The following is a 114007-nucleotide window of genomic DNA, read 5'->3' as shown; positions in this document are numbered from 1 at the left end:
TGACCGAAACATCCTCCAGCACCTCGGATCCATAGTGCTGCAGCGACGCGCGCAGTTCACGTCGCATCGTGTTCATCTGCTGGATCGACTGCATTTGGAAGAGCGCGTGCAGGCGGATCAGCATCGATTTGATGTCGTTGAATTCCGCATTGGCCGAGGTGACGGTATCTGCAAGGGTGGCAAGCGCTGCACCCCGGGCAATGCCGATCGAGTCGAGGTCGGCCGGCGCCTTGGCATAGGCGGTTTCAAGAACGAGGACCCGGTTCTGGAAGATATCGCGCTTCTGCGAGAAGTCGCGGGCTTCCTGCACCTTGAGCGGATCGCCGGAAGCCGCCTCTTCCGTCAACCGGTCGAGCTCGCGGCCGGCATCGGCAAGGATGCGTCTTCCGGCCTCGACGAAAACGCCGAGAGACACGATCGTATCGCGATATCCCTCGGCCAGCGTGCTCATGCGCGACACTTCGAGAATGAGCTTGCCGCTCTCCTCCTCGATCTCAGCCTCCATCGGCCTGACCAGATCTCCGAGGGATTTGGCCTTGCTCTGCAGCATGCCGCGAACCTCGTCCGTCACCGATTTGAGGCGCTTGGCGGGGTCGCCGAGACCGACGGCCGTCAACAGGCGTTCGAGGAAATTGCCCTTCAGCTTCTCGCGGATGCTTGCTTCGAGCCCTTTGAGATCGGCGTCATTGATGCCGTCCCGGATCGTCCGGAACAATTCGAACAGCACCGGCGACTGCGCATTGGTGATCTGGGAAAGGATGGCATCGAGCTTGGCGCCGAAGCCGCCGATGGCTTCCTGGCCGAAGGTAATCAAATGATGCGGCTCGACCGTTGCCAGCCTGTACCGCTCTGCGAGGTCGCCGACCTCGCCGGCTTTCTCCGGCGGAAGAACGACCGTCACCACGGCCGGCAGGCCGCCGGTCGAAAGCGCGGGCATCAAGCCCGGGCTGGTCTCGAGGCTCTTCGTGTTCGACGCACTTGGCTCCGACATGCCGTCAATCCCCTTTGTTCGGCCTTTATCCTGCAGCCCGCCGGCGCAATTCCCAAACGCACGGAAAGGTTGAGAATCTTAGTTGTAAAATCGGCGAGAATGTAACCGACGGCATCGCACTGGGCAACATATCATCCACGAACCACAGTCGATTTGGCAGCGCTGTATACCTCGCATAAATCAACTTCTATGCGGCGCGCCTAGCCCTTTTGCGGCGTCTCCGACACCGGCGTCAGCGCTGCACCTTTCTCGAACCAGGCAATGAGATTGTCGGCGACCAGATCGGCCATCGCATTGCGCGTCGGCACCGATGCGGAAGCGACATGCGGCAAGAGCACGGCATTGGTCGGCTCCAACAGGTCACCCGGCACAGTCGGCTCTTCATAAAAGACATCGAGGCCGGCCGCCCCGAGAGCCCCGGAGGCAAGCGCCGCGCTCAACGCCGCCTCGTCCACCGTCCAGCCGCGGCCGACATTGACGAGAATGCCGTTCGGGCCGAGTGCTGCCAGAATATCGGCGTCGATCGTCTTATGCGTCTGCGGCGTCTTCGGAACGATGGCGATGAGCGTGTCCACCGCTTCCGCTAGCCCCTTCAGCGTCAGGTGATAATCGTAGGGTGCATCGGCATGTCGCGACCGTGTGTGGTAACTGATCTTCACCTTGAACGGCTCCAGCCGCTTGGCGATCTCAAGCCCGATGCGGCCAAGGCCATAAAGCCCGACATGACGGCCCTTGAGCGAGAAGCGCGACAGCGGATAGGTCGCGCCCGGCTTCCAGTTGCCCGCACGCAGCCAGGCTTCGGCCCGCGGCAACTCGCGAACGGTATTGAGCAGCAGGCCGATCGCCGTATCGGCGACCTCGTCGTTCAGCACATCAGGCGTGTTGGTGACGACGATGCCTTTCTCGGCGGCTTGTTTCACATCGACGCCGTCGTAGCCGACACCGAAATTGGCGATCACCTCGACATGCGGCAGCTGGTCGATCCAGGCGCCGGGGAACGGGCCGGAGACAGCGACACCGCGGATGCGGCCGGCAGTCCCGTCGTCGAGGGCAAGCCTTTCCTCCCGGGCGACGGCGATGATCTCAAAACGATCCTTCAGCCTTTCGAGAACACGCTCGTGTATCTTCCCGGGAACGAGAATGGCGATGCGGGACATGGCTTTTCCTCTTGGATGACCGTCTTGGTTCAGGCGCGGGGCCGATGAGGGCTGGTGGACTGACGAATGCGCATTTCCGGTTTAATCAGATGCATGCCGTCGGGCTCGTGGCTGCCGGCAAGGCGATCGAGCAGCGCCCGCGCCGCCAGGCGACCGACCTCGGTCTGGCCGTTCCAGACGGTCGTCAGCGCCGGGGTGGCGATCGATGCCTCCTCAAGATCGTCGTAACCGGTGACGGAGATGTCGCGTCCCGGCACCAGGCCGGCGCGCGCAATGCCGTTCATCAGGCCGATCGCCACGAGATCGTTCCAGCAGACGGCGGCCGTCGGCTTCTGTGGCAACGAGAGGAAATGCACGGCGGCTTCGAAACCGCCCTGCTTCGAGCGCGGGCCGGGAATGCGCAGGTTCGGATCGACCTCGATGCCGGCCTTGCGCAGCGCATTGACGTAACCCTGGTAGCGGTCGCGGCCGGTGGATGTCTGGTCCGTGCCGCCGATCATCGCAATCGAGCGGTGGCCGAGGCCGATCAGGTGGTTGGTGGCAAGCGAAATACCATAGCTGTCATCGCCGCGATAGGTCGGCAGGTCTTGGCCCTCCATCGAGCGCGCAACCAGGATCGCCGGCATGCCATTGTCTTCCGCCAGTTGCACGTCCTCAGGCGGCGTGCCGATCGCCGGTGACATGATGACGCCGTCGCCGCCGAGTTGCAGGAGCGTCTCGATGAAGGTGCGCTGCTTCTCGACATTGTCGTAATGATTGGAAAGGATGAAGGTGTGGCGGCTGCGATCGAGCTCGCTTTCGATCGCCTTCAGGATCTCCCCGTAGAAGGGGTTCATAATGTCGTGCACGACGACGCCGATGATGCCGGAACGCGAGGTGCGAAGGCTGGCAGCGCGGCGATTGTAGATATAGCCGAGCGCGCGCGCCTGTTCCTTGATCTTGTCCCGCGTATTGCTGGCGACGAGCGGACTGTCGCGTAAGGCAAGCGATACGGTCGCCGTTGAAATGCCGAGCGTTTCGGCGATCGTCGAAAGCTTGATCTTCTGGACCACGTGTCCTCCTCCAGGCAGCACGCAAGCAGCAAGAGCCGCCGGAAAACCGGCGTGGCCCTTAAAATGTTTAATTAAAAGATTTAATCGGTGGAAGCAATTCGTCTTTCTGCGAAATTTCAGTCTTCATCCGGATCTTCGATATGAAGAGCTTCGGCCTGCAGATTGGCATCGATCGCCTTCAGCAGGCGGACGAGATTGCGGATTTCCTTTTCGGAGAATTCCAGCGTCGCCAGCCTGTCGCAGGCCGCGGCCGCCATCTCGATCCCCTCCACGCTGCCACGGCCGAGCTCGGTGAGATAGACTTTGGTGAGGCGCGCATCCTCGGCGTCGGGCTTGCGCTCGAGGAAGCCCTGCGCCTCCATGCGGCCGATCGTGCGCGTCATCGTCGGCGCCTTGACGCCGAGTTTCTGGGCAAGGCCGCCGGCCGTCATGCCGTCGCTCTCGGCAAGCGAGTGGATGACGCCGTCCTGGCCGGCATAGAGCCCGCTTTCGAGAAGGTTGCGCGAAAGCACCGTGCGCATGGAGCGAGCCGCCTGGGTGAGCGCTGGAGAGAGGTCGACGAGCGTATACTCGGTCTTGTCCTTCTTCTTGGACTTGTGCTTCTTGCCGTCCTTCTGCTTCTTTCCCATAGCCATCCCTTTGATCTTTAAGCCTTGGCGCCGCTGCGATATGACATTGCCCAGGATCTCGTCATAAACAAGAGGCAACGACTGGATGATGACGCCTTCGCCCCGTTTCGAAGACAGCGACCCGGCCTCTGCCGTTGACGTGCGTTGCCTGATCGCCGTGCTGCCGCTCGGCGCTCATGAACAGCACGGCCCGCATCTGCCCTTCGAAACCGACACGCTGATTGCCGAAGGCATCGCCAGGCGATTGAGGATGGCCCTACCGGCTGGCCTTCCCGTCACATTCCTGCCCGCCGAATCCGTCAGCTATTCCATAGAGCATATGAATGTTGAAGGAACGAAGACGCTTGCCTTCGGCGAAGCGGTGGACCGCTGGCTCGGAATCGCCGAAGGCTTGGCGAAGCAGGGCATCCGCAAACTGGTGATGTTGAACGCTCATGGCGGCAATTCGCCCATCATGACCATTGTCGCGACCGAGGCGCGGGTTCGCTTTGCCATGCTGGCGGTGGCGACGAGCTGGACCCGCTTCGGCCTGCCCGATGGCGTCATCCCGCCGGAGGAAAAGGCGGTCGGCATCCACGGCGGCGATATCGAGACCTCGGTGATGCTGGCGCTTCATCCGGGCAGGGTGGATATGACGAAAGCGGCGGATTTCCCTTCGCGACAGAGCGAATTTGCCAGGCGTTTCAAGCATCTGCGCGCCTATGGGCCGCACGCATTCGGCTGGAAGATGTCGGATCTCAACGCAGAAGGCGTGGTGGGCAACGCCGCGGCGGCGACAGCTGAAAAGGGCGAGGCGCTGATTGCGCATGCGGTCAAGGGACTGGTGGAACTGCTGGAAGATGTCGATGCCTTCGATGTCACGCAGCTCCGGTGAATGGGTCATCTGGGCCGGACGGATGATGTGATCTTATAACATTATAAAACCCTTTGAACTGCCGCGCCCATGCCATTATATGAGACCAACCGTTCAAGCAGCCGATCTGAAGCTACTCGGCCGCAAGCCTAATCCTAGAGGTTCTCATGACCGACGCGATTCCCACCCAGAAGCCTATTCCCGTTACCGTGCTCACCGGATATCTCGGCGCCGGCAAGACGACCTTGCTCAACCGCATCCTTTCCGAAAACCACGGCAAGAAATATGCGGTCATCGTCAATGAGTTCGGCGAAATCGGCATCGACAACGACCTGATCGTCGAGTCGGACGAAGAAATCTACGAGATGAACAACGGCTGCGTCTGTTGCACAGTGCGCGGCGACCTGATCCGCGTCGTCGAAGGGCTGATGCGCCGTCCCGGCCGCTTCGACGGCATCATCGTCGAAACGACCGGTCTTGCCGATCCGGTGCCGGTCGCCCAGACCTTCTTCATGGACGATGATGTGCGCGCCAAGACCGAGCTCGACGCCGTCATCGCCCTGGTTGACGCCAAGCACCTGCCGCTGCGTCTGAAGGACAGCCGCGAGGCCGAAGACCAGATCGCCTTCGCCGACGTCGTCGTCATCAACAAGACCGACCTCGTGACTCCTGAAGAACTTGCTGTGATCGAGGACATCGTCCGCGCCATCAACCCGGCCGCCCGCGTCTATAAGACCAGCCGCTCCGGCGTCGACCTCGCTCGTGTGCTCGATCAGGGCGCCTTCAACCTGGAGCGCGCGCTCGAAAACGATCCGCATTTCCTCGAGCACGGCCATGACGACCATGTCTGCGGCCCGGATTGCGATCACGACCACCATCATCACGATCATGATCACCACGGGCACGAGCATCATCACCATGGCGCCATGTCGGCGATCCATGATGTGACGGTGCAGTCGGTATCGCTGCGCGGCGGCGAGATGAACGCGGAGCGCTTCTTCCCCTGGATCCAGAAGATCACCCAGACGCAGGGACCGAACATTCTCCGCCTCAAGGGCATCATCGCCTTCAAGGATGATCCCGAGCGGTACGTCGTCCAAGGCGTGCACATGATCATCGAAGGTGATCACCAGCGGCCGTGGAAGGAAGGCGAAAAGCACGAGAGCCGTCTCGTCTTCATTGGCCGCGATCTCGACCGCGAGAAGCTCGAAGCCTCCTTCAAGGCCTGCGAGGCAGCCGCCTGATGCCGACAGTTGCACCGCTTGATCTCGACGGCCACGTTCTGGCCGTCGAATTTTTAGGTGATGTCCCCTTCTTCGCCAGCGCCAACGGCACGTTTCACCGGCTGGACGGCGGCGACAGGGTTTCTGAAGCCCATCAGGGCATGCTCACCGCCATCCGCGATCCCTATAGCGAGAGCCTGATTTCGGGCGGCGAGGATGGCAAGGTGCTGCGCATTTCAGCCGACGGCAGCGTCAGCGAACTCGCCACCGCGCCGCGCAAGTGGATCTCGCAGGTCGCGGCCGGCCCGCAAGGGGCCATTGCCTATTCCTACGGCAAAAGTTCGCTCGTGCGCCTTGCCGACGGGACGACCAAGGAATTTGCAGAGGAGCGCACGGTCGAGGGCCTTGCCTTTGCGCCGAAGGGCCTGCGCATCGCGGCCGCGCGGTATAACGGCGTGTCGCTGCACTGGATCGGCACGACCGCCAAACCAGTCGATCTCGAATGGAAGGGTGCGCATACCGGCGTCACCTTTTCGCCGGACGGTAATTTCCTCGTCACTTCGATGCAGGAAAACGCGCTTCACGGCTGGAAACTCGACAGCAAGCCGGGCTCCGAAGCCCGCCACATGCGCATGACCGGCTACCCCGCCAAGGTCAAATCGCTCTCCTGGTCGGTCAAGGGCAAATGGCTCGCCTCGTCTGGCGCGCCGGCCGCCATCGTCTGGCCCTTCCAGGGCAAGGACGGGCCGATGGGCAAGGCGCCGCTCGAACTCGGCACTCGCGCCAATATCATGGCAACCGCGGTGAAATTCCATCCGCTCGAAGATATCCTCGCCATCGGCTTCATCGACGGCATGATTCTGGCCGTCCGCATCGCCGACAGCAAGGAGGCGCTGTTGCGCCGCCCCGGCAAAGGCGCCGTCACAGCGATGAGCTGGAGCAAGAACGGCAAGCTGCTCGCCTTCGCTTCCGAAGCCGGCGACTGCGGCGTCATCGATATTTCGGCTTGACGCACATTGGCGGCAACGGACGATATCCTATCGGGCCTGAAGTCGTGACGCTCACCGCCGACCACATGCAAGCCGTAGCCGGAATCAGGCGTGTCTCCCTGCGGCAACGACTGCCTTGGCTGCCGGATCTTCATACGCCCGAAGAGGAAGAACAGTACTGGCGCATGCATCTGCTGCCGAATTGCACGATCCTTGGCGCCGCCTTGGAAAACCGGCTCGTCGGTGTCATCGCCTATGGCGACGGCTGGATAGAGCAGCTTTACGTTCTCCCGGATTTCCAGGGTTTGGGCACCGGCTCTCTGCTCCTCGGCTGTGCCAAGCAGGAAATGGACAAGATCAGGCTCTGGCCGTTTCAGCGCAATACCGGCGCACGGGCGTTCTAGGTACGACACGGTTTTGCCGCCGAGGAGGAGACCGACGGTACTGATAATGAGGAAAGAGAGCCGGATGTGCTCTATTATTGGCGCAGGCTTCCGGAGCTGATGCCCGGCCTGCAACCGTCTGGCGGCTAGAATAACGGACTAACGCCGCAAAGTGGCGGGCATGCCAAATGTCTTGGCTGGCCAAATATGTGCCCCGCGCAGGCGGCGTCTTGCGCCGCCTCGGACAGAGGAAACGGGAATGTCGAAATCGACCGACCTCGGTTTGGCCGAGCAACAGTCGCAGCCTTCGGACGGCGCATCCGTCTGGGCCGTCATCCGCGCCGAGGCAGTTGCGCTTGCCGGACGCGAGCCGATTTTGCAGCAATTGCTTGCGGTGCAAATAACCAATGCTGCAGGCAACAAAGAAATCATCGCCCATGTGCTGGCCGCGCGGCTGTCCGCGACGCAGGTGGCAACTGGCGATCTGTTCGATCTCATCCTGTCCATGCTTGATGATGATATCATGCGGAAGATCGAGGCGGATCTTGTTGCCGTGCGTGAGCGCGATCCGGCCTGCACGACATTTCTGCACGCGCTCCTGAACCTCAAGGGGTTTCATGCGCTGCAGACCCACCGCATCGCCCACGCGCTCTGGAACGCCGGCCGACCGGAGATCGCCAGCTGGCTCGCCAATCTCGCCTCGCTAGTCTTCGGCCCGGATATCCATCCGGCCGCGCGGATCGGCGCTTCCATCATGCTTGATCACGGCTCGGGCATCGTCATCGGCGAAACGGCGGTGATCGAGGATGAGGTATCGATCCTGCAGAATGTCACGCTCGGCGGCACCGGCAAGGAGACTGGCGATCGCCACCCGAAAATCCGCCACGGCGTGATGATCGGCGCGGGCGCCAAGATCCTCGGCAATATCGAAATCGGCGCCTTCAGCAAGGTCGCCGCCGGCAGCGTCGTGCTGAAGCCGGTTCCGGAGCATTGCACGGTCGCCGGCGTGCCGGCAACGCTCGTGCGCGTCCACCGCGCCGACGAAATCCCGGCCGAGACGATGGACCAGAATATCTAGGATCACTTTGAGATGGGCGAGTTCGCGCCGTTCCTACGCGGCTTGGTGCGTTTCTCCGAAGGCTTCGACCCGGTTGCGGCCTTCGCGTTTCGAACGATAGAGTGCCTCATCCGCCTTCTGAATCAGCCTTTCAAAATCTCCGCCGTTTTGCCCACACGCGGCAACGCCGATACTCAGGGTCGGAAAGACGGCCAGATCGGGGCACTGCATCACGGCGGCGGCGAAGGCGAGACGGATGCGATCGGCAATCACCATAGCATCTTCGAGGGAGACATTTTTCAGCACGGCAAGAAACTCATCGCCGCCTTGACGGGCGAGCAGATCGTCCGAGCGCATGATGCCTCTCGAAACGCTGGCGAAAAGCCGCAGGATATCGTCGCCGGCGGCGTGGCCATGCCGGTCGTTCAACTGCTTGAAATGGTCGATATCGATGATGAGCAGCGATACCGGCTGCGAACCGAGAGTAGGCAGATGCTGGGCAAGGCCACCGCGATTGAGCGCGCCGGTCAGCGGGTCGCGGTGGGCGAGTTCAGTCAGCTGATTTCGGCTGCGCTCGGCGGCCATCAGCACCATGGCCATGCTGCGAAGCATGATGAAAGCAACCGCCGATACCGCCATCCAGCTATGGACCACACTGCTGCCGAATGGATCCGGCCCGCCGATTTCGCCGGTCGCCGCAAGAAGACTGCGAACCGCAAAGATCGAGGCAGTGCAAACATACAGGCCGACAAGCAGGGCTGCCGAATACAGCCTCTCGCACCGGGCAATACGGATTGCCTCCCTTGCGACGGCAAGGTCGCAGAGGCAGCAAATGACGGAGACATAGAGAAGCCTCGCCGACACTGCCGAAGGATCTCTGACAATAAGTGCGACAGGCACGCTGACGAGAACGATGGCAAGCCAGAAATAGCGCTGCTCGAGCGCTCGTCCCGAAAAGACGCGCACGGCAAAGAACATCAGCATGTAGCCGGCGATGGTCACCACGTTACCGCCGTCGATCGAGACGGAGTAGGGAACGAGATTGCGCAAGGCGACGAGGAAAGAACCGAGGCCGACAAGAATGTTGCTCAGGCCCCACCACAGCGGCCACCTCTCGAAGCGGCCGGTCGCATAGGCTGCAAGCTGGAGCATGCCCTGCACGAAGCAGCTCACGGCCACAATGAAATAGATTGTCCTGAGATCCAGCAGCATGACGCTTTCCCGAAATTCTCGGGGAACGTACAGGAAGCGTTTTGCGGTTTGATTGGGGGCTTCGCTAAAAGTTTAACGATTACGGGTTTTTCCCTGCTGCAGGCGATTGTGTTGGCATCTTCACAGGGCATCCCGGTAACCATGCGCCGCGGTACCCAAAAGAATAATCCGCGCCGCAATCACGGCAGGCCCGCCTGCCTCCATGATCAAACGGCGCGGATATTGCCGGCTAGGCGGAACGAGTCCGACCCGACCGGCTGTTGCTTCAGGCTGCGCGGCGAACCGGCGCGCCAGCCAGCATGCGCCCCGAGGGGACGATCATGCCGGCCGCGCCGTCGAGCCAGCCTTCCGTCAACTCGAGCGCCAGAAAGCGCGAGCGTTCGAACGGACCCGGCATGACAAGATGGCGAGCCTTCTCGGCAAAAAAGCCGAAACGCTCGTAATAGGCAGCATCGCCGACGAGCAGGACGGCGCCATGTCCGCGCTTCTTGGCTTCGAGGATCGCCGCGCGCATCAGCGCCGAACCGATGCCCTTGCCGCCGAGATGGGGCGCAACGGCGAGCGGACCGAGCAGCAGCGCATTAATCGGCGTGCCCTCGTCATTGACGCCGGCCTCGATGTTCCAGAGCCGCACCGAGCCGATGACATGGCCGTCGCGATCGCGCGCGACCAGCGCCAGGCCTTCGGCCGGAATGCGGTTGCGGCGGATCTTTTCCGACGACTTCTTGCGGCGATCGGCGCCCATGACGCGGTCGAGCAAGGTCTCGCGGGCTACGACATCCGAGGGATTTTCGGCGTCGATGGCAAAAGTGGTAGGCGCAAAGAATGCGCGGACAGAATCAAGAACAGCGGCCATCTTGGCCTCCCGTACCCAATACCGTTATCAGCGGCGATGAAGGAAAATTGTGAATTTGCCGCCCCGGCTGGTTACGGGGCCGGCGGAAACGATCTTAGATGACGTAGGCCTTCAGCGGCTCGAAACCGTTGAAAGCGACGGCCGAATAGGTCGTCGTATAGGCGCCGGTGCCTTCGATCAGGACCTCGTCGCCGATCGAAAGGGAGATCGGCAGCGGATAGAGGTTCTTCTCGTAGAGCACGTCGGCCGAATCGCAGGTCGGGCCGGCGATGACGCAGGGCTCCATCTCGTCGCCGTCGTGATCCGTGCGGATCGGATAGCGGATGGCTTCGTCCATCGTCTCGGCGAGACCGCCGAACTTGCCGATGTCGAGGAATACCCAGCGGGCATCGTCATTGTCCGACTTCTTCGAAATCAGCACGACTTCCGCCTTGATGACGCCGGCATTGCCGACCATGCCGCGGCCCGGCTCGATGATCGTCTGCGGGATCTGGTTGCCGAAATGCGTTCGCAGTGCCTGGTAGATCGACTTGCCGTAAGCTTCTGCGGACGGAACGTCGCGCAGGTACTTGGTCGGGAAGCCGCCGCCCATGTTGACCATCTGCAGGTGGATGCCCTGCTTGGCAAGCGATACGAAGACGCGCTTGGCATCAGCAAGCGCCGAATCCCAGGCATCGACCTTGGTCATCTGCGAACCGACATGGAACGAGACGCCGTAGGACTGCAGGCCAAGCTGATGGGCGTAGACGAGAACGTCGACAGCCATCTGCGGGACGCAGCCGAACTTGCGCGACAGCGGCCATTCGGCGCCTTCGCCATCCGTCAGCACGCGGCAGAAGACACGGGCGCCGGGAGCAGCGCGCGAGATCTTCTCGACTTCCTCGTGGCTGTCGACAGCAAAGAGGCTGACGCCGAGCGCATGCGCGCGGGCAACGTCGCGTTCCTTCTTGATCGTATTGCCAAAGGAGATGCGAGCGGCTGTCGCACCGGCTTCGAGCGCCATTTCGATTTCGGCAACGGATGCGCAATCGAAATTGGAGCCGAGGCCTGCAAGCAGCTTCAGCACTTCGGGGGCCGGGTTGGCCTTGACGGCGTAGTAGATGGCGCTGTCCGGCATTGCGTGACGGAAAGCGTGGAAATTGTCACTGATGACGTCGAGGTCAACCACGAGGCAGGGACCGTCGGGACGTCGGGTTGCGAGAAAGTCGCGGATGCGCTGGGTGGTCATATCGATTCCCTCTTCCAGTTCCAGAGCTCCGGCATGAACCGGAGGACAAAGGGCATACGAGAACCCGCATTGGAACCAGCCGGTGGAGACCCCGGAACCATAGCAAGCGCTCGATGCGCAGATAGTGAACCAACGCCGCCATGCGGTGTAAGTTCGGCTTTGTCTGCCATGGATTGGAGGGAGAATCCCAACCGCACTTCCGGCAATGATGGTGTGCCTCTTCAGTAACCCCCGCTGATGGAAAGCAGGGAGAGAACAAAAAGGCCCGCACCGTCGTTGCTTCAGGCGTCCTCGCATTTTCCGGTTGGCCGGAATAGCGACTGGAGGGGTTAATTCCAGGTACCTTACCGATTTCCTCACCAATTCGAGGGTTCGGCGGACACCCATGGGCACGTGCGACTTTGGGCTGATGTGGAAATAAGAATATTCGCCTTCATAATCAAGCGATTTTTTGATCGCGGGGCCAAAAAAATAATTGAACAAAACGAGCCGATTTGTTCAACATTCCGAAACAGCGTAAGGGACGTCCATGGATACCTTGACTCGCATACGTGCTTTCATCGATGTCGTCGAAGCCGAAGGCTTTTCCGCCGCCGCGCGGCGCACCGGCCGCTCCAAGGCGCTGCTCTCCAAATATGTGCGCGAGTTGGAGGATGAGCTCGGCGCGCTGCTCCTCAACCGCACCACCCGGCAGTTCTCCATGACCGAGGCCGGCCATACCTATTACCGCACCGCCTCCGATATCCTCAAGGAGATCGACAACCTCGCCGATCTCGTGCGCGAAAACAATGCGCAACTCAAAGGACGGCTTCGCATCTCAGTGCCGCGCACCTTCGTCGATGCCGATGTTGGCCAGTCGCTGATCGATTTTGCCAAGGAGAATCCGGACCTTTCGCTGGAGATCGCCGCCGACGACCGGTTTGTCGATCTGATCGAGGAAGGCTTCGACGTGGCGATCCGCATCACCAAGCTCGAGGATTCCGGCATGATCGCCCGCAAGATCTCCGATTTCCGGATCCATCTTTGCGCCACGCCGGAATTTCTCGAGCGCTATCCCAACATCGAGCATCCCACCGATATTTCCAACGTCCCCTTCATCGTCGATACCAATGCGCGCACCCAGGCGAGCATCCGCTTCCACAACCCCGACAACACCTCGTTCGCCGTCGCCGTTTCCGGGCCGATAGAGGTCAACAGTCCGCATGCGACATTGCGCGCCGCGCTCACCGGCATCGGTATTGCCTTCATCCCGGATTTCATCGCTCGCAAGCCAATCGAGAGCGGTGAACTGGTCACACTGTTCAATGACTATATCCCGACCGACCGCGGCATCTATGCCGTATATCCGCACCGCCGCTACCTGCCGGCCAAGGTGAGGATCTTCGTCGACTACCTCAACAACTGGTTCAAGAAACATCCGTAGCGCCGCCCTTGCGGATGCGACATCGCGACCCGCGGCCATCTGAATCCAGTAGGGAATCCGGTCCCAATTCCGTCCCAATTTCTGGCAAGAAGTCAGGGTCACCGAACAGGGCAGCGGGATAGATGAGATATTCGACGATACTGATGGCCGCGCTTGCTTCACTGGCGCCGGCCGCCGCCCTTGCCCATCCACACATCTTCGTGGAGGCCCGCCTCGAGGTCGTGGCCGACAAGGATGGCAACATCGAGGAACTGCGCAACGTCTGGCGCTTCGACGAAGTCTTCTCTTCCTCAGTGGTCATGGATTTCGACAAGAACACCGACCTGAAGCTGGAGCCGAACGAACTCGCGGCGGTCGGGAAAACGGTGAAGCAGTCGCTTTCCGAATACGATTATTACATGAACCTGACCATCAACGGGAAGAACATCACCGTTCAAAAGCCCGACATCATCCATGTCGACTATAAGGACGGCCAGCTCCTGATGTTCTTCGCGGTCAAGCCGGCGGAGAAGATGCCGCTTAAGGGCAGGCTCACCTTTGGCGTCTACGACCCGACGCTCTACACCTCAATCGACTTTCCCACCGACGACGAACTGGCAATCGTCGGCGACGGCTTCAAGGCCTGCAAGCGTCAGGTGGTGCGACCCGATGCCGACCAGGTGATCTCGCAGAACAAGCAGTCGCTGACGGACGCCTTCTTCAATGATCCCACCGGCACCAACATGTCCAAGCTCTTCGCCACCCGGCTGGAGGTCACATGCTGACAAAACGCCTGCCCTTCATCTTTTCCGCCGCTGCCTTGACGCTCCTGACGGCGGCAAGCCTTGTCCATGCGCAATCGCCGCTCGGCATCGGCACGGCGGAGCCGAGCTTTCAGCCGACCGGCGGGCCGCTCGCACCGCTCTTGCTCTATGTGAACTATGAGCAGCAGGCCTTCTACCGGGCGCTGACCGGCGCATTAAAGGGCATGCGCCAAGACCCGTGGCAGCTAACATCGCTGATCGGCCTCTCCTTCGCCTATGGCGTCTTCCATGCCGCTGGCCCCGGCCACGGCAAGGCGGTCATCTCCTCCTACATGATCGCCAACGAGATCGAGCTGAAACGCGGCGTGGTGATTTCCTTCATTTCGGCTTTCGTCCAGGGCGTGGTGGCAGTGGCGCTGGTTGGCGGCGCCTGGCTGGTGCTGCGCGGCACCGGCATCACATTGACGGCGGCGACCCATGCGATGGAGATCGCAAGCTTCGTCATGGTCATCCTCTTCGGCGGCTGGCTGCTATTTCGCAAACTGCGCTCGATGGCGGGCAACATGCCGCGCCGCCGTCTGGTGGCGACGCCAGCCGGTCCGGTCAGCATAATGCTCGATTGGAAGGACAATGCAGCCGAACGCCAGGCCTATGCCTTCAACGGCAAGGCGCAGCCTGTCGACGCGGGCCATACCTTCGTTCCCGGCATGGCCTGCGAAACCTGCGGCAATGCCCATGTGCCTGATCCGGCCCTGCTCGCCGGCGACAGGTTCAGCGCCCGCGAGGCCTGGTCGGCGATTGTCGCCGTCGGTCTTCGCCCCTGCTCCGGCGCATTGCTGGTGATGACCTTCTCGATGCTGAACGGGCTCTATCTCGGCGGCGTGCTGTCGGTCGCCGCCATGTCGCTAGGCACGGCGATTACCGTTTCGCTGCTTGCCACGCTTGCAGTAACCGCCAAGAGTGCCGCTGTGCGCCTCTCCGGGCGCGGCTCGACCGCCTCGATCTGGATCGGCAATGCCATCGAAATCCTCGGCGCCGTGCTCGTCATGCTGATGGGCGCCCTGCTGCTCGCGGCATCGCTGCAGGGATAGGCCTACTTTCCCCTGCTCCGCTGATAGCGCGCTCGTAGCCAGAAGACCGCGAAAAACGCCAGGATCAGGCAGGCGCCGACTGCGATGCCGAGCGTCGGCGAGAAATTGCCGATCCACAGAACGATGCTTGGCAGGAAATAGATGACCAGGCCGGCGCCGAACAGGATGGCGGCGGCGGCAATGGCCTGCGAGCGGCTCTCCGGGCTCACGCGAGCCTTTCCTTTTCCAGATCGGCACGAATATCCTGCAGGCGGCGGATCTGGTTGCCGGCCGCGTCGAAATTTTCCGGCGAAAGCCAGGTTTCGAAGGCATCGTTGATCAGCGGCCATTCCGTGTCGATCATCGAGAACCAGGCAGTGTCACGGTTGCGACGCTTGGAGATCATGTGCTGGCGGAAGACCCCTTCGAAGCTGAAGCCGTAACGGGCGGCCGTCGTCTTGCTCGCCTCGTTGTTATTGTCGCATTTCCATTCGTAGCGGCGGTAGCCGAGATTCTCGAAGACATGCTTGGCCATCAGATAATGCACTTCGGTCGACAGCGGCGAACGCTTCATCTCAGGCCCATGCGCTACCCCGCCGATTTCGACCACGCCGTTTGCCGGGTCGGCGCGCATGTAGTTCGCCATCCCCAGAATCTTGCCGGTGGCATTGTCGCGGAAGATATGGGTGAGCCAGCCGGACTTGGTATAGACGGTTTCCAGCCAGTTAGCGAAATCCTCGATACCGGAAAAGTCGTCTTGAGCAAAATAGAGAAGCAACGGGTTGATGCCCATGCCGCCAAGCCCGTCCCACAGCGCTTCGAGATGTTCGGCGCGCCGATAGGGTTCGACGGTGACGAAACGGCCCTTCAGTGTGACCGGCTTCGGCGCCGGACAGCCCTTGAAATTTGCAAGATCGCGCATGTTCACTCCCCTTTATCCGAAGAGTGGATAGGCCAGCCGCCCGACAAAGGCAACCGGCCGACTTGTTACTGTGACCCAATCACTGGGACCCCATCACCGGGACCCCATCACTGGGACAAGGTAACCTTGGCGGAGGCGACCGTCGCCTCGATATGATCGACCAACTGGTCGGCAAGGCCGAGCCTGCCGGCAAGCAGATCGAGATAACCGCGCTCGGCGCGCGAATCCGGCTCGATGGTGAGCCGCGAGGCGGTGTAGAGTTCGACGCGCTGTTCTTCCGTCGTCGCGGCGGCCACCAGCGCATCGATATCGGTCGGCGACGCAAGTTCGCGCTCGATAAAGGCGGCGGCTTCGCCGCTGACATCGGCAGCCTTGACCTTGTCCATGATCAGGGCGCGTTCGGCATCGTCGATATGGCCGTCGGCCTTGGCCGCGGCGATCATCGCGCGGATCAGCACCAGCACGAATTCATTGCTGCCGGCTGGTGACGTCGGCCCGAAACCGGATTCGACAGGCGGCGGCAGGAGAACCGGATTGTTTGCCGAGGGTGCATCCGAAGGGGCTGCGGGCGCTTGCCCCGCCTGGTAATTCTTGTAGGCCTGATAGCCGAGGCCGGCAATGGCGGCAAGCCCGCCGATCGCCAGTGCATTGCCGGCAATACCGCGGCCGGTCTTGGTGCCGAGAAGCGCGGCGGCGATCGCACCGGTCGCCAGCGGGTTGTTCCTGGCCGTCTGGACCGCATCACCCGCCCTGTCGCGGACCGAACCGCCGAGACCCGGCACCTGCGAACCCAAGAACTGGTCGAGAAGCTTCCTTGCGTCGAACATTCCTCGTCATCTCCCTGTTTGAGGCTGGAAGCGTACATAGGTTTGCGACGGCTGGAATACAAATATGGGGTTGAGCGGGGTTGTAGCGTGACGCTCCCCGCCGCCTACCGACCTCAGGCCTTCAGCGCCGCCGCTTCTGCCGCGAGCTTGGTGATCCCCGCCCAGTCGCCGGCTGCGACCAGCTCCTTCGGCGCCACCCAGGAGCCGCCGACGCAGATGACGTTCGGCAGCGAGAGATAGTCATTGGCGTTCTTCAGCGAAATGCCGCCGGTCGGGCAGAACAGCGTGCCGGCAAGCGGCGAAGAGAGCGCTTTCAGCAAGGCCGCGCCACCGGCCTGCTCCGCCGGGAAGAACTTCAGCACCTGGTAGCCTTCTTCGCGTAACGCCATGACTTCGCTGGCGGTCGCAGCGCCGGGAAGCAGCGGCACATCGGAATCGGCAGCGGCATCAAGCAGTTCCTGCGTCGTGCCCGGGCTGACGATGAATTTCGAACCGGCCTCGACGGCGGCTTCCCAATGAGCGGCATTGAGGATCGTGCCGGCGCCGACTTCGGCGCCCTCGACCTCAGCGGCGACGGCGCGTACGGCCTCGAGTGCCGCCGGCGTGCGCATGGTGATCTCGATCGCCTTCAGACCGCCCGCAACGAGCGCGCGGGCCAGCGACACCGCCGATTTCACATCGTCGACGATCAAGACCGGAACGACAGGCTGGAGTTTCAGGATGGAAAGGAGCTTCTCTGTTTTCTCGCCCATGGTCGCGCGACCTCCTTGAAACGATTGAATTCGTCCCCGAATAACGCCCCCGTCGAACCTTGTCGAGATAAAACCAGACCACATGACAAGATGGGTAGGAAATGCGTGGAAATTGGTCTACCGTGCCGCAATCGTCACAAAAGGTTCACCGATATGGCGAAAGAGATCGAGCGGAAGTTTCTCGTACGCAGCGATGGATGGCGTTCCGCCGTCGAGACGAAGTCTGTCCTGAAGCAGGGTTATATCGCCTCGATGGACGATCGTTCCGTCCGCGTGCGTATCCTCGACGACAGGAAGGCGAAACTGACGATCAAGATCGGCCGCAGCGCCATCACCCGCGACGAATTCGAATACGACATCCCAATCGCCGATGCCAAAGAGCTTTTGCAGAACGCCATCGGCATCGTCATCGAGAAGACGCGCTACCGGGTTCCGCACGAAGGCTTCGTCTGGGAGGTCGATGTCTTTGCCGGCGAGCATCGTGGGCTGGTGATCGCCGAGGTGGAGATGACGGCGGAAACCGACGATCCGGCTCTGCCCGCCTGGCTCGGCCGCGAAGTGACCGGCGATTCCCGCTATTCCAACCAGGCCCTCGCCACAGAATATGGGCACGACAGGCATGGGCTATCGCATTCGGCCTGACGCCGATTTTACCGACGAGTTCCGCAGCGTCGCGACTGAGCAATTGGAACGCGCCGTCATGATTCTGGAGGAGCGGCCGGACGGCGCACATAAGGCGATCCATTCCTTCCGCAAGAATCTGAAACGATTGCGTTCGCTCTACCGCCTCGTGGCTCGCAAGGTGCCGGATTTTCAGAGCCTCGAAAACGCCAGGCTGCGCGATGCCGCGCAGTCGCTGTCTGCAATCCGCGACGCTGCCGCCCTCATCGGCACGGCGCAATATCTGCAGCATGCAGCCCGCGGGAACGAGGAGAGCGAGGCGCTCGTCCGTATCGTCACGATTCTCGAAGGCCGCCGTGACTGGATGGTGGAAGCCGAAAGCGGCCTGGAACGGCGGCTGAAGGAAACCTCCGACGTCCTGAAGGAGGCGATCACCGCCCTGGATGCAGTCTCCTTTGATGGCGGCCACCGCAAGAATGCCCGCATGCTGGCAAAGAGCTGGCGCCGCACCGCTGGGAAGGCCAAGGCAGCACTCGCAGCTTGCCACGGCGAGGCATCGGCCGACGATTTCCACGATCTGCGCAAACGCACCTACGACTATCAGCTTTATCACGGCCTTTTGCGCGACGTCTGGCCCGGCGCGATGAAGGCCAAGCGCGATGCGGCCAAGGAGCTCGCCGAGGATCTCGGCCACATTCACGATCTTGCCGTGCTCTCCGAACTGGTCGAGGCCGAGCCGCAGCTCTTCCCCCGCAATGACGACCTCGCCCATCTGCTCGACGCCATCATCTTTCGCCAGCAGGAGGACCGGCGACAAGCGCTTCTCAAAGCCAAAACCGTCTTCGCCGACGATCCCGACGAGGAAGCGCAACGCATCGAGCTTCTCTGGCTGACGGCCGACGGTTGAGAGGCTACGCCGGCGCATCTGAAATTTCCCAAGGTAAATCTATTGACCTCGACCAATCTTGAGGTCCTAGCCTCCGTTGGTCAAACAAGCAGAGCCCTGACCCGTGAGGAAGAAATGGCCGCCGAAAACGCCGCGATGCCAATGGTGCTCGGACTCTACGAGACCCATCTGACCGTTGCCGATCTCAAGACCTCCACCGATTTCTACCGCGATGTCGTCGGGCTCAAACCGGCGGCCTCATTCGAGGAGCGCAAAGTGGCTTTCCTCTGGGTAGACGACAGGAAGACCGGTATGCTTGGCCTCTGGGAAACCGGAACCGGCCCCCTGAAGATGCGGCTGCATATCGCCTTCCGCATGACCGCCGACGGCGTGCTGCAGGCGCCCGCCATACTCAAGGCAAAAGGTGTTGAGCCACTCGGCTTTACTGGTGAACCGGTGACGGAGCCGGTGGTTCTCGGGTGGATGCCGGCGCTGTCGATCTACTTCAAGGATCCGGACGGACACTCGATCGAGTTCATCAGCCTTCTCGACGACATCCCCGACCGAAGCTTCGGCGTGCGGCCGTTTTCCGAATGGCAGGCACGAGCATAGTCGTTCGACCGCCAAGGCCGCCAACCGGCGAAGGCAATTGCGCGAGCCGCCGATTTTCTGTATTTCCGCTCGATGACCGACAGCCTCACACCCATCAGCCCGTTCCTCGTGGCCGCACTCTACCATTTCGTTTCCGTGCCGCGCTTTGCCAGCCTGCACGGCCCGCTGCAGACGCTTTGCGAGGAGAACGGCGTCAAGGGGACGCTGCTTGTGGCGCATGAGGGTATCAATGGGACGATCGCCGGCCCGGATGCCGGCATTTACGCCGTGCTTTCATTCCTGCGCGCCCAGCCGGAATTTTCAAGCCTGGAGCATAAGGAAAGCCGCGCCTTGAAAATGCCTTTCCTGCGCATGAAGGTGAAGCTGAAAAAGGAAATCGTCACCATGGGCGTCGAGGACATCGACCCCAACAAGGTGGTCGGCACCTATGTCGCGGCGAAGGACTGGAACGCGCTGATTTCCGATCCCGATACGATCGTCATCGACACCCGCAACGACTACGAAACGGCAATCGGCACCTTTCGCGGCGCGCTCGACCCGAAGACCAAGACTTTCCGCGAATTTCCCGATTGGGTGCGCGACAATCCCGGCCTGCACAACAAGCCGAAGGTCGCCATGTACTGCACCGGCGGCATACGCTGCGAGAAGGCAACCGCCTTCATGAAGGCTGAGGGCTTCGACGAGGTTTATCATCTGAAGGGCGGCATTCTGAAATATCTCGAGGAAGTGCCGCAGGAGGAAAGTCTCTGGGATGGCGCCTGCTTCGTCTTCGACGAACGCGTGTCCGTCGAGCATGGGCTGCAGCAAGGCGAACACAGGCTATGCCACGCCTGCCGCAACCCGATCACTTCAGAGGAAGTCACCTCGCCGCACTACGAGGAAGGCGTTTCCTGCAGCCACTGCTACAACACGCGGACGGAAGAAGACCGGCTGCGTTATCGTCAGCGGCAGCACCAGATCGCCCTCGCACGAAAGCGCGGCCAGCGGCATATCGGCAGCTGAGCCGATATTCAGGGGATCAGCCTCGCTGCCTGAGGGAGGCGTTGCCGGTCAGGCTGCGCCGATACGGCGCCGGGCCGCCGGCTCCGCTGCGCGTCGCTCGTTCAGCATCTCGGTGATAAGCTCGGCCGTCACCGGCTTTCCGAACAGATAGCCCTGCAGGCAATCGCAGCCGAAGAGGCGCATGGCGATTGCCTGCTCCTCGGTCTCGATGCCTTCGGCCGTCACCGGAATGTCGAGCGAGCGGGCAAGCGCCACCGTCGCCTGCAGCATCTCGCGCTGGCGTTTGTCCTCGTTGACACCCATGACCAGCGAGCGGTCGATCTTGATCCGGTCGAAACCGAACTGCCTGAGATAACCGATCGAGGAGAAACCGGAGCCGAAATCGTCGAGCGCCACTTTGACCCCCAGCGCCTTCAGCCGGTCGATCGACTGGCGGGTACGCTGCGGATTCTGAATCATGTAGCCTTCGGTGATCTCGAGCGTAATACGGCCGGCCTCGATTTCCGTTTGTTTCAGCACGTAGCGCACATAGTCGGCAAAGGCGGGATTGCGGAACTGGCCGGGCGAGACGTTGACCGAGACGTTGAGTTCCGGCCATTGCTTGGCTGTCTCGCAGGCCTTTCGCAGCACGAACAGGCCGAGCGATTCGATGAGACCGCTGGTCTCGGCGATGGGGATGAATACCTCTGGTGAAACAGGCCCGTGACCCGGACGGTTCCAGCGCACCAGTGCTTCGACACCGGTCGGCGCATGGGAGACCGCATCGATCAATGGCTGGTAGGCCAGCGTCAGGTCGCCGCTCTCGATGGCCATCCGGAGATCGAGTTCCAGCGCATTGCGCTGCTCTCGATCCGCATCCATCGACGGATCGTAGAGCATCATCCGCGCGCGGCCGGCCTCCTTCGCCTTGTACATGGCAAGGTCGGAGCGGCGCACCAGTTCTTCACGCTCGATCATGCCGCAAGGCGACATGGCGATGCCGATGCTTGCGCCGACGACGACAACGCGGCGACCGATCTCCAGCGGCTCGACAAGAAAATCGAGGATCTGCTCGGCAAGCTGCAGTGCGGCGGCATTCTCGCTGTCGGAGAGAAAGGCGATCGCAAATTCATCGCCGCCGATCCGGGCGAGAACTGCGCCTTGCGGAATGAGCACGTCGAGACCGGCCGCAACCGCGCGGATCAACTGGTCGCCAGTGCCGTGGCCATAACTGTCATTGACCTCCTTGAAGCCATCGAGGTCGAGATAGAGGAGCAGCACGTTGCGCTTGGACTGGCGCGCCTCGACGACGAAGCGGTCGACGGCAAGCCCGAGACCATCGCGATTGGAAAGACCGCTCAGCCGGTCACGCAGCGCCTCCTCGCGGGCGCTGTTTTCCTCGGCCTTCAGCCGGCGGCCGGCAAGCCAGCCGATGACCAGCAACACCACGAAGAACAGACCGACGAGGCCGAGCGCCTGCAGGACCATCGGCCGCACCTGTGCGTAGCCGACATCACCCGGTGAACGCGAGGTCCAGACGAGTTTTTTGAGCGTTCCCCCGGCCGGATCGACGATCGGTACGAAATAATCGGCCTCGAAGCTCGCCGACGCCAGCTTCAGCCCGCCGATGACATAGGTCTGGCCGAGCGCCGCCACCCGGTCATTGTCGAGATGGCGGGCAAAAACGAGATAGCGGTGTTGGCCGGCGGGCACATCCAGCGCGCCGGATTTTTTCCGCACCAATGCGACGCCGACAGCAGCGACACCGCGTTTGGTGGTGACGAACCCGACCGCTTGGGGCGTACCGGCCGGGCCGGCCGTCTTCGCCGTCTCGAACAGGGTCCAGAGCGACGGCGCGAAGAAATCCGCGAGCGGCTCTTCCATCGGCTTGCCGTCGCGATAGGCCATGATCGGCGTCTTCCCGTCATCGATGATGATCGCCATGTCGAAAAGCGCGCTGTTGACTGACATCTCGCCGTAATTGCTCACCGTCCAGGCCATGCCATCGGGCGAATAGACGTTGACGGCGGCATCGTCCCAGGCAGCGTAATCGTCGAGTGTCGCGCCAAGCTGGTCCTCGAAAGTCTTCAACGCCCCGATCGTCGTTTCGCGCGAGCGCTCATCATCGAGGAGATTGGCATTTTCGGCCACGCGTTCAAGCGCCGTCAGCACCATGACGGTGACGATTGCGACGATGACGGCAAAGGAAAAAAGCACGCCCGTAACGGTAATGTGACGGCCTATTCCCAATCCCTTGCTCTGCGGCTTTCCGGCTGTCTGCATTACGGCTCCCTGACCGTCAGACTTTGCCAGCCAAGGGTTCAAAAACGTTTAAGCAACCGGCTGTTGCAGGTTTCGAACGATCTATTTTTCTGCCTGGATTGCCATCGCGAAATGACGGCAAGCAGCATCGACTCGCCGTGCCGCGCCGGAGAGCTTAAATGAGACGCAATAGACTCCAAACCGGCGCCTATATCAGGCCGACGGCGCTAACCCGGCCTGTGATTGCCCTTCGGGAATTTGGCAGCAAGTTCGCGGTACCATTTGCCGCTCTGTTTTATTGTGCGTACCTGGGTCTGATAGTCGACATGGACGAGGCCGAAGCGCATGCGGTAGCCTTCGGCCCATTCGAAATTGTCCATCAGGCTCCAGGCGAAATAGCCGCGCATGGGGTAACCACCCTTGATCAGACCGGCCACCACATCGAGATGGTCACCGAGATAATCCAGACGCATCCTATCGTCGACCTCGCCGTCGACGATATCGGTGTTGTCGCAGGCGCCGTTCTCGGTGATGTAGCATTCCGGCAGTTCGTACCGGCGGTAGAGGTCCTCGATCAGGAGCTTCAATCCCGGCGCATAGATTTCCCAGCCGATATCGGTCTTGACGTCGCTTGCCGGCGGCGCTTTCACCGTCCACGGGAAATCGCCCTTGCGTTCGGCATCGTCGGTGACCCGCTCGGGCGTGTAGTAATTCAGACCCCACCAGTCGAGTTTCTGGCTGATGAGCTTCATGTCGCCGTCCTCGATGGCGGGCATGCGGTCGCCAAGCGCCTCGACGAATTCTTTCGGATATTCGCCCTTGAAGACCGGATCGAAGAAGGCGCCGTTGTGGAACTGGTGCGCCCTTTCGGCGGCTGCAAGATCGGTCGGGCTGTCGGAGCCGGGGATGATCGAAGCGGCGTTGAGCACAAGCCCGACGGGCACATCGGGGGCTTCCGAGCGGATCGCCTCGACGCCGAGGCCGTGGGCGAGGTTCATATAATGCATGGCGTGAAGGGCGGCCTGCATATCGCGTTCGCCCGGAGCATGGATGCCGTAGAGGTGGCTCAGCCAGACGATGCACCAGGGCTCGTTGAAGGTCGCGACCTTATCGAGGCGATCGCCAAGGCGGTTCATCACCGTCTTGGCATAGCGCTGAAACGCATAGGCGGTCGAGCGCGCCGTCCAGCCGCCGTCGCCGGCGAGCAGCAACGGCAGATCCCAGTGGTAGAGCGTCGCGTAGGTCTTGATCCCCCGCGCCTTGCAGCCGTCGACCAGCCGATCGTAGAAATCGAGACCGGCCTCATTCACCGGACCCGTGCCGTCGGGGATAATGCGCGGCCAGGCGATCGAGAAGCGATAGGCTTCGACGCCCATCTCCTTGATGAGATCGAGGTCCTGCTCCAGTCGGTTATAGTGGTCGCAGGCGACGTCGCCATTGTCGCGATGATAGACGCGGCCGGGCATATTGCAAAAGGCATCCCAGATCGATGGCTTGCGGCCGTCGGCCTTGCTGGCCCCTTCGATCTGGAAGGCGGCGGTGGCGACGCCGAAGGTGAAGTCGCCGGGGAAGCGCTGTGCGAGTTTCTGCGGATCGATCATCTTAAAATCCTATCTCTAGGTTGGCCGTTTGCGCGGGATTTAGCCAAGCGTGAAGGCAAAGTACAGGCTGGCAGCGAGAAAAACTGCAACGTTGCAGGAAGTCCCCTCTTCCCGTCTGCCCGCACTCATAACGGCAATGTCAGCAGGCGTGACTTGCTGTTGAGGCCACGATCCTTACACGGGAAATGGCATCACAAATGTGAAAGGAATCCCATGCTCTCTTCGGTCCATCTGCTGCAGCCTCATCTGCTGAGCCTGCTGCGCATCGTCTCGTCACTTGTACTTTTCAGCTACGGAACGCAGAAGATTTTGCATTTTCCGGTTGCGGCAAGCGTGCCGGCCGCGGGCTCGCTCTCCTGGATTGCCGGGCTTATCGAACTCACCCTCGGCTTCCTGGTCCTGGTGGGATTCCAGACCCGTATCGCAGCCTTCGTGCTCTCCGGCCTGATGGCCTTCGCTTATTTCATCGGGCATGCGCCGAAAGGCATCTACCCCGCGCAGAACGGCGGCGTCGCGGCAATCCTGTTCTGCTTCGTGTTTCTATATCTGGTGGCGGCAGGCGCAGGACCGTTGAGCGTGGACAACCTGCTGAAGCGTGGCCGCACGGCCGCAGCCTAATCACCATAAACAAAAACGCCGAGGCGACTTTGAGCTCGCCTCGGCGTTTTTCATTGGGCGACGCGGATCGGCAGATTCAGACCTTGACCCATGCGCCGTTTTTCTTGGAAGAGGCGACGCAAGCCTCGACAAAGGCCACACCCTTCACACCGTCATCGACAGTAGGGTAGACCACTGCCTTGTCGACGGCCTTGCCCTTCTTGCGGGCATTGATCGCATGCGCGGCTTCGGTATAGATCGTCGCGAAGGCTTCGAGATAACCCTCCGGATGTCCAGACGGCACGCGCGAGACGCGGCCGGCAGCCGCGCCCGAACCGGCGCCGCCCCGGGTGATCAGCCGCTTCGGTTCGCCGAACGGTGTGTACCAGAGGTAGTTCGGGTCCTTCTGAGTCCATTCCAGCCCGCCCTTGGAACCGTAGACGCGGACCATCAGGCCGTTTTCATGGCCGGGCGCCACCTGGCTGCACCAGAGCATGCCCTTGGCCGGCTTCTCCGAGCCCTTGGCCTTGAAGCGCAGCATCACATGGGCGTTGTCATCAAGCCGGCGGCCGGGAACGAAACTGTCGAGATCGGCAGCGAGACTGTCGAGCTCCAGGCCTGACATGAAGGCGGCGAGATTATAGGCATGCGTGCCGATATCGCCTGTGGAGCCGCCGACGCCGGATTGTGCCGGATCGGTACGCCAGGCGGCCTGCTTCTGGCCGGTCTGCTCGACCGCCTCAGTCAGCCAGTCCTGCGGATATTCGGCCTGGACGACACGGATATCGCCGAGTTCGCCGTTCGCGATCATCTCGCGCGCCTGGCGGACCATCGGATAACCGGTGTAATTATGCGTGAGCACGAAGAGCGCGCCGCTCTCGTCGGCAATCTTCTTCAGCTTCTTCGCGTCAGCAAGGTTCGATGTCAGCGGCTTGTCGCAGATGACATGGATGCCGCGCTTCAGGAATTCCTTGGCGGCGTCGTAATGTACATGGTTCGGCGTGACGATCGCCACCGCCTCGATGCCGTTCTTCAGCTTTGCCTCGCGGATCGCCATCTCGCGGTAGCTGGAATAGGTCCGCGACGGATCGAGGCCGAGATCGCGGCCTGACTGAACCGCCTTTTCAGGCGTCGACGACAGCGCGCCGGCGATAAGATCGTACTGATCGTCGATGCGTGCCGCGATCCGGTGCACCGCACCGATAAACGCGCCGGCGCCGCCGCCGACCATGCCGAGGCGGATCCGCGGCTCGCGGGTCTGTTCCGATGATGCTTCGATTGCCATTCTGTCCTCCTGAAATTTAAAACTTGGTGCGGATGCGCCCCTCATCCGGCTGCCGCCACCTTCTCCCCGCAGGCGGGGAGAAGGACGATGCCGCTATGTCCCTCGCCACTCTCTACCGTTTGATGTGGGCAGGTCCCCTCTCCCCGTCAGAACGGGGAGAGGGTTAGGGTGAGGGGCAGCCTCGCAGCACGCCCTATGTCTTAGAGCCCCAGCATGCGCCGGTTCGCCGCCTGGTCGGTGCCGCTGCCGGCAAAATCGTCGAAGGCCTTTTCGGTGACGCGGATGATATGGGCGGCCACGAATTCGGCCCCTTCGCGCGCGCCGTCCTCCGGATGTTTCAGCGCGCATTCCCATTCGACCACGGCCCAGCCGTCGAAATTATTGGCCGTCATCTTCGAGAACACCGCGCCGAAATCGACCTGGCCGTCGCCGAGCGAGCGGAAGCGGCCGGCCCGTTCCACCCAGCCCTGATAGCCGCCATAGACGCCCTGGCGGCCGGTCGGATTGAACTCCGCATCCTTGACGTGGAACATCTTGATGCGGTCTTTGTAGATGTCGATATTGTCGAGATAATCGAGGCACTGCAGGACGTAGTGCGAGGGATCGTAGAGCATGTTGGCGCGCGGATGGTTCTTCACCCGCTCCAGGAACATCTCGAAGGTGATACCATCGTGCAGATCCTCGCCCGGATGGATCTCGTAGCAGACGTCGATACCGTTCTCATCCGCATGGTCGAGGATCGGCGTCCAGCGGCGGGCGAGTTCGTCGAAGGCGGTCTCTACCAGGCCGGCAGGACGCTGCGGCCAGGGATAGATGAACGGCCAGGCGAGCGCGCCAGAGAAGGTCGCATGCGCCTTGAGGCCGAGGTTTTTCGAGGCCGTCAGCGCCATCTTGACCTGCTCGACCGCCCATTCCTGGCGCGCCTTCGGATTGCCCCGCACCTCGGGTGCGGCAAATCCGTCGAAGGCTTCGTCATAGGCTGGGTGAACGGCGACGAGCTGGCCTTGCAGGTGGGTGGAGAGTTCGGTGATCTCGATGCCGTTTTCGCGGGCCTTGCCGGCGAATTCGTCGCAATAATCTTTGGACGTGGCGGCCTTCTTCAGATCGATCAGCTGGCTTGCCCAGGTCGGCACCTGGACGCCCTTGTAACCGATGTCGGCCGCCCATTTGGTAATCGCGTCCCACGAGTTGAAAGGAGCGGTATCGCCCGCGAACTGGCCAAGGAATAGGCCGGGGCCTTTGATCGTCTTCATGTCAGATTCCTCCCTGAATATCGACCGTAAACGTTTCTGAAGTGTTGTAGCACGCAATTTGGCGGGCGCAAGGCGCCTCCTTACCTTACAGCGCCGCGCGTCTGAAAAGACGCGCAAAGGGACGCTGTAACACTTAGGATCGCTGCATAATTTTATCCTTAAATCGATTCCGATTTAAGGAATTATGCAGTAGCCAGCGGATTTGGCGCGAGGCCGGAAGCGAATGGCGCGAGCTAATCACGGTGGGCTTTGGCGGACAAAAGGTACGTGCAGCATTTTCGGCTGTACCCTGGATCGACGCATTAAAAATGCGCCCATCCTTTCGAATGGGCGCATGTCTCCAGTCGATGGATCAGAACGGAGAATCCGGGAAGTAGAAGTCCTTGGCATTGTCCTTGGTGACGAGCGTCGCGTCGAGGATGTAGCTGCCGTGAACCGGGACCTGATCGTAGAGTGCCGCCGCCGTCAGCTCCATTGCCGTGCCGACCATTGCCGGCGGATAGAGGACGTCGACCGGGATCAGCTTGTCGCCGTCCATGACCTTCTTCACCATGTCCTTGGAGCCAGCGCCTGCGACGACGTATTTGATGTCGGTACGCTTGGCCTGCTCGATTGCCTGCAGAACGCCGACGGCCATGTCGTCGTCCTGGCACCATACGACGTCGATCTTCTGGTACTTGGTCAAGTAGTCCTGCATGACCTTGAAGGCATCGTCGCGGTTCCAGTTGCCGTACTGGCGGTCGAGAACCTTGACGTTCGAGCCGGCAATGCCCTTGTCGAAGCCGTCCTGGCGCTGCTGGTCGATCGGGATCGGCAGACCGCGGATGACGACGACCTGCGCATCAGGCGTGGTGTCCTTGATGTACTTGCCGGCGACTTCGCCGAGAGCCGGATTATTGCCGGCGACATAGAGGTCGCGCACGGAGTTGTCGTTGCTTGACGGCGCGCGGTCGACGAGGGCGACGAACTTGCCCTTGCCCTTGACTTCCTTGATGGCATTGACGAGCGGATCCGGATCCGACGGCAGGATGACGAGGGCGTCGATGCCCTGTGTATCGAGATCCTGCACGGCGTTTGCCTGGCTGGCAGCGTCCGGCGAGGTCTTGACGATGACGTTGAGACCGGGATGTTCGGCCATCAACAACTTGGCGGCGCGCTCGGCATGAAACACCACGCCCGACGTCCAGCCATGGTCGGCGGCCGGAATGGAGACGCCGATGGTGAATTTCTTGTCCTCGGCGTGAGCGGCGCCGGCGAACGTCACCGCCGCAACCGCCAGGCCCAACATCAATCTATGCATGCTATTTCCTCCCAATAATTTCAGGGACTTTTCCATATCGGGACCGGACGCCCTGAAGCCCGGTCAATTGCAAGCCCCGGTCAATGCAAACCTGATTATTTCATGATTTGCGCACCAGCGAGCGCTGGACGAACATGGCGATGATGATGATCGCACCCTGGATGGCGCCGATCAGATACTCGCTGATGAAGTTCGAAAGCAGCATGATATTGCCGACGAGTTCGAGAATGAAGGCGCCGCAGATCGTCCCCCAGACCCTGCCGGCGCCGCCCTTCAGCGCCGTGCCGCCGACGACGACGGCCGTGATCGCCTGGAGCTCCCACAGGATGCCCGTTGTTGCCGACGTCGAGCCGAGACGGGGAACATAGAGCAACACGGCAATGGCGACGCACAGGCCCTGGATGACGAAGGCAATCGTCCTGACGCGATTGACCGCGATGCCGGAATAGCGGGCAACATCGCTGTTTGATCCCACAGCAACAACGTGGCGGCCATAACGTGTGCGATAGAGGATAAAGGCGGCAACCGCCGTCACTGCCAGGATCACCACGATCGGTACCGGCACACCGGCGATAGTGCCGAAATAAGCAGGACGATAGAGCGTCTGGATATCGGCGGAGCGAAGAGTGATTGCGCCGCCCTGCGACAGCCATGTCGTCAGGCCGCGATAGATGCCCATCGTGCCGAGTGTCGCGATGAAGGGCTCGATCTTGCCCACCGTGGTGATCAGGCCGTTCGCCAGGCCGCAGAGCGCACCGGCGACAATCGTGAAGACGGCCGCGACCGTCAGCATCAGGACCGGGTTTTCGATGGCGCCCGAATTCATCAGCAGGATCATCAGGCTGGCGACGAAGGCCACCATCGAGCCCACCGACAGGTCGAGATCGCCTGCTGAGATCACGAAGGTCGCGCCGACCGCAATGATGGCAATGAAGGCACTGCGCGTCGCGACATTGGCAAGGTTGGTGATGCCGATGAAATTGGGATTGACCAGGGCCCCGACGATCAGGAGCAGTGCCAGGGCGACGAAAGGCGCGACCGCACGCAGATCGACATCCCGCCAGGATCGGCGCCGGATTTCCCTGGTCTCCTCGTTGACACTCATTTCCAAAACCAACCTCCCGTCCCATACCTGCTGGGCGTCTTGTCTGTGATCGGCGTCGTCGCGACGACGCTTCGTGTTCGGCTTAGGCAGCCGCCTTCTTTTTAAGCCCGGCGGCGTAACGCATGATCTCCTGCTCGGAAATCTCATCGCCCTCGAGCACGCCGACGATATGTCCTTCACGCATCACCACCACCCGCGTGCAGAGGCCTATGACCTCCGGCATCTCCGACGAGACGACGATGATCGAACGGCCGTCCCGGGCCAGCGCCGAGATGAAATGATAGATCTGCTGTTTGGTGCCGACATCGATGCCGCGCGTCGGCTCGTCGATGATGATGATGTCGGGCTCGGTCTCCATGACCTTGGCCAGCAGCAGTTTCTGCTGGTTTCCACCCGACATCCGGCCGGCGACGATATTGCCGTCGCGCACCCTGATGTCGAAACGGCGCTTGGCCTTCGCCAGAGCACCCGCTTCGCTGCCCGGGCTGAGATAGCCTCGGCGAGAATGCCTTCCGAGCGATTGCAGGGTCAAATTGGTCATCATGCCGGAGCGCAGCAGCAGGCCCTTCGACTTGCGGTCCTTGGTCATGTAGGCGAGCCCGCAGCGATTGGCGGCATGGACATCGCCGGAGGGAACCGTTTCCCCCTTGATGACCACCTCACCCTCGAGACGGGTCCGCAACCCGGCGATCGCTTCCATCAGCTCGGTGCGGCCGGAGCCGATCATACCGGAAAAGCCGATGATCTCGCCCTTGCGCACCTCGAAGCTCGCATCCCTCACATAGCCCGTCGACACCGAGGCGACACTGAGGACGACCTCCTCGTCGACATCAGGTTCCACTTTGGCGGGATAGAGGCTCGAAAGTTCGCGGCCAACCATCAGCTGCGCGATCGATTCCCCGTCCAGAATCGACGTCTGCGACGTCTTGATCCACTGGCCGTCGCGCAGCACGGTGACACGATCAGTCAACTCCATCACTTCGTCGAGCTTGTGCGACACGAAGACGAAGCTCGTACCCTGGTCACGCAGCTTGCGAACCTGCTTGAAGAGCATATTGGTCTCTTCCCGCGACAGCACCGCGGTCGGCTCGTCCATGAACACGACCCGCGCGTCGCGGCTGATTGCCTTGGCGATTTCGACCATCTGCTTGTCGGCGATGGAAAGCGTGCTGATCTGCGCATTCTCATCGACATGCGAACCGAGCACATCGAGAACTTTGCGTGTCTCCGACCTCATATATTTGCGGTCGAGCACGCCGAAGCGCGTGACTTCGCGCCCGAGAAAGAGGCTTTCCGTCACGGTCAGATGTTCGGCGAGGTTGAATTCCTGGTGAATGATGACGATGCCAAGCGCCTCGGCAGCGCCGTTGGGCGGCAGGACGACAGGCTTGCCGTCGAGCAGGATTTCGCCGGAACTCGGCTGTTCGAAACCGGACAATACCTTGACAAGCGTGGATTTGCCGGCGCCATTTTCACCCATCAGCGCATGGATTTCGCCGGCGCGGAGATCGAAATTCACGCTGAAGAGGACCTGCACCCCACTGAAGGATTTGCATATGCGCCTAGCGGACAGCACCACGGGTGCAGTGTCGGCAGTCTCCACGGTCATCAGATCCTCCCCAAGCGGTTCTCCGGCCGCTAAGGACCTTATGTAAACCTTTACATACATCGTGTAAAGGTTTACATCGTTGATTTACACAGATCAGTTGAAGCCTGCCTTTGACCTCCCGACAAGTCTGTGTAGTGTCGCGGCGAAGACAGCCCAAGGCAGAGCCCAGTGTCGAATTCCACGCCCGCAACAATCGAAGACGTCGCCCGGATCGCCGAGGTCTCCATCGCGACGGTGTCCCGGGCAATCCATATGCCGGAGAAGGTCGCCAATTCCACCCGCCTCAAGGTCAACCAGGCGATCGCGATCACCGGTTACACCACCAATGCCATGGCGCGCAGCCTGAGGCTCGGCCGCTCCAACATGATTCTCGTCGTGGCGCCCGATATCGGCGACCCCAATTTCTCCAACATTCTCGTCGGGTTGGAAAACGAGGCGCGCGCGCACGGCTACGGCATCCTGATCGGCCACACGCAGAACGACGCCCAGCGCGGGCTCGAATATCTGAAATTCTTGAATTCCAACCAGGCAGCCGGGCTTATCCTGTTTACCGGCATCCTGCCCTTCGGGCATCAGACGATGACTGCGCGGCTGCCGCCGAGCGTCGGCGTTTTCGAGCCTGTCTTCAACGGCGGCATTCCCTATGTCGGCGTCGACGATACCGAGGGCGCCAGGAAAGCGGTGGACCTGCTGCTGGCCGAAGGGCATCGAAAGATCGCCTTCATCGGCGATTCGCGCACCCGGCTTGCCTATACCAGACGCCGCATGGGCTATGATGCCGGCCTCGACGCCGCCGGCGTCCCGCCCGACTTGCGGATCGTGCTCGAAGGCGATGGCACGATCGAGAGCGGGCGGCATGCGGTCGAACAGCTTTTCATGCGCGACACGCTTCCGACCGCCTTCATGTGCGTCAACGACCAGACCGCGATCGGCGTCATGATCGGGCTCGGCGCGCGAGGCTACGACATTCCGGGGGATTTCTCGGTGACCGGTTTCGACGACGTGCCGCAGGCCGTCTTCATATCCCCGCCGCTGACTACGATCCGCCAACCGAGAACGGCGATCGGAAAACAGGCGATGGCGCTGCTGCTCGAACTCCTGTCCGATGGCCGGCCGACCGAAACGGAAATCCTGCTCCGGCCGGATCTGGTGGTTCGAAACTCCGTCTCTGCGCCGTCGCGCAACTGGTCGAAGCGTTGAGCCGATAGAGATAGAGGCTGAGGACATAGCGCCCGCGGCCGTTCAGAAAGGGTTGCGCCGACGACCGCTGGCCGCCGCCGGCGCGCTTGATCAGACGTAACGATTGACGACGTTCTCGAGCAGTTCCTGCTTGCCGGATCTCGGCTGCGGATTGACGTCCTTGGTCTCGACCCAAGTCGTGATCTCATCCAGCGAATACTCGCCGCGGAAGAGCTTCTGCGCCTCGGCGGATTCCCAGCCGGCATAACGATCGGCGAGCGGCTGCGACAGAGCCTTGTCCTCGATCATCCTGGCAGCGGCCTTCAGGCCGCGGGCGCAGCAATCCATTCCGCCAATGTGACCGATCAGCAGATCCGCCGGCTCGAGAGACTGGCGGCGCAGCTTCGAGTCGAAATTGGTGCCGCCGGTTTTGAAGCCCCCGCCTGCCAGAACGTGATAGTAAGCGAGCGCCATTTCGGGAACATTGTTCGGGAACTGGTCGGTATCCCAGCCAGATTGGTAGTCGTTGCGGTTCATGTCGATCGAGCCGAAGATGCCGAGCGCATTGGCAAGCGCCAGTTCGTGCTCGAAGGAGTGGCCGGCGAGGATCGCGTGGCCCTGCTCGATATTGAGTTTCACCTCGTTTTCAAGTCCGTGCTTCTTGAGGAAGCCATAGACGGTCGCAACGTCGTAATCGTACTGGTGCTTGGTCGGCTCCTGGGGCTTCGGCTCGATCAGGATCGTGCCCTTGTAGCCGATCTTGTGCTTGTATTCGACGACGAGGTTGAGGAAGCGTCCGAGTTGGTCGAGCTCACGTTTGAGATCGGTGTTGAGCAGCGTCTCGTAGCCTTCGCGGCCGCCCCAGAGCACGTAGTTCTCGCCGCCCAGCTTCTGCGTCGCGTCGATGCAGGTCTTGACCGTCGCGGCGGCGAAAGCAAAAACGTCAGGATCCGGGTTGGTCGCCGCACCGGACATGTAGCGGCGGTTGGAGAACAGGTTTGCCGTGCCCCAGAGCAGCTTGGTGCCGGTTGCGGCCTGCTTCTCGGCGAAGTAGTCGACGATCTCATTGAGGTTTTTGGTGTTCTCGGCGAAATTCTTGCCCTCCGGACGCACGTCGGCGTCATGGAAGCAGTAATAGGGCGAGCCGAGCAGCGAGAAGAATTCGAAGGCGACGTCGGCCTTGAGCTTGGCGGCCTTCATCGTGTCCTCGAACCAGGGGCGCAGGAAGGTCTGGCCACCGAAGGGGTCGCCGCCCGGCCAGGTGAAGGTGTGCCAATAGGCCACGGCAAAGCGCAGGTGGTCTTCCATGCGCTTGCCCATGACGATCTCGTCCGGCTGGTAATGGCGGAAGGCCAGCGGATTGGTGCTGTCGGGGCCTTCGTATTTTATTTTCTGGATATCGCCGAAAAATCCGGTGCTCATCTTGGGTCTCCTTGGGTCGGTAGTTCAGTCTTATCGTCTGTGCCATCCAGCCCCTTCATCCGACCTTCGGGCCACCTTCTCCCCGAGGGGAGAAGAGGAACGGAGGCACCGCTGCGAGTCTCTTCTCCCCTCCGGGGTCCGAAGGACGGGCGAGGCCGCGGCTCGACCAGGCAAAGGTGCCGGCCGGCGGATGAGGGGGCCGCTGGCTCCAGTTCTCAATGCGCCAGCGATTTTATCGCCGGATAGAGTGCGCGGTAGCGCTTGTAGGCATCCTCATAAGTGCCGCTCAGTGCAGACACCGGCTCGATCGTGCCCGATGTCACCGGCGGCGTGCAGACGGCAATCGGATCTGCCCCGGTTGCCGCGATAAGACCGAGGCGGGCGGCGCCGAAGGCCGCGCCAAAATCGCCATCGGCCGGCAGGTCGACCGGAACGCCGAGCGCGGTCGCGATCGACGCCAGCCAGTAACGCGAGCGCGAACCGCCGCCGATTGCCGTGACGCGGGATATGCCGATGCCGGCCGAGCGCAGCGCTTCGAGATTATCGCGGATGGCAAAGGCAACACCCTCGAGCACCGCCTGGGTCAGCACGACACGGCTGCTTTCATGTTCGAGGCCGATGAAGGCGCCGCGGATGACGGCATCATTGTGCGGCGTGCGCTCACCGGAGAGATAGGGGAGAAAGCTGACGCCGGTCGGCGCCTTCAGCGTCTCGCCGAGTTCTCCGGTCAGGTCGGCGGCCGATTTGCCGGTGACCCCGGAATGCCAGTTAAGCGCATCGGTGGCCGACAGGATGACGCCCATCTGGTGCCAGGTGTTCGGCAGCGCGTGGCAGAAGGCATGCACGGCGCTTTCCGGCTTCGGCAGATAGGAGCCGTTGGCGGCAAAAAGCACGCCCGACGTGCCGAGCGAGACGAAGGCGGCGCCGTCGCTGACCGTGCCCATGCCGCAGGCCGAGGCTGCATTGTCGCCCGCGCCGCCGGCAACGACGGCATCGCCGGAAATGCCCCATTGCGTAGCAAGTTCCGCCCGCAGCTTGCCGGCCTGCTCGGTGCCTTCGACGAGTGCCGGCATCTGCTCCTTGGAAAGATTGGTGGCAGCCAGCAGTTCGGACGACCAGGCCCGCTTGCCGGTATCAAGCCAGGAAGTGCCGGCCGAATCCGACATTTCGGAGATATATTCGCCGGTCAGCCAAAGACGCAGATAGTCCTTCGGCAGCAGCACCTTGGCGATCCTGGCAAAGACATCGGGCTCATGCTTCTCGACCCAGGCGAGCTTCGGCGCCGTAAAGCCAGGAAAGACGATATTGCCGGTAAGCGCGCGGAAGCGCGGATCGGCATCGAGGGCCGCAGCCTCGACGTGGCTGCGCGTGTCGTTCCAGAGAATGCAGGGACGCAGCACCTTGTCGGTGGCATCGATGAGCGTCGCGCCGTGCATCTGGCCGGAAAGGCCGATGCCCTTGACTGCAGCCAGCTCCTTCGGATGTTTCGCCTTGAGGCCGGCGACGGCCTCCTCCGTCGCACGCACCCAGTGGGCCGGCTCCTGCTCCGACCAGCCAGAATGCGGACGCGAGACGTCGAGCGCACCATTGGCCGAGCCGACGATCTTCTGATCGCCGTCGATCAGCATCGCCTTGACGCCGGAGGTTCCGAGATCGAGACCGAGATACATGGGGTATTCTCCTTTGCCGTTACGGCAGATTGTCTTTCAGAAATATGTCGAGGCGGATGCGCTCTTGCGCTTCGATGACGGCAAGCCCGTCCGCCTTGGCTTTCAATACACGGATGGCGCTACGCACTTCATGGCCGGCGTCCTGGTTGAGGATCGCATCGATCGTATTGTCGACGAGTGCTGCGCGCGTATGGGCGGTGAGCTCGTGGGCGATGACCGTCAGCGTCCGGCCGACGGCCTTCTCCTTCAACGCCCGGATCAGGCCGCGATTGCCGGCGCCTAGGCTGTAGACGCCGATGATATCGGCATTCCCGAGCGCGTCGGCAACGAGCCTATGGGCGACCTCGGGGTCGTCGCGGCCTTCGAGAACCGACAGGATCGCAAGATGCGGAAACTCCGCAGCCATGACTGCGGCAAAGCCCTCCAGCCGCTCGCGATGGTCGCGCACCAGCATGGAGCCGGCGAGCACGGCGATCTCGCCCTTTCGCGATCCGAGAAATCGCCCGAGCAAGCGGGCCGCTGTACGGCCGGCCGCGATATTGTCGACGCCGGCATAATGATGGCGCAGCGATCCGGTGAGATCGGAAACCAGGGTGACGATGGGAAAGCGCTCGCGCACCAGCCTGTCGACGGTGGCGCGCACGTCAGGTGCATCGGTCGCGACCATCGCGATGCCGCAAGGCCTCTCCCGGGAAAGCTCTTCGAGCACGGAGACAAGGGCTGCCGGATCGAAAGCCGGCACCTCGATGGTGCGGATATCGGTACGCTCGGCCGGCGAGCGAAGCACCGCCTGCCGGATCTCGGCATTGAGCCCGTGCATGAAGGAATTGTCGCTGGCCGGAAGGATGAACACCAGTGGATAGGTACGTCCCTTGGCGAGATTGGCGGCGGCGACGTCTCTGATATAACCGAGCTCACGGATCGCCGTTTCGACCTTCTCCCGCGTGACGTGACGCACACCTGGGCGCTGGTTGAGAACCCGGTCGACAGTCGCAAGACTGACACCGGCGGCAGCGGCGATATCGTGAACTGTAGGCCTCATCATTCCTCCTGACGAGACCATTAGCGCCAAATTTGATGTACGTAAATCAAAAAATCGAACAGGCCGGTTCCCTTATCGATTTTCCGGTATTGATATCTGCTTCGGACTGATCCCGCCAGCGATCATCCGCCCGATGGCATAGAGGTCGGAAACCGGCAAACAAAAAGGCCCTCCGGAGAGGGCCTTTCAAGGGGCGGCAGGCCGGAGGTCAGTGGCCGCCACCGCCTCCCCCGCCTTGCGGCGCAGGTTTCTTGATCATGGCGACACCGAGGATCATCGCAACGAAAAGCGCGGTCAGGATGAGGAACACGTCGCTGAAAGAGAGGACGATCGCCTGCTTGGTGGCCAGACCGACCATCTGCTTGATCGCGACCGAGGCGCCATCCATGCCATAGGTGTTGAAATTGGCGGTCATGTTGTTCATCTGGTCGATCGCCGCCGGATTGCCCCAGTCCATATTCTCCCGCAGCCGTTCATAGTGCACGTCCTGTCGGTTGGTGAGCACGGTGTTGATGACGGCAAGACCGACGGCGCCGCCGAGGTTTCTGGTCAGGTTGAACAGGCCGGATGCGCCGCGGATGCGCGACGGCGGCATCGTGCCGAGTGCGATATTGTTGATCGGCACCATGCACATCATCAGCCCGAAACCGCGCAGGATCTGCGGGATGAACAGTTCGTAGAAATCCCAATCCGCCGTCAGGTGAATCATGATGTAGGTACCGGCGGCGAAGCTGGTGAAACCGATCACCATCATCAGGCGCAGGTCCATCTTCGTCGACAGCTTGCCGGCGATCGGCGCGGTGAAAAACATCGCAAGCCCGGAGACGAACATCGTCTGGCCGATCATCAGCGAATCATAGCCGCGGATGCGTCCAAGATAGACCGGGTAGATGTAGGTGAGGCCATAGAGGCCGATGCCCATGACGAAGGAGAAGATCGAGCCGAAGGAGAAATTCCGGTTCGAAAAGGCCTTGAGGTCGACGACGGGGAACTCCACCGTGAAGGCGCGATAGAAGAAGATGATGGCCGCAACGCACGAGGCGACGGCAGCGATGGCGATGGAGCTGTCGTTGAACCAATCGTTCGAATTGCCCTCTTCGAGCACATATTCCATCGCACCGAGGAAGATGCCCATCGAGAAAAGCCCCCACCAGTCGAACTTCTTGAAAAGCGACAGTTCCGGCTTGTCGAAATCGATGAAGTTCCAGGTGACGATCGTGACGATGATGCCGGGAACGATATTGACGAGGAACAGCCAGTGCCAGGAAAAGGCATGGCTGAGATAGCCGCCGACGGTGGGGCCAATGGTCGGCGCCAGCGTCGCGATCAGGCCGATGATCGGCGAAACGATGCTGCGCTTCGACGCCGGAAAGATGGTGAAGGCGGCCGCGAAGACCGACGGGATCATGCCGCCGCCGATAAAACCCTGGATGGCCCGGTAGACGATCATCTGGTCGATATTCGTCGCCGTCGCCGCAAGCGCGCTCGCCATGGTGAACCCGGCAGCGGAGATTGCGAAGAGATAACGCGTCGAGATGATGCGCGCCAGCGTGCCCGAAAGCGGAATCATGATCACTTCGGCGATCAGATAGGCCGTCTGCACCCAACCGACTTCGTCGCTGCCGGCCGAGAGGCCGGCCTGGATTTCGGCAAGCGAGGCCGAGACGATCTGGATGTCGAGGATCGACATGAACATGCCGAGCACCATCGCGAAGAAGGCGATGAGCTTCCTCGGATCCATGTGATCCTCGGCGTGGGCGGGCGCTGCCGGAATCGTCCCTGCTGTTGCTGTCGCACTTCCGGCCATCGGACCACCTCCGCCTTTTCTAAAGGCTTACTTGCTCGGCGCCGTGCGGGTGTCGACGTCGACGACGACGCTGAGGCCGGCGCGCAGACGCCCGCTGTCGAGCGCATCCTGCGGCAGCGCGATGCGCACCGGCACGCGCTGGATCACCTTGGTGAAGTTGCCCGTGGCATTTTCCGGCGGCAGCATCGAAAAGACCGAGCCGGAAGCCGGCGAGATCGATTCGACGGTCCCGACCACAGGATGATCGCTATAGGCATCGACATGGACGTTGACCTTCGAGCCGGGCACCAGATGCTGGATCTGCGTTTCCTTGAAGTTGGCGTCGATATAAAGCCGGCGCACCGGAACAAGCGCCATCAGACGCTGACCGGGAGAAACGAGATCGCCTTCCTGAACCGAGCGGTTGCCGACGATGCCGTCATAAGGTGCCTTGAGCACGGTGAAGGACAGGTCGCGGGCGGCCTTGTCGCGCGAGATTTCCAGCGAACGGACCGAGCCTTCGGCCTCCTTGCGTTGGGCCTGGAGAATGGTGATGTTAGCCTGCGCAGCAGTGATGTTGGCATCGCCGCCGGCAAGATTGGCCTTGGCCTGGTCGAGAGCGATATTGGCATTATCGAGATCGGCGGCGGTGCCGACCGACTTCGCCTGCAAATCGCTCTGGCGCTTCTGGGTGATCTCGGCACCGCGAACGGCCGCTTCGAGTGCCACCTTTTGCGCCCGCGCCTGCACGAGGCTGGCATTGGCGCCTTCGATCTGCGCGTCAATGCGCTGCAGCGAAAGCTGTTCAGTGGCGATCTGGGCCTCGGCCTGATCGAGGGCGTTCTGATAGTCGCCGTTATCAAGCGTGGCAAGCACGTCGCCCGCTTTGACTTCCTGGTTGGCGACTACATTCACTTTCGCGACGTAGCCCGTGACCTTCGGCGAAATCGTTGCAATATCGCCCTCGATATAGGCGTCGTCAGTCGACACCATGAAGCGGCCGTTCGTCCACCATTCGTAACCATACCAGCCGCCGCCCGCGAGAAGAGCGAGAACAAAGATCGGCAGCACCGGGCTGCGGCGCTTCTTCGCAGCTGCCGCGGCCGGAGCCGGCGCCGACTGCGCAGGCGCAGATGGCATCTCGCGGGCTTCCGCCGTCGGAGCTTCTGCAACGGCCGCGACTTCAGCAGTGGCCTCTTCGGCTCCGGCGTTTTCGCTAACGATCCGCGCGACGCTGCTTTTCTGGTTGCTCGACATGGCCACTTTACCGATCTTGGAGTAAGTAATCGAACTGAACGGTTCGGTTCAGTTGACTTAAACCTGTTTTACCGTCATATCAAGATGTATAGAACCAATCGGTTCGATTTCTTTTAAAGAAAAAACGAAACCGTGAACACGGTTAAGGATAAATGACGCTGAAACCCGACCACGCCGCCGTCTTCAGCCCTCCCGTTGGAGGAGGCCGATTTGCTGCGGGCGAAGATCCGGCCAAGCGTCAGCAGATTCTCGCCGGCGCCAAGCGCGTCTTCATGAAGATGGGTTTCGACGCCGCCAGCATGAACGACGTGACGCGCGAGGCCGGCGTCTCCAAGGGGACGCTCTACGTCTATTTCACCAACAAGGAAGAATTGTTTTCGGCGATGATCGAGGCCGAGCGCGCCGCCTTCGTGGCGGCCGTGCGCACGGCGCTTGCCGAACATGACGATCCCGAAGCCGGTCTGTACGAATTCGGGGTGAGCTTCGTCACCCATATGACCGATGAAAAGGTCATCAGTGCCATGCGCACCGTTCTTGGCGTGCGCGACCGCATGCCGGTGCTCTGCCAACGCTTCTTCAAGGGCCCGGAAAACCTGCGCACCATCATGCGCGACTTCCTGGAACGGCACATCGCCGAAGGCAGGCTCGAAATCGACGATATCGATCTGGCCGCCGGCCAGTTTCTCGACCTCGCCAGCGGCAGTTTCTTCAAGCTCCGCCTGTTCGGAAGCATGGAAGAGCCGCCGCATCGCGACGAAATCGAGCGCGTCATCTGCGGCGCAATCCGGGTCTTCATGGCCGCCTACGGCGCGCGCCAGCACGAGACCGTCTGATCCACCTTTGGCCCCACCGTTGACTGCCGCGCTCCATCGGCCAGAATCCCGCAATAGCGATCAAATCCGGATACCGGCTTTTCGTTAAGGAAGAAGCCGCAACCAGGAGATTGAGAATGAGCGCCGTCGGACGGGCGATCTGGTTCATAGAGAGCCATTTCGAAAACGATCTGTCGCTGGAAGAGATATCGGAAGCAGCCGGATTGTCGCGTTACCACCTGTCGCGCGTCTTCGGGCTCGTTACCGGCCACTCGATCAGCAGCTACATAAGAGGGCGGCGCCTCAGCCGCGCCGTGCCCGCATTGATCGGCGGTTCATCCACCATTCTCGAGGTTGCGCTTTGTGCGGGCTATGGCTCGCACGAGGCTTTCACCCGCGCCTTCCGCGACCAGTTCGGCGTGACGCCGGATGCTGCGCGTCGGCAAGGGCACGCCCGTAACCTTGTCCTGCTGGAGCCAATCAGAATGGACCCCACCCACCTCAACGACCTCGAACCGCCCCGCCTCGAAACCCTTCCGCCGATGCTGTTTGCCGGCTTGCAGGAAACCTACCCCTATGGCGGCAACGCCGCCATCCCGTCTCTCTGGCAGAAGTTCAATGCCCATTTCGGCCATATCTCGGGACAGAAAGGCAATGTCGCCTACGGCATTTGCACCCATATCGACGGCGAGGCGGAGATATTCCGCTATATAGCCGCGGCCGAAGTCGCCGATGCCGGTGATCTGCCGGCGGATTTTGCCACACTCAAGCTTCCCGGCCAACGTTACGTCGTCTTTGCCCACCGCGCCCATGTCTCCGGCATTCCCGCGACCATGCACAGGATCTTCGGCACATGGTGGCCGACCTCGGGCCTGGAACATGGCGAGACGCCCGACATGTTCGAACGCTACGATGAGCGCTTCGACCCCCATACAGGCATGGGCGTCACCGAAATCTGGCTGCCGATCAGAGCATGATGCCGAAAGTGTGAGCGGTTTTCTCATGACATCATGCTCTAACTCTTTAATTTAGAACAGGATTCAAATTTAAGGCCGACCCGGCCTTAAATCATCCTGTTCTAGGGAATAAAAGTCACAACGATTTCGTATACCCCCTTGCGGCGCTTGCGTAGCAGGCTACCGACACTACATTGCGCGCGTCATTCACGCATGTGACGCAAGAGGGATATACGCTTATGCAGGGAATCATGACGCTCATTCAGGATCCGGCCGCCTGGGTGGCGCTCATCACGCTGGTGGTTATGGAAGTCGTTCTCGGGATCGACAACCTGATCTTCATTTCCATTCTCACCAACAAACTGCCGCCTGAGCACCGGGAGAAGGCTCGCAAGATCGGCATCGGTCTTGCGCTCGTCATGCGCCTGGCACTCCTCGGCACCGTCGCCTGGATCGTGCAGCTGACCGAACCGCTGTTCGAGGCTTTCGGACACGGCTTCTCCTGGAAGGATCTGATCCTGATCGCCGGCGGCTTGTTCCTAGTCTGGAAAGCCACCAAGGAAATTCACCACAGCGTCGATCCTATAGACCAGCAGGAGGATTTCATCGCGAAATCCACCACGACAGGCTTTGCATCGGCGATCGGCCAGATCCTGCTGCTCGACCTTGTCTTTTCGGTCGACAGCATCATCACCGCCGTCGGCATGACGCCGCATCTGCCGATCATGGTGGTCGCCGTCGTCGCCGCCGTTACCGTCATGCTGGTTGCCGCAACCCCGCTTGCCAACTTTATCGAGCGGAACCCGACGATCGTCATGCTGGCGCTCGCCTTCCTGCTGATGATCGGCACGACGCTAATCGCCGAAGGCATGGGCTTCCATGTGCCGAAGGGCTACGTCTACGCCGCCATGGCCTTCTCGGCGCTGGTCGAGGTGCTGAACATGTTTGCGCGCAATGCCCGCAAGCGCAAGCGGGAAGGCGCGCATTGAGGTTGAAGCGGGAAGGCGCGCCGAAAACCGGCGCGCCGCTCCTCAATGCCATCGGGCCTTTGCAGGCGTGGTTTTTCTTGACGCGCCCGGTTGAATATGGCCTAAGGCCAGCCGAACGGACGATTGGCGGATAGTGCGGGCGCATGCCCTTTTTCGGCCGGTTTGCCGATGAAGATATCTGCATCCTTCGGCCGAACGTCGCTTTCCCTGGAAAGCCGTCCGCCGTTCATTGACGGGCCATACCAATGACAACTTCCGGCGTCCGCGTCCGCATCGCTCCCTCGCCGACCGGCGAGCCGCATGTCGGCACCGCTTACATCGCTCTCTTCAACTACCTTTTCGCCAAGAAGCACGGCGGCGAGTTCATTCTGCGTATCGAGGATACCGACGCGACGCGCTCGACCCCGGAATTCGAGACGAAGGTGTTGGACGCCCTGAAATGGTGCGGCCTGGAATGGAAGGAAGGCCCGGATATCGGCGGTCCCTACGGCCCCTATCGCCAGTCCGACCGCAAGCCGATGTACCAGCCTTACGCCGAGGAATTGCTGGAAAAGGGGCATGCCTTCCGCTGTTTCTGCACCCCCGCGCGCCTCGAACAGATGCGCGAAACCCAGCGCGCCGCCGGCAAGCCGCCGAAGTATGACGGCCTCTGCCTCAACCTGACCGCAGAGGAAGTGACCTCGCGCATGGCAGCCGGCGAGACGACCGTCGTCCGGATGAAGATCCCGGCCGAAGGCTTCTGCGACTTCAACGACGGTGTCTACGGCGATGTCTCCATCCCCTGGGATTCCGTTGACATGCAGGTGCTGATCAAGGCCGATGGCATGCCGACCTATCACATGGCCAACGTCATCGACGACCATCTGATGAAGATCACCCATGTGGCACGCGGCGAGGAATGGCTGGCGTCAGTGCCGAAGCACATTCTGCTCTATCGCTATTTCGGCTGGGATCAGCCGGTCTTCATGCATCTCTCACTGATGCGCAATGCCGACAAATCGAAATTGTCGAAGCGCAAGAACCCGACCTCGATCTCCTATTATTCCGCGCTCGGCTATATCCCGGAAGCGCTGATGAACTTCCTCGGCCTGTTCTTCATCCAGATCGCCGAAGGCGAGGAGCTGTTGACGGTGGATGAGCTCTCCGAGAAGTTCGACCCGGAAAACCTCTCCAAGGCCGGCGCGATCTTCGACATCCAGAAGCTCGACTGGCTGAACGGCCGCTGGATCCGCGAGAAGCTGTCGGAAGAAGAGTTCCGTGGCCGCGTGCTGAGCTGGGCGATGGAAAACGATCGCCTGATGGCGGGCCTGCGCCTGTCGCAGACGCGCATTTCAAAGCTCGGCGAACTGCCCGACCTTGCCGGCTTTCTGCTGAAGTCCGATCTCGGCCTGCAGCCTTCCGACTTCGCCAAGATCAAGTCGCCGCCGGAAGAGATCCTGGAGATCCTCAACACCGTTCAGCCGGATCTCGAAAAGATCCTGGAATGGAATGTCGAGACGATCGAGGCGGAGCTGCGCGCGATCGCCGACCGCATGGGCAAGAAGCTGAAGGTCGTGGTCTCGCCCCTCTTCGTCGCCGTGTCCGGCTCGTCGCGTTCCCTGCCGCTCTTCGATTCCATGGCGATCCTCGGCCGGTCCGTCGTGCGTCAGCGCCTGAAGCTCGCCTCGCAGGCGGTCGCCGCCCTCGTTGGCTCGAAGTAAGAACAGTCAGAGGATTCCACAGTGGCTGACAACAAGACCGAAAACACCCTTTCCTCCGACGTAACTGAGGTGCGCGCCCAGAAACTGAAGCTGCTGCGCGAGCAGATCGGCGAGGTCTATCCGGCGCATTTCCACCGGACGATAACCAATGCCGAGCTCGGCGCCAAATACGAATCTCTGGAACCAGACGTCGAGACGCAGGACATCGTCACCGTTGCCGGCCGCGTTTATTCCTCGCGCAACTCCGGCATGTTCATGGACATCCACGACGCCGGCGGCAAGATCCAGATCTTCAGCCATAAGGATACGACGCCGGAAGAGGCCCGGGCGCTGCTGCCGATGATCGACATCGGCGATATCATCGGCGTCACCGGCATCGTACGGCGCACCAAGCGCGGCGAACTGACGATCAACGCTCAGAAGATCGAAATGCTGACCAAGTCGCTGTTGCCGATGCCCGAGAAGTGGCACGGCCTCTCCGACGTCGAGCTGCGTTATCGCAAGCGCCATCTCGACATCATGACCAATGAGGATTCGAAGCTTCGCTTCCAGCAGCGCTCGAGGATCGTATCCGGCATCCGCCGCTTCATGGAGAATGACGGCTTCATGGAAGTCGAGACGCCGATGCTGCAATCGATCTATGGCGGCGCCACCGCCGAGCCGTTCAAGACGCATCACAACACGCTGAAGCTCGACATGTACCTGCGCATCGCGCCGGAACTGTTCTTGAAGCGCACGTTGGTCTCGGGCCTGACCGACAAGGTCTTCGAGATCAACCGAAACTTCCGTAACGAAGGCGTCTCTACCCGGCACAATCCTGAATTCACGATGATGGAATGTTACTGGGCCTATGCCGATTACGAGGACATGATGGACCTCGTCGAGCGGCTGTTCGAAACCCTGGCGCTCTCCATCCATGGCACGACGGAATTCGACTTCGGCGACAAGCGCCTGTCCTTCAAGGGGCCGTTCGAGCGCGTGCCGATGCCCGATGCCGTCAAGCACGCCACCGGCATCGATTTCATTGCGATCAAGACCGACGAGGAAGCCCGCGCCGCCGCCAAGGCAGCCGGCTTCGCGGTGGAGAAGGATTGGACCTGGGGCGAATGCCTCGCCTTCATCTTCGAGGAAAAGGTTGAATCGACGCTGATCCAGCCGTCTCACGTCACGCATTTCCCGAAGGACATCTCGCCCTTCGCCAAGGAAGTGCCGGGCGAGCCGCGGCTCGTCGAGCGCTTCGAGACCTATTGCAATGCCTGGGAACTCGGCAACGCTTTCTCGGAGCTGAACGATCCCGAAGAGCAGCGCCGCCGCATGGTCGAGCAACTCGAACAGGCGCATGCCCGCGGCGAAAAGGAAAAGCAGCTGGACGAGGAATTCCTCGATGCGATCGACCAGGGCATGCCGCCGGCAGGCGGCCTCGGCATCGGCGTCGACCGCCTCATCATGCTGCTGACCAACGCCCCGTCGATCCGCGACGTCATCCTCTTCCCGGCTCGCCGCAACAAGGCCGACTGACGGAAATAAAGTATCGAAACAAAATAAGCGGAGTGCCGGCCGGCGCTCCGTTTTTATGCCGCCGTTCAGTGGGTCTTGGCGGCTTCCGCCGGCGGCTCTTCGGCCGGTGCCTCCGCCACCACATCGGCCCCGCCGCTCTCCGCAGCAGGCACGGCCTTGCTTTCGGCCGCCGGTGCTGCGCCATGTGCGCCGCCTGCGGCCTTCTTGCCCTTTTCCCCGTTTTTCGTGGAGCCAACGGCGACCGGATCGACGCAATCCTCGGGATCCTTGAAACCGGAACTGATCATGGCGATTTCGTCGGAGGGCATATCTATGCGCTCGCCGAAAAACAGCCCGTTTTTGCTGGCCTTTCCGTCATAATAGCGCGCCGTATACGTCTTGTCGTCGAGGCCGGGAACGGTCTTGTCGGGATGCGGGATATAGACGACGTCGGCGCCGATCGCTCGGCCGCGGATGTCGGCGCGCAATGTTGGGCCGTTCTCGTCGAGCACCACCACCTGGACCAGATCCGGCTTCTGCGCTTCGTAAACGGCCTGGGCGACCCGAAGCGCTGTCTTGACGCGCGTCATCCCGTCGGTCGGTTCGGTCTTGATGTATTTGCGCACCCAGATGTGGTCCTGCTTCCGGATCGTCACCAGGTTGATGTCGCTGCATTCGAGCCCGTAGCCACCACCGGCGGCACCCATCAGCCTGTCCTTGCCGACATAAACAGCCGCGCCGCCGGAAACGCCCGCCAGAAGAGCGACTCCACCGATGATGATTGCCAATTTCCGGGAAGGCCGGAACATGCGCAGTAAGGCCTTCACGCCAACTGCTCCGCCATCTGAAACTCCAACGCAGGACAAGTGCTGATAATGCTAAGGAAATGACGTTTCCGAAAGTTTAAGTGGGGGTGCAAAGCCTGCGCCATTTTGAGAAAACACCAAAAAAGGTCCGCTTTTCCCGGCCGCTTGCCACGGCCTGTTCCGCCATGCTCTAAACGCCCATGGCCTTCACGCTTCGCCAGGTTCAATATTTCGTCGCCGTCGCCGAACAGGGTTCGGTAACGCGCGCCGCACAGAACCTTTCGATCTCGCAATCCTCGGTGACGGAAGCGCTCAAGGAGCTCGAAACGGACCTCGGCGTTACGCTCTTCGAGCGCCACCCGCGCGGCCTGACGATCACCCATAACGGCCATCAGTTCCTGCGACACGCGACGAAGATCCTAGCCTCCGTTTCCGATGCGCGCACCAGCTTCTCCGGCCAGCAAAGCGCCCTTTCCGGCACGCTGAACATCGGCGTCACTTCGCTTGTCGCCGGCTACGTGCTCTCCGACCTCCTGGCGCGATACCGGCGCGCCTGCCCTGGCATCGAGGTCAGCGCCATCGAGGACAATGGCGGCTACCTCGAACACCTCCTGGTCGGCGGCGAACTCGATGTCGCCGTCATGGTGATATCAAACCTGCGCGACCGCATGGCGCTGCAGGCCGAGATCCTCGAAACCTCGCCCTATCGCCTCTGGCTGCCGATGGGCCACCCGCTGGTCTCGGCCGACATCATCTCGGTCGCCGACATTGCCCGCGAACCGCTGATCATGCTGACGGTCGACGAAATCGAGGAGAATACCGGCAAGCTGCTGTCAGCCCTCGGCGCCCGCCCGCATGTCGCCTTCCGCACCCGATCGGTGGAGGCGGTGCGCAGTCTGGTTGCCACGGGCGCCGGCGTGGCGCTGCTTCCCGATCTCGTGTACCGCCCGTGGTCGCTCGAAGGCGACCGCATCGAAAGCCGCGACGTCTCCGGTTCGCTGCCGGTCGTCCAGGTCGGCATGGTCTGGCGCAAGGGCTCCAGCCTGCCGCAGGCGGCACGCGATTTCGTCGGCATCGCCGAAAGTCTGCGCTCCGGCCGCATCCGCTGATATCGGAATTTCCGATAACACCTTTCTGATAAATGAATTTGCGAAAGCGGCCTTTTCGCGCCACCTTTTCATTCGGGAACAAACCGCCGCAAAAGTGGCACCAGACGGGGAGACGGATGATGACGCATCTCTTGAAATCCTGCACGGCAGCGCTTGCCTGCCTGAGCTTCGCGACGCAGGGCATCGCCGCCGAACCGCTGAAGGCGCTCGGCAAAGGCGAAGGTGCCGTCAGCATCGTCGCCTGGGCCGGCTATATCGAGCGCGGCGAAACCGACAAGAACTACGACTGGGTCACGGGTTTCGAAAAGGAGACCGGCTGCAAGGTTTCCGTCAAGACCGCCGCCACCTCGGATGAAATGGTATCGCTGATGAACGAAGGCGGCTTCGATCTCGTCACGGCATCGGGCGACGCCTCGCTCCGCCTCATCGCCGGCAAGCGGGTCCAGCCGATCAACACCAACCTGATTCCGAGCTTCAAGACCGTCGACGAGCGTCTGCAAAAGGGCCCGTGGTATACGGTCGGCGACGTCCATTACGGCGTGCCCTACCTCTGGGGGCCGAATGTGCTGATGTACAATACCGATGCCTTCAAGGACAAGGCGCCGACCAGTTGGAATGTCGTCTTCGAGGAGCAGACGCTGCCGGATGGCAAATCGAACAAGGGTCGCGTTCAGGCCTATGACGGCGCGATCTATATCGCCGACGCGGCGATGTATCTGATGGCGCACAAGCCGGATCTCGGTATCAAGGATCCCTACGAGTTGACCGAGGACCAGTACAAGGCTGCCCTCGATCTGCTACGCGGCCAGCGCAAGCTCATCTCCCGCTACTGGCACGACGCGATGATCCAGATCGACGACTTCAAGAACGAAGGCGTCGTCGCCTCTGGCTCCTGGCCCTTCCAGGTGAACCTGTTGCAGGCCGACAAACAGAAGATCGCCTCGACTTTCCCCGATGAAGGCGTCACCGGCTGGGCCGACACCACCATGCTGCACGCCGACAGCGAACATCCGAACTGCGCCTATATGTGGATGGAACATTCGCTGCAGGCCAAAGTCCAGGGCGATGCCGCGGCTTGGTTCGGCGCCGTGCCTTCGGTTCCCGCCGCCTGCAAGGGCAACGAACTGATGGGAGACGCCGGCTGCGCCACCAACGGCTTCGATCACTTCGACAAGATCAAGTTCTGGAAAACCCCGGTCGCCAAATGCACCACGCAGAGCGAATGTGTGCCCTATCATCGTTGGGTGTCGGATTATATCGGCGTGATCGGCGGGCGGTAATTGCGTCAAGCCCCTCACCCTAACCCTCTCCCCGCTTGCGGGGAGAGGGGACGTGCCCTGCGACAAGCCCTGCGAACGAAAACAGCGCCACGTGTCTCCTTCTCCCCGCTGGTGGGGAGAAGGCGCCCGGCAGGGCGGATGAGGGGCCGACACTGCGAACATAGTGATCCCGGAGTCCCCCCATGACGTCAGCCGTCCGTTTCCAGCAGGTATCGCGCCATTTCGGCCAGGTTCGCGCCGTCGACGGCGTCGATCTCGAGATCGCGCCCGGCGAATTCTTCGCCATGCTCGGACCGTCCGGTTCCGGCAAGACGACCTGCCTGAGATTGATCGCCGGCTTCGAGCAGCCGAGCGCCGGTCATATTCAGATCTTCGGCGAGACTGCAGACGGCATTCCGCCCTATCGCCGCAATGTCAACACCGTGTTCCAGGACTACGCGCTGTTCCCGCATCTCAACATTCTCGACAATGTCGCCTACGGGCTGATGGTCAAGGGCATCGGCAAGACAGAACGGATGAAGGCTGCGGGCGAAGCCCTCGATCTTGTCAAGCTGCCGGGCTATGGCGCCCGCCGGCCCGGTCAACTGTCCGGCGGCCAGCGCCAGCGCGTGGCGCTCGCTCGCGCGCTGGTCAACAAGCCGAAGGTGCTGCTGCTCGACGAGCCGCTCGGCGCGCTCGATCTGAAACTTCGCGAGCAGATGCAGGAGGAGTTGAAAAGCCTGCAGCGCGCGCTCGGCATCACCTTCGTCTTCGTCACGCATGATCAGGGCGAGGCGCTATCGATGGCCGATCGCGTCGCTGTCTTCAACGATGGCAACATCGTTCAACAGGGCACGCCGCAGGATATCTATCGCTGCCCGAAGACCCGCTTCGTCGCCGATTTCGTCGGCTCATCGAACGTGATTGCGCCTGATCTGATGGCCCTCCTCGGCGGCGAGAAGCGCTGGGCAAGCCTCCGCCCCGAGGCCATCCGCCTGGCAAGCGACGGCATCGAGGCAAAAGTCGAAAATGCAAGCTTCCTCGGCGCTGCCACCCGTCTCGGCGTCGATCTCAGGGGCAGCCGGCTGCATGTCATGCTGCCGGCGGGCGCGCCGGTGCCCGAGGTCGGCGCCAGCATCCATCTCGCCTGGCAGCCTGGCGATATTCACTACATGGACGATGCGGCATGACGGCGCTCACCCTATCAGGCGGCAAGACATCGATCCGCCCGGGGCGCGGCGGCCTTTTCGGCCGGCTGTCGGATGCCTTCTGGCGGCACCCGAAGCTCTTGCTCTTCCTGATGCTGACGCCGCCGCTGCTCTGGCTCGGCATCATCTATATCGGCTCACTGATCGCCCTGCTGCTGCAGAGCTTCTTCTCGATCGACGATTTTTCCGGGCTGGTGAATTACGAATTCACCCTTGCGACCTATGCCCAGCTTCTGAGCCCGACGAATTTCGACATCATCATTCGCACCGTCGTTATGGCAGCGCTGGTCACCGTCGCTGCCGCTATGATTGCCTTCCCGATCGCCTATTACGCGGCGCGTTATGCGCAAGGCAGATGGAAGGCGCTCTTCTATCTCGGCGTCATGCTGCCGCTCTGGTCGAGCTATCTCGTCAAGATCTACGCTTGGAAACTGATCCTCGCCAAGGAAGGCATCCTCACCTGGATCTTCGAGAAGCTTCACCTCTCCTGGCTGCTCGACGGCATCCTGGACCTGCCCGTCGTCGGCGGCAATTCGCTGTCGGTAAGCTACCTCGGCACCTTCATCGTCTTCGTCTATATCTGGCTTCCCTATATGATCCTGCCGACCCAGGCGGCCCTCGAGCGTGTGCCCGGCAACCTGATCGAGGCCTCGGCCGATCTCGGCGCCACACCACGGCAGACCTTCCGCACCGTGCTGCTGCCCTTGGCGCTCCCCGGCATCGTCGCCGGTTCGATCTTCACCTTCTCGCTGACACTGGGCGATTACATCATCCCGCAGATCATCGGCTCGTCCAGGCTCTTCATCGGCCAGGCCGTCTACGCCCAGCAGGGAACGGCCGGCAACGTGCCGCTCGCCGCCGCCTTCTCCGTGGTGCCGATCGTCATCATGGCGCTCTATCTGTCGCTCGCCAGGAAAATGGGAGCCTTCGATGCGCTCTGACCTCAAGAGATCGCCACTGACCCTGAAGATCGCCGCAGCCGTCGGATTGCTCTTCCTGCACCTGCCGATCCTGCTGATCTTCGTCTATGCCTTCACGACCGAGGAAAAGAGCTATCAGTGGCCGCCGCCCGGCCTGACGCTGCAATGGTTCACCATTGCCTGGAACCGGCCAGACGTCTGGTCGGCGCTTGGCCTCTCCGTGCAGGTCGCCGTCATCGCCACCGCGATCGCGCTCCTCCTCGGCACGCTCTGCGCGGCAGCCGTCAGCCAGACGAGGTTTTTCGGCCGCGAGGCGATCTCGCTGCTGGTCATCCTGCCGATCGCCCTACCCGGCATCATCACCGGCATTGCGCTACGCTCCGCCTTCAGTCTTTTCGACATTCCGTTTTCGGTGTGGACCATCGTGCTCGGCCACGCGACCTTCTGCGTGGTCGTCGTCTACAACAATGCAGTTGCCCGCTTCCGCCGTACCTCCGGCTCGCTGATCGAGGCTTCGATGGATCTCGGCGCCGACGGCTTCCAGACCTTCCGTCATATCATCCTGCCGAATATCGGCACCGCCCTTCTTGCCGGCGGTATACTCGCTTTCGCTCTTTCCTTCGATGAGGTCATCGTCACCACTTTCACCGGCGGCCAGCAATCGACCTTGCCGATCTGGATGCTGGAAGAACTCATCCGCCCGCGCCAGCGCCCGGTCACCAATGTGGTTGCCATGGTCGTGGTGCTCGTCACCTTCCTGCCGATCCTGGCAGCCTATTACCTCACCCGCGACGGCGATCAGATCGCCGGTGCCGGCAAATAACAGGGAGAACATCATGGACACCCAAATGCTGATCGGTTCCCGCTTCGAAATAGGCACGGAGACGGAAGAGCGCATCCTGAACCCAAAGACCGGCGAGACGGTAATCGACCTTCCTGAAGCCTCGCTTTCCCAGGTCGACGCCGCCGTCGATGCCGCCGAAAAAGCCTTCGCAAGCTGGTCGCGGACGACGCCGGGCGAACGTTCCGGTTACCTGTTGAGGATTGCCGACGCCATCGAGAAGGATGCCGCCGGCTTCGCGACGCTTGAGGCGCTGAACTGCGGCAAGCCGATCAATGCCGTGCTGAACGACGAAATCCCGGCGATCGTCGATTGTTATCGCTTCTTCGCAGGCGCCGTGCGCAATCTGCATGGACCGGCCGCTGGCGAATATCTGCCCGGCCACACGTCGATGATCCGTCGCGATCCGATCGGCATCGTCGGCTCGATTGCGCCCTGGAACTATCCGCTGATGATGATGGCCTGGAAGCTGGCGCCAGCGATCGCCGGTGGCAATACGGTCGTCTTCAAGCCCTCGGAGCAGACGCCGCTGACGGCGCTGAAGATGGCCAAATTGCTCTCGGATATCCTTCCCGAAGGCGTCGTCAACCTCATCCTCGGCCGCGGCGAAAGTGTCGGCAATGCCCTGATCAATCATGCCAAGATCGGCATGGTCTCGATTACCGGCGATATCGCCACCGGTAAGAAGGTGCTGCAGGCTGCCGCGAAGACCGTCAAGCGCACGCACCTGGAACTCGGCGGCAAGGCACCGGTCATCGTCTTCGACGATGCAGATATCGACGCCGTCGTCGCCGGCATCCGCACCTTCGGCTACTACAATGCCGGCCAGGACTGCACTGCCGCTTGCCGCATCTATGCCGACGCCAGGGTCTACGACAATTTCGTCGCTGATCTCTCCTCGGCAGTGTCGAGCATCCGCTTCAATCAGGCCGACGATACCGAAAATGAGATCGGTCCGCTGATCTCCAAGCGCCAACGCGACCGCGTCGAAAGCTTCGTCGCCCGCGCTTCAGAACACAAGCACATGGAGATCACCACCGGCGGAAAGGTCTCCGGCGACAGGGGTTTCTTCTTCGCCCCGACCGTCATATCAGGCGCCACGCAAGACGACGAGATCGTCCGCCGTGAAGTCTTCGGCCCGGTGGTTTCCGTCACCCGATTTACCGACGCCGAGGATGCCGTCACCTGGGCGAACGACAGCGACTATGGCCTCGCCTCCTCCGTCTGGACCAAGGATATCGGCCGCGGCATGAAGACTGCCGCCCACCTGCAATATGGCTGCACCTGGATCAACACGCATTTCATGCTGGTCAACGAGATGCCGCATGGCGGCCTCAAACAGTCGGGATACGGCAAGGACATGTCGGTCTACGCGCTGGAGGATTACACCGCCGTGCGCCACGTGATGATCAATCACGGCTGAGCGGCGAGAAAGCTAGGATCCGGAGACTCGGGCGGTGTGGCGGCAAAGCGCCAGCACTCGCCCGCCACCGTTCCGGATCATGGCGCGCGCGTAGACGATGAGCCGCACAAGCAGCGTCATTTCTCCGCAGAGACGCCATCCCATTCAAACGACTTGGAACATTTTCCCGGTTGACGCGTCTTTCTCAGATAGATGCAAAGGATCATGTCATGTTGAAATGGGCTTTGATATTTTTCGTGATTTCACTGATCGCCGGCTTCTTCGGTTTTTCCGGCGTCTCCGCGGCCACCGCGACGATCGCCCGCGTTCTCTTCGGCATTGCGCTGGTGATCTTCCTCATCTTCCTGGTCCTGGCACTGATGGCCGGCCAGGCGATCTTGTGAGCGGAACGCAGCCCCTCCTACAGCCTGTTGAACTCGGCAAGCAGAGCGTCCGCACCTTTGCGGATGCCTACCTTTGACGCTTCCAATGCCGTGAAGCTAGCACCGATATTCATCGCATTGGGATATTGGTTGGTGACGTAAGACGACAGCAGACGATTGCTCGCCGCATCATAGATCTCCACGGCATAGTTCACCGAACCGGTCATCGAGCCTTCTCGGCCACGAACGGCCTGGACGGTATTGTACAATCCACCTGCGACGTCGATGTGTGAGGCCGTTCCGAGCACCGCAGTCGTCGCCTTGGCGCCCGTCAGCGTCAGGTGCAATCTGAGCGTTGCCGGAGCAGGCGTGCTGATGATGGCGAAGCGCGTCTTCAATTTTTCTGTGAATTGAGCCTGCATATAGTTGGCAAGCAACGCTTTGTCTTTTTCGGGGACCTTGCCGAACTGATTGTCGGGACCGTTATAGACCGTAGCGGGATCGACGATGATCCTGGTATATTGGCTCCAGTTAACATTCGTCTGATAACGATATGGCACGCGGCCGGTTTTGTCCGCCATGTTCGGCTGAAGCTGCCGGGCCGAAGCAAGTCCGGAATAAACAGTCGGGTCAGGGGTCGAGCATCCGGCGATGGCCGAACTGGCGAGCATCAGTGCGGCACCGACTTTTAATTTCTTTATCAAGGTTTTGGCTCCAGCTTTGGAAATGCCGAACGGCATGGATCTGGAACCGGTTTTATGGAATTCGAATATTGCTGTGTTTGCTATAATATGCGGAAATGTTCGCGAGCATTTTTGCGACGCAGACACGACGCCAAGCTTGACGACTCCGCCGGGCGGCCGGAATCTAATGTGATGAAGGGATCGACGGCCGGCCTTCAGGCTGGGCCAACTGACCGGCCGGAAGATTGATCACGACAACCAAGCCGCTCGGCTTCCTGTCCAACAACGTCAATTGTCCATTGTGCCCTTTAGTGACGATCCCTTTGGCGATCGGCAGACCGAGCCCAAGCCCCGAACCACCCTTAGCGTCGATCTGTCGCGATTTATCCGCTTTGAAGAATGGCTCTAAAACCTTCGCCTTGAGCTCATCCGTCAAGCCGGGGCCGTTGTCGCTCACCCTTATTTTGATCCCGCCATCCTCGCGGCATTCCAAGCCGATTTCGACCTGCGTCGCATAACGGGACGCATTCTCCACCAGATTCGTAATAGCGCGGCTGAGCGCCTGAGATTTGCAGATAAACGCCAGCCGCCGCGGGCCGGTGAAACTCACATCGACGCCGGTGTCGGCGAAATCGGTCGCGATCGTCTGCAGCAGGCTCGAGATATCGACCTTTCGATCGACCGCTCTCACCGACGGGTCTTTAAAATGGGCCAGGCACTCGTCAATCATGAAGCTCAATGTGGCGATATCGGCCAGCATCAGGCTGCGAAGTTCCGGCTCTGCGGAGCGCTCGGCCCGCATCCGCAGTCTCGTCAGCGGTGTCCTCAGATCATGACCCACTCCGCTCAGCATTCTTGTCCGATCCTCCGCCATGCTCTGGATTCGATCGCTCATGACGTTAAGAGATTCCGCCAGACTGCGAATCTCGGCTGCGCCGTCCGGTTCGAAAGGTTTTTCCAGACTGCCTTCCATGCACGCTTGCTTCGCAGCGGCAGCAAAGCGCCTGAGAGGTTCGGTGATCAGCCGGCTGCTGAAATAGGCAAGCAGCACTAAGGGAATGACGATTTTCAGAAATCCGCTTGCAGCTGCCGGAACGAACCACAAATAGCTGGGAAAAACCGGCAGTTGGAAGACGAGGGCACGCTTGCCGTCAATTCCGACAGTCAAGACGTCAGGGCGCGATTGACCCATGGCGAAGCGATGAAATGCCGTCAGAACATTGTCGGCGAGCATCGCGTCGATACGCGCCACCAACTCGCTTGGAGATATCCGTTGATCCACTGCGCCTGACTGAACCGAGGACGTCCTTTCGACCGTAATGCTGAGGGCCGCAGCTCTGTCGAGGACGGCGTCTTCGCCCTGCGTTGAATTTGCGTCAGCAAATTGCTCCGCGATCATTGCCGCTCTCGCAGCAAAAAGGCCGTTCTGAAAGCCGCGATCATGACGGCCATAGATGAATGGCTCCATGGCCGTCGCCACCACGGAAACCAGCACGACAAGGAGGGTCGCCAGGATGAGGATCTGGTTCTGGATCGAAGCTCGCCGAAAATTTCTCAAGAGAGGCGCTCTACCTTGGATGCGAAAAGATAGCCGCCCAGCCGCACCGTCTTTATGAACGTCGGGTCTTTCAGGTTCGGCTCTATCTTTTGCCTGACCCGGCTGATGTGGGCGTCGATGCTGCGCTCAACCGGCCCCGCCGATCCGGCATGCGTCATCGACAGAAGTTGTTCGCGGGTTAAAACCTTGTTCGGATTGCAGCAGAATGCCAGAAGGATATCGAACTCCGCGGTGGTCATAGAAACCTGCGCGCCGTCCGCGTCGTGGAGCTGACGGCTTTTGGGATCGATGCGCCATCCCGAGAACGTCATGGGGCCAAGGGCTTCCTCCTGATGATGAGCGTATGACGCTCTGCGGAGAATACTCTTGATCCTGGCCAGCAGCTCGCGGGAGTTGAAGGGTTTCGTAACATAGTCGTCGGCTCCGAGCTCCAGGCCCAGAATGCGGTCGATATCCTCCTGGAGTGCCGTCAGCATCAGGATCGGCACCGGGCACGAAGCACGAAGCCGCCTGCAGATGCTGAAGCCGTCCTCGCCCGGCAGCATCGCGTCAAGGACGATGAGATCGAATTGCTGTCGCGCTATTATTCGATCCATAGCCGCCGCGCTCTCCACCGACGAGGCCCCAAAGCCGCTGTTTCGAACAAGGTCCACCAGCATATCCGCGATGGCGGGATCGTCTTCGACAATGAGGATATGAGCCTGATTGGAAACTGCCATTTCAAATACCATCGTCATTCGTTCTTTTGCCGGAGATACGGCGCGAAATTACCACGTTTCACCGTGGCTAGAGCATGGTGCCGAAAAGTGTCAGCGGTTTTCGGATGACATCATCCTCTAACTATTAATTTAGAACAGGAGATCTCCGAGCAATCGGATACCACACGATATCGGTTGCCGTGCCGACGCGGGATCCACCTCAGGGTATCAACTGTCGTGCACTGATGTGTTCGATAATGTTGAGATATGTTGCGGGGATCTCCGACATGGATCCGGCGTCAAAACTGGCTTCCGGAACCGCCGCTGATTTCCACCTTGTCACCTTGAATTGCGCAATCGATGATGACAGTTGCGATGAAACACATCCGAACGACCAGCAGGCAAAAGAACACCAAAGACATGATGGCCGTCGTATAGTGTTTCAACGCCGAGCGCTTCGGCAGCCTTGCGGTGAATTTATGAAGGGCGTCTCTGACGAGACGGCCGATCGCCACGAGCAGGAACAACGCCGTGATGATATATCCGCTTACCGAAGCTGCTCCTAACAACTGAAACATGAGAAGACACCCGCACCAAGTGAAAAGCTCCGGTTTCGGAACTACGCCTTCAAGCCGACGAGACCAGGCAGAAAGATGCCTATCGGACCCGCCCGGAGCGCGACGCAGCGTCCGGTCCGTCGGCGGTGGGAATTTGCCCACGTCTAATCAGCCCGCTCTGCATTTGACGTGGCGCGGCGACTTAAAAGAAGAGATGTGGCGGCACGCCAGCGAGATGCCTTGACCGTGCTTGCAATCGACGTCCCGTTTGCAGCCGGGGCTTTTTGGACGGCAGAAATCGTGCTTGTTCTTGACTCCGTGAGGGCGGCGATCCTTCTCAGGAATGCGTCGCTGTCGAATTCTTTCGCGGATTGAACGGACTGTGCTGCCGACTGGACAGCATGGAAAAACACCTCCAGATTGATGACTGGTATCGGCTTGATGTTCCGGACCATATCGATATCCGACCGCATTGTTACTGCCAGAAAATATTGGTCCGAACGCAAGGCGTCAAAGAGCTCCGGCACCGAGGATACAGCCGCCGCGGCATATCGGTTCTCATTCAATTTCGAGACGATATCGCAGGCTGCGCCTTTTCCGAGAAAGACGAGAATTGGCTTTTGCTGATCGCGTTGCGCGGAAGACATCATTGGCACACTCCTGACTGTCGCCATAAGTGTAGCCCGCATCGGCGCTTCGGGTTGTTCGGTTTTATTCGGTTTTATTGCGCCGGGGGACGGCTCGCGAAGCTTCGATTACAGCACCGCCCGGAGCCAGGGATGCAGTCTGTTTGTTCGCTTTCGCAGCAGATTGTCGATCGATATCGATCCCGCGCCTGAAGCCGCCAGGACGAACATGCCGCCGGCAATCGCCAGGTCCTTCTCGAAATGCAGCAGCTCGTTCTGGCTCGCAAAATTCGTGTGGAAGAGAAAGGCGGTCGCCAGGCAGAAGAGCGCCAATGCAAGTGCGCCAAGTCGGCTGAGGAAACCTGCAGCAATAGAAAGGCCGGCGCCGATCTGAAGGACGATCACCGCAAGCGCAACCGGCGCCGACAGGCCGAGCGTTGCGAAAGTGTCGATGGTCGCGGCGATATTGGTCGCGAGAGACAACCCTTCATGCAGGAAGATCAGCGACAGCAGCAGCCTGCCCAGGAGAAGAACGAGATCGGCCAGTTGCAGCCGGCTTGGGGCGTTTTCCATCATATCCTCCGGTTTGAGAAGAGCAGACGGTTCCGCCGCCTGCTCTTACATTCATATACTCGTCAATTCCCTCCCTTGGCCGCAATTGCCTTTTGCAGCTCTTCGAGTTCCTCGCAGCCGCTCGGGCAAAGTTGCTTCAGTGATGACACCTGCTCCTCGGCCTTCGCCGTCTCGCCTGTTTCAACATAGAGTTCGCCGAGATATTCACGCGCTGCCTTGTGGTCGGGCTGAAGCTCCAGCGCCTTGGTGTAGTAGGTCAGCGACGTTCTGTAGTCGCCCGTCTTGCGCAGCGTATATCCCATCAGATTATAGACATCTGCCTGCTGGTTGTCCTCGGCAAGGCCGCGAAGCTCCGCCAGGGCGCCGGCATAGTCTTTGACATCGATCTTGGCGCGCACCGACGTCAAGTCGGGAGCGTCCGTCGATTGCATGTTGTCGACGGCAAAGGCGGGAAGCGCCGTCACCGCCGAAAAGCCGGCGGATATGGCACAAAGCCAGATGAATCCGAGAATTGCATATTTCATCATGGTGATCTCCTTCCGGCCTTTCAGGCCTGGATTGTCGGTGTGAAGCCAAAAGCGCTTCCGTCCTTGACGAAGGTGCCCGAGCCGGGGAAAGGGAAGTGCGAGCCGCAAATGGCGATATTGTCGGCAATGATGCGGTCGATGAGACGGCGGCGCGTGTCGACGGCCATCGGCCCGTCTTGATCGTAGCTGCCTTGCCATTCGGGATGCGGCGCGAGCAGGGCCGGCACATACATGATATCGGCCGAGACGAGCAGTTGCTTGCTGCCTGAAGTAACGAGGTAGGTCGAATGGCCGGGCGTGTGGCCGAAAGCTGCGAGAAGCCGTACTCCCGGTGCAACCTCGGCCCCATCGTCCACCAGTTTCCAGTTCTTCCATTTCGGGAAAACCTCGGCGATACGCTTGCCGGCCGGCCTGCGGCCTTCCGCAAGCTTCTCGACCCGGCCGGGTTCCGTCCACCAGTTGTATTCGACGGCGTTGACGATGAGTTCGGCGTTCGGGAAGACAGGATCGTTCGTTCCCTTTTCCATCAGTCCCCAGACATGGTCCGGATGGAAATGCGAGATCAAGATCGTATCGATCGTCTTGTAGTCGATGCCGGCAGCCGCCATGTTCGCCGGCAGGTGGGTGGCATTTGCCTGCCATTGACCGACGCCCGAGCCGGCGTCCATCATGATCAGACGGTTGCCGAGCTTCAGGACGACCACAGTCAACGGGATCGGCATGAATTCGGTCGTGAGCCCGGCCTTGGAAAGCGCCTCCTTGGTGTCCTCGATCGAAGCGTTCTTGATGAAGGTCGGGTCATGCGGTTTTTTCCAGATACCGTCATAGATCGCCGTGACCTCGACATCCCCGACCTTGTATTTATAGAAGCCGACCATCGGCTCCAGCGGCGTCGCGGCGAGCGCCGGCATGACGAATTCGAGCTTTGACGACAGACCGAATGCGGCCGCCGCGGCAGCCGATCCCAGGACGGCGCGACGTGACATGGTAAACATGGATATGCCTCCTCTTGTTGATGGCATTTCTGGTGGCGAAGACTGGAACTGTTCAGATGTCCTCACTGCCGAACTAGATCGCTGGCACAGCCCGCTTATTCCCAATCTGGGGAGTTATTTCTTCAAGCTGTTGAAAATGTTTTTCGATTTCTATCGCGTGCGATTAACGGCCCGCTGCATGCAAAAAACTGGCGTCGACGTGGAATAAAACCATGTGCCGATCGGTCTAGACGGCAAGGACCGCATTGCATGCCTGTGGGTCTCACGCCTAAATTCGGCCGCTGTTGAGGCAGGGAGAATGATGACAAACGCTCAGATCACCTATCCCGTCGGATCGAACGACTGGTTGCTGCTGGGCCGGCAAGCGTCGAAGACCCGCATTCGACCATCACCGCTGACGGCGCTTCTGGGCGGCGCGGTGCGGCTATTCCACTTCATGGTCTCGGAAAAATCGAGCAGCGATCGAGTCGCTTCGACAGCCGATGCGACGGCGCAGCATGAATTCATGCAGCGCTTTCAGGACATGATCGTTCCGCATCTTGACGCGGCTTATAATTTTGCCCGCTTCCTCAGCCGCGATGCAGATGCCGCACAGGATATTGTCCAGGAAGCCTTCCTGCGTGCCTATCGCAATTTCGAAACCTATCGTGGCGGCGATCCGCGCGCCTGGCTCTTTGCCATTGTCAGGAACTGCTGCCATGTTTGGCGCCAGCAGGATCGCCGCAAAGCGCGGTTCGAGCAGCCTTTGGGCAATGACGGCTACGCTGACCCCGATGAAGGTGGCGAATACCAGATCGCCTCGGAGGAGGATTCGCCGGAAACGGCGACGATCCGGCGAAGCGAACAGCAACGTGTACGCGCGGTTATCAGTCGGCTTCCGGAGGCGATGCGGGAAATCCTTGTCTTGCGCGAGCTTGAAGATCTTTCCTACCGGCAGATCGCCGAGATCATCGATGCGCCGATCGGCACGGTCATGTCGCGGCTTGCCAGGGCGCGGCGTGAATTTGGCGAAGCCTGGGATGCATGCAGCAAAAACGAGACGGCAGGATGAGTGAAGCCCAACAGAGAGGTTGCCCGGAATGGCGCATCATGCTGCACGGCTTCGTCGACGGCGAGCTCGATTCCGTCCATGCAGCGCAATTCGAGGATCATCTTGGCACCTGCGCGAATTGCAGGGCGGAGATGGAAGGGGTCCGTGCCGTGAGAGAGATCATCGATCAGGATGGCGTCAAGTGGCGGCCGCCGGAGGCACTGCGTTCGCAAGTCCTGTCAATGCTGTCGTTTGAACAGGCAGCGGCGACGTCCAGCCTGCCCCCGCCACGCCAGGCGCCGGTCTGGCGCCACGCCTTGGATTTCATCCGACAATGGAGCTTCGTGCCTTCGCTCGCAGTACTGGCGGCAGGCGCTTTCCTGTTCATCAATGCACCGTCGCAGACCTTGCTTTTGCAGGACCAGATCATGGCAAGCCATGTCAGGTCGATGATGGCCGATCATCTGACCGACGTGCTGACCTCGGATCAGCACACGGTAAAGCCCTGGTTCAACGGCAAGATCGATTTTTCGCCACCGGTCAGCGATCTCTCCAAGGATGGCTTTCCGCTGACCGGCGGGCGTGTCGACTATATCGGAGATCGCGCCGTCGCGGCCCTCGTCTACCGGCGCCACGGCCATGTCATCAACCTGTTCATCTGGCCGGCGGCATCGGCCGCACAGACGACGACGGTGCATGACGGCTACAATATGACGCAATGGTCGGATGGAGGGCTGGTGTTCTGGGCGGTTTCGGATGTCGCCGCAGGCGACCTGGCCGAGTTCGAGACCTTTTTCAGGGCGGCGGCGAAGGGTTAAAGCAGACTCGCCCCGACATTGATCGCCAGCGCCAGGATCGTCGTGTTGAACAGGAACGACAGCACGGCATGCAGCAGCGTCAGCTTGCGCATGCTGGTCGAACTGACCGCGACATCCGCCGTCTGCGCGGCAACGCCGATCGTGAAGGAGAAGTAGAGGAAATCCCAATAGCCAGGCTCTTCGATCCCGTCAGGAAACTTGAGGCCACCCTCCTCGTCCGCCCCACCATAGAAATAATGGGCATAATGGATGGTGAAGAGGGTGTGCAGAAAGATCCAGGAGATCAGGATCGTCAGCACCGCGGCCCCTGCCCGGGCCAGCGCGACGTCAGGTGTTGCTTCCTTGATCGAATGAAGCTCGAGGCCGATACCGGCGACGCTGGCAAGCGCCGCACCGATCGAAAGAGCCAGCAATACAGTGTCGGAGAAATCGAGATCCTCGGAGCGTTTCCGGATGCTTTCAACCGTTGCCCGCAGCATCTTGCGCCAGCTGAGCGCGACAAAAACGCCGGCGCTGACATTCCAGCCGAACAAGATGTTGCCGGCGCTGACTTCGCGCGAGGTCACAGCCAAGAAGACCACCAGTCCGGCCAGGATGGCGATGATGAAGCTCGCATGCTTGTAGGCAAATGCCGCCAGCGAACTTGCCCGGTTCTCACCCGCCATATCGGTCTCCAACTGCATATGCCTTTGATAACAGCATGAAAAAAGGCGCGCCTGCCAGCAACAGCCGCGCCTTCGATTGCATGCCGGACCTTATCAGGCGGCGGCGAGCTGCAGTTCCTTCTGCACCATGGTGCGCAACGTTCCCAGATCCTTGGCGAAGGCGCGAATGCCTTCGGCGAGTTTTTCCGTCGCCATTGCGTCTTCGTTCATCATCCAGCGGAAGGTCTTCTCGTCGACAGAGACCTTCGGATCCGGCTTGCGGCTCTCCGGCGAGAGCTTACGCTCCAGCTTGCCGTCATCCTTGGCGAGCTCGTCGAGCAGGTTCGGGCTGATGGTCAGGCGGTCGCAGCCGGCAAGGGCTTCGATTTCGCCGGCGCTGCGGAAGGAGGCGCCCATGACGATCGTCTTGATGTCGTTCACCTTGTAGTAGTTGTAGATTTCACGGACGGAGATGACGCCCGGATCTTCCTCGGCAGTGTAGTCCTTGCCGGTCGACTTCTTGTACCAGTCGAGGATGCGGCCGACGAAGGGCGAGATCAGGAACACCTTGGCATCGGCGCAGGCGATCGCCTGGGCCTTGCTGAACAGAAGCGTCAGATTGCAGTCGATGCCTTCCTTCTGCAGCACTTCGGCGGCGCGGATGCCTTCCCAGGTGGAGGCGAGCTTGATGAGGATGCGGTCCTGACCGATACCGCGATCCTTGTAGGCGGCGATGATCGCGCGCGCCTTGGCAAGCGAAGCCTCGGTATCGAAGGAAAGATCGGCGTCGACTTCGGTCGACACGCGGCCTGGGACGAGCTTCACCAGGGCGGCGCCGACCGAGATGGCGAGGCGATCGGCGACGGCGGAAGAAACGGCTTCAGGATTGCCGCCCTGCTTCTTGCCCCAGGCGACGGCTTCCTTGATGGAGTCGGCAAACATCGGCGTGCCGAGGGCTTTGAGCACGATGCTCGGGTTCGTCGTGCAATCGACAGGCTTCAGGCGGGCGACGGCTTCGATATCGCCGGTGTCAGCGACGACGGTGGTAATCTCGCGGAGTTGGTCAAGCTTGGATGTCATGGTCAATAATCCTTGTTGAACTTGGGCTGCGACCGGCACGAGTTCCGCCGGGCAAAGGTGGTCTATCGACAGGTTATTTGCATGCTGCAGGCGAAAATGCGCGCATCCGTCACGGATGATTCATAAACGTGAAGGACAGTAGCCGTGTTCCCGAACGCAAGCGACACCGCCTGCGGCTGGAAGGCCGATCGTGACTTTCGGCATGCCCGCACTATGTCCTCCTCGGACGGACAGGAACGACTTGTATCATCCGGACTATCGCCATTCGCCTGACGAAAAGTCAAGGACATTTGTGCATTTCAATTGACATAAGTGCCACACCCGTCATTATCCCCCGCAACAAACGCGTCATCGCAACCTCTCGCCTCCATGAGGGGTCTAAGGCCAGGAATTGTGCGGAGGAGATGTGGTCAAGCTTAAACGCGGCACGCACACGGCCTTTTCGGAAGCATCCTCGCTGCGGCTGAGGGCGGCATGGCTCTATTACAACGAGGGCTTGACCCAGAAGGACGTCGCCGAACAACTCGGCATCAGCCGCACCACCGTGATCCGCCTGCTCGATGAGGCGATGAAGCGCAGCGAAGTCCAGATCTGGATCAACGATTCGATCGGCGACTGCGTCGAGCTATCGGTGAGACTGGAGCGCGCCTATGGCCTCGACGAGGCGATCGTCGTACCAGCACCGGTCAACTGCGACGTCGATGCGCTGGCGAAAAATGTCGGCCTGGCGCTTGGCCAGTTCCTCTCCGAAGCCATTCCCGACGACTATACCATCGGCGTCGGCTGGGGCCGCACCATGACCGCCTCCCTGTCGAGCTTCCGGCCGCCACGCCGCGCCAATTGCAAAATCGTCTCGCTTCTGGGCGGCATCGTCGCCGTACACCAGACGAACCCGATCGATTATACCTGGCGGCTGGCAAACCAGCTCGGCGCCGAATGTTACATGTTCCTGGCACCGCTTCTCGTCGATTCCATCGAGACCAAGCGCAATCTGATCGAAAAATGCGGGTTGGATACGATTTACCGTCTCGCCGAAAACCTCGATCTGGCGATTGTCAGCTGCGGCGATATCGGTCCGCATTCGACCTCGCTGTCGGAAGGCTGGATCTCGAAGGCCGAGCTGCAGGAGTTGATCGACGCCGGCTGCGTCTGCGACACCATGTTCAATTTCCTCGACGAGAACGGCAAGTCTGTCGACCACTCGATCAATCGCCGCGTCATGTCCGTCGATCTCGACACGCTGAAGGAGGCCAAGCATATCGTGCTCTCCTCCGGCGGTGCCCACCGGGCCGTCGCCATCCGCGCCACGATCAAACGCATCGGCTGCAACACACTGATCACCGATGAAAGTGCCGCACGGGCACTGCTGAAATTGGCTGAGACATCACCGCCTGTCTCTTCTCCCCAGCGGGGAGACGTGCCGGAGCGTTAGCAAGGCGATGAGGGGGCGAGCGAGGGTCGGAACGCTATCAGGCGTGCGCCGATTCCCAGCCGAGCATCGCCCGCTTGCGGGTGAGGCCCCAATGGTAACCCGTCAGCGCGCCGTTCTTGCCGACCGCCCGATGGCATGGCACCACAAAGGAGATCGGGTTCGCCCCGACCGCGGCCCCCACGGCGCGCTGCGCCGTCGGCCGGCCGATATCATTGGCGATATCGGAATAGGTGACGGCCTTGCCGAACGGGATTTTCATAAGGCTCTGCCAGACACTCACTTGGAAATCCGTGCCGATCAGCACGACCCGCAGCGGCTGTTCCGAGGACCATTTGCCCGGCTCGAAGATGCGGGCGGCATAGGGAACCGTCGCCTGCAGGTCCTCGACATAACAGGCGTTCGGCCAGCGGCAGGTCATATCGTCGAGGCAGGCCTTCTCGTCGCCGGAATCGCTGAAGGCAAGGCCGGCGAGGCCGCGGTCGGTCACCATGATCAGTGCGATGCCGAAGGGGCAGATGTGGAAGCCGTAGCGGATGGTGAGACCGCCGCCCTTCGCCTTCCATTCGCCGGGTGACATCGCCTCATGCGTGACGAACAGATCGTGCAGGCGGCTCGGCCCGGAGAGGCCGACCTCGATCGAGGTCTCGAGCAGCGGCATGTCTTCCTTGCGCAGCAGCCGCTTGGCGTGGTCGAGCGTCACTGCCTGCAGAAAACCCTTGGGCGACAGGCCGGCCCAGCGGGTGAAGGTCTTCTGCAACTGCGTCGGCGACTGGTTGAGCCGGGCCGCGATCGCCTCCAGCGAAGGCTGGTCGCGGTAATCCTCGGTGATGAGTTCGATCACCCGACGGACAATGTCGTAATCAGGGCCGTCAGGCGTCATGTCTGTCTGCAGGTTCGCAATCATGTTCATCGTCTTTCTCCTTGTCACAAGGAGATAATCAATAGGGTGTTGGCAAACCACCCGTTTCTTGCGCATGCACCAAGTAAGCTCAGATACGCTGCTTGACCGTGGCGAGTGCGCCCTTGAAGGCTTTGGCGAAGCTTTCACGATCGTCGGGATTGAGGAAGGAGCCGATATCCGTGCGCCGGCCCTCGCCGAAGATCTGCATGGAAAGGATGCCGATCTCCTGGTGCCGGCGAACGAGGAAGCGCGCCCAGAACGGATTGAAGTGATGTTCAACCATCCGTCCCGACGCTGTGAACTTGCGCACCGATACGTCCGTGCGCGACACCGTCACCTGTTCGCGCGCTTTGCCGGAGCGGTAATTCAGCCAGAAGGCACCGTAGAGAAGCACGAAATCCAGTCCGAAAAAGAAGCCGATCGGCCAAGCGCCGGTCGCGATGAAGAACATGCCATAGAGGAGGCAGACGGAACCGGATAGGATAAGCAGCACCCTGAAGCCCCGGCGGCCGAGCGACCGGTGGGGGAAAAGCTCGGCGGCGAAAACAGGCTGCTCGTTGAAGCTGTCGGCGTTGCTTTCCATCATAGCCGTTGAGTATAGATTCTCCATGGCAAATCCGAAACTCAAATCCGTTACCAGACCATCGCAAAACTCGAATGTGATCGCCCGCCGCAAACCGGCGGCGGTGAAGACGGCCTATTCCCTGGCCGAGCGCGAGGAGATCTTCCGCCGTTTCTCGGTGCAGCGGCCGGAACCGAGGGGCGAGCTCGAGCACACCAACCCCTTCACTCTGGTCGTTGCGGTCGCGCTTTCAGCGCAAGCGACCGATGTCGGCGTCAATAAGGCGACGCGGGCACTCTTCCAGATTGCCGATACGCCGGAAAAGATGCTCGATCTCGGCGAGGAGCGGCTGCGAGATCATATCAGAACGATCGGCCTCTACCGCAACAAGGCGAAAAACGTCATCGCGCTTTCGCAGATGCTGGTCGACCAATTCGGCGGCAAGGTGCCGGAGACGCGCGACGAGTTGGTGCGATTGCCGGGCGTCGGCCGCAAGACCGCCAACGTCGTGCTGTCCATGGCCTTCGGTCAGGCGACGATGGCCGTCGATACGCATATCTTCCGCATTGCCAATCGCATCCGCCTTGCCCCCGGCAAGACACCGGACGAGGTCGAGGCGCGGCTGATGAAGGTGATCCCGAAACATTCCCTCTATCACGCCCATCACTGGCTGATCCTGCACGGTCGCTACACCTGCAAGGCACGCCGCCCCGAATGCGAACGCTGCGTCATCGCCGATCTCTGCAAATCGCCGGAGAAAAGTTGGGATGTGCCAGCGCCGCTCGTCGAGCTACCGCCGCAGGTGATCGGCGAGGCCATCGAGTAAAGCTGCAATCGCCTGCTCGTAATCCCGCCTCTCCCCACCCGCTTCGATCGCGATCGCCGCGCGGTCGAAACTTGCCGACAGCAGCGACGTCAGCGGGTCGAGCAGGGTTCCTGCCGCAGGTATAAGCGCTGCGAGTCCCCCACGCAAAGTCGCCTCCGTATTCTCGGCATCCAGTGCCGCAATCGCCGGCAAGCCGAGAACCGCAGGCGCTTCCATCAGCAGCAGCCGTGTTCGGCCGGGTTGCGTCATTGCGGTGAAATAGGCCGAAGCGCCGGCAATCAGCGCATCGCGCGGCCCGTCCTCAGGCGCTGAAGACGCCTCGATTGTCTTGGTCACCTCTTGCATTTCGCACGCAATCACCGCGCGGAAGAGCGCCTTCTTGTCCTCGAAATGATGGTAAAGCGCCCCACGCGTCAACCCTGCCGCGGTGACGATTTCCGGTGTCGCCGTTTCGGCATATCCTTTCTCGACAAAGATGCGCCGTCCGGCGTCGATCAGCGCCTGCCTTGTCTGTTCCGTTCTCTCGCGATTGCTCCGGCTCATGTGGGCTATTTACATACAAACTGCATGTATGTTAATAGCCAAAAACATACAACCTGTATGTAAAATGGAAAAGGAGCGAGACGTGAAATCGACCAGCTACTACCCGGTCATCATGACCGGCGACGTCACAGGCACCGCCAGCTTCTATTGCTCGCATTTCGGCTTCAACGCGCTGTTCGAAAGCGATTGGTACGTTCACCTGCAATCGGCTGAGGACGTGCAGATAGCGCTCGCCATCCTTGACGGCAGCCATGAGACTATCCCGGCCATGGCCCGCGGCAGGGTCTCCGGCCTGCTGCTCAATTTCGAGGTCGAGGATGTCGATCGTGTTTACGAAACCTGCCGGAGCGCCGGCCTGCCAATTCTCCGCGAGATCCGCGATGAGAATTTCGGCCAGCGGCATTTCATCACCGCCGATCCGAACGGCGTGCTGATCGATATCATCACGCCGATTCCACCGAGCGCCGAATTCGCGGCGCTGTACGCCGCCGCCGCCCTGCCCGGTTGATCTCAGGCCCGCGAACCGATGTCACGCGCGGAAATCAGCTTGTGCAGATGCACCATCATGCCGGCGGCAAAAAGTGGCGTCAGAAGATTGACGAACGGGATCGCCAGAAACAGGGCGATCACCAGCCCACCAAGAAAGACGGTGGAGGCGTGTTTGGCGCGAAGGAGCCGCGCCTCCTCAGGCGAACGGAAGCGCATGGCAGCGAATTCGAAAAATTCTCGTCCGAGCAGATAGCCGTTCACCAGAAAGAACGCGATCAGATTGACGCCGGGAATGACCAGCAGCAGCAACGCCACGATATTGCCGAGGATCACCACGCCGAGGAACTTGATTGAGCTTGCCATCGCCGGGCCGAGCGGCATGGCGGTGCCCGGCATGTCCTTGGGATAATCGCGTTTTTCGATGACATCGGCGACATCGTCGAGAAACAAGCCGGCGATCAGCGCCGTCACCGGCGAAAGCAATAACGCCAGCATCAGTGCAAGGCCGACACCGGCAAGAATTGCGAAAACCAAAGCGAGCCACCCCGCCCAATCCGGCACATCGGGAAAGAAGCCGGTGAGCCAGGGAAAGAGAAAAGCCATGAAGGCCCCACGCAGCGCGAACCAGAGACCGACCAGGACGAGAATCGTCAGGCCGAGCACTTTCCAGAAGACCGAACGTGTTTCCGGCGCGAACAAATTGGTGAGCGAGAGTCGAGCGGCGGCAAGAATCATATCTCAGGCGTCTCCGGTTGCGCCGAAGATGTAGGAAAGATGGAGGCTACCGACAAGAGAGAATAAATTGCATGCGGTAATAGAAAACTTGTCGAAAATTAAATGCTAATATAGTATTGTCACGTATCCAATATGCACGGGCCTAAGAAGCAGCTTCCGAAATAGTTGCAAAGACAAGGGGTCGCAACAGCGCATCCACGGAACGCCTCTAAGGAAAAACGGGGGAGGCTGATGTGGAAGACTTTGTGCAAAAACTCAGGCAATACGCAAAAACCGGCACACCGGCCGAACGTCGCATTGCGAAATATTTCACCGAACACCTGAACGACCTGCCGTTCGAGACAGCTGCATCGGTCGCCGATCGCCTGGATCTCTCGCCGATGACCGTCGGGCGCTTCCTGCGCTCGCTCGGCTATCAGGGATTGGACAGCGTCAAAGTGGAGATTCGCGAGACCGTGACGACATCGCCGGCGCAATTGCAAAGCGCCATGAGCGAGCTGCATCAGGACGCTGGGGAGGGCAAACCGCTCGCCGTGCTGGTTGCCGAACAGATCCAGGCGCTCCATCATATCTATCATCTGACGGCGCAGCCACACTGGTCCGAAGCCGTCAGCTTGATCAGCACTGCCCGCGAAGTGTCGATCGTCACGCATGCCCGGCTTGCAAGCCTCGCCCATCATTTCTGCCAGCGGCTGACGCAAGCCCGCGACGGCGTGCGCACGCTCGACGGCGCCGACAACCGTTTTGCCGAGCTTTTCGCCCGGCTGGCCGTTGATGACGCGCTACTGGTCATCATCGATTGTCGCCGCTTCGCCAAGGCGCGGCTGCTTGCCCGAACCGCTCGGCGCTACGGCTATAAGGTCGTGCTCATTTCACCGCAGCAAGCGGACTGGATGGCGGACCAGTCGAATGTCATGCTGCCCTTACCGCCCGCGCGCGCCCCCGATCTCGACAATCTTCCGCCGCTGATCGCGCTGCTCGATTGCCTGTCGGAATCCGTCATCCTCGAAGTCGGAGAAGAGGCCGCTCTCCGCCGCCGCCGCATGTTGGAATTCGCGACCGTCCTCGGCGAGACGGCGAATCACTGAGGGCTACTTCATCGTCTCCAGTTCGGCACGATGCCGGTGCATGGCGAGAAGACGGCGGTAGTCGCGATCGTAGAGCGCCTGTTTCGTTTTGTCAGGCAGCCGCTCGTCGCCACCCGGATACATCGCCTCGCCGGCTGCCGCCAAATCCCTGTACAGGCCGCAGGCGACGGATGCCGCGATCGCCGTGCCGAGCAGCACCGCCTCGTTCATTTTCGGCACCACCACCTTGCAGCCGGTGGCATCGCTATAGAGCTCCATCAGCACCGGGTTCTTCACATGCCCGCCGGCAATATGCAGCGTATCGGGCACGTAGCCGTATTCCTTCATCATTTCGAGGATGTGGCGAATGCCGAGCGCAATCGCCACGGCCGTGCGCCAGTAAAGCGTGCAAAGCCCATCGAAGGACGTATCGAGCGTCAGCCCGCTGACGACACCGACGGCATGCGGATCGGCGAGCGGCGAACGGTTGCCATGAAAGTCCGGCAGCACGAAAATGCGTGCGCCGAAGGCATCGCCCTCCTCGGCCCGCAATTCGGCGATGCGTGCGACGATCCTCTGATGCAGTGCCGCCGTCGGCTCACCGCCCGCCGCGTGCATGCGCACGATGTGGTCGAGCAGCGCGCCAGTCGCCGATTGCCCCGCCTCCACCAGCCAGGATTCTGGAAAGACCGCCTCGTAATAGGGGCCCCACATGCCATGGCTCGGCTTGCGTTCCCGCGAGAATGTGACGATGCAGCTCGACGTGCCGGCGATCAGCGCCAGCTGGTGCTCTCGTTTTACAGGATCGGCAGCGTAGCCGCCGAGCGCGCCGAGCGCGCCGGCATAGGCGTCGATCATGCCGGCGGAGACATGGCAGTCCGTGGTCAGCCCGAGCGCCTGCGCCGCTTCCGGCGTCAGCCAACCGACGTTGCCTCCGACAGGCGTGGTTTCATCCGGTAGGTGGCCGCGCTCGTGAAGGTCCTCAAGGCCGATCCGCTCCAGGAAATCCTGCTGCCAGCCTTTTTCGCGATGGGCGAGATAGTTCCACTTCGCTGTCAGCGTGCAGCGCGAACGGGCAAGCGATCCGGTCGATTTCCACGTCATGAAGTCGGCGAGATCGAAGAAATAACCGGCTTTCTCCCATGTGGCAGGCAGCTTCTTCTTCAGCCACATCAGCTTCGGCATTTCCATCTCAGGCGACATGACGTGCCCGGAATGTTCGAGCACCGTGTGCTCCGTCGCCGTGCAGAAATCGGCTTCCTTCAGCGCCCGGTGATCGAGCCAGACGACCGTGTCGAAGCGTGTCTCGCCGCCGGTGGAAACGCTGAGCTGCCGGCCCTCGACGTCACGCACGACGAGCGAACAGGTGGCGTCGAAGCCGATTGCGCCGACCGAGGCGGCGGCGATGCCGGATTGCTCCATCGCCTTGCGCACCGCCGTGCAGGCTGCGGACCAGATATCTTCGGAATCGTGCTCGGCATGGTTTTCACGCGGCCGGTTCATCACGATCGGATGCTCGGCCTTGGCAAGCAGACGGCCGCGCGCATCGAAGACGCCGGCGCGCGCACTGCCCGTGCCGATATCCACCGCAACCACATGATCACGCATCAAATCTTGGTCCCGTCCAGCTATGGTTGCGGACAAGGTGGATCAAATCCGGCATGGCGTCAAACACCACTTCCGGCGAAAGCCGGTCGAGTTCGGCGCGATAGCCGGCGAAGTTGGCGTGTGATCCGCCGGTGAAGGCGAAGACCGTCATTCCCGCTGCCTTGGCGGCGGCAATGCCTGCAGGGCTGTCCTCCACAACAATGCACTGAGCAGGCGCCACCTGCATTTCACGCGCCGCATGCAGGAAAAGATCGGGCGCCGGTTTGCCGCGCTTGACCATCGTCGCGCTGAAGATGTCGGGCAGCTTGTCGAGCAGTCCGGTGACGGACAGCGACAGCCGGATTCGCTCCATCTGGCTGGACGAGGCGACGCAGCAGCGAACGCCAAGTCCATCGATCGTCGCCGCAATACCCTCGATCGGCTTCAGTTCGGTACGAAAACGGGTGTAGAGATCGGTGCGAATGCGCTCGAGGAATTCTTCACCGGCGCGGACGTTGAATTCGGTTTCCAGCGTATCGATGAGGGTCGAAAGGCTGCGGCCGAGAAAGCGCTCGTAGGCCTGATCCTCGGTGATCGAGACGCCGAGATCGTTCATCGCCCCGACGAGCACGCTGATCGAGATCGGCTCGCTGTCAACGAGCACGCCGTCGCAATCGAAGATGACCAGCCGTGGTTCAGCATCAGCCATGGAAGACCCAACCTGAGTTCAATTCGAGCGCGTCACCGCCCCGCTTGCGCGCAAGGCCGGATGAATGACGGCAGCAGATGCCGCCATCCGGATTCCTTACACTGCGAGCTTGCCGTCGAGATAGAGTTGCAGCGTCTCCCGCGTGCCCTTTTCCCACAGGCTTTTGAGTGCATCGGCAAAACGCTTGCGGAAAAGTTCGGATTTCGCCACTTCGCCGAAAATATCGTCGAAGACCAGGAAGGCTGACGGATCGGTCTTCGCCTTCAGCGCCGCCGCATGCAGGCGCTCGGCGCTGGCGTCGTTGAAGACGATATCCTTGCCGCTATCGGTCTTGCCGGCGAAGTAACGGCACCAGAGCGCCGAAACCAGCGCCAGACCGACGACGTCCCTGCCCTGGCGCAGATTGTCGAGCGTCGACGGCAAGATGAATTTCGGCTGGCGGTTCGATCCGTCCTGCGCCAGCCGCGGAATGGTGTCGGCAATTTTCGGATTGAGCAGGCGATGTTCGATCAGCGCGAAATAATCCGTCAGCGACGTGTTCGGCACCGGCGGCACGATCGGGATGATTTCGTCTTTCTCGAGCTTGGCGAGGAAGGTGCGGATTAGCGGGTTTTCCATGGAATCGTGAACGAAATGGATGTCCATCAATGCCGCCGGATAGGCGATCGCAGCATGTCCGCCGTTCAGGATGCGGATCTTCATATGCTCGTAGGGCGTGACATCGGGCACGAAGGTCACCCCGACCTTTTCCAATGCCGGCCGACCGGCGGTGAACTTATCCTCAAGCACCCATTGCTTGAATTCCTCGCAATAGACCGGCCAATTGTCCTCGATCGCGAAATTGTCCCTGAGGAAATCGATTTCGCGCTGGCCGGTTGCCGGCGTGATGCGGTCGACCATCGCATTCGGGAAGGCGACATTCGCCCGGATCCACTCGGCAAAGCCAGTGTCCGAGAGGGCGGCCGTGCCGACCACGGCATTGGCGGTAACGATGCCATTATGGGGAATGTTGTCGCAGGACATGACGGTAAAGGGTTCGATGCCCCTTTCCTTGCGCGCCTTCAGCCCGGCAACGATCAGGCCGAACACCGTCTTCGGCGCGTCGGGGCTGTCGCCATCGGCAGCAATCGCCGGATGCGCCGGGTTGAAGGTTCCTGATGCGTCGATGAAATAGCCGCCCTCGGTGATCGTCAGCGAAACGATGCGGATCTCGGGATCGGCGAGCCTGGCGATGATCACGGCGGGGTCGCCGACCGGCAGGATGTCGATCATCGGCGCGGTGACCCGCGCCGCCGTCTTGTTGCTGTCCTGCTCGACCACCGTCGTCAGAAAATCCTGTGCCGCAAGCTTTTCACGCATCGCGGCATCGGATGGCAACACGCCGGCGCCAACGATCGCCCAATCGTGATCCGCGCCGGCATTGAAGAGATCGTCGAGATAGACCGCCTGATGGGCGCGGTGGAAATTGCCGACGCCGAAGTGCACGATGCCGGCTTTCAGCGACGCCCTGTCATATCCAGGGATGGCCGCGGTGCGCGCCACATCCGAAAGCGTTGCCAGCGATAGTTTGCACGTCATGTTTCAGTCCTCTTGAAGGTCTTGCCCAAACGGCCGGGCGCCATCGCCCGGCTCGCATGCCTGCCCCCAGCCCGGCAGCCCGCCTCAGATGGCAAGGCCGCCCTCGTTGAATTTGTGAATACGCGAACGATCCGGCGTCAGATAGACCGTGTCTCCAGCTTTGGCCGCAAAATCGCCGCTGCCGCGCGCTGTCATCATACCGATGCCCTCGGCGTCGATATGCAGGAAGGTGTCGGAGCCGAGATGTTCGGCGACCACGACCCTGCCCTTCCAGTCGCCGCTCTCCATCGACAACAACATATGTTCGGGTCGGATGCCGATCGTATGGGCGCCCAGCTGAGCCGCGTTCTGTCCGTTGATGAAGTTCATCTTCGGCGAGCCGATGAAACCGGCGACGAAGAGGTTGCGCGGGCGGCTGTAAAGCTCGAGCGGCGAGCCGACCTGCTCGATATTGCCCCTGTTCAGCACGACGATCTTGTCGGCCATGGTCATCGCCTCGACCTGGTCGTGGGTGACGTAGACCATCGTCGTCTTCAGCTGCTGATGCAATTCGCTGATCTCGAGGCGCATATTGACGCGGAGCGCCGCATCGAGGTTCGACAGCGGTTCGTCGAACAGGAAGGCCGAAGGCTGGCGCACGATGGCGCGGCCGATCGCGACGCGCTGACGCTGGCCGCCGGAAAGCTGACGCGGCTTGCGCTCCAGATAGTCGGTGAGATTGAGCACGCGGGCCGCATCCGTCACCTTGCGGTCGATCTCCGCCTTGTCGATGCCCGCCATCTTCAGCGGGAAGGCGATGTTGTTGCGCACGCTCATATGCGGATAAAGCGCGTAGGATTGGAACACCATGGCAAGGCCGCGTTCCGACGGCGCCTTTTCGGTGGCGTCCCGGCCGTCGATGACGATCTTGCCGCCGGAGACGTCCTCGAGCCCGGCGATCAGCCTGAGCAGCGTGGACTTGCCGCAGCCCGACGGGCCGACGAAGACGACGAACTCGCCGTCCCTGATGTCGAGATCGATCGAAGGGATGACCTTGGCTTCGCCGAAGACCTTGGAAACCTTCTGAAGGGTAATGCTGCCCATGTTTGTCTCCCTTTATCTTATTTCACTGCGCCGAAGGTCAGGCCGCGGACGAGTTGTTTCTGGCTGAACCAGCCGAGGATCAGGATCGGCGCGATCGCCATCGTCGAAGCCGCCGAGAGCTTGGCGTAGAACAGGCCTTCCGGGCTGGAGTAGGAAGCGATGAAGGCCGTCAGCGGTGCCGCTTTCGAGGCGGTGAGGTTGAGCGTCCAGAACGCCTCGTTCCAGGCAAGGATGATGTTCAAAAGCAGCGTCGAGGCGATACCGGGCACCGCCATCGGCGTCAGCACGTAGACGATCTCCTTCATCAGCGAGGCCCCGTCCATGCGGGCCGCTTCGAGGATCTCGCCGGGAATTTCCTTGAAATAGGTGTAGAGCATCCAGACGATGATCGGCAGGTTGATCAGCGTCAGCACGACCACCAGGCCGGTGCGGGTGTCGAGCAGGCCCGAATTGCGGAACAACAGATAGATCGGGATCAGCGCGCCCACAGGCGGCATCATCTTGGTCGACAGCATCCACATCAGCACGTCCTTGGTCCGCTTGGTCGGCGCAAACGCCATCGCCCAGGCGGCCGGGATCGCGATGATCAGGCCGATCAGCGTCGAGCCGAAGGAAATGATCACCGAGTTCATGAAGTGGCTGAGATAGTTCGACCGGCTCTGCACCTCCGCGTAGTTTTCTGTCGTCCAGTGGAAGAACAGGAACTGCGGCGGCGAGGCGATGGCGTCGGCTTCCGACTTGAAGCTGGTCAGGAACGTCCAGAGGATCGGGAAGAAGATCAGGATGCCGAGCGTCCAGGCGACCGCGGTAAAAATGACCTTGCGCCGGGTGGTGATTTTTCTGGCCATCTCAAGCCTCCAGATTCTTGCCGACGAGGCGGACGAGGAAGATCGCTACGATATTGGCAAGCACCACCGCGACGATACCGCCCGCCGAAGCGCCGCCGATATCGAACTGCAGGAGCGCCTGGGCATAGACGAGATAGGTGAGGTTGGTGCTGTCGGTGCCTGGCCCGCCGTTGGTGGTGACGAGGATTTCGGCGAAAACCGAAAGCAGGAAGATCGTCTGGATCAGGATCACCACGGTGATGGCGCGGGCCATATGCGGCAGGATGATGTAGATGAATTTCGAGATCGGCCCGGCGCCGTCCATTTCGGAGGCTTCCTTCTGCTCCTCGTCGAGCGACTGCAGCGCCGTCAGCATGATAAGCGTCGCAAAGGGCAGCCACTGCCAGGCAACGATGAGAATGACCGAGAGCAGCGGCGCATTCGCCAGCCAGTCGATCGGCTGCAGGCCGAGGGCCTTGGCAAGATGCGCAAAGAGGCCATTGACCGGGTTCATGAACATGTTCTTCCACACCAGCGCGGCCACAGTCGGCATGACGAAGAACGGCGCAATCACCAGGATGCGCACGATACCCTGGCCGTACATCGGCTGGTCGAGCAGCAGCGCAAAAGCGATGCCGCCGATGACGGTGATCAACAGAACGCCGGCCACGAGCACCAGCGTATTGATCAGCGCCGCGAAGAAGGCAGGATCGGACAGGAAATATTCGTAGTTCAGAAAGCCGACGAAGCTCTCCATGCCGGGGCTGAGCAGATTGTAGTTCAGCAGCGAAAAATAGATCGTCATCGCCAGCGGGACGATCATCCATGCAAAGAGGAGCAGCACGGAGGGCGCAATCATCAGGCGCGCTGCGGAGCGAGTATGCAAGGTTGCCATGGCAATCACCGATCTGATCTGAAGCGGGGAGCGGCCGCAGGAAAGCTTTGTCTGAAAAAGCGGCCGCCGATGCTGTTCGGGCAATCGGCGGCCCAGAGGGGCGGATCGTCAAGAATCCGCCTCTTGCTCAGGAGGTTTTTATTTGATGTAGCCGGCCTTGGTCATTTCGCGAGTGGTCAACTGCTGGGCGGCCTGCAGGGCCTGGTCGACCGAAAGCTGGCCGGCAAGCGCTGCGGAGAACTGCTGGCCCACTGCCGTACCGATGCCCTGGAATTCCGGGATCGCCACGAACTGGACGCCGACATAGGGGACCGGCTTGACGGTCGGCTTGGTCGGATCGGCCGAGTTGATCGAGTCGAGCGTCATCTTGGCGAACGAAGCCGCCTTCTGGTAGTCCGCATTCGCGTAGAGCGAGGTGCGGGTGCCTGGAGGTGCGTTCAGCCAGCCTTCCTTCTCGGCGACGAGGTTGGTGTAGTCCTTGCTCGTTGCCCAGGCGACGAACTTCTCAGCGGCTTCGACCTTCTGCGAACCTGCCGGGATGGCGAGGTTCCAGGCCCAGAGCCAGTTGCCACGCTTGCCGAGGCCCTTGTCCGGGGCGAGCGCGAAGCCGACCTTGTCGGCGACCTGCGACTGCTTCGGATCGGCGACGAAGGAAGCGGCAACCGTTGCGTCGATCCACATGCCGCACTTGCCGGTCTGGAAGAGCGCCAGGTTTTCGTTGAAGCCGTTGGAGGAAGCGCCCGGAGGGCCGGCATCCTTCATCAGCTTGACGTAGAAGTCGAGCGTGTCTTTCCACTCGGGCTGATCGAACTGCGGCTTCCACTTTTCATCGAACCAGCGTGCACCGAAGGAATTCGACATGGCCGTCAGGAAGGCCATGTTCTCGCCCCAGCCGGCCTTGCCGCGCAGGCAGATGCCGTAGATTTCCTTGTCCTTGTTGGTGATCTTGCGGGCAGCGTCCGCCACGAAGTCCCAAGTCGGGGCGTCGGGCATCTTCAGGCCGGCGGCGTCGAACAGGTCCTTGCGGTACATGACCATCGAGCTTTCGCCGTAGAACGGCGCCGCATAGAGCTTGCCGTCCGTGGTCAGGCCGCTGCGGATCGCCGGCAGCAGGTCGTCGGCGTCGTAATCCTTGCCGAGGTTGTCGAGCGGCAGCAGCCAGCCCTGTTTTGCCCAGATCGGAACTTCATAGGTGCCGATCGTCAGAACGTCGTACTGGCCGCCCTTGGTCGCGATATCGGTCGTGACCTTCTGGCGCAGCACGTTTTCTTCGAGGGTGACCCATTCAAGGTCGATGCCGGGATTCTTCGCCTTGAAATCATCCGTCAGCTTCTGCATCCGGATCATGTCGCCGTTGTTCACGGTTGCGATTGTCAGCGTCTCGGCCGAGGCCATGCCGGCAAACGCCAGTGCTGAGCAGGCGCCCAGCAGAAAAGTTCTCAATGTCATATCTTCCTCCCAGAAGATGGGGTGTGAGCATTCGCTTCGCTCATGGGCAATTACTCAATAAACGATACAGAATGTCAATCGGCAATCGTTGCTGCAGTGCCGAAGGAGGTAGTTATCTCATTGATTTAAATCTCGTATTTTTTGCTCAATTCCTGAGCAAAAACTCAGCAGTCTCTTCGTCAGTAATCAGAGCGTTGATTTGATGGCCGACAACGGCGGCCCTGATCGCCTTGAACTTGCGCTTGCCCTTGGCCAGCCCAATGACCATCGACGCGTCGCGGGACGGAATCGGCGCCGACGCGACGCGCTCGTTGATCGGGTTGTCGAGCAACCCGCCGTCGACGTCGAAGATCCAGCCGCAGATCTCGCCGACCGCCCCGCCGCGCATCAGCTCCATCATCTCGTCCTTCTCGAGAAAACCGTCGACGCAGAGCGGCCCGTCGATGCCGAGCTCACCGATGCCGACGAAGGTGACATCGGCTTGCGCGCTGATGTCAAGCGTCGAGCGCACCAGTTGCTGGCCATGCAGCAGTTCCCGCTCTTCCGCCGAGGTGACAAGCACCGGCAACGGCATCGGATAGTGCCGCGCTTTCACGGCATCGGCCATGCTGAAGATGACATTGTAATAAGCCGCCGATCCGTCCGGGGCGATATTGCCGGTCAGCGAGACGATACGGTGGTGGGGACATTCGATCGCCGGAAGCTGGTCGACGGCCGCCTTCAGCGTCCGGCCGGTACCGACGGCAAGCACGATCGGCTCGGCCCGTTTCAGCCACCGCTCGATCTCGGCCGCGGCCGCCTCGGCAATGCCGACCGTCGCCGAGGACCCGGAATCACTCGGCACCACCTCCACATGTTTCAGCCCGAATTTCCGCCGAAGTTGACTGGCGAGTTCCAGGCAGGCGGCGATCGGATGATCCAGACGCACCTTGATCAGACGTTCGGCAACCGCCAAAGATACCAGCCGCTGCGCCGATTGCCGCGAGATCCCCATCGCGGCGGCGATTTCATCCTGCGTACGCCCGGCGACGTAATAGAGCCAGCCGGCACGCGCCGCATCGTCGAGCCGTGCAGGGGTCTCGGATCTTTTTGCCATTGAATGCCTACCACGCAAAGTGAGCCGGCGTGCCGCCGCCGAACATGATTTGAATCTGTAACCGCCAGATCAAAACAAAATTCCGGCAAATGTCGAGCCTGTTGAAAGGAACCCTGCAGAAATGCTCAGGCAAACCATTGCACGACGAGATAGATCGCCGCCTTCACGAGACCGTAAATCACGCCGCCGGCAACGACCAGCGACACCGCCGTCATCACGAATCCGATCAGGGCGAAGAGCCCGTCACGGCCCAATATGCCGAAAGCGAAGACCGAGATCGTGATCGCCGGCAGGATGTTGCCGAGCGGGACCGGTAGCAGCAGCACGATCGACAGCAGCAGGCACGCGGCCCCGGCGAGATATTCCGCCGGCGGCTCGGCAAAGATCGCAAGCCTTGGCTTCAGCATGCGCTCCGCCCAGGCGAGCCAGCGGTGGATGCGGCCGATAATGGTCTCGAAATCCTCCCGCCGCATCGAACGGTCGGCAATTATCCTCGGAAGCCAGGGTTTCAGCCCAAAGGTCAACTGCGCGGCCAGGAAGACGAGCGGAGCGCCGAGCACTGCCGAGGTGCCGGGCGGCGTGGGAAAAGCGTTCGGCAGCGCGAAGATCAGCATCAACGCGCTGATCGCCCTGTCGCCCATCGTCTGGAACAGGTCGCCGATCGAAATCCGCTCCCGGCTCCGGTCGGCGGCCAGCTGACGCAGGATGGATGAGAGGCGGCGGCCTTTGGGACGGGGTGGACGTGGTCTTCTGCGTCTATGGGAATCGGCGTTTTCGATGGTCATGATACCAGTAGATGATGGAAGTGCAGGCGCAGATTTTGGCCGCGCAATATGCCAATTGAATGACTTGTGAGACGGGAATAGCTGTTGGTGGCGATTTGGTTCGATCATTCCTCTTCGCGCCGCAAGCGCGTGGCGCGCGGCGGAATGAAGGCTTGTAATTCCCCGCCAACAGTGCGAGCAGACACCACAGACCAGAGAAACGGCAGGGTGGCAATGATCATTTCATTCGACATCGGCGGCTCCGCCATCAAGGGTGGCATCGCCCGCTCCGAGACGGACATCGTCCCCCTCGGCCGGCATCCGACACCGAGGGATGATTTCGCCGCTTTCGTCGAGACCTTGCGCGCCATCATCACTGAAACCGGCGAAGAGCCGAGCCGCATTGCCCTCTCCATCGCCGGCGTCGTTGATCCCGATACGCAGCGGCTGACCTGCGCCAACATTCCCTGCATCCATGGCCGCACGCTGGCAGCAGATCTCGAAGCGGAACTCGGCCTTCCGGTGCTGATCGCCAACGACGCCGACTGTTTCGCCATGGCCGAAGCCGGCCTCGGCGCCGGTCGCGGCCACCGCATCGTCTTCGGCGCCATCCTCGGCACCGGCGTCGGCGGCGGCCTGGTTGCCGACGGGCGCCTCGTCAATGAGGCCGGCGGTTTTGCCGGCGAATGGGGTCACGGGCCGATCATCGCATCCGCAGCCGGTTATCCGCCTGTCACCATTCCTGCCTATGCCTGCGGCTGCGGCCAGAGGGGATGCGTCGACACGGTCGGCGGCGCCCGTGGCCTGGAGCGCCTGCACAAGACGCTGCATGATCTCGACCTTTCGAGCGAAGAAATCATCGCTCAATGGCAACATGATGAGGAGAAGGCGACACGGACGATCGACGTCTATGTCGATCTCGTCGCCTCGCCCCTGGCGCTGACGATCAACATCACCGGCGCCACCATCGTGCCGGTCGGCGGCGGGCTGTCCAATGTCGAGCCGCTGCTTGCCGAGCTCGATCACGCCGTGCGCGCCCGCATCCTGCGCAAATTCGACCGGCCGCTGGTGGTGCGCAGCCAATGCCGTATCGAACCCGGCCTGATCGGCGCAGCACTGCTGGGATTGAAGGCGGACGTGGTGGTGGCCTAAAGCACCGGCCACATCCGCACGATCGCTGCGAACCGATCCCAGTCCTTGCGCGCCAGAGGCGTCCAGGCCGCCTCGGCGATTGCCGGAAGGCGCGGAAAGACCAGCCGGTTGAAATGGGTGCGCGAGGCGATGTTGCCGCTCCAGATACAGGCCTGGATGCCGCGCATCTTCCCCTTCAGCGCCTCCGGCAACTCGCCCTCGGCCTCGTAACAATAGGTCCGCTCCGGCGGCGTGAAGCCTGCCCAGCTTGCGCCGGGCTCGGACCAGGCTTCCGCCTGCGCCATGTCGAGATAGTAGGCCTGTCCCGGCGTCATCACCACGTCGTAACCTGCCTGCGCCAGTTCGATGCCGACATCGGACCTTTCCCAGGCCATCAGCAGCGTGCCGTCGCGATCGACGCCGCCACCGTTCGAGACCTCATTCCAGCCGGCAAGCTTCCTGCCGCGTTCCGACAGCATGCCCTGGACGCGCTTCAGGAAGTGAGATTGCAGCGCGGCGGCGCCGGCCAGTTTCTCCCGCTCCATCAGCGCCTGGCAGAGCGGCGAGGAAAGCCAGGCGCCGGACGCAACCTCGTCACCGCCGATATGAAAATACTCGCCGGGAAACAGCGCCACCATTTCGTCGAACACGTTGCCGAGGAATTCGTAAGTGAATTCGACCGCCGGGTTGAGGGCATTGTTGGCATGACCTTGCGGTGAGCGGTAACTATCCTCAGCCTCCTGCGGATCGACGAGATCGGGTAATGAAGACAGCGCTGCGGCGCTGTGGCCGGGAATATCGATTTCCGGCACCACCTCGACACCAAGCGATGCGGCATGCGCAACGATCCGCCTGACGTCGTCTTGCGTATAATGGCCGGTGCGTGTTTCCGGCCCGTCGCCGTACTGCGCCGCCAGCGCTTCGTCAGGCCCACCCCGTGCGCCGATTTCCGTCAGCGTGGGATAGGCCTTGATCTCCAACCGCCAGGCTTCGTCATCGGTCAGGTGCCAGTGGAAAATATTGAGTTTGTTCCACGCCAGGATATCGATCAGCCGCATGACGTCCGCCACCGGATAAAACCGCCCCGACACATCGAGATGACAGCCGCGCCAGTCATGGCGCGGCTGGTCGGCGATCGTGCCGAAATTGGGAAATTGGAAGCGCTCGCGATCGGCGCGGGCGCCGTGCAGCAATTGCGCCAGGCTGATCAGCCCGTATTGCCGCCCCGCTGGGTCCGCGCTCGAAAGCACGATCTCATGCGAGGAGAAACGCAGTTCGTAAGCGAGGGCGTCGATCGATGATTCGGTGACGAAACGAATGGCTCGCCCGCCTTTGACGGCACCGAGCGAGAACGGCGCGCTGTCGGCCGGATAGAGCCGCTGGCAAAGCGCGAGAACCAGGGAGAGCGCCTTGATCGCATCGGGCCGGGTCCTTTCAACGGGATAAAGGACGACCGGCAAGTCTCCCGCCTTCAGCCCGAGCGACAGCGGCCAGGGCAGCAGCGCATAGGGCTCCTCGATCCGGCCCGGCGGCAGAAGCGGCGGCGCCGCACCGCCATCCCGGCCTTCGAGCATGAGATCGCCGAAAGTAACCGGAACGTGACGGCCGTCCATAAGCGTCAGATGGGCAGATTTGATACCATCCGTCCTATGTTTCGGTTCGCTGGCCAGCCCTTCGACGGTGAACCGCCAGCGCCCGCCCGGGGCAATGCTCAGCCCGTCGGGCGGCAGGAATTCATGGAAATTCGCAACCTGCCGCGTCAGGCTGGCGCCGTCGCAGACATATGCGTCGGCAACCCGCGTTGCCGATACATAGGAAAGCGAGAAGCCGGAAAGCGGCTCGGCCGAAAGATTGAAGAGCGTGAAGGTCAAACGCCCGAGACTGTCCTCGATCGGGCTCCAGCTCGCGTCCAAACGATAATCGGCCATGATCGTGCCTCCCCGCAAACTCGTCGGCGGCAATGCATCGCCGAGACGCCGTCTTGCTCTTCCGGCATGTTTTCGCAGCTTAGCTCTTTCGGGGCGGCAATGGAATCGGCACGCAGGTTCAAAGGCGAGCGGGCAGCGCAACGTGGTTTGATGAGAGAGCTGCGACCTCGTAAGGAAAACGGCGCGGCTTTCGCCGCGCCGTCCTCACTCTGCTGCCAACGCCGGCGGATGTCTGTCATCCGCCTCTTCCTGGATGGCGTCGGCATCCTGGCCTGGCTCGTCCTTTGCCTTCGGCTCCCGGCCGAAGAAAAGCGCGTAACCGGCAGGCAGAACCAGAATCGTAAGCACGGTCGCGACCAGGATGCCGCCCATCATCGCGTAGGCGAGCGGACCCCAGAAGACGCCGCGCGAGATCGGGATCAGTGCGAGCACGGCGGTCAGCGCCGTCAGCATGATCGGCCGGAAACGCCGCACGGCAGCACCGATGATCGCCTCCTGCCGGTGCATGCCGGCCTTGATATCCTGGTCTATCTGGTCGACCAGGATGATCGAGTTGCGCATGATGATGCCGAGCAGCGCGATGACACCGAGGATCGCCACGAAGCCGAACGGCGCGCCGCTGATCAGCAAGGCGGCCGCCGCGCCGATAATGCCGAGCGGACCGGTCGCCAGCACCAGCATCGCCTTGCCGAAGTGCTGCAGTTGCACCATCAGCAGCACGATGATGACGGCGAGCATGATCGGCGCCTTGGCGGCGATCGACATCTGGCTTTCCGCCGCATCCTCGGCGCCGCCTTGGATTTCGACATTGTAGCCGGCCGGCAGGCTCTCGCGCATGTCCTTCATGTCGGCATACATCTTCATCACCACGTCGTTCGGCTGCACGCCATCGGGCAGCGTCGCCCGCACGGTGATCGTCGGCAGGCGGTTGCGCCGCCATTCGATGCCCTGCTCCATGACCGGCACGACCTTTGCCACCTGCGAGACCGGCACGAAGCCGCCGAAATCCGTCGGCACATAGACCGAGTTCACCGCCGACAGCAGCGAACGGCTGGCATCCGGCTCACGGGCGACGATCGAGACCGTCTCCTCGCCGTCGCGGAAATCGTCGAGTGCCGCACCGGACATGGCGGTCTGCAGCATCTGGCGAACCCGCTGCGAGGTGACGCCAAGGGCCCGGGCGCGGTCCTGGTCGATCACCAGCTTCATCGCCGGCACCTGTTCCAGCCAGTCGTCATGAATGGCGCCGAGCATCGGATTGGCCTGGAAGCGCGCCTTTACCTGATCGGCGATCGCTCGCACTTCCTGTCGGTCCGGCCCCATGACGCGCATCTGCACCGGCCAGCCAGTCGGCGGGCCGAGGAAGAGACGATCGACCTTGCCGCGAATCTCCGGGAAATCCTCTGCAAGAATCGCCCGCAGCTTGACGATCAGCCGCTCACGCGCCGGTTCGTCATTGGCCATGACGAGGAGCTGGGCGAAGTTCGGGTTGCGCAACTGCTGGTCGAGCGGCAGGAAGAAGCGCGGCGCGCCTTCGCCGATATAGGTGGCGATGAACTTCTTGTCGGGATCATCCATCATCTTGGCTTCGAGCGCCTTTGCCTGCACCTCGACTTCCTTGATGCTGGTGCCCTCGGGCAGCCACAGATCGACGAGGATTTCCGGCCGCGACGATTGCGGGAAGAAATTCTGCGGGATGAACTGGAAGGCCCAGAGGCTGGTGACGAACGTGCCGAGCGTCAGCAGCAGTACGATGACCCGGTGGCGCACCGCCCAGCCGACCGTGCCGCGCAGACGGCGATAGAAGCCGGTGTCGAACGCGTCGTGATGCTCGCCGGCGTGATGGCGCTGTTTGAGGATCATGTAGCCGAGCCACGGCGTGAAATAGACGGCGACGAACCACGAGGTGACCAGCGCGATGCCGACTACATAAAACAGCGAACGCACATATTCGCCGGCCGTCGATGCAGCGAAGCCGACGGGAATGAAGCCGGCCGTGGTGATCAGCGTACCCGTCAGCATCGGGAAAGCGGTCGAGGAATAGGCGAAGCTTGCCGCTTCGATCTTGACCAGCCCCTCCTCCAGCTTTCGCTCCATCATCTCGACGACGATCATCGCATCGTCGACGAGCAGGCCGAGCGCGATGATCAGCGCGCCGAGCGAGATGCGCTGCAGGTCGATGCCGAGTTCGTACATTAGCGCGAAGGTGGCAGCGAGCACCAGCGGAATGGCAATGGCGATGACGAGGCCCGAGCGCCAGCCGATCGACAGGAACGAGACAATAAGCACGATGACAAGGGCTTCGCCGAGCGCATGCATGAATTCGCTGACCGCATCCGTCACCACGTCGGGCTGGTTGGCGATCTGATCGACCGCGACGCCGTAGGGCAGCGCCTCCTCGAAGCGCTGATAGGTCGCCTCGACGCCCTTGCCGACATCGGTGACGTTGAAGCCCTTGGCCATCACGACGCCGACCTGGACGCTGTCATGGCCGTTGAAACGGTACTTGCGCTGATAGGGATCCTCGAGCCCGGAACTGACGGTGGCGATATCGCCGAGCCGGGTCACTTGGCCGCCGGCGCGAAGGCGCAATTCGCGGATATCGGCCGCCTTCTTCACGTCGCCTTCGACGGAGATGCGCACCGAGCGCAGGCCGGTATCGACGGAGCCCGCCGGATCGACATTGTTCTGGCCGTTGATGGCGTTCTGCAGGTCGAGGATCGTCAGGCCGCGCTCGGCGAGCGCCTTGGACGAGACGTCGATATAGATCTTCTCAGGCTGGTCGCCGATGATGACCGCCTTCTCGACACCCGGCGTCGTCAGCAGCATGTCGCGCGCCTCGATCGCGAATTTCTTCAGTTCCGGATAGGAATAGCCGTCGCCGCTGATCGAATGCAGCGTGATGAAGGTGTCGCCGAATTCGTCGTTGAAATAGGGGCCGAGCAGGCCCTGCGGTAGCTCGCTGGAGATGTCGCCGACCTTCTTGCGCACCTGGTAGAAGGCATCCGCTACCTGTTGCGAATTGGTGTCACCCTTGACCTGCAGGGTGATGATCGCACTGCCCGCCCTCGTATAGGACTTGACCCAGTCGATATGCGGGGTTTCCTGTAGCTTGCGCTCGATCTTGTTGACGACCTGATCTTCCATCTCCTGGATAGAAGCGCCCGGCCAGATCGCCTGAACGACCATGACGCGGAAGGTGAATTCGGGATCCTCGCGCTGGCCCATGCGCATCAGACCGAGCACGCCGGTGATGATGATCAGTCCGAAGAGGAAGCGGGCGATGCTCGGATGGCCGATCGCCCAGCGCGACAGATTGAAGGGTCGCTTTTCGGTGGTGGCGTCCATGGTTCCGTTCCCTTTTATGACCTGATCAGCGGACGGTCTGGTCCGTGGTGGCCAGGGCCGACTGCTGGTCCGGCGCCTTCACCTTCAGATTTTCGCTCATGAACTGCGTGCCGGCGGCAACGACGAGATCGCCGGTATCGAGGCCTTCGGTCACATGCACGCCGTCGCCGGTGAAATCGGCGACCTTGATGTCGCGGCCATGCACGGTCGCCGTGTCACGGTCGACGGTCCAGACCATCTGCTTGCCGTCCTTTTCAGCCAGTGCGCTGAGCGGGATCGAGACATAGCTGTTGCCGTTGCTGACGTCGGCCTCGATCGTCGCCGTCATGCCGAGCAACACCTGCGGATCGTTCGGCAGGCTCACCCGGACAGCAAAGGTGCGGGACTGCTGGTCGGCGCTGCCGGACACCTCCCGCACCTTGCCGTCGAGCACCAGTCTGGCATCGGCCCAGAAGCTTGCCTTGACCGTCTTGCCCGGCTTGAATTCGGCAATGTCGTTTTCCGGAACCGCGATCTGCACTTCCTTCTCGCCGTCGACGGCAACGGTGACGACGGCGGCGCCGGAACCGACGACCTGACCGGTATCGGCATTGATTGATGTGACGATGCCGTTCTGACCGGCCTTGAGCTCGGTGTAGCTCACCTGGTTCTTCGCCTGGTCGAGCGCGGAAAGGGCGGCATCGCGCTGCGAAATCGCCTGGTCATGACTGAGCGCGGCCTGTTCGACCTGCGACTTCGGAGCGACACTCTTGTCGAAAAGCTGCTCGGCGCGTTTGTTGGCGAGGTCGGCGGTTTCAACGCCTCTTTCGGCCGAAGCAAGATTGGCTTCCGCCGTTCTGACCGCCAGTTGGTAATCGGTGGCGTCGACGCGGGCGAGAACGTCGCCCGGCGTCACCCGGTCGCCGATATCGACGAGGCGTTCGGTGATCTTGCCCGCGACGCGAAACCCGAGGTTCATCTCCGTGCGCGCCTTGACCGAGCCCGAATAGTCGAGCTTGCGCGTGTCGCCGGCCTTGGCGATCTCGACGACCTTCACCGGCCGGATGACTTGCTTGACCTCAGCCTTTTCTTCCGAGCAGGCGGAAACACCGATGCCGATGGCGCCGACAAGCACAAGGCGGGCGACGGACGGCATGCGATGGCTAAGGGTCTTGAGCGAAAACATCTTCCGCACTCCTGGATCGTTTTGGGGGGTCGGCGGCGGCTGCCGTCCGTTATTTCTTCAGCGCCCTGATCACGTAGTCGATCAGTTCGTCGATGCTCGCGCGGTTCGTCTTGGAGAGACATTGCGCCACCATTTGCGGATGGCAGAGCGTGTTCGTCGCCGCGCCGAAGCAACGCGAGGCGGCGACGGGGTCCTGCTCGGCGAACTCGCCGGCTGCAATGCCTTCGGCGATAATTTCGGCGATGATGTCATGAATGCGATCGATATGTTTTTCGATGACGTGCCAGTCGCGCTCGATCGCGACGACGATCATCTCATGAACCTTCGTCTCATCGAGCATCGTATCCAACGTCCACTGGTGCTGAGTCTCGACATAGCGGCGCAATCGTTCACTGGCGCTGATCGGAAGGTGGCGGACGTCGTAGGCGAGCTGATAGCAGGTGGCGAGCATACGCCCGCAGATCGCTTGGTGGATTTCCACCTTCGAGGCGAAGAAACGATAGACATTGGCCGGCGACATGCCAAGATCGCGGGCAATGTCAGCCACCGTCGTCTTGCTGTAGCCATAGTGGCGGAACAGCCGCTCGGCCGCATCGAGAATGCGGGTAACATTCTCCTGCCGGGTGACGTCCAGTGTATTTTCCGTAATGTCGTCCATGGTTTCGATGCTCGAATTACGACTGACGATTTTTGAATTTCGTCAATCGTAAAATATCAGGCATCATTTGTCAACACACAGGCTGCACCATACCGATGCGCGTCCTTCTGGTAGATGTGAGGATTTCCTGGAGCGGTCGAACGTTATTATCGAACGCAATAGAAAAATGCCGCGACGCCAAACGCGCGCGGCACCTCGTCAACGGCAACGGAAATTAGCCGAGCTTGACGTCGAGCGTGATCGGAACGGAGGCGAGCGCCTTGGAAACCGGGCAGCCGGCCTTCGCCTTGTTGGCAAGTTCGGTGAAGGTCGCCTCATCGGCGCCGGGAATACGACCGGTGAGCGAAAGGTGGATGGCGGTAATGGCAAAGCCGCCTTCGACGCTTTCGAGCGTCACCTTGGCGGAGGTTTCCATATGCTCGGCGGTAAAACCGGCTTCGCCGAGGATCAATGACAGCGCCATGGTGAAGCAGCCGGCATGGGCAGCACCTATCAGCTCTTCCGGGTTGGTGCCGGCAATGCCTTCGAAGCGGCTGGCAAAGCCGTAGGGATAGTCCTTCAGGGCGCCGCTCTGCGTCGAGATCAGGCCTTTGCCGTCTTTGAGGCCACCGGTCCAATGAGCCGAAGCCGTGCGATTGATCTGCATGCCGTCCTCCTGTTTCTATTGTGCTTTCGAGGGAGCGGCAGGGCGCCGCTCCATGCCTGCGGAAGATCAGATAGCCTTCCCGATGGGCAATATAATGCTCTATCGCGAGAAGACGACAGGCCTGTAAAAATCAGCCGGAATCGAAGCGCTTTCAGGCTGGATGCTGCAGCACGCTGAGACCGCCGTCGATCGTCAGGCAGGTGGCATTCATGAACGGGCACTCGTCTGAGATCATGAACACGGCGGCCAAGGCGATCTCCTCTGGCGTCGCGATGCGCCCGCTGGGATGCAGCCTCATCGTCTCAGCCTTTGCCGCCTCAGGATCTGGGAAGCCGTTCCAGTAATCGATCACTTTCTGCGTCGAGACATAGCCCGGCGCCAGCGCGTTTACCCGGATATTGCGGGCCGCATATTCGAGACCCAGGGATTTCGTCATTCCAAGCAGCGCGTGTTTTGCCAGCGGATAAGGAAATGTGTGCGGGATGATAGTGAAAGCGTGCGTCGAAGCAATGTTGAGGATGACGCCGCCGCCCTGTTCGATCAGGCCAGGCAGCACCGCCTTGCAACAGTTCCACGCGCCCTTCAGATTGATGTCGAAGCAGCGGTTCCATACCTCGTCGGTCGTCTCGAGCGGTTCGGCAAAGACATTGACACCGGCATTGTTGACGAGCGCATTCAGCTGTCCGATCTCTTCATTCGCCTGAGCGACCAATGTCGTGATCGTTCCAGAATCGGTAATGTCGGCCGGCAGATAACCAAGCCGCCCACCGATGCTATTAAGCTCTTTCGCCGTCTTCGCCAGCAGTGCGGCGTCGCGGTCGACGAGAAAGACGGCGGCATCCTCCCGCATAAAAGCCTTTGCAATCGCAAGACCGATACCCTGCGCGGCTCCTGTTATCAGGATGTGCTTGCCCTGCAGGCGGCTGCCCATCTATCTCCCCTCCGATTGAACCGGCAGCGCCGACATCAGGATCGTTACCCCGCCGGCAAGAACCTCCCCCGGCGCAAGCGGCGTCAGCCCACCCAAATCCGGCAGATGGTGGCCGTTCGGCAGGTGGCTCATCGGCTCGAGGCAGAAGAAGTCGCTCCGGTCGACCGGCATATACAGCATGAAGCGATCGAGCGCGCCGTCGGCTTCCAGCGCCGCCTGAATTCCAAGCTCCGGCCAGGCGATTGCCGCCTGCCCATTCCAACCCTCGAAGGCATTGTTCATCCATCTCTGCGGCAACAGCTTTTCGGATCCGAAATCGAAATAGCCGGGCACAGGACCGGGCATCTCAGGCAGATGGTCCGGCCGCTCGTTCCAATAGCGATCGGCCGCAATCGTCAGTCGCGTCTTTGGCGTCCGTGCGAAAAAGGGATGTTGACCAAGCCCGAAGGGGAGAGCCGCTTCACCGCGGTTTTCGACGGACAGCGTCAGCACCAGTGCATCGCCGGCGAGACGGATCTCCTGCCGGGTAAGATAGGCATAGGGTGAAACCCCGTCGGCGGCGCGGGAAAAGGAAAACTGCGCATGCTCCGGGCTGGAGTCTTCAAGCTGCCAGAGGCTCAGCCAGCCGTCACCGTGCCGGTAGAGCGGATCGGAAGTATTCGGCTCGAAGGCATAATCGCGTCCGGCAAAGGACATGGCGTTGCCCTCGACGCGATTGCCGAACGGCACCATCGCAAAATTCGCCATCGTCCCATCCGGCCCGCCGGCGGCCACGAGAAAGGGCATGCCTCGAAACGTCGCGGCGGTGACCGCGGCACCCCGGGGGCTGACCCTGACGGCGAGATCACCGTGCCTCAGTTCGATGTCGCTCACGGCTCTACCTTCACTCATCCACGCCGCCCCGCAGCCGAAGATCTCAAATTGTCGAGCAGCACCGCGATCAGCAGGATCAGGCCGCGCACGACATACTGATAGAATGCCTGGATATTCAGCAGATTCATAACGTTTTCAGCAATGCCCATGATCAGCACGCCGACGATGACCCCACTCATTGCCGCCCGGCCGCCGGCCAGCGAGACGCCGCCAAGCACACAGGCCGAAATCACCGAGAGCTCAAGTCCCGTCGCCGCATTCGGCTGGCCGGAGGTGATGCGCGAAGCAAGCAGGATGCCGGCAATGCCGCAGACGAGACCCTGCAGCGCAAAGATCCAGATGCGCATGTTGACGACATTGACGCCGGCAAGCCGCGAGGCCTCTGGATTGCCGCCGATCGCCAGCGTGTTCTTGCCGAAGACGGTGCGATTGAGCACGAAACCGAAGAGCAGAAAAAGGACCAGCATGATCCAGATCGGCGTCGGCACGGTGAGGAAGCGCGATAGGGCAAGCTGGTAGAAAGCAGGATCGTTGATGCCGACGGCGCGGCCGTCCGAGGCGATCAGCGCCAGACCGCGCACGATCTGCATAGTCGCCAGCGTGGTGATCAGCGCATTGATGCGAAAGCGGGCGATGATGATGCCGTTGACCAAGCCGACGACGGCGCCGCAAAGCAGGGCGGCGAACAAACCAAGAGGGATTGAGCCCGTCGCGTTCGAGACCATCACTGCGATCATGCCGGAGAAAGCGACGATCGATCCGACCGAAAGGTCGAAATCGCGCGACGCCAGGCAGAACATCATCGTGCAGGCGACGATGCCGATCGTGACGACCGACTGCAGCAGCCCCAGCATGTTTCGCTCGGTCAGGAAATTCGGCACGAAGAGCGAGACGATGACGAAGGCGGCAGCGAAAATCACCACCAGTCCCTGCTCGCCGAGAAGAATTTTTTTCAACGAATTCATTATCCGTATTCCTGGTCCTAAATGATGCCTGCCGCATTCTTGTCCGGAAGTGCGGCGGTCAGAATGGCGCGCTCGTCGAAATCCTGTCGGGCAACATTGGCCGCCACTCTGCCCTGGCACATCACCATGATGCGATCAGAGATGCCCATGACTTCAGGCAGCTCGCTGGAGATCACCACGATCGCCATGCCGCCGGCCGCAAGCTCGTAAAGGATGTCGTAGATTTCCGATTTCGCCCCGACATCGATGCCGCGCGTCGGCTCGTCAATGACGAGGACCTTGATCCCCTGCTCGGACAGCCAGCGCCCGAGAATGACCTTCTGCTGATTGCCTCCGGAGAGATTGATGATGTCCTGTTTGCGCGACGGCGTTCGTACCCGAAGTCGGGCAATGAACCGATCCGCCAGCGCCGCTTCCTGTCTCGGGCTCAGAATTCCGAAGGGCGAAAAATGCCGGCGCGACGAAATCGCGATATTCTCTTCGATCGATCGTCCCTGGACAATGCCGTCGAATTTGCGGTCCTCGGGGCAAAGCACCATCCCGGCGTTGATCGCCGCCTTCGGATTGTTCGGTGAGACGGCAACGCCATCGATCGCGACCTGACCCTGATGCCTGCTATCGGCGCCGTAGAGCAGCCGCGCCATCTCGCTGCGGCCGGCACCGATCAGGCCGAAGAAACCGACGATCTCGCCCTGGCGGACGGAGAAACTGATCGGGTTGCGCAACCTCGGCCCCGACAGGTTCTTGACCTGGAGCCTGATGTCGCCGAGCGCGCGTTCGCGCCATCCCCAGACATTGCTGATCTCGCGTCCGACCATTTCCGAAATGATCTGCTCGCGCGTCGTTTCAGCGATGTCCGGATGGTGGGCGGCGAGCTTGCCGTCGCGCAACACCGTCAGGCTGTCGCAAAGCCTGAAGATCTCGTCGAGACGGTGCGAGACGTAGAGAATGACCGTTCCCTTCGCCTTCAGCCTGTCGATCAGCGAAAACAGGATCTCGCTCTCGCGCGAGGAAAGCGAGGAGGTCGGCTCATCAAGCGCGATCACCCGTGCGTCGAGCATGACGGCCTTGGCGATCTCGACCATCTGCCGGGCGCCGATCGAAAGCGAGGCGACCTTGGCCGACGGATCGACATCGATGCCGATCTCCTCGAGCTTCGAGCGCACCGTCTCGATCAGCGTCTTCGAATGGATGATGCCGCCCTTGGCCGGAAAGCGCCCGAGCCAGAGATTTTCGGCGACCGTCAACTCCGGAACGAGCTGCAGTTCCTGATGGATGACGATGACGCCGGCATGGAAAGCGTCGCGAACGGAGCCATATTTCTGCTCCTCGCCGTCGATCAGGACGCGGCCATCATCGGCGGCCTGATCGCCGGATAGGACGCGGATCAGCGTCGATTTACCGGCACCGTTCTCGCCCATCAGTCCGTGAACGGCGCCCTTCTCGACAGAGAAGGAAACATTCGCCAGCGCCTGCACGCCGGGATAACCCTTGGAGATATTGTTGAATTCGAGGAAAGCCATCGCCGCTCCGCCGAGAAGGATCCGACGGCACGCTGAGCGGCCGCCGGACATATCATCCTGGGATGATCACTCGATGCCAAGATCCTTGCGGACCTTTTCGTAATCGCCACGCAGCGCCAGCGAACCGGAAGTGAGCGTCAGCTTTGCCGGCTCTTTGTCGTTGGCGATCCAGTCGTACATGTTCAGCGCCGTCTCGTAGCCATGACGCTTCGGCGAGATGATGACCGTGCCGAAAAAGCCCGTGGCCGCCGGCTTCTTGAACTCGTTGATCGCCGATTCCGCACCGCCGATGCCGACGCCGATGACGTTGGCCGCCGGAATGCCGACCGATTCCGAAGCGCGGACGGCGCCGAGGACGGCTTCGTCGTTGAGACCGAAGGCGACCCAGTATTTGACCTCGGCATGTTTGTTGAGAACGGTGGTCGCCGCATTGAGTGCCGCTTCCGTGTCCGTCTTCGCCTGTGGCGCGTCATAGATGTTCTCAGCCGGGAAACCGGCCGACTTCAGCACCGCGATCGCGCCTTCGACGCGGTCAACGGCGGTCGGCAGCTGGTCGTAGGAGACCCGGACCGCGCCGACATTCTTCATGTCCCAGCCGCGCTTCTTGATCTCGTCGACGATCGCCTGGCCGACGGTCTCGCCGATTTTCGTAGCGGAGATGCCCATATGCGGCACGTCTTCCAGCGGCTTGCCGTCGGCGCTGACGAGGCGGTCGTCGACCGTCATCAGTTTCAGCTGATTGGCTTCGGCCTTGGCGACGATGCCGGGGCCGAGCTTGACGTCGGGCGTGCAGATGATGAAGCCCTGCGCACCTTGAGCGCCAAGATTGTCGATCGCCGACTGGACCTTCTCGCCGTCTTCGGCGCCGATCTTGACGACGGTGAAGCCTTTTTCCTTGGCGGCCTGGTCGGCGAATTTCCATTCGTCCTGGAACCACGGCTCTTCGGGCTGCTTGACGATGAACCCTATCTTGACGTCTGCCGAAAATGCCGAGCCGGCGGCCAGAATGGCGAAAGTGCCAGCCAGGATGGCTGCTTTGAACGAGCGCATTTCTCTCTCCCTGAACTCTTAAAACCGAGCAACTGCCTCCCAGGCAGCGTCCAATGAATTATGACAAATCATCATACCAGTCAATTGCCAATGTATGATGATTGGAATAATAGGATTATGTACGAGGGCCTGGAGGAGCGTCGCATAGCGGATCGAATTCGGATAATGAGGTTCGATTGCCTAGCGCCAGAGATAGAGCGGAGAGGTGAGTTGGAAACAATCGAGCGACAGGGCGAGGCCGAAAGCCCTGGTATTGAGAAGCGCCCGCGCGTCCGCCGCAACGTCACGGCGGCAATCGCTCAGGATATCTGTGCGGACCGCTATCCCTCGGGCGCGCCGCTGCCCCGCGAGAACGACCTCTGCGAACTCTACGGCGTCAGCCGCACTGTCATTCGCGAATCGCTGAAAGTGCTGGAATCAAAGGGGCTGGTCCGCGGTAAACCAAGGGTCGGAACCACCGTCTGCGACAAGGACGACTGGAATATCCTCGACGCCGACGTGCTGGAATGGATGGGACCCTACATCAAGGACTTCGACCTGCTCGGCTGCATTCTCGAAGCCCGCCGCACCATCGAGCCGGCAGCAGCCGAATATGCCGCCGAGCGCGCCAGCGCCCAGGAGATCGCCGATCTCGACAATGCCTGGCGGCAGATGCGTGACAGCGCCCATGACCCGGAAGGCTTCACCGATGCCGACGTCATGTTCCACACGGTGCTGCTGACCGCCAGTCACAACCAGGTCTTCCGCCGCCTGTCGAGCGCCATCCATGCGGCGCTGAAATATGCGCTGCATGCCTCCAACATCGGCGTCGAGAATCGCGAGGATGCGGTGCTCGTTCACGGCCAGTTGGTCGAGGCCCTCCGCATGCGCGACAAGGCTGGCGCCCGCGACTGCGCCAACCGCATGCTCGATCTTGCGGTGCGCGACCTTGCCGCCGCCGAAAAGGCGATCGGCAGAACGAAATGATGGATCACCGGAAACCTGCGGAAGTGCCGCTGATCGCAAACCTAAGAAGAGACTGAAGAACGCGATGAAGATCACCAAACTCACCACCTATATCGTTCCGCCGCGCTGGCTGTTTTTGAAGGTCGAAACCGACGAAGGCATCGTCGGCTGGGGTGAACCGGTCGTCGAAGGCCGCGCGCTGACCGTTCAGGCTGCCGTCCACGAACTGGAAGACTATCTGATCGGCAAGGATCCCTTCCTGATCGAGGACCACTGGACCGTGATGTATCGCGGCGGCTTCTATCGCGGCGGCGCTGTTCACATGAGCGCGATCTCGGGCATCGACCAGGCGCTGTGGGATATCAAGGGCAAGGCACTCGGCCAGCCGATCCATTCCCTGCTTGGCGGCCAGCTGCGCGATCGGATCAAGGTCTATTCCTGGATCGGCGGCGACCGTCCCGCGGATGTCGCCAACAATGCCAGGGAGGTGGTCGCCCGCGGCTTCAAGGCGATCAAGCTCAATGGCTGCGAAGAAATGCAGATCGTCGACACCAACGAGAAGGTGGAAAAGGCGGTCGAAACCATCGCCGCCATCCGCGAGGCAATCGGCCCGCATATCGGCATTGGCGTCGATTTCCATGGCCGCGTGCACAAGCCGATGGCCAAGGTTCTCGCCAAGGAACTCGATCCCTACAAGCTGATGTTTATCGAGGAGCCGGTGCTTTCCGAAAACAAGGAAGCCCTGCGCGATATCGTCAACCATACCTCGACGCCGATCGCGCTCGGCGAACGCCTCTTTTCGCGCTGGGACTTCAAGCAGGTTCTTTCGGACGGCTATGTCGATATCATCCAGCCGGATCTTTCGCATGCCGGCGGCATAACCGAATGCCGCAAGATCGCGGCGATGGCCGAAGCCTATGACGTGGCGCTGGCGCCGCATTGCCCGTTGGGTCCGATCGCGCTCGCCGCCTGCCTGCAGGTCGATGCCGTCAGCTACAATGCCTTCATCCAGGAACAGAGCCTGGGCATCCACTACAATAAGGGCAACGACATTCTCGACTACATCTCCAACAAGGAGGTGTTCCAGTATGCCGATGGTTTCGTCTCGATCCCTCAGGGCCCCGGTCTCGGCATCGAGGTCGACGAGGCCTATGTCATCGAACGTGCCAAGGAGGGTCATCGCTGGCGCAATCCCATCTGGCGCCACGCCGATGGCAGCTTCGCCGAGTGGTGAGAGCGCATTTCGCATTGAACTGTCGCACAATGTCTTTTTTTGCGGCGCCTTTGAATTCAGTCGCTTTGCCGAGCCAGTTCTCGCCTCCAAGTCACAACAGCGAACATCGGCGCATCCTGTTGAGGCATACTCAGAGGTGCACTTGTGAGTGTCAGGTTGTCGCCCGAAAAGTCCAAGTATCTGACTTGCTCGCTCCCGACCCAAGGCTCAAACCACGCGATGTCGACGGTGGTAACGAGCCGGTTGGGCGGCTCGACCCTGTATCGACCCGAGTAAGCCAGCATCGAACGGAAAGCTGCTGCCTCATCGGCTTCGGTCTTTGGGCGTGATCGACCACCAGGTGTGATCAGGGCGGACATGCGGCCTTCGGGACTGAACATCACCATTCCAGACGGGCGCTCGCCCCAAGGATGCGTTCGCTGGCCTGTTGGGCAGTCCTCAATTTGAAACGAATCGATGATCCAGATACCGACCAAATTTCTAGCGTGCATCGGGTAGTCCTTTAGTTCACCGTTGCAATGCGAAACTCGAACAACTGCTTTCGTGTGGAATAATAACCATCGGAGGAAACTGCCTGGGGTGAACTCTATCGCAAATATCCCCGAAACTCCTAGTTTTGCGCGTGGTCTTTGCAACGGTATGTTTGCGACTGTAAGCATTCCACATTTGAGTTAGAGGCTGGCCGCGCGAGCAGCCTTTTTTATTTGCCGTGTAGCAAATCGGTCGTCTCGTCCGTCATGGTGGAAACTCAAACAGGAGATCTTACGATGGCCAGAGCAATCGCAATCATCGTCGCCCGCATCATTTTCAGCTTCATCTTCTTCATGGCCGCCGGCTTCAAGTTCGCCGACATCGGTGCGACGGCGGGTTACATCACTGCTGCCGGTTTTCCGATGGCGACATTCCTTGCCTGGGTCGCAGCCTTCTTCGAGATCGCGCTGGCGCTGGCCTTCATATCCGGGGCCTTCTTCACCGAGGCGAGCCTGCTGGCAGGGATCTATGTGATCTTCCTCGCCTTCGCTTTCCACGGTCCATCTCATTGGCAGCAGAACCAGGCCGAGTTCGGCTTTTTCATCGATCACTTCACCTTCCTTGCCGGTCTACTCTTTGCCGCCGTCCACGGGCCGGAGAAATGGGCGTTGAGACACGGCCTCCTCAGATAGCTCCCTCGAGGCACTCTCCGCCGGAACCAACAGTGGTGCCGAACATTGGCTTAGGGTCAAACGGCAAGGAGAGCCGCCCATGGAGCTGAAGGATAAGATCGCGTTGGTGACGGGCGCCGGTTCCGGCATCGGCAAGGCGGCCGCGCTGAGGCTCGCCGCCGAGGGAGCAAAGATCGCCGTGCTGAGCCGCACGGCCGACGAGGTCGAAAAGACCTGCGCCGAGATCAAGGCCGCCGGCGGCGGGTCGATCGCGCTGACGGCCGATACCAGTGACGAGGCTCAAATGCGGAGCGCCGTGGCGCGGTTGACCGATATCTTCCATGGCCTCGACATCGTTGTCGCCAACGCCGGGATCAACGGCGTCTGGGCGCCAATCGACGATCTGAAGCCGGATGAATGGGACAAGACCATCGCCGTCAATCTGCGCGGCACCTATCTGACCTTGCATCTGACGGTGCCTCACCTGAAGCGCCGCGGCGGTTCGATCATCGTCGTCTCCTCGATCAACGGCACCCGGACATTCACCACGCCGGGCGCTACCGCCTACACCGCAACCAAGGCCGGCCAGGTTGCCATGGTTCAGCAGCTCGCCCTCGAACTCGGCCGGCACGGCATCCGCGTCAATGCCGTCTGCCCCGGCGAGATCGAGACCAATATCGGCGCCAACACAAATAGCCGCCATCGCGAGGAGACGGAGGTTCCGGTCATCTGGCCGCAAGGGGATATCCCGATCGCCGGCGGCAGAGCGGGCAAGAGCGAGGATGTCGCCGAAACCATTCTCTTCCTCGCCTCGGACCGCGCCCGACACATCACCGGGACGCCGATCTGGATCGACGGCGGCCAGGGTCTGCTGCGATAGCCCTCACCCGACCCTGTGAAGATCAGCCGTTCAGCCGGGCGCTTTCGAGCGTATAGAGCTGCTGGGCGCGCTGCACGCCACGCAGTGCGTAACGCCCTATGCAGGCGAGTGCAGCGCGCTCCTCCTCCGGGATCGCCGAGGCGAAATCGGAGGACATCAGCACATTGAGATCGACCGAGCGGCAGATCGAGGCGATGCGGCTGACTTCGTTGACCGCAGGGCCGATGACCGTGAAATCCAGCCGGTCCTGGCTGCCGATATTGCCGTAAAAGACGTCGCCGATATGCAGGCCGATATAGACATCTGTCGTCGGCCGGTCGCCGGCCTTGCGTTCGCCATTCAACTTGGCGAGTTTTTCTCGCAGAAGCGCTTCGGCGTTGAGCGCCGCACGGCAGGTCTCCGCCGGCACCTCGCCCTTGAAGATCGCCAGCACACCGTCGCCGATCAGCTTCAGCACGTTGCCGCCGGATTCGTGTATGGCTGTAATTACCGCCTCGCTATAGTCGTTGAGCAGCGGGATGATCTCCTCAGGCGGCACGCTGTCGGAGATCTTAGTGTAGTTCAGAAGATCCGAAAACCAGAGTGCGGCCGAAATCCGCTCCGATTTGCCGCGGCTGATCTTGCCTTCCATCACCTGGCGCGCCGCGTCCTCGCCGAGATAGACTTCGGCGATGGTGCGGGCGATGCGCCCGAGCCCGATACACTTGATCGCCAGCCCCAGCACCGGCACGAGCTTGCGCAGGATGGCGAGGTCGTGATCGGAAAAGCCCTCCGGATGTTTGGTCGCGAAATGCGAGAAGAAACAATCCATTTCGCCGATCGTGCCGGCCTCGCTGAAACGATGCACCATCGCCACGAAATCCGTGTGCCCGGCTTCGGCGATCTTGTCGAGCATGGTGAAATCGATCGGATCGCCGAAGCCGAGACGCCGGCGTATCTCCCGTTCATTGTTGGACCAAAGATGATAGAAGGCCGAACTCTGCCAGTTCGCCGCGGCTTCCCCGGAGCTCGTCGGGCCGTATTCGAACTCCGTCTCGATTTCCTCCTCGCTGTCCCAACGGAAGGCCCGGCCCTCGTGCACAGGGTGCAGCGTATCCATTAGTGCCAGGCCGCGGTCGAGCGGCAGCCCGGCATTGCGGCAAGCCGAGCAGAAACCGGTCATGAGCTCGGCTTCCGAAGCACCCTTCAGTCCTTGCTCCGTGACCCAGGCTGCAATCGTGCTGACGTCGCTATAATCCATGCCGCTCACCTTCACTCTCGTCCAAGCTGTAGTCCGATTTCGGCATGGAAGGAAGCCAATTGCCTCAATCGTCCGCGGGCATATTGTAGGGTGTGACGATTTCAACGGAGGAAAGCGAGGCCGGGACCGCCCGCCGCGGTGAAGCCGCCCGGCTCATGATCGCCCTGAAAGCCGAACGCGCATCGGTTCTGAGATCATGATGCAAAACGAAGCCGATCCGGCGCGCGGCAAGCAGCGCACGATTATCAGCATCGAGATCGTGGGCGACGAAGACGCAGACCGGGCGCTCGGCCGCATCGAAGGCCGCCAGCACCGCCCGGTTGCCGCCGCCGATCGAATAGACGGCGTTAATCGTGGGATCGGCCGCAAGAGCTGCCGCCGCGAGCGTTCCCGTCACCGCATCGGTGCCATGGCCCTCGCTGATTTCGGTGATGCCGATGCCGGAATAATGAGCACGGAGGACGCGGCGAAAGCCGATTTCCCGCTCCTCTTCGCCGCGGAAGCGTCCACTGGACAGCGTCACCAGCACCTTGCCGCTTTTTGTCCCGAGAAATTCGCCGATCAGATAGGCGGCGGTCTCTCCGGCCGCCCGGTTGTCGGCGCCGGCATAGGCGATGCGCGCCGAATTCGGCAGATCAGTCACCAACGTCACCACCGGAATGCCGGCCGCATCCGCCCGCGCGACGGCGGCGGCCACTTCGGCGACGTCGGGCGCCTTGAGCACGATACCATCAGTGCCGCGCAGCCGGATGCGATCGACAAACTGCGCCATCTCGGCCGGCTTCATCACCTCGGCGAAGTGGAACCGGCAACGAAAGACGCCGGGCAGGAAGGCCGCTATCTCCGCCTCGAAGGCGGCGCGCACCGCATCGCTGAAACGCTGGGGAGTCTCCATGACGATATCGATGGCCAGCATACGGCCGCTGCCCATCGCCCCCGCCTGCTGCTTCTCCAGCTCCGCGATCGCCGCCTTCACTCGCATTGCCGTCTGTTGGCGCACACCCGGCCTGCCGTTTAGCACCCGGTCGACGGTCGCGGTGCTGAGCCCCGCCTGGAAGGCGATATCCTTGACGAGGAAGAGGTCGGCCATAGAATCCGCTTGATGGTTTTTTGATGGATTGCTGATCTATATCACCCGGCATCGCAGCGTATAGTGCCTTCATCGAAAGAGGAGGAGCCATTATGAAAACCGACAACCCGCAGAAATTGCGCGCCGACCGCGTCTGGCTGAGCGAAGACAGCTGCGATCTCGACGATTTTCGCCGCCTGGCGGAAAAGACCACCGCGCTTGCCGACTACCCCACGGCGTCTGCGATCGAAAAAAACGTACTGATCTACGACAGCCGCAAGGTGATGGCGGCCGTCGCAACGCCGGAAGGCCGGCGCGCCGTCCTGGCGGAGATCTGCGAGGCCTTTGGCGAGGGTCCCGGTGTCGCCGTCTTCAAGCATGCTTACGAGGATACCGGCATTATCGACCGCGCCAGCACCATCTTCGACCAAATCATCGCGGACCAGCACCGCAGCTCGACCGGCGGCGGCGATCACTTCGCCAAGCCCGGCGCCAACGACCGCATCTGGAATTCGCTGGAGAAACATTGCCTCGCCGATCCCGCGAATTTCGCCGAATATTACGGCAATGCCATCGTCGCACTGACAAGCGAAGCCTGGCTCGGCCCGAGCTACCAGATGACGGCGCAGGTCAACCGCGTCAATCCGGGCGGCGCGGCCCAATCGGCGCATCGCGACTACCATCTCGGCTTCCAGTCGTCTGGGGTGATCGAACAGTTTCCGGCGCATGTACACCGGCTCTCGCCGGTGCTGACGCTCCAGGGCGCGGTCGCCCATTGCGACATGCCGCTCGAAAGCGGCCCGACGCTGTTTCTGCCGCACAGCCAGACCTATGTGCCCGGCTATCTCGCCCTCAAGCGGCAAGAGTTCCGGGATTATTTCGAGGTCAACCATGTCCAGCTGCCGCTCGAAAAAGGCGACGTCGTCTTCTTCAACCCCGCCCTCTTCCACGCTGCCGGCACCAATCGTTCCGCCGACATCAAGCGTGTCGCCAACCTGCTGCAGGTCTCCTCCGCCTTCGGCCGGGCAATGGAAACCGTCAACCGCCAGAGGATGAGCGCCAAGCTCTTTCCCGCCTTGAAGACCTTGCAGGGCAGGCTTTCGCCCGATGAGATCACCAACGCCGTCGCTGCCTGCGCCGAAGGTTATTCCTTCCCGACCAATCTCGACCGCGACCCGCCGCTCGGCGGCCTGGCGCCGAAAACGCAGGCGCAGCTGATGCATGAGGCATTGGGGGAAGGCTGGAGCGACCAAACCTTTATGGCAGCACTTGCCGAGCAAGCGCAGAAGAAGCTGAGCTGACTAAGGAATTGAAAGCCGCTCATCCGCATTGACATATGAGCCTCCCGCACCCGCGGAAGGCCATTCGCATATCATCACCAAGGAGGAACCACATGAGCACGGATCACGGCCGCCTCGACGGCAAGATCGCTATCGTCACCGGCGGCACGCAAGGGTTGGGCGCGACCATCGCCCGTCTGTTCGCCGAACGCGGCGCGGAAGGCATCGTCATTTGCGGCCGCAACGAAGCCAAGGGCACGGCGAAGGCCGCAGAGATTTCGGCTGCGACGGGCGTGAGGGTCCTCTACGTCGGAGCTGATCTCGGCAAGGTCGAGGATGCGCAGAATGTCGTGCGTGCCTGCGATGAGGCCTTCGGCCGTGTCGACGCGCTGGTCAATGCCGCCGCCATCACCGACCGCGGCACTATTCTCGATACCAGCCCTGAACTCTTCGACGCCATGTTCGCGGTCAATGTGCGTGCGCCGTTTTTCCTGATGCAGGAAGCGGTGAAGGTCATGCGTCGCGAAAAGATCGAGGGCACCATCGTCAATATCGGCTCGATGTCGGCCAAGGCGGGCCAGCCCTTCATCGCCGCCTATTGCGCCTCCAAGGGCGCGCTGGAAACGCTGACGAAGAACACCGCCTATGCGCTGCTGCGCAACCGTATCCGCGTCAACGGCCTTAATATCGGCTGGATGGCTTCCGAGGGTGAGGATCGGATCCAGCGCGAATTTCACCACGCGCCCGCCGACTGGCTGGAGAAGGCGGCAGCAAGCCAGCCCTTCGGTCGCCTCGTCGACCCGCATGAGGTGGCGCGCGCCTGCGCCTATCTGTCATCGGCCGAATCCGGCCTGATGACCGGCTCGGTCATCTGCTTCGACCAGTCGATCTGGGGTGCTTATGACGGCTCGCCGCATCCGGTCGCGGCGCTTTAAAGAAGCAAGCGCTCGGCATTTCAATTGGCGGGCTCTGGCACCTGTCCGCGTTTGTAGCTAGGAAGAAGGCGACAGCATTCAGGAGGAAACTGGCGTGGCCGACAATCCGCTTTACGACATTCGCGATGAACGTTTCGGCGCTCTGGTCATCGGCAGCGCCGCGCTCGAGGAGCTTTATTCCGGCTGCCGCTGGACGGAAGGCCCGGTCTGGTTTTCCGACCTCAACTGCCTTCTGTGGAGCGATATCCCGAACGAACGCATGATGCGCTGGACACCGGATGGGACAGTCTCGGTCTTCCGCTCGCCCTCCAACTACGTCAACGGCAATACCCGCGACCGGCAGGGCCGGCTGGTCTCCTGCGAACATGGCCGCCGCCGCGTCACCCGCACCGAGACGGACGGCAGCATCACCGTTCTCGCCGACAGCTACAAGGGCAGGCGGCTGAACTCGCCGAACGACGTCGTCGTGCATTCCGATGGCGGCGTCTGGTTCACCGACCCGACCTACGGCATCCTGTCGGACTACGAGGGCCATAAGGGCGAGCCCGAGCAGCCAACCCGCAACGTCTACCGGATCGACCCGGCAAGCGGCGCGATCGAGGCTGTCGTCGAGGACTTCATCCAGCCGAACGGCCTTGCCTTCTCGCCCGACGAGACGAAGCTCTATATTGCCGATTCCGGTTCGGCAAAACATGAAGTGCCGTGCCATGTAAGAGTTTTCGACGTCATTGACGGCAGGAAGGTCGCCAATAGCCGCTATTTCTGCAGCATCGAAGCCGGCCATCCCGACGGCTTCCGTTTCGATCTCAGCGGCAATCTGTGGACGAGTGCCGGCGACGGCGTGCACTGCTTTTCGCCCGATGGTGCGCTGCTCGGCAAGATCAGGGTGCCGCAGACTGTGTCCAACCTCACCTTCGGCGGCCCCAAGAAAAACCGGCTCTTCATCACCGCGACACGCTCGGTCTATTCGATCTACACGAAGACCAACGGCGCCCAATATCCGTAGGCACCGGCGCCCTGCCGGCGCCGGCCCATGGCATAAGATCAGGCCTTCACCCCGTCCGGCCTGCCGTGCAGCGGCTCGGCACGATGCCAGTTTTCCAGGATTCGGCCGTCGCGATGCTTCTGCTGCGCCCAGCGGATTCCGTTCGAGATCACCTTGTGCACGATCTTGTCGTGATAGATCGGATAAGTCTCGTGGCCGGGACTGAAAAAGAAGATGCGCCCACGCCCACGCTGGAAGGTGCAGCCGCTGCGAAAAACCTCGCCGCCGGAATACCAGGAGATGAAAACCAGTTCATCCGGCTGCGGAATGTCGAAGGGCTCGCCATACATCTCCGAGGCATTGACCTCGAAATAGGGCGGCAGCCCCTCGGCGATCGGATGTGAGGGATTGACCACCCAGACACGCTCCAGGTCTCCATCAGGCGTCTCGCGCCAGGACAGGTTGGCATTCGTGCCCATCAGCCGGCGGAACAGCTTGGAATGATGGCCGGAATGCAACACAAGCAGGCCCATGCCCTTCAGCACGCGCTGCTGCACGCGGTCGATCAGCCCGTCGCTCACCTCCTCATGCGCCATGTGCCCCCACCAGAGCAGCACGTCGGTATCATCGAGCACACTGTCCGGCAGGCCTTCATCGGGATCATCCAGCGTGCCGCGTCGGATTTCGAAATCCGTATGGGCGATGCCGGCGGCGATCGCGCCGTCGATACGATCGGGATAGATCTCCTGAACTTCTCTGTGGAGCTGCTCGTGGCGCCCCTCGTTCCAGATGGTGACCCTGATTGTCATGGCATTCCTCGTGTTGTTTTTAGACGGAAGGCGAACGGGTGACCCGGCCGGCGGAATCGAACAGATGGCAAGCGGCAGGATCGGCTGCCAGCGACACGCGATCGCCCGGCCGCACCGCGATATCGCCCTCGGCGCGCACGACGATCGGCTGCTGCGGCGAGCCGACGGTCATGTAGGTCTCGACGCCCAAGCGCTCGACGATGACGACATCGGCCGTGAAATGTCCCTGCCCCTCTGGTGCAATCCTCAGATGCTCCGGCCGAATGCCGAGCCTGGCCTCGCCCTGCGGCACCGCGCCACCCGTGTCGGCAAGATCGAACGACAGCCCGATCGGGCTGTCGAGATGCAGGACACCCGCCGAAGCCCGCGTCGCCGTGACCGGAATGACGTTCATCTTCGGCGAGCCGATGAAGGTCGCGACGAATTCATTCTGCGGCTGATGGTAGAGTGACATCGGCGCCCCCTCCTGTGCCACCAGGCCCTTGTTCAGCACGACGATGCGGTCCGCCATCGTCATCGCCTCCACCTGGTCGTGGGTGACGTAGACGACGGTTGCTTTCAGCTCGCGGTGCAGCCGCTGCAGCTCGGCGCGCATCTGCACGCGCAACGCCGAATCGAGATTCGACAGCGGCTCGTCGAACAGGATCAACGCCGGTTTCTTGATGATGGCGCGGCCGATCGCCACGCGCTGGCGCTGGCCGCCGGAAAGGGCGGCCGGGCGCCGGTCGAGATAGTCGGTGAGTTGCAGGATCTCGGCGACGCCCTCCACCTGCCGGCGGATCTCCGCCTCCGATACCTTCTTCAGGCTGAGCGAGAAGCCAATATTTTCGGCAACGCTCATATGCGGATAGAGCGCATAGGACTGGAACACCATGGCGATGCCGCGCTTGTCGGGCGGCACGTCGTTGATGCGCTTGCCGTTAAGGATGAGGTCGCCCTCGTCGATGCCTTCGAGGCCGGCGATCATCCGCAGCAGCGTCGACTTGCCGCAGCCGGAGGGGCCGACGAAGACGGCGAATTCGCCGTCCTCAACGGTGATGTCGACGTCTTTGATGACCTCGAGCGCGCCGTAGAATTTGCGAACGTTTCTGAGATTGATCATCCGTTTCTCTTTCTGGATCTCAGCCCTTCACGCCGCCCGAAAATGTCTGGACGAGGAAGCGCCGGGCAAAGCTGAAGGCGATGACGGCAGGCAGCAGGTAGATGAATGCCAGCGCCGTCAGCAGTCCGTAGTCGATCTCGTTGATACGCAGGAAGGCGCGGAAGAGACCGAGCGGCAGCGTCTGCAGCTCCGGCGACGACAGGAAGATCAGCGGCAGCAGAAAATCGCCCCAGGCCGACATGAAAGCGAACAGCCCGGCCGCAGCCAGCCCCGGCAGCGCCAGCGGGATCAGCACCCGGCGGATACGCTGGATCAGTGTTGCCCCGTCCATTAGCGCCGCCTCCTCGTAATCCCGCGGCAAGCCGTCGAAGAAAGTCTTCATGATCCAGAGCGCCAGCGGCAATTGCATCGTCGCCAGCACCAGGATGAGCCCGAGATAACCGTCGATGAAGCCGGTCCAGCGCATGATGTCGCGGGCATAGCTGCCGAAGATTGGCCTGAGGACTGCCGCTTCCGCATTGTTCAGCGTCAGCAGGAACTTGTAGAGCGGCACGACGAGTGCGGTCGGGGGCAGCACGCGGATGAGCAGGATCGCATAGAGGAAGGGCAGCTTCCACCAGGCCCGGGTGCGCGACAGCGCATAACCGCCGAGCCCGGAAAGCACCATGACGAGCAGCGTCGCACCGCCGACCACGAAGAGCGAATTGAACAGCCACTTCGCCCCATCCTCCTTGGTGAAGACCTTCACGTAGTTGGCGAACGTCCATTGCTCCGGCCAATGCAGGAAGAGCTGCGCATTGCCGTCGAGCGAGGCGAGCAGTACCCAGAAGAAGGGCACGGCGCAGAAGATCGAGATCAGCGACAGCGTCGCATAGGCGATGAGGTCGGAGCGGCCCTTGTTGGCGGTCTCGCTTGGGGAAACGACGGCCATGTCAGACCTCCACTTTCATCGCCCGGACATAGGCAATGCCGAGAACCAGCGAGATGACGAGCGCAACGACCGCGACTGCGGCGCCATATCCCAGCTGGAACGACGTGAAGGACTGGTTGTAGATGTAAATGCTGACGACCTCGGTGGCGCCGCCGGGTCCGCCGCGCGTCAGCGCGTAGACGAGGCCGAAGACGGCGATAGTGGAAACGGCCGAGATCAGCATGTAGAGCAGGATCGTCGGCATCATCAGCGGCAGGGTAATGCGGCGGAACATCTGCGACGGCGTGGCGCCGTCCATGCGCGCCGCCTCGTAGATTTCGGCCGGAATGGTGCTGAGGCCCGCGGTCAGCAGGATCATTGCCGTGGCGATGCCGCGCCAGGTGTTGACGATGATGATCATCGAAAGCGGGAAGACCTGCAGCCAGTCGGCCGGCGTGATGCCGAAGACGCTGACGATGCGGCTGAGCGTTGCATTGTCGCCACCCGCCAGCATCGATATCCACATGAAGCCGGCGACCACTTCGGGGGCGGCATTCGGCAGCAGGATGATCGACGAGAACACCCGCCGGAAACGGATCGGCCGGCGCAACGCGATTGCCGAAATCAGGCCGAGCGCAAACTGGCCGACCACTGCGGAACCAATGACGAAGACGAAGGTGACGAACAGGGAGTTCCAGAATTTCGCGTCGTTGAACAGCCTGGTATAGTTGCGGAGCCCGACGAAGCGAGGCCGAAGTGCTGCCGCCCCGGTCAACGCCTCGTTGGTGAAGCTCAGATAGATGGAATAGATGGCCGGGTAGATGACGAAGGCCAGAAGCAGCACCAGCGAGGGCAGCAGGATCAGCAGCCATTGCCGCTCAGCGCGCCTTTCATGAGAGTTTCGGGCCATGGAAGCTCACAAACCTTGTCATGTGAATCCGGCCTTGTCGTATGAACCGGTCTATCGAATGAACGCGGGAAGACGCGGGCGATGACGCCGCGTCCCCGCTCCCGAGGTAAAAAGGCCAGCTTATTTGACCATGTCGTCGCCGAGGGTTTCCTTGACGTAGTCGACAAGGATCTTCTGGGCGCCGGCGGCATCGGTTTCCTTGCGCAGCAATGCTTCGGTGGCGCGCGCGACACCTTCAGAGACCGTGCCGAAACCGGAGGCCTGCTTCAGGAAGACGCCGTTTCCGGCCGCTGCATGGATCGGAACCAGTTCCGTCAGCTTCTGGAAGTCGGCATTCTTGGCCGCATCCTTGCTGGCCGGAATGTTGCCGATGCGGGCGGCATAGGAAACCTGCGTCTCGATCGAGCCGATCTCCATTAGCGCTTTGATTGCCAGTTCGGTATTGGCCGACTTGGAATTGACGGCCCACGGCGCGGCGAGGTTGGCGAGCACATACTGGCCACTGCTCTGGCCCGGCACCGTCCAGGTTCCCACAACCTTGGTCACCTCGGGGATCGGGTTCTTGCTTTCGCGGCCCCAGTCGAAAATGTAGCACCAGGAACCGCAGGTGGTCGCGGCAAGCTTGCCGGCCGGGAACATCTGGTACTTCGGCACGACCCAGGGTTCCGGTCCGAGCAGCGGCTGCGTCGGCATCAGATCCTTATCGATCAGCTGCTTGTAGACGTTGAAGACATCCTTGATGCCTTCGCCATTGAGATCGAGCTTGCCGTCGGCATCGACCAGCTGCGGCGTCTTCGAGCCGACGAGCAGGTGCTGGAAGCCTTCGTCGAAAGCGCCGCTTCCCCAGGAGACGCCGGCCGGGAAGAGCAGGCCGTAGGCACCGGTCTTCTGCTTGATCTCGGCGGCGCGGTCGAGAAGCTCCTGCCAGGTCTTCGGCTGTTCGGTTGAAATACCGGCCTTTTCGAGAACGTCCTTGCGGTAATAGATTTCCTGGATACCGAGCATGAACGGCATCACATAGGTTTCGCCATCGGGGCTGACGGCAAGCTCCTTGGCGACGTCATAGAGGTTGGCATAGCCGTCCCAGGCCTTGAACGCCTTGGTAACAGGCGTGAGGTAGCCGGCTTCGACCATGTCGGCGACGGCCGCCGTCGTCGGGATAGAGAACAGGTCGGGCGCGTTGCCGGCGCCGAGCTCCGTCAGCAGCTTGGTCAGGTAGTCCTTGTCGGGCGCCGGATATTCGATGACCTCGACGGTCACCCCATATTTCTTTTCGATCCGCTCGACCGTCGATTTCATCGCATCGATGCCGGCCTGACCATGATTTGCAATTCGGATTGTCTCAGCCTGCGCCAGGGTCGAAACCGCGCTGAGCAAAATGGCCCACAGGCCACCAAGAACCGTTTTCTTCAACGAAAAATCCTCCCTCTTTCAGACACACGGCGCCCTCCAGCACCGGCTGTGAAAATGTACACGTATTCCAATGAGTCGCAAGGCGTTTTTGAAAAGACTCGAGCGTAAAATTTAATTCATTGATTTTACAGACTATTATAAGTCTTGCGATAACTGCATTACTTGTGTAATCGTGTGCACAATGCATCCGAGGAGGAATTTCATGTCTGAGAAACTACGCCTCGGCGTCATTGGCGCCGGCTTGAAGGCGGCGGAGTATGCCGAGAGCTGGGTGAGGATGCCGGAGATCGAATTTGCAGCGCTCGCCGACACCACGGCGGCTTCGCGTCAGCGCCTGATCGACGTCTGTCTCGCCGCCGGCACATCCGAGCCAAAGAGCTTCGAGGACTATCGCCCGATGCTCGCCGAGTGCCGCGGTGAACTCGACATTATCTACGTCTCCACCCCGCATGCCTTCCACGCCGAACAGGCAACCGCCGTCGCCGAGGCCGGCCTCGACCTCTTCCTGGAAAAACCGATGGTGACGACGGTCGCCGAGGCCGAGAGGCTGATCGCCGCCCAGAGGAAAAGCGGCGTCACCATCGTCACCGCCTTCCAGGGCGGCCTGTCGCCGCTGGTACTGGACACCCGCCGGCGAGCTCTCGCTGGCGAATTCGGCGCGCTGATCGCCATATCGGGCATGATCTGGGAAAGCTGGTCGTCCAACTATCACGGCCATTGGAAGCAGCAGCCTGCCATATCGGGCGGCGGCTTCATGTTCGATACCGGCGCCCACATGATGAACACCGTCTGCCTGCTGGCCAATTCAGATTTCGACAGCGTGTCGGCCTACATGAACAACCATGGCAGACAGGTGGATATCGCCACCGCCGTCTCCGCCCGGCTGAAGAACGGCGCGCTGGCGACACTGACCGCCGCCGGCGAAGGCCCTCCCGGCTGCGCTTCCTACATCACCTTCTTCTATTCGAAGGCGATCGTACGCATCGACGCCTGGGGCGGCTGGCGCGAGATCGGTGTCGGCAGCAAAGCCGAGCCGCGCGAGGAGGCCGAGATTCTCGGCAATCCGATGAAGAATTTCCTCGCCATTCGCGAGGGAAAGATGGAAAACTCCGGCTCCGTTGAAATGGGCCTCAGATTCGCTAGGCTATGGGATGCAATTAAGGAATCGGCAGCGGCCGACGGCGCTTCCGTCAGGATCGCCGCCCGATAGGCGCTGAAGATGAGCGGAATGAACAGACGGCGGATCACCTCGAAGGAACTGGCAAAGCTCGCCGGCGTCTCCTCCGCCACCGTTTCCCGCGCCTTCTCGCCGGATTCGCGTATCGGCAGCGCCACCCGGGACCGCATCCTCGCCGTCGCCCGTGAACATGGCTACCAGCCGAATGCGATCGCCCGCTCGCTGAACAACCAGCGCTCGCGTCTGGTTGCCCTGGTCGTCAATGCGATCGGCAACCCATGCGAGGCGGAGGAGCAGCAGCTTCTCGTCCACCGCCTACAGGCACGGCAATTGCTGCCGATCATTCTTTGCTGCGCCGACCACGCCGACCGGCTGCAACTGATGCGTCTTGCCTCCACCTATCAGGTCGATCACGTCGTCGTCTTCTCCGACATGGTATCGATGCAGGACGCCGTCGATATCTTCCACACGACCAAGCCGATCATCGTCTCCTTCGAGCCGCTCGAAAACGAGAATGTCTCCAGCATCCGCATCGATGGCTCTGCGGCCGCCGACGAGATCATCGACAAGATTGTCCGCGACGGCAAGAAGCGCTTCGCCTACCTCGCCGGTACCACTTCAAGCTGGATCGACAAGCTCAGGCGCAAGTGGTTTGCCGATGCGCTGGCTAAGCGCGGCCTGGCCTTCGAGGCGCAGGCCTTTGGCGACTATTCCTATGATTCCGGCTTCAAGGAAGCGGTGCTGCTGCTGCACCGTGACAAGGTCGACGCCATCATCTGCGGCAACGACGTCATGGCGATCGGCGCACGTGATGCCGCCCGCCGCGTGCTCGGCAGAAACACGCCGGACGATATTGCCATCGTCGGCCAGGATGGCATCGCCATGGCCGCCTGGGATTGCAATGACCTCACCACGCTGAGCCTCGACCACATCGCCTTCATCGATGCCGTCGTCGAATTGATCGAACGCCATGACGCCGAGATCGAAGGCCCGCACAACATCACGCTCACCTGCACCGCGCGCTGGGGCTCGACCGCCTGATGCATGTTCGTAGCCGAGCGTGAAGCGGTTCAGGATGACGACAGGCATGAAAAAAGCTAAAGCGCGTCGCATGAAAGAGATTCGATGTGACTCGCTTCAGAGCATGATGCCGAAAAGTGTGAGCGGTTTTCGGACAACATCATGCTCTAATTCTTTAATTTGGCTCGCACCTTATTGCATCACGGAGGAATAGCCGATGACCCGATTTTCACGCGCCGAAAGGCGCCGCGCCGCTCCCGAAGCCATGACCGGGAGAGCCTGAGATGCGGTCCGTCGTTTCCTTCAACGAAGGCTGGAGTTTCCACGAGGGCTTCGGCCAGCGCCTGCTCGAAAACTTCGATGCCGCCAGGTCGGTCAGCCTGCCCCATACCGCCGTCGAATTGCCCTTCAACTACTTCGACGAGACCAGCTATCAGCGCGCCTTCACCTATCAGAAGGTGCTGCGCTGGCTGCCTGAATTCGAGGGCCGCGAGGTCTCGCTCGTTTTCGACGCCGCCATGGCAGACAGCGTTGTCTATTTGAACGGCGAAGAAATCATCGCCCACAAGGACGGTTACACTCCCTTCGAGGCACGCCTCACCGGCAAGCTCCTCAAGGGGAAGAACCTCGTGACCGTCAAGATCGACGGCAGCGAAAACCCTGCCATCCCGCCGTTTGGCGGCCGCATCGATTATCTCACCTATGCCGGCATCTATCGCGACGTCTGGCTGAAAGTCACCGACCCCGTCTCGATTCGCAATCTCAAGATCGAAACCACAGACGTTCTCGCCTCGGAGAAGTCGGCAACCATCCGCGTCGATATCGCCAATCCCGAGGAGCGCAGCTTCTCGGCGACCGTCACCGCCACGTTGAAGCAGGCAGACGGCGCGGTGATCGCCACCGCAGCAACCGAAACGATCGGCGACCGCACCAGGCTTTCCTTCGGCGGTCTCACCGGCATCGCCCTCTGGGACATTACCGATCCCACGCTCTACGAGGTCACCGTCGAACTGAGGACCGAGCACGGCTCCGACCGTCTCTCCACCCGCTTCGGCTTCCGCACCGCCGAATTCACCCCGGAAGGTTTCCTCTTAAACGGCAAGCCGCTGAAACTGCGCGGCCTCAACCGCCACCAGGCCTTCCCCTATGTCGGTTATGCCGCCGGCCGGTCGGCCCAGGAGCGCGACGCCGACATCATGAAGTCGGTGCTGAAATGCAATATCGTCCGCACCTCGCATTATCCGCAATCGAAATGGTTCCTCGACCGCTGCGATGCGATCGGCCTGCTGGTTTTCGAGGAGATCCCCGGCTGGCAGCATATCGGCGATGCCGACTGGCAGAAGGAATCGATCGAGAACGTCCGCCGCATGATAGAGCGCGACTGGAACCATCCCTCGATCATCATCTGGGGTGTGCGCATCAACGAATCGCAGGATGATCACGATTTCTACGCCGAGACCAACCGGCTCGCCCGTGAACTCGACAGCACCCGCCAGACCGGCGGCGTGCGTTATATCACCGAGAGCGAGCTGCTCGAGGACGTCTATACGATGAACGACTTCATCCTCGGTAACGAGGAACTGCCGGGCGCCAACCGCCCGCGCACTGCATTGCGCGGCCAGGAGGAAAATACCGGCCTGTCCCGCAAGGTGCCGTACCTCATCACCGAGTTCAACGGCCACATGCACCCGACGAAGATCTATGACCAGGAGCAGCGCCAGGCCGAGCATGTGCGCCGCCACCTCGACGTTCTGAACGCCGCCTATGGCGATCCGGATATCTCCGGCGCCATCGGCTGGTGCATGTTCGATTACAACACCCACAAGGATTTCGGCTCCGGCGACCGCATCTGCTATCACGGCGTCATGGACATGTTCCGCGAGCCGAAATTCGCCGCCTATGCCTATATCAGCCAGTGCGACCCGTCCGAAGAGATCGTCATGAAGCCGGCGACCTTCTGGGCGCGCGGCGAACGCAATATCGGCGGCGTGCTGCCGCTGATCATCCTGACCAATTGCGACGAGGTGGAGCTGCAATACGGCGTGCTCAGCAAGCGCATCGGTCCGGACCGCGAAAACTATCCGCATCTGCCGCATCCGCCCGTCGTGCTCGACCATCGGCACTTCACCACGGATGAACTCGGCACCTGGGGTCTCGAATGGATCGACGGCACCTTGACCGGCTATATCGCCGGCGAGCCGGTGGCCAGCCTGACGCTGGCGGCCGATCCCTTGCCGACCACGCTGGAAATCGTCGCCGACAGCTCGACGCTGAAAGCCCGCGAACGCGACAGCACCCGCGTCATCATCCGCGCACTGGACCAGTGCGGCCAGCGCCTGCCCTTCATGAACGACACGATTTCGCTGAAGGTGCATGGACCTGCAAGGGTCGTCGGCCCGGCCAATGTGCCGCTGCAGGGCGGCACCGCCGGCTTCTGGCTGGAGGCGACCGGGATGGTGGGCGAGATCACCGTCGAAGCGGTCTCCTCGCGTTTCGAGCCGGTAACCTTCAGCGTGACGGCCGCGGCCTGACGACTGATCACCCGATCCGCACCTGGCTGTCCGGATCGAAGAACACGGCCTTGTCGAGATTGAAGGCAAGGCGAGTTGTCTGTCCCGGAGCGATGCCGGCATCGGCGCGCAGGCGGGCGACGACGGATTTGCCGCCGAGCTTGGTGACGGCGAAGGTG

General features: G+C 61.3%; 108 protein-coding genes and 2 pseudogenes (1 of these 110 cut by a window edge). 44 read left to right on the top strand and 66 right to left on the bottom strand.

All coding sequences use genetic code 11. From position 1 onward, the window contains the following. From HJB82_RS18975 to HJB82_RS18960, 4 genes are all read right to left on the bottom strand, one after another. Positions 1–991 carry the 5' portion of a Toxic anion resistance protein (TelA) gene (locus HJB82_RS18975; protein ID WP_221116617.1) on the bottom strand. 185 nt of this gene lie to the left of the window's left edge, so the window shows 991 of its 1176 coding nt (coding positions 1–991); the start codon lies at positions 989–991; its stop codon lies beyond the left edge, outside the window. 200 nt (positions 992–1191) lie between these two features. Continuing rightward, on the bottom strand, positions 1192–2148 hold the full coding sequence (locus HJB82_RS18970; RefSeq protein WP_221116616.1) for a 2-hydroxyacid dehydrogenase: 957 nt from the start codon (positions 2146–2148) through the stop codon (positions 1192–1194). A 29-nt stretch (positions 2149–2177) separates the two neighbouring features. Next, on the bottom strand, positions 2178–3200 hold the full coding sequence (locus tag HJB82_RS18965) for a LacI family DNA-binding transcriptional regulator (protein WP_007631775.1): 1023 nt from the start codon (positions 3198–3200) through the stop codon (positions 2178–2180). A 116-nt stretch (positions 3201–3316) separates the two neighbouring features. Further along, positions 3317–3829, bottom strand: coding sequence for a MarR family winged helix-turn-helix transcriptional regulator (locus tag HJB82_RS18960; protein ID WP_221116639.1), 513 nt, complete (start codon positions 3827–3829; stop codon positions 3317–3319). Between the two features lie 85 nt (positions 3830–3914). Between HJB82_RS18960 and HJB82_RS18955 the strand changes: the two genes are divergently transcribed. From HJB82_RS18955 to cysE, 5 genes and pseudogenes are all read left to right on the top strand, one after another. Continuing rightward, positions 3915–4703, top strand: a complete 789-nt coding sequence (locus tag HJB82_RS18955; protein ID WP_221116615.1) for a creatininase family protein — start codon at positions 3915–3917, stop codon at positions 4701–4703. A 146-nt stretch (positions 4704–4849) separates the two neighbouring features. Continuing rightward, positions 4850–5926 carry a GTP-binding protein gene (locus tag HJB82_RS18950; RefSeq protein ID WP_221116614.1) on the top strand — a complete coding sequence of 359 codons (1077 nt, stop codon included), beginning with the start codon at positions 4850–4852 and terminating at the stop codon, positions 5924–5926. After that, entirely contained in the window at positions 5926–6915 is a 990-nt protein-coding gene (locus HJB82_RS18945) for a WD40 repeat domain-containing protein (RefSeq protein WP_221116613.1), read from the top strand. Before HJB82_RS18950 ends, HJB82_RS18945 begins: the two co-directional genes overlap by 1 nt. Before the next feature lie 6 nt (positions 6916–6921). Further along, a pseudogene (locus HJB82_RS18940) lies at positions 6922–7427 on the top strand (GNAT family N-acetyltransferase). 109 nt (positions 7428–7536) lie between these two features. After that, positions 7537–8355 carry a serine O-acetyltransferase gene (gene cysE / locus HJB82_RS18935; RefSeq protein WP_207581823.1) on the top strand — a complete coding sequence of 273 codons (819 nt, stop codon included), beginning with the start codon at positions 7537–7539 and terminating at the stop codon, positions 8353–8355. A 33-nt stretch (positions 8356–8388) separates the two neighbouring features. Here cysE and HJB82_RS18930 read toward each other — a convergent pair whose 3' ends face one another. From HJB82_RS18930 to odc2, 3 genes are all read right to left on the bottom strand, one after another. Continuing rightward, positions 8389–9546: a GGDEF domain-containing protein gene (locus HJB82_RS18930; RefSeq protein ID WP_207581824.1), complete on the bottom strand. Its 1158-nt coding sequence runs from the start codon at positions 9544–9546 to the stop codon at positions 8389–8391. A gap of 265 nt (positions 9547–9811) precedes the next feature. Further along, a complete protein-coding gene (locus HJB82_RS18925) occupies positions 9812–10402 on the bottom strand; it encodes a GNAT family N-acetyltransferase (protein WP_221116611.1) in 591 nt (196 codons plus the stop codon). Positions 10403–10496: 94 nt separating this feature from the next. After that, positions 10497–11630 (bottom strand): ornithine/lysine decarboxylase, encoded by a 1134-nt coding sequence (gene odc2, locus HJB82_RS18920; protein ID WP_207581826.1) that lies wholly within the window; start codon positions 11628–11630, stop codon positions 10497–10499. A gap of 529 nt (positions 11631–12159) precedes the next feature. On the opposite strand from odc2, the gene HJB82_RS18915 reads away from it, so the two are divergent. From HJB82_RS18915 to HJB82_RS18905, 3 genes are all read left to right on the top strand, one after another. Then, positions 12160–13053 (top strand): LysR family transcriptional regulator, encoded by an 894-nt coding sequence (locus HJB82_RS18915; RefSeq protein WP_207581827.1) that lies wholly within the window; start codon positions 12160–12162, stop codon positions 13051–13053. A gap of 122 nt (positions 13054–13175) precedes the next feature. Next, complete coding sequence (locus tag HJB82_RS18910) at positions 13176–13817, top strand: DUF1007 family protein (RefSeq protein WP_207581828.1); 642 nt, start codon at positions 13176–13178, stop codon at positions 13815–13817. After that, on the top strand, positions 13811–14887 hold the full coding sequence (locus tag HJB82_RS18905) for a nickel/cobalt transporter (RefSeq protein WP_207581829.1): 1077 nt from the start codon (positions 13811–13813) through the stop codon (positions 14885–14887). The genes HJB82_RS18910 and HJB82_RS18905 overlap by 7 nt, the downstream gene beginning before the upstream one ends. A 2-nt stretch (positions 14888–14889) precedes the next feature. Here the strand turns inward: HJB82_RS18905 and HJB82_RS18900 are convergent, their stop codons facing one another. The 4 genes from HJB82_RS18900 to HJB82_RS18885 all read right to left on the bottom strand — a co-directional run bounded on the left by HJB82_RS18900 (position 14890) and on the right by HJB82_RS18885 (position 17367). Beyond that, positions 14890–15096: a hypothetical protein gene (locus HJB82_RS18900; protein ID WP_207581830.1), complete on the bottom strand. Its 207-nt coding sequence runs from the start codon at positions 15094–15096 to the stop codon at positions 14890–14892. Continuing rightward, on the bottom strand, positions 15093–15788 hold the full coding sequence (locus HJB82_RS18895) for a GNAT family N-acetyltransferase (protein ID WP_207581831.1): 696 nt from the start codon (positions 15786–15788) through the stop codon (positions 15093–15095). The genes HJB82_RS18900 and HJB82_RS18895 overlap by 4 nt, the downstream gene beginning before the upstream one ends. Before the next feature lie 107 nt (positions 15789–15895). Further along, entirely contained in the window at positions 15896–16615 is a 720-nt protein-coding gene (locus HJB82_RS18890; protein WP_207581832.1) for a tellurite resistance TerB family protein, read from the bottom strand. Between the two features lie 113 nt (positions 16616–16728). Continuing rightward, complete coding sequence (locus HJB82_RS18885) at positions 16729–17367, bottom strand: 2-dehydro-3-deoxy-phosphogluconate aldolase (protein ID WP_207581833.1); 639 nt, start codon at positions 17365–17367, stop codon at positions 16729–16731. Between the two features lie 153 nt (positions 17368–17520). On the opposite strand from HJB82_RS18885, the gene HJB82_RS18880 reads away from it, so the two are divergent. From HJB82_RS18880 to HJB82_RS18865, 4 genes are all read left to right on the top strand, one after another. Then, the gene (locus HJB82_RS18880; RefSeq protein WP_221116605.1) at positions 17521–18009 is read left to right on the top strand and encodes a CYTH domain-containing protein; all 489 of its coding nucleotides are present in this window, start codon (positions 17521–17523) and stop codon (positions 18007–18009) included. Continuing rightward, the gene (locus HJB82_RS18875; protein WP_207581835.1) at positions 17987–18895 is read left to right on the top strand and encodes a CHAD domain-containing protein; all 909 of its coding nucleotides are present in this window, start codon (positions 17987–17989) and stop codon (positions 18893–18895) included. Before HJB82_RS18880 ends, HJB82_RS18875 begins: the two co-directional genes overlap by 23 nt. Before the next feature lie 114 nt (positions 18896–19009). Then, positions 19010–19486, top strand: coding sequence for a VOC family protein (locus HJB82_RS18870; protein ID WP_221140982.1), 477 nt, complete (start codon positions 19010–19012; stop codon positions 19484–19486). Between the two features lie 72 nt (positions 19487–19558). Beyond that, complete coding sequence (locus tag HJB82_RS18865; RefSeq protein WP_207581837.1) at positions 19559–20488, top strand: rhodanese-related sulfurtransferase; 930 nt, start codon at positions 19559–19561, stop codon at positions 20486–20488. A 48-nt stretch (positions 20489–20536) separates the two neighbouring features. On the opposite strand, the gene HJB82_RS18860 is transcribed toward HJB82_RS18865, so the two are convergent. Further along, positions 20537–22750, bottom strand: coding sequence for a bifunctional diguanylate cyclase/phosphodiesterase (locus HJB82_RS18860; RefSeq protein ID WP_221140980.1), 2214 nt, complete (start codon positions 22748–22750; stop codon positions 20537–20539). A gap of 206 nt (positions 22751–22956) precedes the next feature. Then, positions 22957–24330 (bottom strand): GH1 family beta-glucosidase, encoded by a 1374-nt coding sequence (locus HJB82_RS18855; protein ID WP_221116603.1) that lies wholly within the window; start codon positions 24328–24330, stop codon positions 22957–22959. 213 nt (positions 24331–24543) lie between these two features. On the opposite strand from HJB82_RS18855, the gene HJB82_RS18850 reads away from it, so the two are divergent. Continuing rightward, positions 24544–24948 carry a DoxX family protein gene (locus tag HJB82_RS18850; protein ID WP_207581840.1) on the top strand — a complete coding sequence of 135 codons (405 nt, stop codon included), beginning with the start codon at positions 24544–24546 and terminating at the stop codon, positions 24946–24948. Positions 24949–25024: 76 nt separating this feature from the next. Here the strand turns inward: HJB82_RS18850 and HJB82_RS18845 are convergent, their stop codons facing one another. The 5 genes from HJB82_RS18845 to HJB82_RS18825 form a co-directional block, all read right to left on the bottom strand. Further along, positions 25025–26212: a Gfo/Idh/MocA family protein gene (locus tag HJB82_RS18845; RefSeq protein WP_207581841.1), complete on the bottom strand. Its 1188-nt coding sequence runs from the start codon at positions 26210–26212 to the stop codon at positions 25025–25027. Between the two features lie 200 nt (positions 26213–26412). Then, the gene (locus tag HJB82_RS18840) at positions 26413–27465 is read right to left on the bottom strand and encodes a sugar phosphate isomerase/epimerase (RefSeq protein WP_221131734.1); all 1053 of its coding nucleotides are present in this window, start codon (positions 27463–27465) and stop codon (positions 26413–26415) included. Between the two features lie 352 nt (positions 27466–27817). Beyond that, positions 27818–28765, bottom strand: coding sequence for a substrate-binding domain-containing protein (locus tag HJB82_RS18835; RefSeq protein ID WP_207581843.1), 948 nt, complete (start codon positions 28763–28765; stop codon positions 27818–27820). A 100-nt stretch (positions 28766–28865) separates the two neighbouring features. Further along, positions 28866–29870, bottom strand: a complete 1005-nt coding sequence (locus HJB82_RS18830) for an ABC transporter permease (protein ID WP_207581844.1) — start codon at positions 29868–29870, stop codon at positions 28866–28868. Positions 29871–29952: 82 nt separating this feature from the next. Beyond that, positions 29953–31479 (bottom strand): sugar ABC transporter ATP-binding protein, encoded by a 1527-nt coding sequence (locus tag HJB82_RS18825; RefSeq protein ID WP_221140977.1) that lies wholly within the window; start codon positions 31477–31479, stop codon positions 29953–29955. A gap of 168 nt (positions 31480–31647) precedes the next feature. Between HJB82_RS18825 and HJB82_RS18820 the strand changes: the two genes are divergently transcribed. Then, positions 31648–32679 (top strand): LacI family DNA-binding transcriptional regulator, encoded by a 1032-nt coding sequence (locus tag HJB82_RS18820; RefSeq protein WP_207581846.1) that lies wholly within the window; start codon positions 31648–31650, stop codon positions 32677–32679. Positions 32680–32769: 90 nt separating this feature from the next. On the opposite strand, the gene xylA is transcribed toward HJB82_RS18820, so the two are convergent. The 5 genes from xylA to HJB82_RS18795 all read right to left on the bottom strand — a co-directional run bounded on the left by xylA (position 32770) and on the right by HJB82_RS18795 (position 39835). Then, positions 32770–34080, bottom strand: a complete 1311-nt coding sequence (gene xylA, locus HJB82_RS18815) for a xylose isomerase (protein WP_207581847.1) — start codon at positions 34078–34080, stop codon at positions 32770–32772. A gap of 215 nt (positions 34081–34295) precedes the next feature. Beyond that, positions 34296–35750 (bottom strand): xylulokinase, encoded by a 1455-nt coding sequence (gene xylB, locus HJB82_RS18810; RefSeq protein WP_221140975.1) that lies wholly within the window; start codon positions 35748–35750, stop codon positions 34296–34298. 19 nt (positions 35751–35769) lie between these two features. Beyond that, the gene (locus HJB82_RS18805; protein WP_221140973.1) at positions 35770–36792 is read right to left on the bottom strand and encodes a LacI family DNA-binding transcriptional regulator; all 1023 of its coding nucleotides are present in this window, start codon (positions 36790–36792) and stop codon (positions 35770–35772) included. Between the two features lie 208 nt (positions 36793–37000). Then, on the bottom strand, positions 37001–38599 hold the full coding sequence (locus HJB82_RS18800; protein WP_207581850.1) for a DHA2 family efflux MFS transporter permease subunit: 1599 nt from the start codon (positions 38597–38599) through the stop codon (positions 37001–37003). A gap of 27 nt (positions 38600–38626) precedes the next feature. After that, the gene (locus HJB82_RS18795; protein ID WP_207581851.1) at positions 38627–39835 is read right to left on the bottom strand and encodes an HlyD family secretion protein; all 1209 of its coding nucleotides are present in this window, start codon (positions 39833–39835) and stop codon (positions 38627–38629) included. A gap of 152 nt (positions 39836–39987) precedes the next feature. Between HJB82_RS18795 and HJB82_RS18790 the strand changes: the two genes are divergently transcribed. The 5 genes from HJB82_RS18790 to lysS all read left to right on the top strand — a co-directional run bounded on the left by HJB82_RS18790 (position 39988) and on the right by lysS (position 45810). Further along, a complete protein-coding gene (locus HJB82_RS18790; RefSeq protein ID WP_207581852.1) occupies positions 39988–40668 on the top strand; it encodes a TetR/AcrR family transcriptional regulator in 681 nt (226 codons plus the stop codon). 116 nt (positions 40669–40784) lie between these two features. Next, positions 40785–41624 (top strand): AraC family transcriptional regulator, encoded by an 840-nt coding sequence (locus tag HJB82_RS18785; RefSeq protein WP_221140972.1) that lies wholly within the window; start codon positions 40785–40787, stop codon positions 41622–41624. 218 nt (positions 41625–41842) lie between these two features. Beyond that, positions 41843–42592: a TerC family protein gene (locus HJB82_RS18780; protein WP_207581854.1), complete on the top strand. Its 750-nt coding sequence runs from the start codon at positions 41843–41845 to the stop codon at positions 42590–42592. A 245-nt stretch (positions 42593–42837) separates the two neighbouring features. Then, entirely contained in the window at positions 42838–44292 is a 1455-nt protein-coding gene (gltX, locus tag HJB82_RS18775; RefSeq protein ID WP_221140971.1) for a glutamate--tRNA ligase, read from the top strand. Between the two features lie 21 nt (positions 44293–44313). Then, positions 44314–45810 carry a lysine--tRNA ligase gene (lysS, locus tag HJB82_RS18770; RefSeq protein ID WP_221140969.1) on the top strand — a complete coding sequence of 499 codons (1497 nt, stop codon included), beginning with the start codon at positions 44314–44316 and terminating at the stop codon, positions 45808–45810. Positions 45811–45875: 65 nt separating this feature from the next. On the opposite strand, the gene HJB82_RS18765 is transcribed toward lysS, so the two are convergent. Beyond that, positions 45876–46616, bottom strand: coding sequence for a hypothetical protein (locus tag HJB82_RS18765; RefSeq protein ID WP_221140967.1), 741 nt, complete (start codon positions 46614–46616; stop codon positions 45876–45878). Between the two features lie 179 nt (positions 46617–46795). Here HJB82_RS18765 and HJB82_RS18760 point away from each other — a divergent pair, with 179 nt between their 5' ends. The 7 genes from HJB82_RS18760 to HJB82_RS18730 all read left to right on the top strand — a co-directional run bounded on the left by HJB82_RS18760 (position 46796) and on the right by HJB82_RS18730 (position 53738). Further along, positions 46796–47704 (top strand): LysR family transcriptional regulator, encoded by a 909-nt coding sequence (locus HJB82_RS18760; protein ID WP_164008431.1) that lies wholly within the window; start codon positions 46796–46798, stop codon positions 47702–47704. Between the two features lie 119 nt (positions 47705–47823). Further along, complete coding sequence (locus HJB82_RS18755; RefSeq protein WP_221116597.1) at positions 47824–48984, top strand: ABC transporter substrate-binding protein; 1161 nt, start codon at positions 47824–47826, stop codon at positions 48982–48984. Between the two features lie 182 nt (positions 48985–49166). Beyond that, positions 49167–50153, top strand: coding sequence for an ABC transporter ATP-binding protein (locus HJB82_RS18750; protein ID WP_207581860.1), 987 nt, complete (start codon positions 49167–49169; stop codon positions 50151–50153). Then, entirely contained in the window at positions 50150–51112 is a 963-nt protein-coding gene (locus tag HJB82_RS18745) for an ABC transporter permease (protein ID WP_207581861.1), read from the top strand. The genes HJB82_RS18750 and HJB82_RS18745 overlap by 4 nt, the downstream gene beginning before the upstream one ends. After that, positions 51102–51914: an ABC transporter permease gene (locus HJB82_RS18740; RefSeq protein WP_221140965.1), complete on the top strand. Its 813-nt coding sequence runs from the start codon at positions 51102–51104 to the stop codon at positions 51912–51914. The genes HJB82_RS18745 and HJB82_RS18740 overlap by 11 nt, the downstream gene beginning before the upstream one ends. Before the next feature lie 13 nt (positions 51915–51927). After that, a complete protein-coding gene (locus HJB82_RS18735; RefSeq protein WP_221131725.1) occupies positions 51928–53355 on the top strand; it encodes a gamma-aminobutyraldehyde dehydrogenase in 1428 nt (475 codons plus the stop codon). Between the two features lie 209 nt (positions 53356–53564). Next, the gene (locus HJB82_RS18730) at positions 53565–53738 is read left to right on the top strand and encodes a DUF1328 domain-containing protein (protein WP_007631868.1); all 174 of its coding nucleotides are present in this window, start codon (positions 53565–53567) and stop codon (positions 53736–53738) included. 17 nt (positions 53739–53755) lie between these two features. Here HJB82_RS18730 and HJB82_RS18725 read toward each other — a convergent pair whose 3' ends face one another. The 8 genes from HJB82_RS18725 to HJB82_RS18690 all read right to left on the bottom strand — a co-directional run bounded on the left by HJB82_RS18725 (position 53756) and on the right by HJB82_RS18690 (position 59934). Further along, the gene (locus tag HJB82_RS18725) at positions 53756–54457 is read right to left on the bottom strand and encodes a DUF3313 domain-containing protein (protein ID WP_409201849.1); all 702 of its coding nucleotides are present in this window, start codon (positions 54455–54457) and stop codon (positions 53756–53758) included. A gap of 127 nt (positions 54458–54584) precedes the next feature. Beyond that, on the bottom strand, positions 54585–55958 hold the full coding sequence (locus HJB82_RS18720) for an ATP-binding protein (protein WP_221140963.1): 1374 nt from the start codon (positions 55956–55958) through the stop codon (positions 54585–54587). Beyond that, positions 55955–56695, bottom strand: coding sequence for a response regulator (locus tag HJB82_RS18715; protein ID WP_221116593.1), 741 nt, complete (start codon positions 56693–56695; stop codon positions 55955–55957). The genes HJB82_RS18720 and HJB82_RS18715 overlap by 4 nt, the downstream gene beginning before the upstream one ends. 260 nt (positions 56696–56955) lie before the next feature. Further along, positions 56956–57234, bottom strand: coding sequence for a hypothetical protein (locus HJB82_RS18710; RefSeq protein WP_207584379.1), 279 nt, complete (start codon positions 57232–57234; stop codon positions 56956–56958). Between the two features lie 143 nt (positions 57235–57377). Beyond that, positions 57378–57869, bottom strand: coding sequence for a hypothetical protein (locus tag HJB82_RS18705; protein WP_221141027.1), 492 nt, complete (start codon positions 57867–57869; stop codon positions 57378–57380). 99 nt (positions 57870–57968) lie between these two features. Next, complete coding sequence (locus tag HJB82_RS18700; protein ID WP_207581866.1) at positions 57969–58412, bottom strand: DoxX family protein; 444 nt, start codon at positions 58410–58412, stop codon at positions 57969–57971. Between the two features lie 62 nt (positions 58413–58474). Then, positions 58475–58939, bottom strand: coding sequence for a tetratricopeptide repeat protein (locus tag HJB82_RS18695; RefSeq protein ID WP_221116592.1), 465 nt, complete (start codon positions 58937–58939; stop codon positions 58475–58477). Positions 58940–58959: 20 nt separating this feature from the next. After that, entirely contained in the window at positions 58960–59934 is a 975-nt protein-coding gene (locus tag HJB82_RS18690; RefSeq protein WP_207581868.1) for an MBL fold metallo-hydrolase, read from the bottom strand. On the opposite strand from HJB82_RS18690, the gene HJB82_RS18685 reads away from it, so the two are divergent. The 3 genes from HJB82_RS18685 (at position 59933) to HJB82_RS18675 (ending at position 61782) form a co-directional block, all read left to right on the top strand. Further along, a complete protein-coding gene (locus tag HJB82_RS18685; RefSeq protein WP_221116591.1) occupies positions 59933–60142 on the top strand; it encodes a hypothetical protein in 210 nt (69 codons plus the stop codon). The two genes, HJB82_RS18690 and HJB82_RS18685, sit on opposite strands and share 2 nt — an antisense overlap. Positions 60143–60232: 90 nt before the next feature. Next, positions 60233–60985, top strand: a complete 753-nt coding sequence (locus HJB82_RS18680) for a sigma-70 family RNA polymerase sigma factor (protein ID WP_221116590.1) — start codon at positions 60233–60235, stop codon at positions 60983–60985. After that, on the top strand, positions 60982–61782 hold the full coding sequence (locus HJB82_RS18675; protein WP_221116589.1) for an anti-sigma factor: 801 nt from the start codon (positions 60982–60984) through the stop codon (positions 61780–61782). The genes HJB82_RS18680 and HJB82_RS18675 overlap by 4 nt, the downstream gene beginning before the upstream one ends. On the opposite strand, the gene HJB82_RS18670 is transcribed toward HJB82_RS18675, so the two are convergent. Then, positions 61779–62447 (bottom strand): DUF1345 domain-containing protein, encoded by a 669-nt coding sequence (locus HJB82_RS18670; protein WP_207581871.1) that lies wholly within the window; start codon positions 62445–62447, stop codon positions 61779–61781. The genes HJB82_RS18675 and HJB82_RS18670 overlap by 4 nt on opposite strands. 93 nt (positions 62448–62540) lie before the next feature. Then, complete coding sequence (tal, locus tag HJB82_RS18665) at positions 62541–63506, bottom strand: transaldolase (RefSeq protein ID WP_221140961.1); 966 nt, start codon at positions 63504–63506, stop codon at positions 62541–62543. Positions 63507–63912: 406 nt separating this feature from the next. On the opposite strand from tal, the gene HJB82_RS18660 reads away from it, so the two are divergent. Continuing rightward, the gene (locus tag HJB82_RS18660; RefSeq protein ID WP_221140959.1) at positions 63913–64938 is read left to right on the top strand and encodes a sugar-binding transcriptional regulator; all 1026 of its coding nucleotides are present in this window, start codon (positions 63913–63915) and stop codon (positions 64936–64938) included. A 37-nt stretch (positions 64939–64975) separates the two neighbouring features. Here the strand turns inward: HJB82_RS18660 and HJB82_RS18655 are convergent, their stop codons facing one another. Together HJB82_RS18655 and HJB82_RS18650 are read right to left on the bottom strand one after the other, a co-directional pair. After that, positions 64976–65848: a bifunctional helix-turn-helix domain-containing protein/methylated-DNA--[protein]-cysteine S-methyltransferase gene (locus HJB82_RS18655; protein WP_221140957.1), complete on the bottom strand. Its 873-nt coding sequence runs from the start codon at positions 65846–65848 to the stop codon at positions 64976–64978. Positions 65849–65927: 79 nt separating this feature from the next. Further along, a complete protein-coding gene (locus tag HJB82_RS18650) occupies positions 65928–66425 on the bottom strand; it encodes a DUF2244 domain-containing protein (RefSeq protein ID WP_207584381.1) in 498 nt (165 codons plus the stop codon). A gap of 22 nt (positions 66426–66447) precedes the next feature. Between HJB82_RS18650 and nth the strand changes: the two genes are divergently transcribed. Next, positions 66448–67227, top strand: coding sequence for an endonuclease III (nth, locus tag HJB82_RS18645; protein ID WP_207581875.1), 780 nt, complete (start codon positions 66448–66450; stop codon positions 67225–67227). Here the strand turns inward: nth and HJB82_RS18640 are convergent. Beyond that, a complete protein-coding gene (locus HJB82_RS18640) occupies positions 67192–67770 on the bottom strand; it encodes a TetR/AcrR family transcriptional regulator (RefSeq protein WP_207581876.1) in 579 nt (192 codons plus the stop codon). The genes nth and HJB82_RS18640 overlap by 36 nt on opposite strands. 82 nt (positions 67771–67852) lie before the next feature. Here HJB82_RS18640 and HJB82_RS18635 point away from each other — a divergent pair, with 82 nt between their 5' ends. Beyond that, on the top strand, positions 67853–68278 hold the full coding sequence (locus HJB82_RS18635; RefSeq protein ID WP_207581877.1) for a VOC family protein: 426 nt from the start codon (positions 67853–67855) through the stop codon (positions 68276–68278). Between the two features lie 2 nt (positions 68279–68280). Here the strand turns inward: HJB82_RS18635 and HJB82_RS18630 are convergent, their stop codons facing one another. Further along, entirely contained in the window at positions 68281–68994 is a 714-nt protein-coding gene (locus HJB82_RS18630; RefSeq protein ID WP_207581878.1) for a sulfate transporter family protein, read from the bottom strand. A 233-nt stretch (positions 68995–69227) separates the two neighbouring features. On the opposite strand from HJB82_RS18630, the gene HJB82_RS18625 reads away from it, so the two are divergent. Next, the gene (locus HJB82_RS18625) at positions 69228–70082 is read left to right on the top strand and encodes a MurR/RpiR family transcriptional regulator (RefSeq protein ID WP_207581879.1); all 855 of its coding nucleotides are present in this window, start codon (positions 69228–69230) and stop codon (positions 70080–70082) included. Positions 70083–70085: 3 nt separating this feature from the next. Here the strand turns inward: HJB82_RS18625 and HJB82_RS18620 are convergent, their stop codons facing one another. From HJB82_RS18620 to HJB82_RS18580, 9 genes are all read right to left on the bottom strand, one after another. After that, positions 70086–71669, bottom strand: coding sequence for an FGGY-family carbohydrate kinase (locus HJB82_RS18620; protein WP_207581880.1), 1584 nt, complete (start codon positions 71667–71669; stop codon positions 70086–70088). Further along, complete coding sequence (locus HJB82_RS18615) at positions 71662–72357, bottom strand: HAD family phosphatase (protein WP_207581881.1); 696 nt, start codon at positions 72355–72357, stop codon at positions 71662–71664. Before HJB82_RS18615 ends, HJB82_RS18620 begins: the two co-directional genes overlap by 8 nt. A gap of 96 nt (positions 72358–72453) precedes the next feature. Further along, positions 72454–73935 (bottom strand): mannitol dehydrogenase family protein, encoded by a 1482-nt coding sequence (locus tag HJB82_RS18610; protein WP_221140955.1) that lies wholly within the window; start codon positions 73933–73935, stop codon positions 72454–72456. An 84-nt stretch (positions 73936–74019) separates the two neighbouring features. Beyond that, positions 74020–75018, bottom strand: coding sequence for an ABC transporter ATP-binding protein (locus tag HJB82_RS18605; RefSeq protein WP_207581883.1), 999 nt, complete (start codon positions 75016–75018; stop codon positions 74020–74022). A gap of 17 nt (positions 75019–75035) precedes the next feature. Continuing rightward, positions 75036–75866 (bottom strand): carbohydrate ABC transporter permease, encoded by an 831-nt coding sequence (locus HJB82_RS18600; RefSeq protein WP_207581884.1) that lies wholly within the window; start codon positions 75864–75866, stop codon positions 75036–75038. 1 nt (position 75867) lies between these two features. Beyond that, on the bottom strand, positions 75868–76740 hold the full coding sequence (locus HJB82_RS18595; RefSeq protein WP_207581885.1) for a carbohydrate ABC transporter permease: 873 nt from the start codon (positions 76738–76740) through the stop codon (positions 75868–75870). 138 nt (positions 76741–76878) lie between these two features. Next, positions 76879–78189: a sugar ABC transporter substrate-binding protein gene (locus HJB82_RS18590; protein WP_207581886.1), complete on the bottom strand. Its 1311-nt coding sequence runs from the start codon at positions 78187–78189 to the stop codon at positions 76879–76881. 145 nt (positions 78190–78334) lie between these two features. Continuing rightward, a complete protein-coding gene (locus HJB82_RS18585) occupies positions 78335–79285 on the bottom strand; it encodes a sugar-binding transcriptional regulator (RefSeq protein ID WP_207581887.1) in 951 nt (316 codons plus the stop codon). A 125-nt stretch (positions 79286–79410) separates the two neighbouring features. Further along, positions 79411–79989 (bottom strand): exopolysaccharide biosynthesis protein, encoded by a 579-nt coding sequence (locus HJB82_RS18580; RefSeq protein ID WP_221141025.1) that lies wholly within the window; start codon positions 79987–79989, stop codon positions 79411–79413. Between the two features lie 294 nt (positions 79990–80283). On the opposite strand from HJB82_RS18580, the gene HJB82_RS18575 reads away from it, so the two are divergent. Then, positions 80284–81201: an ROK family protein gene (locus HJB82_RS18575; protein ID WP_221140945.1), complete on the top strand. Its 918-nt coding sequence runs from the start codon at positions 80284–80286 to the stop codon at positions 81199–81201. Here HJB82_RS18575 and HJB82_RS18570 read toward each other — a convergent pair. From HJB82_RS18570 to HJB82_RS18525, 10 genes are all read right to left on the bottom strand, one after another. Further along, positions 81198–83108, bottom strand: a complete 1911-nt coding sequence (locus HJB82_RS18570; protein ID WP_221140943.1) for a beta-N-acetylhexosaminidase — start codon at positions 83106–83108, stop codon at positions 81198–81200. The two genes, HJB82_RS18575 and HJB82_RS18570, sit on opposite strands and share 4 nt — an antisense overlap. Before the next feature lie 204 nt (positions 83109–83312). Further along, positions 83313–86456: an efflux RND transporter permease subunit gene (locus HJB82_RS18565; RefSeq protein ID WP_221140941.1), complete on the bottom strand. Its 3144-nt coding sequence runs from the start codon at positions 86454–86456 to the stop codon at positions 83313–83315. 25 nt (positions 86457–86481) lie between these two features. After that, positions 86482–87621: an efflux RND transporter periplasmic adaptor subunit gene (locus HJB82_RS18560; protein WP_207581891.1), complete on the bottom strand. Its 1140-nt coding sequence runs from the start codon at positions 87619–87621 to the stop codon at positions 86482–86484. A gap of 49 nt (positions 87622–87670) precedes the next feature. Continuing rightward, on the bottom strand, positions 87671–88279 hold the full coding sequence (locus HJB82_RS18555) for a TetR family transcriptional regulator (RefSeq protein WP_207581892.1): 609 nt from the start codon (positions 88277–88279) through the stop codon (positions 87671–87673). Positions 88280–88493: 214 nt separating this feature from the next. Then, positions 88494–88925, bottom strand: a complete 432-nt coding sequence (locus HJB82_RS18550) for an OsmC family protein (protein ID WP_207581893.1) — start codon at positions 88923–88925, stop codon at positions 88494–88496. A gap of 151 nt (positions 88926–89076) precedes the next feature. Then, positions 89077–89856 (bottom strand): SDR family oxidoreductase, encoded by a 780-nt coding sequence (locus tag HJB82_RS18545; protein ID WP_207581894.1) that lies wholly within the window; start codon positions 89854–89856, stop codon positions 89077–89079. Further along, positions 89857–90747: an aldose 1-epimerase gene (locus HJB82_RS18540; RefSeq protein ID WP_207581895.1), complete on the bottom strand. Its 891-nt coding sequence runs from the start codon at positions 90745–90747 to the stop codon at positions 89857–89859. Then, positions 90744–91694, bottom strand: coding sequence for an L-arabinose ABC transporter permease AraH (gene araH, locus HJB82_RS18535; protein WP_207581896.1), 951 nt, complete (start codon positions 91692–91694; stop codon positions 90744–90746). Before araH ends, HJB82_RS18540 begins: the two co-directional genes overlap by 4 nt. A 17-nt stretch (positions 91695–91711) precedes the next feature. Then, complete coding sequence (gene araG, locus HJB82_RS18530; protein ID WP_221116584.1) at positions 91712–93217, bottom strand: L-arabinose ABC transporter ATP-binding protein AraG; 1506 nt, start codon at positions 93215–93217, stop codon at positions 91712–91714. Between the two features lie 66 nt (positions 93218–93283). After that, on the bottom strand, positions 93284–94267 hold the full coding sequence (locus HJB82_RS18525) for an arabinose ABC transporter substrate-binding protein (RefSeq protein ID WP_221116583.1): 984 nt from the start codon (positions 94265–94267) through the stop codon (positions 93284–93286). Positions 94268–94477: 210 nt separating this feature from the next. Between HJB82_RS18525 and HJB82_RS18520 the strand changes: the two genes are divergently transcribed. Together HJB82_RS18520 and dgoD are read left to right on the top strand one after the other, a co-directional pair. Further along, on the top strand, positions 94478–95233 hold the full coding sequence (locus HJB82_RS18520; protein WP_207581898.1) for a FadR/GntR family transcriptional regulator: 756 nt from the start codon (positions 94478–94480) through the stop codon (positions 95231–95233). A gap of 64 nt (positions 95234–95297) precedes the next feature. Beyond that, entirely contained in the window at positions 95298–96446 is a 1149-nt protein-coding gene (gene dgoD, locus HJB82_RS18515) for a galactonate dehydratase (protein WP_207581899.1), read from the top strand. Between the two features lie 56 nt (positions 96447–96502). Here dgoD and HJB82_RS32020 read toward each other — a convergent pair whose 3' ends face one another. Continuing rightward, positions 96503–96937, bottom strand: a complete 435-nt coding sequence (locus HJB82_RS32020) for a lipocalin-like domain-containing protein (protein ID WP_221140939.1) — start codon at positions 96935–96937, stop codon at positions 96503–96505. A 276-nt stretch (positions 96938–97213) separates the two neighbouring features. Here HJB82_RS32020 and HJB82_RS18505 point away from each other — a divergent pair, with 276 nt between their 5' ends. Together HJB82_RS18505 and HJB82_RS18500 are read left to right on the top strand one after the other, a co-directional pair. Further along, positions 97214–97609, top strand: a complete 396-nt coding sequence (locus HJB82_RS18505; protein ID WP_207581901.1) for a DoxX family protein — start codon at positions 97214–97216, stop codon at positions 97607–97609. 79 nt (positions 97610–97688) lie between these two features. Continuing rightward, positions 97689–98468, top strand: a complete 780-nt coding sequence (locus tag HJB82_RS18500) for an SDR family NAD(P)-dependent oxidoreductase (protein WP_207581902.1) — start codon at positions 97689–97691, stop codon at positions 98466–98468. A gap of 22 nt (positions 98469–98490) precedes the next feature. Here the strand turns inward: HJB82_RS18500 and HJB82_RS18495 are convergent, their stop codons facing one another. Both HJB82_RS18495 and HJB82_RS18490 read right to left on the bottom strand, forming a co-directional pair. Next, positions 98491–99708 carry an adenylate/guanylate cyclase domain-containing protein gene (locus HJB82_RS18495; RefSeq protein ID WP_207581903.1) on the bottom strand — a complete coding sequence of 406 codons (1218 nt, stop codon included), beginning with the start codon at positions 99706–99708 and terminating at the stop codon, positions 98491–98493. Positions 99709–99772: 64 nt separating this feature from the next. Further along, complete coding sequence (locus HJB82_RS18490; RefSeq protein WP_221140929.1) at positions 99773–100798, bottom strand: LacI family DNA-binding transcriptional regulator; 1026 nt, start codon at positions 100796–100798, stop codon at positions 99773–99775. A 92-nt stretch (positions 100799–100890) separates the two neighbouring features. Here HJB82_RS18490 and HJB82_RS18485 point away from each other — a divergent pair, with 92 nt between their 5' ends. The 3 genes from HJB82_RS18485 to HJB82_RS18475 all read left to right on the top strand — a co-directional run bounded on the left by HJB82_RS18485 (position 100891) and on the right by HJB82_RS18475 (position 103998). Next, positions 100891–102078 (top strand): phytanoyl-CoA dioxygenase family protein, encoded by a 1188-nt coding sequence (locus HJB82_RS18485; protein ID WP_221131714.1) that lies wholly within the window; start codon positions 100891–100893, stop codon positions 102076–102078. 92 nt (positions 102079–102170) lie between these two features. Beyond that, on the top strand, positions 102171–102992 hold the full coding sequence (locus HJB82_RS18480; RefSeq protein WP_207581906.1) for an SDR family oxidoreductase: 822 nt from the start codon (positions 102171–102173) through the stop codon (positions 102990–102992). Positions 102993–103086: 94 nt separating this feature from the next. Continuing rightward, a complete protein-coding gene (locus HJB82_RS18475; RefSeq protein ID WP_207581907.1) occupies positions 103087–103998 on the top strand; it encodes an SMP-30/gluconolactonase/LRE family protein in 912 nt (303 codons plus the stop codon). 38 nt (positions 103999–104036) lie between these two features. On the opposite strand, the gene HJB82_RS18470 is transcribed toward HJB82_RS18475, so the two are convergent. From HJB82_RS18470 to HJB82_RS18450, 5 genes are all read right to left on the bottom strand, one after another. Beyond that, complete coding sequence (locus HJB82_RS18470) at positions 104037–104786, bottom strand: ThuA domain-containing protein (RefSeq protein ID WP_221140927.1); 750 nt, start codon at positions 104784–104786, stop codon at positions 104037–104039. A 19-nt stretch (positions 104787–104805) separates the two neighbouring features. Then, a complete protein-coding gene (locus HJB82_RS18465) occupies positions 104806–105888 on the bottom strand; it encodes an ABC transporter ATP-binding protein (protein ID WP_221140925.1) in 1083 nt (360 codons plus the stop codon). A gap of 19 nt (positions 105889–105907) precedes the next feature. Continuing rightward, positions 105908–106819, bottom strand: a complete 912-nt coding sequence (locus tag HJB82_RS18460) for a carbohydrate ABC transporter permease (protein ID WP_207581910.1) — start codon at positions 106817–106819, stop codon at positions 105908–105910. A 1-nt stretch (position 106820) separates the two neighbouring features. After that, positions 106821–107708 carry a carbohydrate ABC transporter permease gene (locus HJB82_RS18455; RefSeq protein ID WP_221116578.1) on the bottom strand — a complete coding sequence of 296 codons (888 nt, stop codon included), beginning with the start codon at positions 107706–107708 and terminating at the stop codon, positions 106821–106823. 120 nt (positions 107709–107828) lie between these two features. Then, positions 107829–109121, bottom strand: a complete 1293-nt coding sequence (locus HJB82_RS18450; RefSeq protein ID WP_221116577.1) for an ABC transporter substrate-binding protein — start codon at positions 109119–109121, stop codon at positions 107829–107831. A 202-nt stretch (positions 109122–109323) separates the two neighbouring features. On the opposite strand from HJB82_RS18450, the gene HJB82_RS18445 reads away from it, so the two are divergent. The 3 genes from HJB82_RS18445 to HJB82_RS18435 all read left to right on the top strand — a co-directional run bounded on the left by HJB82_RS18445 (position 109324) and on the right by HJB82_RS18435 (position 113849). Then, positions 109324–110331: a Gfo/Idh/MocA family protein gene (locus tag HJB82_RS18445; RefSeq protein ID WP_221140923.1), complete on the top strand. Its 1008-nt coding sequence runs from the start codon at positions 109324–109326 to the stop codon at positions 110329–110331. Between the two features lie 9 nt (positions 110332–110340). After that, the gene (locus HJB82_RS18440) at positions 110341–111339 is read left to right on the top strand and encodes a LacI family DNA-binding transcriptional regulator (protein WP_207581914.1); all 999 of its coding nucleotides are present in this window, start codon (positions 110341–110343) and stop codon (positions 111337–111339) included. A gap of 263 nt (positions 111340–111602) precedes the next feature. Beyond that, positions 111603–113849, top strand: a complete 2247-nt coding sequence (locus HJB82_RS18435) for a glycoside hydrolase family 2 TIM barrel-domain containing protein (protein ID WP_207581915.1) — start codon at positions 111603–111605, stop codon at positions 113847–113849. 7 nt (positions 113850–113856) lie between these two features. Here HJB82_RS18435 and HJB82_RS18430 read toward each other — a convergent pair. Beyond that, a pseudogene (locus HJB82_RS18430) lies at positions 113857–114007 on the bottom strand (sugar ABC transporter ATP-binding protein); the annotation flags it as partial.

Origin of the sequence: Rhizobium sp. NZLR10, from assembly GCF_019685125.1 — a bacterium.
GTDB lineage: Bacteria > Pseudomonadota > Alphaproteobacteria > Rhizobiales > Rhizobiaceae > Rhizobium.
This window is presented reverse-complemented; position numbering and strand designations above follow the sequence as displayed.

Bases quoted from the DNA above. Each gene is read 5' to 3' on its own strand.
- HJB82_RS18960 (WP_221116639.1), bottom strand. From the start codon at position 3,829: ATGGGAAAGAAGCAGAAGGACGGCAAGAAGCACAAGTCCAAGAAGAAG.
- dgoD (WP_207581899.1), top strand. From the start codon at position 95,298: ATGAAGATCACCAAACTCACCACCTATATCGTTCCGCCGCGCTGGCTG.
- HJB82_RS18480 (WP_207581906.1), top strand. From the start codon at position 102,171: ATGAGCACGGATCACGGCCGCCTCGACGGCAAGATCGCTATCGTCACC.
- HJB82_RS18505 (WP_207581901.1), top strand. From the start codon at position 97,214: ATGGCCAGAGCAATCGCAATCATCGTCGCCCGCATCATTTTCAGCTTC.
- HJB82_RS18755 (WP_221116597.1), top strand. From the start codon at position 47,824: ATGACGCATCTCTTGAAATCCTGCACGGCAGCGCTTGCCTGCCTGAGC.
- HJB82_RS18690 (WP_207581868.1), bottom strand. From the start codon at position 59,934: ATGTTTACCATGTCACGTCGCGCCGTCCTGGGATCGGCTGCCGCGGCG.
- xylA (WP_207581847.1), bottom strand. From the start codon at position 34,080: ATGAGCACCGGATTTTTCGGCGATATCCAGAAAATAAAATACGAAGGC.
- HJB82_RS18490 (WP_221140929.1), bottom strand. From the start codon at position 100,798: ATGGCCGACCTCTTCCTCGTCAAGGATATCGCCTTCCAGGCGGGGCTC.
- HJB82_RS18695 (WP_221116592.1), bottom strand. From the start codon at position 58,939: ATGATGAAATATGCAATTCTCGGATTCATCTGGCTTTGTGCCATATCC.
- HJB82_RS18435 (WP_207581915.1), top strand. From the start codon at position 111,603: ATGCGGTCCGTCGTTTCCTTCAACGAAGGCTGGAGTTTCCACGAGGGC.
- gltX (WP_221140971.1), top strand. From the start codon at position 42,838: ATGACAACTTCCGGCGTCCGCGTCCGCATCGCTCCCTCGCCGACCGGC.
- HJB82_RS18860 (WP_221140980.1), bottom strand. From the start codon at position 22,750: ATGCAGACAGCCGGAAAGCCGCAGAGCAAGGGATTGGGAATAGGCCGT.
- HJB82_RS18895 (WP_207581831.1), bottom strand. From the start codon at position 15,788: ATGCGCGATCTTGCAAATTTCAAGGGCTGTCCGGCGCCGAAGCCGGTC.
- HJB82_RS18785 (WP_221140972.1), top strand. From the start codon at position 40,785: ATGAGCGCCGTCGGACGGGCGATCTGGTTCATAGAGAGCCATTTCGAA.
- araH (WP_207581896.1), bottom strand. From the start codon at position 91,694: ATGAATTCGTTGAAAAAAATTCTTCTCGGCGAGCAGGGACTGGTGGTG.
- HJB82_RS18575 (WP_221140945.1), top strand. From the start codon at position 80,284: ATGATCATTTCATTCGACATCGGCGGCTCCGCCATCAAGGGTGGCATC.
- HJB82_RS18950 (WP_221116614.1), top strand. From the start codon at position 4,850: ATGACCGACGCGATTCCCACCCAGAAGCCTATTCCCGTTACCGTGCTC.
- HJB82_RS18865 (WP_207581837.1), top strand. From the start codon at position 19,559: ATGACCGACAGCCTCACACCCATCAGCCCGTTCCTCGTGGCCGCACTC.
- HJB82_RS18800 (WP_207581850.1), bottom strand. From the start codon at position 38,599: ATGGCCGGAAGTGCGACAGCAACAGCAGGGACGATTCCGGCAGCGCCC.
- HJB82_RS18700 (WP_207581866.1), bottom strand. From the start codon at position 58,412: ATGGAAAACGCCCCAAGCCGGCTGCAACTGGCCGATCTCGTTCTTCTC.
- HJB82_RS32020 (WP_221140939.1), bottom strand. From the start codon at position 96,937: ATGCACGCTAGAAATTTGGTCGGTATCTGGATCATCGATTCGTTTCAA.
- HJB82_RS18910 (WP_207581828.1), top strand. From the start codon at position 13,176: ATGAGATATTCGACGATACTGATGGCCGCGCTTGCTTCACTGGCGCCG.
- HJB82_RS18735 (WP_221131725.1), top strand. From the start codon at position 51,928: ATGGACACCCAAATGCTGATCGGTTCCCGCTTCGAAATAGGCACGGAG.
- HJB82_RS18495 (WP_207581903.1), bottom strand. From the start codon at position 99,708: ATGGATTATAGCGACGTCAGCACGATTGCAGCCTGGGTCACGGAGCAA.
- HJB82_RS18915 (WP_207581827.1), top strand. From the start codon at position 12,160: ATGGATACCTTGACTCGCATACGTGCTTTCATCGATGTCGTCGAAGCC.
- nth (WP_207581875.1), top strand. From the start codon at position 66,448: ATGGCAAATCCGAAACTCAAATCCGTTACCAGACCATCGCAAAACTCG.
- xylB (WP_221140975.1), bottom strand. From the start codon at position 35,750: ATGTATCTCGGTCTCGATCTCGGAACCTCCGGCGTCAAGGCGATGCTG.
- HJB82_RS18905 (WP_207581829.1), top strand. From the start codon at position 13,811: ATGCTGACAAAACGCCTGCCCTTCATCTTTTCCGCCGCTGCCTTGACG.
- HJB82_RS18455 (WP_221116578.1), bottom strand. From the start codon at position 107,708: ATGGCCCGAAACTCTCATGAAAGGCGCGCTGAGCGGCAATGGCTGCTG.
- HJB82_RS18585 (WP_207581887.1), bottom strand. From the start codon at position 79,285: ATGGCAAAAAGATCCGAGACCCCTGCACGGCTCGACGATGCGGCGCGT.
- HJB82_RS18745 (WP_207581861.1), top strand. From the start codon at position 50,150: ATGACGGCGCTCACCCTATCAGGCGGCAAGACATCGATCCGCCCGGGG.
- HJB82_RS18715 (WP_221116593.1), bottom strand. From the start codon at position 56,695: ATGACGATGGTATTTGAAATGGCAGTTTCCAATCAGGCTCATATCCTC.
- HJB82_RS18605 (WP_207581883.1), bottom strand. From the start codon at position 75,018: ATGGGCAGCATTACCCTTCAGAAGGTTTCCAAGGTCTTCGGCGAAGCC.
- HJB82_RS18565 (WP_221140941.1), bottom strand. From the start codon at position 86,456: ATGGACGCCACCACCGAAAAGCGACCCTTCAATCTGTCGCGCTGGGCG.
- HJB82_RS18760 (WP_164008431.1), top strand. From the start codon at position 46,796: ATGGCCTTCACGCTTCGCCAGGTTCAATATTTCGTCGCCGTCGCCGAA.
- HJB82_RS18725 (WP_409201849.1), bottom strand. From the start codon at position 54,457: ATGCCGTTCGGCATTTCCAAAGCTGGAGCCAAAACCTTGATAAAGAAA.
- HJB82_RS18525 (WP_221116583.1), bottom strand. From the start codon at position 94,267: ATGCGCTCGTTCAAAGCAGCCATCCTGGCTGGCACTTTCGCCATTCTG.
- HJB82_RS18830 (WP_207581844.1), bottom strand. From the start codon at position 29,870: ATGAGTGTCAACGAGGAGACCAGGGAAATCCGGCGCCGATCCTGGCGG.
- HJB82_RS18620 (WP_207581880.1), bottom strand. From the start codon at position 71,669: ATGCGTGATCATGTGGTTGCGGTGGATATCGGCACGGGCAGTGCGCGC.
- HJB82_RS18790 (WP_207581852.1), top strand. From the start codon at position 39,988: ATGACGCTGAAACCCGACCACGCCGCCGTCTTCAGCCCTCCCGTTGGA.
- HJB82_RS18680 (WP_221116590.1), top strand. From the start codon at position 60,233: ATGATGACAAACGCTCAGATCACCTATCCCGTCGGATCGAACGACTGG.
- odc2 (WP_207581826.1), bottom strand. From the start codon at position 11,630: ATGACCACCCAGCGCATCCGCGACTTTCTCGCAACCCGACGTCCCGAC.
- HJB82_RS18685 (WP_221116591.1), top strand. From the start codon at position 59,933: ATGGATATGCCTCCTCTTGTTGATGGCATTTCTGGTGGCGAAGACTGG.
- HJB82_RS18675 (WP_221116589.1), top strand. From the start codon at position 60,982: ATGAGTGAAGCCCAACAGAGAGGTTGCCCGGAATGGCGCATCATGCTG.
- HJB82_RS18925 (WP_221116611.1), bottom strand. From the start codon at position 10,402: ATGGCCGCTGTTCTTGATTCTGTCCGCGCATTCTTTGCGCCTACCACT.
- HJB82_RS18445 (WP_221140923.1), top strand. From the start codon at position 109,324: ATGTCTGAGAAACTACGCCTCGGCGTCATTGGCGCCGGCTTGAAGGCG.
- HJB82_RS18595 (WP_207581885.1), bottom strand. From the start codon at position 76,740: ATGGCAACCTTGCATACTCGCTCCGCAGCGCGCCTGATGATTGCGCCC.
- HJB82_RS18590 (WP_207581886.1), bottom strand. From the start codon at position 78,189: ATGACATTGAGAACTTTTCTGCTGGGCGCCTGCTCAGCACTGGCGTTT.
- cysE (WP_207581823.1), top strand. From the start codon at position 7,537: ATGTCGAAATCGACCGACCTCGGTTTGGCCGAGCAACAGTCGCAGCCT.
- HJB82_RS18795 (WP_207581851.1), bottom strand. From the start codon at position 39,835: ATGTCGAGCAACCAGAAAAGCAGCGTCGCGCGGATCGTTAGCGAAAAC.
- araG (WP_221116584.1), bottom strand. From the start codon at position 93,217: ATGGCTTTCCTCGAATTCAACAATATCTCCAAGGGTTATCCCGGCGTG.
- HJB82_RS18850 (WP_207581840.1), top strand. From the start codon at position 24,544: ATGCTCTCTTCGGTCCATCTGCTGCAGCCTCATCTGCTGAGCCTGCTG.
- HJB82_RS18540 (WP_207581895.1), bottom strand. From the start codon at position 90,747: ATGAGTGAAGGTAGAGCCGTGAGCGACATCGAACTGAGGCACGGTGAT.
- HJB82_RS18650 (WP_207584381.1), bottom strand. From the start codon at position 66,425: ATGATGGAAAGCAACGCCGACAGCTTCAACGAGCAGCCTGTTTTCGCC.
- HJB82_RS18740 (WP_221140965.1), top strand. From the start codon at position 51,102: ATGCGCTCTGACCTCAAGAGATCGCCACTGACCCTGAAGATCGCCGCA.
- HJB82_RS18570 (WP_221140943.1), bottom strand. From the start codon at position 83,108: ATGGCCGATTATCGTTTGGACGCGAGCTGGAGCCCGATCGAGGACAGT.
- HJB82_RS18805 (WP_221140973.1), bottom strand. From the start codon at position 36,792: ATGAGGCCTACAGTTCACGATATCGCCGCTGCCGCCGGTGTCAGTCTT.
- HJB82_RS18560 (WP_207581891.1), bottom strand. From the start codon at position 87,621: ATGTTTTCGCTCAAGACCCTTAGCCATCGCATGCCGTCCGTCGCCCGC.
- HJB82_RS18730 (WP_007631868.1), top strand. From the start codon at position 53,565: ATGTTGAAATGGGCTTTGATATTTTTCGTGATTTCACTGATCGCCGGC.
- HJB82_RS18890 (WP_207581832.1), bottom strand. From the start codon at position 16,615: ATGTTCGACGCAAGGAAGCTTCTCGACCAGTTCTTGGGTTCGCAGGTG.
- HJB82_RS18840 (WP_221131734.1), bottom strand. From the start codon at position 27,465: ATGAAGACGATCAAAGGCCCCGGCCTATTCCTTGGCCAGTTCGCGGGC.
- HJB82_RS18600 (WP_207581884.1), bottom strand. From the start codon at position 75,866: ATGGCCAGAAAAATCACCACCCGGCGCAAGGTCATTTTTACCGCGGTC.
- HJB82_RS18970 (WP_221116616.1), bottom strand. From the start codon at position 2,148: ATGTCCCGCATCGCCATTCTCGTTCCCGGGAAGATACACGAGCGTGTT.
- HJB82_RS18880 (WP_221116605.1), top strand. From the start codon at position 17,521: ATGGCGAAAGAGATCGAGCGGAAGTTTCTCGTACGCAGCGATGGATGG.
- HJB82_RS18465 (WP_221140925.1), bottom strand. From the start codon at position 105,888: ATGATCAATCTCAGAAACGTTCGCAAATTCTACGGCGCGCTCGAGGTC.
- HJB82_RS18615 (WP_207581881.1), bottom strand. From the start codon at position 72,357: ATGGCTGATGCTGAACCACGGCTGGTCATCTTCGATTGCGACGGCGTG.
- HJB82_RS18630 (WP_207581878.1), bottom strand. From the start codon at position 68,994: ATGATTCTTGCCGCCGCTCGACTCTCGCTCACCAATTTGTTCGCGCCG.
- HJB82_RS18555 (WP_207581892.1), bottom strand. From the start codon at position 88,279: ATGGACGACATTACGGAAAATACACTGGACGTCACCCGGCAGGAGAAT.
- HJB82_RS18835 (WP_207581843.1), bottom strand. From the start codon at position 28,765: ATGCATAGATTGATGTTGGGCCTGGCGGTTGCGGCGGTGACGTTCGCC.
- HJB82_RS18945 (WP_221116613.1), top strand. From the start codon at position 5,926: ATGCCGACAGTTGCACCGCTTGATCTCGACGGCCACGTTCTGGCCGTC.
- HJB82_RS18845 (WP_207581841.1), bottom strand. From the start codon at position 26,212: ATGGCAATCGAAGCATCATCGGAACAGACCCGCGAGCCGCGGATCCGC.
- HJB82_RS18870 (WP_221140982.1), top strand. From the start codon at position 19,010: ATGGCCGCCGAAAACGCCGCGATGCCAATGGTGCTCGGACTCTACGAG.
- HJB82_RS18825 (WP_221140977.1), bottom strand. From the start codon at position 31,479: ATGACCGTGGAGACTGCCGACACTGCACCCGTGGTGCTGTCCGCTAGG.
- HJB82_RS18750 (WP_207581860.1), top strand. From the start codon at position 49,167: ATGACGTCAGCCGTCCGTTTCCAGCAGGTATCGCGCCATTTCGGCCAG.
- HJB82_RS18460 (WP_207581910.1), bottom strand. From the start codon at position 106,819: ATGGCCGTCGTTTCCCCAAGCGAGACCGCCAACAAGGGCCGCTCCGAC.
- HJB82_RS18485 (WP_221131714.1), top strand. From the start codon at position 100,891: ATGAAAACCGACAACCCGCAGAAATTGCGCGCCGACCGCGTCTGGCTG.
- HJB82_RS18885 (WP_207581833.1), bottom strand. From the start codon at position 17,367: ATGGGCGAGAAAACAGAGAAGCTCCTTTCCATCCTGAAACTCCAGCCT.
- HJB82_RS18440 (WP_207581914.1), top strand. From the start codon at position 110,341: ATGAGCGGAATGAACAGACGGCGGATCACCTCGAAGGAACTGGCAAAG.
- HJB82_RS18545 (WP_207581894.1), bottom strand. From the start codon at position 89,856: ATGGGCAGCCGCCTGCAGGGCAAGCACATCCTGATAACAGGAGCCGCG.
- HJB82_RS18670 (WP_207581871.1), bottom strand. From the start codon at position 62,447: ATGGCGGGTGAGAACCGGGCAAGTTCGCTGGCGGCATTTGCCTACAAG.
- tal (WP_221140961.1), bottom strand. From the start codon at position 63,506: ATGACATCCAAGCTTGACCAACTCCGCGAGATTACCACCGTCGTCGCT.
- HJB82_RS18655 (WP_221140957.1), bottom strand. From the start codon at position 65,848: ATGAACATGATTGCGAACCTGCAGACAGACATGACGCCTGACGGCCCT.
- HJB82_RS18875 (WP_207581835.1), top strand. From the start codon at position 17,987: ATGGGCTATCGCATTCGGCCTGACGCCGATTTTACCGACGAGTTCCGC.
- HJB82_RS18710 (WP_207584379.1), bottom strand. From the start codon at position 57,234: ATGTTTCAGTTGTTAGGAGCAGCTTCGGTAAGCGGATATATCATCACG.
- HJB82_RS18610 (WP_221140955.1), bottom strand. From the start codon at position 73,935: ATGACGTGCAAACTATCGCTGGCAACGCTTTCGGATGTGGCGCGCACC.
- HJB82_RS18550 (WP_207581893.1), bottom strand. From the start codon at position 88,925: ATGCAGATCAATCGCACGGCTTCGGCTCATTGGACCGGTGGCCTCAAA.
- HJB82_RS18500 (WP_207581902.1), top strand. From the start codon at position 97,689: ATGGAGCTGAAGGATAAGATCGCGTTGGTGACGGGCGCCGGTTCCGGC.
- HJB82_RS18930 (WP_207581824.1), bottom strand. From the start codon at position 9,546: ATGCTGCTGGATCTCAGGACAATCTATTTCATTGTGGCCGTGAGCTGC.
- HJB82_RS18855 (WP_221116603.1), bottom strand. From the start codon at position 24,330: ATGATCGATCCGCAGAAACTCGCACAGCGCTTCCCCGGCGACTTCACC.
- HJB82_RS18640 (WP_207581876.1), bottom strand. From the start codon at position 67,770: ATGAGCCGGAGCAATCGCGAGAGAACGGAACAGACAAGGCAGGCGCTG.
- HJB82_RS18470 (WP_221140927.1), bottom strand. From the start codon at position 104,786: ATGACAATCAGGGTCACCATCTGGAACGAGGGGCGCCACGAGCAGCTC.
- HJB82_RS18780 (WP_207581854.1), top strand. From the start codon at position 41,843: ATGCAGGGAATCATGACGCTCATTCAGGATCCGGCCGCCTGGGTGGCG.
- HJB82_RS18955 (WP_221116615.1), top strand. From the start codon at position 3,915: ATGATGACGCCTTCGCCCCGTTTCGAAGACAGCGACCCGGCCTCTGCC.